Genomic DNA, 115,343 nt, shown 5'->3' with positions numbered 1-115,343 from the left:
CGATGGCTACGGCCAAGATGGTGCTTGGTGCCCTGCCAGGGGTCGATCGTCCAGCACTGGCGGCGGTATTCCCGACGTCGTCCGGGACTGCGTCGATCCTGCTCGACGTGGGCGCGAATGTGGACTGCAAGCCCCAAAACCTGCAGCAGTTCGCGATCATGGGCGAGGTCTACTTTCGAACGATCTTCCACGGAAAATTTCCTACCGCCGACCGTCCGAGGGTGGGGCTGTTGTCCATTGGAGAAGAAGAGAGCAAGGGCAACGAACTGACGCGCGAAACCTTCCAGTTGCTCAAGCGCATGCACCTGAATTTCATTGGCAACGTCGAGGGCCGGGATTTATACAACGGCACGGCGGATGTGATTGTGTGCGATGGGTTCGTCGGCAATGTTGCGCTGAAGATCAGCGAAGGGCTGGTCGGAACGGTGCGGGCGTTCCTGAAGGAATCGCTGCAGGCGACAATCACGCGGCAGGTGGGATACCTGCTGGCTCGGCGCGCGTTCGACGATTTCAAAAAGCGGCTGGATTATTCCGAGTACGGTGGCGCGCCACTGCTGGGAATCAAGGGCGTTGCGATCGTTGGGCACGGAAGTTCGAACGCGAACGCGATCAAGAACGCGATCCGCGTCGCAGCAGAGTTCGCGAATGCCGGATTGAACCAGAAGATCGAACGCGAGATCCAGGCGGCAAATGAAAGATTGAACGGCAACCCGAAGCCGCTAGACCCACCGGAACCAGGGTCAGATCCCGTCAGCGAGTTGCATCAGTAACACTGGTCGAGCGGCTTCCATATCCTGACGTTCGATTCCCGCAAGAGTAGAATCCATTCTTTGTGTCAGCACAAGGCTTGCATAAGCAGAAAGAATTTCATTCAGATTTATTCAGAGGACAAGATGAAACATCGGCTCCCCGCAGTGGCATTTCTGTTTCCCGGACAAGGTTCGCAGACGGTAGGAATGGGCAAGGAACTGGCGGCGATGTATCCGGTGGCGCGCGAGACGTTCGACGAGGCGGATGATGCGCTGAGTTACAAGCTGAGCGAATTGTGCTTCGAGGGTCCGGAAGACAAGCTGCGGCTGACGGAGATCACGCAGCCTGCTATTTTGACGGCGTCGGTGGCGGCATGGCGCGTGCTGGAGTCGATTGGACTGCAACCGAGTTACACGGCGGGGCACAGCCTGGGCGAATATTCGGCCCATGTTGCGGCGGGGACGCTGAGTTTCCAGGACGCAGTGCGAACCGTTCGCAATCGGGGCAAGTACATGCAGGAAGCGGTCCCGGTGGGGCAAGGCGCGATGGCGGCGATCCTCGCGCTGCCCCTGGACCAAATTCGTGCGGCGTGCGAGGAAGCGTCGCACGGCGAAGTGTGCACACCGGCGAACATCAATTCGCCGGACCAGGTCGTGATCTCCGGAGCAAAAGGAGCGGTGGAGCGCGCGGCGGAGCTTTGCAAGCAGAAGGGCGCGAAACGCGCGGTGATGCTTCCGGTCAGCGCACCCTTCCATTGCGCGCTGATGCAACCGGCACAGGACCGGCTTGCGGCCGATCTCAAAACGCTGGAGTTCAACGTCCCCGAGGTTCCGGTGATGTGCAATGTCGATGCGGCGCTTGTGAAGGATCCGGCGGCAAGCCGGGATGCGCTCATTCGGCAGGTGACTGGCGCGGTGCGATGGGAAGAGTCGATGCGAGCGCTGATCGCGCAAGGCGTCGAAGCATTCGTCGAGGTCGGCCCCGGCAAGGTTCTGTGCGGACTGGTGCGGCAGATCGACCGCTCGAAGACGTGCCTCAACGTCGAAGACGAAGCATCGCTGCAGAAGGTGAAGAATCACTTTTCGGATGGGAAGAGCAAGCCGGAGTAGATGTCACTCTAATCGCCTTCTTGCAGACTGCGGTCCCGCACTTTTTGCCGTTTTACTGTGCGTGTGTGGGGGTCGGGTGTGGGATTCCTGAGTTCTCTCCTGCAAGACATCCGAACTTCAATTGGGCGTCGCTGATATCGGTCTTCCAGCGTTGCCGGCGCTCCAATGCACAAACGCCCGGCGTTCGCCGGGCGTTGTCGCGTACGCAGATCGGTGAGAATCCCGGGGACAGGCTCTGCGCCAACCTGTCCCCGGGCAAGCGCTCAAGTTTTAGCGCTTAACTCGTCGAACCTAACCCATGGAACCGTGGGCTTTCGCGCGTTCCATCAGTTCACGAACGTGGTCCTTCTGCTCGTAGTTCGGATTCGTATCTAACAACTTCTGCCAGACGTCGATTGCGCCTTTGGGATCTTTCAAGCCCTGCCAGCGAACGATTCCCAGGTTGAACAGTGCGTTTGCGAAGTTGGGGCGGACTTTCAGGGCCTGCTGAAATCTCTGGACGGCCGTGTTCGAGTCGCCGTTATAGAAGTACGCTGTCCCGAGGTCGGTGAGGACGTTGGGGTTGTCGGGATTCAACTTCAGCGACGCCTCGTAGTACTTGATCGCCTGGTCGTAGACGTGGCTGTCGAAATAGAAGTCACCGACGCGGGCGGTCTTCTCGGCGTTGCTCGGGTCAGCGGCGAGCGCGTCGAGAAGGGGTTTGGCGGCGGCGGCGACCATTTCCGCCGACTGCGCCTGCGGGATTTCCTGTAACTGCCCCGGTGCCATCTGGCCGGAGGTCATGCCGGGGGGGACGGCGGCCTCCGCGGAGAGCTGGGAGTTTGCAGCGGTTGCGGGCGACTTGGAGCCGCCGATGAAATATCCCACGGCGATGCCGATGACAAGGCATATGGCGGCGAGCACATAAGCCTGCATCGGAGTCCAGTAATTGGTGCTGTTTCGGTTTTGCGCAGAGTTTGCCACTACTATTTACTCCTTGAATTCAGTTTCGCTGTGCCGTCGTCGTGTGGGTTACCGCCTCCAAGTGAAAGAGGCGCCGCACGGCGTCAGTGAGCTGTTCCTGGTCAGCCGGTTCCGGCAATTCCTTCAACTTGCGAGCCATGTTGCCGGCAATGCGCTGCGTGATGTGCGAGGCCAGCGAGTGCAGCGCGTGCTGCTGGTCCTCGGTAAATGGGCCGAACTGATCTTCGAGACTGCGGAGTTCCTGTCCGCAGATTTCCTCAAGCCTGCGTCGCAAGGCAACGATGGTAGGCAGGTCTTGTTCCGCGAGCAAATGATTGTAAAAGCCGTGTACCTCGGAGGTGAGAATTTTCTCCGCCTCGGATATGGCGGCGCGCAACTGCGTGCTCTTGTGCTGAAGTACGTGCTCCAGGTCGTCCAGGTCGTAGAGAGAGACGCCGCTCAGGCTGCGAATTTCGGGATCGACGTTTCGAGGTAGTCCGAGATCGATGAGTACCACAGGCCGGCCCTGGCGCGCTTTGACGGCCGGCGCGAAGTCGGCGTAATCGAGGACAAAGGCCGGAGAAGAAGTTGCGGAGATTACAAGATCGGCGGCTGCGATTTCCGAAGCCAGTTGAGACGAGGTTATGGTTCGGCCGCTGAATTGAGTTGCGAGGCGTTCCGAATCTGGAAGAACCTGGTCGAGGACCACGAACTTCCGTGCGCCAGCATTGTAGAGATGGCGAGCAGCGGACTCGGCCGCCTGGCCGGCTCCAATTAGAAGGACAGAGCGGTCCCGAAGTGTGCCGTATCTCTGGGTGCCGATCTCAGCACAGGCGGAGGGAATCGATACGGCGGAAACTCCCATCGAAGTTTCCGACGCTACGCGGGCCGCGAGATCGAGCGATTTCTGGATGGTGGTGTCGAGGAAACGTCCGGAGGTGTCGGCATGCTGCGCGATCTCCCAAGCATTCTTTACACGGGCGGCGATCTCAGGTTCTCCCATCGACATCGAGTCGAGTCCAGCGGTTAGGCGAAACAGGTGAAGCAGAGCGGTGTTATCGACGAGACGGTAGAAATTGGACCAGTCGGAGAGCTTGAGATCGAACTTGCGGGTGAGGAAACGGAGAACGGAATTGGCGCCTTCGGTGGCGTCGCTGGCCCAAAGAATGAATTCGGTTCGGGCGCACGAGGCGAGAACAATCACCTCTTCAATGCCTTCCGAGCGGATGAGCGCGTGAAGAGCATCGACCTGCTCGTGTGGAGGAATCCAGAACCGCTCCCGGACGGCCACGGGCGAGGTGTGGAAACTTACTCCGATAATGACAAGCGTAGCGTCCAAGCACTTCTCCTGCACGAATGCCTGACGTGAGTAAGGCACACTGGGGGCCAAAATCGGCACGGGGCGTCGAATCCAGCTAGAGCTTTGTTTTCAGTGATTTGGGATTCTATGTTGTGAGCTGGCTCCCGAAGTTCGCATGGCCGGATTGTGGAATATCACGCCAGAGTGGGGGTGAATTCGCACCGAGAAACAACAGAACGGGAGCCCAGGCGCGGAGTACTGCGAAGCAAAACGTAAGCCCCGAGTAACTGGCGCGTGTTGCGAGTGCAAGTGGCGAGTGGAAGTTCTCAAGGTTTATACTCGCGCGGACGAAGTTCGCTTCTTCTTTTTTGAACTGAGTGTTCGTGCCCCGGGCGCTCCCAGCCCGGAAACAGAGCCGCAGTCTCGGCGGCGAGGAGAATCTCAGGATGTCCGAAGAAGATCGGAAAGAACAAGACAACACGAACGGGGTTTCGCGACGCGACTTCATGAAGTTGTCGAGTCTCGCGATCGCGACGCCGATGGTGGTTGGTCCAACCGTGCTCGAGGTCGAGGGCCAGCAAGTGGCCGTGCATGGTCCCGGCAAGGTTCCCATCGCGCTGATGGTGAACGGAAAAAGGCTGACAGCCGAATTGGAGCCGCGCGTCACATTATTGGACGCGCTGCGCGATCAGTTCGACCTGACTGGGGCGAAGCGAGTGTGCGATCGCGGCACATGCGGCGCTTGCACGGTGCTGATGGATGGCAAGCCGGTGTACTCGTGCTCGGTACTTGCCATCGATGCTCAGGGGCACAAAATCACGACCATCGAGGGTCTGGACGAGGGGCGCCTCACGGCGGTGCAACAGTCGTTTGTCGATCACGATGCGCAGCAGTGCGGGTTCTGCACTCCTGGGTTCGTGGTGGCAACGACGGCGTTCCTGGAAAAAAACCCGAAGCCCACCGCCGACGAAGTTCGGCGCGGGTTGAGCGGCAACTTGTGCCGTTGCGGAACTTATCACGGCATTCAACAAGTCGTGGGGGCCTCTCCGGCCGGAAAGGAAGCGTGAACCGTGGCTGATTACAGTTGGCCAGATGCATCGCACAGAACTTTGCTCGGGACTCGGGTTTCGCGCGTGGACGGGCCGGTGAAGGTTCAGGGAAAGGCGAAATACACCTACGACTACAATCCGGCCGGTTTATTGCATGGAGCAATCGTGCGCTGTCCGTATGCGCACGCACGCGTGAAGAGCGTAGACACGAGTGCGGCGGAAAAGCTTCCCGGAGTGAAAGCCGTGGTGGTAGCCCAAGAGCCCGGGAAGGAGATTCACTGGGCGGGCGACGAGATCGTCGGAATCGCGGCGACGAGCGAAGTTGCGGCGCGGGACGCGGTGAAGTTGGTGAAGGTCGAGTATGAAGTGCTGCCGCACGTTGTGATCGATGAGACCGAGCCGCCGAAGGAAATTCCGGCCGATACAAGCCCACTCTCGCAGGATGACATCGAGGAGATGCTGAGCAACCAGGTTCCCGAAGGGCAGATGGTCGAGGCGATCAACTCGCGTGGGATAACGGAACGGCCGTCGGAAGAAACCTTCAAGGCACTGCCGGGTTATGGCGTGCCGGCGTCGGTTGTTAATGCTCTGCGCACGGCGCCCGTCAAGGAAGCCCCAACAGGACCGAAGTCTCCCTACAAGAGGACGGCGACGCAGACGAAGGGTGAGCCGGACCAGATTTTTTCGGATCCGAATAACGTCATAAACGAGGGGCTCTACGGTCTGCCGGTGATTACGCATTGCTGCCTGGAGACGCACGGTTCGGCTTCGGAATGGCCGGGTGCGAATCATTTGCTGGTCCACATGTCGACCCAGGGTGTGAGCGGCATTGCCGGGCAGTACGCGGAGCCGCTGAAGGTTCCAGCGAGCAATGTGCGGGTGCTGCAGCAATATATCGGCGGCGGATTCGGAAGCAAGTTCGCGGCGGACCGCTGGGGCATTATGGCGGCGCAGCTCTCGAAGAAAGCGGGCGGCAAGCCGGTGAAGATCATGCTGGAGCGTGACGAGGAGCAGGAGGTTGCGGGATCGAGGCCTTCGGCTTACGCGCGCGTGAAACTGGCGGCGACAAAAGACGGCAAACTGGTCGGTTGGGATTCCTCGAGTTGGGGTACAGGAGGACCGGGTGGTGGAGGCTCGCCGCCGATTCCGTACGTATTCAATGTTCCGAATCAGCGCAAGGTGCACACGGCGGTGTCGACGAACATTGGGCCGTCGCGGGCGTGGCGTGCGCCGAACCATCCGCAGGCGTGTGTGCTGACGCTGTGCGCGATGGAAGATATGGCGGCAAAGCTGAACATGGATCCAGTGGAGTTCCTGACGAAAAACCTGGACATCACCGGGCCGCGCGAGGCGCTGTATGCAGACGAGCTAAAGATCGCGGCGGAGCTGTTCGGATGGAAACAGCGGTGGCATCAGCGCGGAGATAAGACTGCGGGCAACATCAAGCGCGGCTGTGGAGTGTCGCTGCATACGTGGGGCGGCCGCGGTCATGCGAGCCAGTGCGATTTCACGATCCATCCGGACGGGTCGGTCGGCATCAAGATGGCGACGCAGGACCTTGGGACTGGCACACGCACAGTGATCATGATGGTTGCGGCGGAGACGCTGGGGGTTCCGCTGGAGCGGATCAATCTTCAGATTGGAGATACGTTGTATCCGCCTTCGGGCGGTTCGGGCGGATCGACGACGGTTGGAGGCGTGAGCTCGTCGACGCGACGTGCGGCGGTGGATGCACGCGACCAGTTGCTGGCGAAAGTCGCGCCGGCGCTAAAGGCGCAGCCAGCAGACCTGGAAATCGTGAAAGGCGTGGTGCGGTTGAAATCGGACCACGCGCGAGCGCTGGACTGGAAGCAGGCGTGCGCGAAGATCGGTGCTGTACCGATTACAGTTCACGGAGCGAACCCGGACCGGAGCCGTCCGCCGGACCTCACCAATAGCGGGGTCGGCGGCGTACAGATGGCGGAAGTCTCGGTCGATACGGAAACCGGCATCGTCAAAGTCGAGAAGATGACGGCTGTGCAGGACATGGGATACGTCATCAACCCCAAGACCGCCGAGAGCCAGATCCTCGGGGCGCTCATCATGGGGATCGGGTACTCGCTCTATGAAGAGAAGGTCATGGATCCAACGACCGGGCGCATGCTGAATCCGAACATGGAATTCTACCGACTGGCCGGGCTGAGTGACATTCGAGATCTGCAGGTGAAGATCTACACGAATCCGGCTATGGACAAGCGCGGAGTAATTGGATTGGGCGAGCCGCCGGTGGTTTCGCCGGGCGCGGTGATTTCAAATGCCGTTGCGAACGCTATCGGGGTGCGAGTGCCGTTCCTGCCGCTCACGCCCGACCGAGTGCTGGATGCGCTGGAGAAGGGAGGTGCCGCGTGAGACCGTTCGAATATACGAGCCCGAAGACAAAGCAACAGGCGGTGGCACTGCTGAACGCGGACGCGGCGGTGCTTGCCGGCGGTTCGGACCTGCTGGCGCTGATGAAGGACGAAGTCGTCACGCCGAAGCGTCTGGTCAACATCAAGGAAATTCCGGACCTCCACGCGGTCAAGAGCATCAAAGGCGAGACGGTAATCGGGTCGCTGAAGACGCTGGGCGATCTCGCCGAGATTCCGGGATGGGATAAGCACTTCCCGGCGCTTTATGATGCGCTGAACGAAGCCGCGAGTCCGCAGATTCGGAATGTCGCGACGCTCGGCGGCAATCTCTGCCAGCGTCCACGATGCTGGTACTTCCGAAACGGCATGGGACTGCTGCCGAAGGATGCTAAAGGTGAGTCGCTGGTACTGAAAGGCGACAACCGGTACCACGCAATTCTCGGCAATGATGGCCCAGCCTACTTCGTGAGCCCATCGACGATTGCACCGGCATTGATCGCTTACGGCGCGCGGGTGCGGTTGCTGGGTCCGAACGGCGCGCGAGAGGTCGAACTCGAGAAGTTCTACCGCATTCCCACATCCGAAGGCGCTCGTGAGCACGACCTGGAGCCGAACGAAGTCGTGACCGAGGTCGTGATTCCGTCAGTCGAAGGTATCAAGAGCGGCTACTACGAGGTGCGTCAGAAGGAAGCGTTCGACTGGCCACTGGCCGTGGCGGCGGTTGCGCTGACGATGAATGGTGACACGGTGAAATCGGCGCGGGTCGTGATGGGCCAGGTCGCTCCCATTCCGTGGGTCTCGAAAGAAGCAGCGGATGCGCTGGTTGGCAAACCACTCAACGAAGAGACGGCGATGGCCGCGGCCAATGCATCCGTCGCGCAGGCTAAGAGCCTGGGCAGGAACAAGTACAAGATCACGCTGGCAAAGGTCGCGGTGAAGCGCGCGCTGCTGAACGCGGCCAAGGGAGGTGCCTGATGATGCGGATGCCGGATGCAGAACGTTTCGACGTGAGCGCTGAGAACCTGTGCAGCTCGCTGCGATGGAAAGGGCAATTCATTTCGGCTGAGCCGGATCCCACGGTGCCTCCGTGCAATGACGGGCTGTTCTGGTGCATGCACACGCAGACGTGCATCGGGCCGGACGGGAAACTGGCGGAACCAAGCACGTGCACGAAAACAAAGAGAACGTGCCACTGCGGGAGTTAGGAAGAGTTAACGCAGAGAACGTGACGGCGCGAGGGCACTTACCTTCGCAAGCTTTGCTGTCTTTGCGTTTCTTTTAGGACCGGGCGCGGGCCAGTTCTACGATCTTGTCGATCATTTCGGTATACGAGTAGCCGGCCTTCTTTGCCGCCATTGAGAATTCGGCGGCGCTGGCGAGCCACGGGTTCGGGTTCGCCTCTATGACGTACACTTCACCTTTCTTGTTCAGGCGCATGTCGATGCGGCCGTAATCGCGCAACTTTAGTGCGCGATAAGCGGCGAGCGCGGTGTCCTGCAACTTTTTCGTGGTCTCCTCGTCCAGATCTTCTGCCGGCGCGGACTTCGTCACTTTGTACGCCTCGGTTTCGTGATCGAACTTCACATCCTGGCCGGCAATGCGTGGCGTTCCCTTGGGCAGCTTTGAGAGATCGAGTTCGATCAGTGGGAGCACCTCGGCATTGTCATTGCCAACAATTGCGGCGTATATCTCGCGGCCGTCGATGTACTCTTCGATCAGAGCTGGGCTGTCGAATTCCTCGTGAATGTAATGGATGCGCTCCATTAGTTCTTTCACGCTGTCGACGACGGAGCCGTTATCGATGCCGATCGAGCCATCTTCGGAAACAGGCTTCACGATTAACGGGAACTCGATGTCGTGGGAGTGCTCGGTCCTGCCTTTGTACGAGATTGCAAAATCCGGTGTCTTGATGTCATGAAAATCAAAGATCTTTTTCGCGAGCGATTTGTCCTGCGCGAGATAGAGAGCCTGCGGGCCGCCCCCGGTGTAGGGAAGATGCAGCAGTTCGAGGTAAGCGGCGAGGTTCTTGTCCATGGTGTCATCGCCGGCATAGGACTCGGTAAGATTGAAGACGAGGTCGGCGCCGCACTTCGCCAGCGCGAGCAAAGACTGGTTCTTGCCATCGAGCACGTGGTACGAGGGTTCGTGGCCGAGTTCCTTCAGGGCCTCGAAGATCTCCTCGCGGTCGTGCAGCGGATCTTTTTTCTTCTTGCGACGCTTGCCGTTTTTGCTGCGCGGTACTTTTACCGGCTCCGGCTCTGGTTCGGGCGGACCCTCTTCCCAGACGTCGTGCAATATCGTGATTTTCAGGTTTGCCATGATGCCTCGATGCTTCCTCAGTTCCACATCTCAGGCCCACATCTGCTGACTGCGGCAGACGTGGGGCACGGTCGGCAGTTCCTCAGGGTGAAATGAACTTGCCCCGAGTGATGTAGTTCATCGCCAGCGCGGTTGCGTACACGGTTACTTCCGTTAAATATTCTCTTTCACATTTTACGTCGGCACGCAGCCCGAGTTCAGCGACTTTCGCTTCGATGGTCTCGACCAGTTTCTTCACCAGCGGACGTTGCACACCGGTCCAGTAATTCACCTTATCGACGAGCACCTTGCGATTCTCGCGGAGAAGATCGGCGGCGGGACGCACATTCCTCATGCGGCGTTTTGACACGTTGAAGATGTCGCGCAAATCCGTGTCGAGAGGAAGCTCGCCCGGCGTGAGTTGCTGATCGAGCGCACGCTGATAGAACTCGCCGACCGTAACATCCATTTCGTCCACCGTGATATCCGTGTCACCATGCGCGACAGCTGGATCGACGTCGCGAAGCTTGCGGCCAATGCGATCCATGTACAGCAGTTTCTTCATCGCGCCCCAATCTTTGTAGCGCTTGCGCCAGTTGGAGCGAGGCGTCAGCCAGACCGCGAAAGTCTCAGCAAAATCTTCATCGGGATGCTTCTGCGCGTACCAGCCTTCCATGTGGCGGACAAACTGACGCGAGAACGGCACGGGCTTGTAATTGTCACGATAAGGACGCCGGAATGGGCCAAACAGGTGCCGCCATTCTTCCGTTTTGTATAAAGCGTAAGCGTAATTGAAGGCGTGCCCAGCCTCGTGACGCATATACATCATGATCTGGCGCGCATCTTCAATGTCGTTCATCTCCTGCTCGAGATGCTGCAGCTTGGGGTCGGCCAGATAGAACGGGATTCCGATGACGGGTTCCATGTTGGGGCAGCCCCATTCGTCAGTCAGGTAACACTTGGGCCGAAACTTCTTGAGGCCTTTCGCGTCGAGTTCCTTATAGAGTTGCTGGACGAAGCGCTCGAGCGGAGATCCTTCCAGTTTCAAGCCGAGTTGCTGGATGGGCTTGGAAAGGATCTCCTGGACCTCTGCCGGTGCTTTTTCAAAATTGGCCACAGATGGCCGAAGCGTAGCACAGGCAGGGCGAAGAACGGGTGAACGGTAGTCACCACTTGGGTAACAGGGGGATGATGAACGGAAGTACCGAAAAGCGGTTCTCAGCTCCCAGTTCTCGGTTCTCAGTTGTCGGTGGAACTCTGATCTCTTTGAGGGCCGACTGTAGGAACTGAGAGCTGCCTTTACATTCCGAATCCATGCCGCCCCGACCTCATCTAGAATAGGAACAAGTGGGTGAGGGGTGGCTGTATGCGTAGAACTCTGCTGCTGGCGCTTGCCGGCATTTCTCTCTTCTCAGTTTCTCTTTTCGCGCAACAGATTCAGGGTGAGTACATGGAGACCCGCAGCGCCGACGTCTACACCGGGCAGTGCTTCGCGAATGGCGAGGTGAACCTGGCTGGGCGCGAGGCCATCATGGCGTGGAAGGTCGATCGCGGCTCGTGGGATGGCGTGAAACTGGACGGTCTTGGTGTTGCCGCGGCGGTGCGCACGAACGGCACCTTGGGTGATCCATATGAGAACCCGTACCCGGCGAAGTCGGTGCTGATCGTGGACGATCATGCGAGCCCGCAGCAGAAGGACGCGCTGATCAGTCTGGCAAAGCACTATGCGGGAAGGCTGCTCGACAACGTGGTTGAGGTGAAGGACGAGCCAGTGATGATGGAACTGCCGCAGAACGAGCATCAGCATGGGCTCGCGCGCATGATGGCCGGCGACCTGGCGTCGATCCAGACGCGACCGCTCAACGACATGGATCACCTCTGCGGGAACGAGGTGACGTTCTACCCGCCACTGGTGAAATTAGTGCATGCGGTTCCGGCAGTGGCCGTCACCGATCGTTATGCTGGACCGGGACTGGGCGAGAACTGGACGATTCACGACAAACGAAGCGCTTTCCTGGGACGGTTTTCAGAAGGCATGGGGCAGGTTGCGGAGAACTTGAAATTGGGGAATGGCGGGCAGTAAGACGAAGTAATTAGTCATTTCCAACCCCGAAAAAAGAAGCCCTGAGAAATCTCAGGGCTTTTGCCATTGGCTAATCGCTAATTGCATTTTCAGTACGAATACCCATCCGGCTGGCTGACCGCACCGACGTGGACTTCGTTGTCGACGAAATTGCGTCCGGCGAGAAGGGCCTTGCGGTCGAGCTCAAGCAATTTTGGATTGCGCACCGTTTCTTCGATCACCTGCATGGCGGTTTCCGGCGTCAGGCACTCGGTCTCTTCCAGGATCGCGCCGAGCATGACGACATTGGCGACCTTCGCTGAACCGATCTGGTCAGCGATTTCAGACGCCGGCAGGCAGACGATGCGAGCGTGATCGATGCTGATGTCCTCGGGAACTCGATCCCGGTTGTAGAAGATGGTTCCGCCATGAGCCACGTGCGGGCCGAACTTGCGCAGCGAGATCTCGTTCATCGCAACCAGCACTTCTGGGTGCGAGATGAGTGGCGAGCCGATGCGCTCGTGCGAAAGCGTGACATGGCAATGCGCGGAACCGGAGCGCATTTCCGGACCATACGACGGAAGCCAGCTGACTTCCAGCTGTTCGCGCATGCCCATTTCGGCCATCAACTGGCCAAGCAGCAGGACTCCCTGGCCGCCGAAGCCGGCGATCTTGATGGTGAGGTCGCGGCCGTGGGAAGCCAGGTTCTCAGGAACACGTGAGGGCTTCTTGGAGATTCCAAGCACGTCTTCAATGTTGTGCTGTGGCGCGGGAACGAAAGGAATTTCGGCTTCCTTATCGCGGAAATTGCCAAGTGGGAAGTTCTTGGTCAGGGTTTCGTTTACCCACTTGCGCGCGACCACGGGGTCCATCTTCAGGATGGTTGGGCAGGGCGAGAGGATTTCGACGAAGGAGAAGCCCTTTCCGTTCTTCTGGTTCTCCAGGGCTTTGCGGACGGCCTTGCGGGCCTTGATGATGTTCTTGTTATCGCCGAGCGAGACGCGCTCGATGAACGCGGGTGCTTGCAACGTCGCAAGCATCTCGGCCATGTGGATAGGGAAGCCCTCGTTGTTCGGACGTCGTCCCCAGGGAGACGTTGTCGAGGTCTGGCCGACGAGGGTGGTCGGAGCCATCTGTCCGCCGGTCATGCCATAAATGGCGTTGTTGATAAAGAAGACGCAGATATTCTCGCCACGGTTGGCGGCGTGAATGATCTCGGCGGTGCCGATGGCGGCGAGATCGCCGTCGCCCTGGTAGCTCATGACGATGGCTTCAGGGTTCGAGCGCTTCAGGGCCGTCGCGACGGCGGGCGCTCGACCGTGTGCAGCCTGCACGTTGCCGGTATCGAAATAGTAGTACGCGAAGACGGAGCAGCCGACGGGGCTGACGAATACGGCGCGATCCTGGAGGCCCATGTCCTCCAGCGCTTCGCCAATGAGTTTGTGGGCCACGCCGTGACCGCAACCGGGACAGTAGTGCGTCTGGTGCTGCAGTTCGGACTTGCGGTCGTAGTTTTGGTAGAACGATTCGGACTTCTGATGAATAACCTGATACTCGCTCACTATATTCCTCCCTCCCGCTTACACCAGCGCCGCAACGCGGGAGAACAGCTCGGCATGGATCTCTTCGACCGACGGAACGTTACCGCCGACCCTGCTGTAGAACTCGATGGGCACCTTACCGTTCAGCGACAAGCGAACGTCCTCGAGCATCATTCCGGTGCTGAGTTCGACGACCATGACGCAGCGGCACTTCGACGCCGCTTTCGCCAGTGCTGCAGACGGGAACGGCCATAGCGTGATCGGACGGAACAAGCCAACCTTCATTCCTTGTTCGCGGGCATGATCAACGGCTGAGCGCAGAACGCGCGAGACGATTCCATACCCAACGAATAGCACTTCGGCATCTTCAGCGCGGTAGGTTTCGAAGCGAACTTCGTTGGCTTCGCATTCCTTGTACTTCGACTCGAGGTGACGAACGTGACGTTCGAGTTCGTCGGGCTCGAGTTGAATCGAGGTGACCAGGTTCTTACGCGTTTCCGCGGTGCCCTTCACGGCCCACGGCTTCTCGTACTCCTTCACCGGCTTCACTTCGATATCGAGCGGCTCCATCATCTGGCCGACGAACCCGTCCGTGAGGATGAAAGCCGGATTGCGGTACTTGTCGGCTAGTTCGAACGCGAGGACGGTGAGTTCGAACATCTCCTGCACCGAAGCCGGGCCGAGAACGATATTTCGGTAGCAGCCGTGGCCGCCGCCTTTCACCACCGCCATGTAGTCGCTTTGTTCGGGAGCGATATTGCCGAGGCCCGGACCTCCGCGAACTACATCGACGACAACGGCGGGGAGTTCGGCGCCAGCGATGTAGGAGAGGCCCTCCTGCATCAGGCTAACGCCAGGGCCCGAAGAAGCGGTCATCACGCGCTGCCCGGCCGATGCTGCGCCGTAAACCATGTTGATGGCCGAGACTTCGCTCTCCGCCTGCAGGAACGTGCCACCTACCTGCGGGATGAGTAGTGAAGCGTATTCGGCGATCTCGCTGGCGGGGGTTATGGGGTAACCATAGAATGAGCGACACCCGGCCACCACGGCACCTTTGACAATGGCGACGTTGCCCTTACACAGCTGCCGCATGAGGCACCTCCGGTTTTGCAGTTTTCTCGGCGACTACGCGATAGACGGTAATGGCGCCTGGCTCCGGGCAGCAGTAGAAGCAAATGCCGCAACCGGTGCAGGCGTCGCCTTTGTATTGGGCCGGATGAACGCCGTAAGCATTCAGATCGGACGCCAGTTCGAGGACCTTGGGTGGGCAGGACTCAACGCAGAGGCCGCAGCCTTTGCATTCGTCCTGGTTGATCTTTACATCTCCACGTGGCTGATTCGCCATTTATTACCTCTCTATAGCTGCAGCGACCGCACGCGGCTGCACCCAGTGCATGCGTTCGCAATAATCTCGAAGCTCATCGCGGAACTTGGGATGAGCAATGTTGATGAGCGCCTCTGCCCGCTGGCGGATGGTCTTGCCGTGCAGGTAGGCAACACCGAATTCGGTGACGACATAGTGGACGTCGGCGCGGGTGGTAACGACCCCGGCACCAGGCGTCAGCATGGGAACGATGCGCGAAATGGTGCCGTCCTTCGCTGTCGAAGGAATCGCTATGATCGGCTTTCCACCCTTGCTGCGGGCTGCGCCGCGAATGAAATCCACCTGTCCACCGAAGCCGCTGTAGAACCTCGGGCCGACGGAGTCGGAGCAGACCTGCCCGGTCATATCGACCTGCAACGCCGAGTTGATGGCGACCATGTTGTCGTTGCGGCTGATCAAGAAAGGGTCGTTGGTGTATGAGGTCGGGTGGAATTCGAAAATCGGGTTATCGTGCACGAAGTCGAACAATTTCCTGGTGCCGAGCAGGAACCCGAGAATTACCTTGCGCGGCTTGTAGTTCTTGGCTTCACCATTGATGATTCCGGAGTCGATCAGAGGTATGACATTGTCCGAAACCATCTCCGTATGAATGCCAAGGTCATGATGGTTTCCGAGGTTTGAGAGGACCGCGTCTGGAATGCCGCCGATTCCCATCTGCAGGCACGCGCCATCCGGGATGAGCGCTGCGACATGTTTGCCAATGGCTTCTTCGACCGGGCCGAACGGATGCTTCTTCAATTCGCAAAGTGGCTGTGAAGCCTCGACGATGCGATCGATCTGGCTGACGTGGATGAAACTGTCGCCGTAGGTGCGCGGCATTTGCGCGTTCACCTGGGCAATAACAATCTTCGCGACCTTGGTGGCGGTCAGAGTGATATCGACCCCGACGCCGAAGCTGCAGAAACCATGATCGTCGGGCGGCGAGACCTGGATCATCGAGACATCAATGGGCAGATCGCCGTGTTCGAAGAGACACTCGATCTCATGCAGAAAGACAGGCGTGAAGCAGGCGCGGCCTTCGTTCACGGCATCGCGAACGTTGCCGCCGATGAACATCGCATTATGCCGGAAGTGGCCTTCCATCTCCGGGGCAATGTAGTCGGCCCGGCCGAGTGTCAGGATATGGATGATTTCGACGTCGCGAACGTACGGGCCGCGTGCCATCAGCGCCTCGACGAGGGCTTCCGGTTCGGCGCAGCCGGGGTGGATGTGGACACGCATGCCGGACTGCACGCACTGCACGGCTTCGCGCGCCGTTGTCAACTTGCTTCGATAATCCTCTTGCCAGGGCATAAATTTCCCTCGAGCTACTACATTTAGGCCGGATGAAGGACACGGGCCTCTTCATAGCCGAGCGCCGCGTAATACTGCGCGCGATCGAAAAACTGTTCCAGCAGTTGCAGCATCTCCAGTTCGCCGAAAACTTCGGCGGGGCGCTCCATTACGTTCTCCTGCTTCAGGTACTCCCACAGGTTTTCCTTCACCAGGGAAATGACCCAAATCATCTGGCTAAGAGGGACGTTCTGTTGGGCGCGCCTGGCGCCGATGGCGCGGTAACGATGCTCGATGTCAGCTTCGGTCTTGCCAAGCAACCACTCGCCGAGGTTCCGGTACATTTCATAGACAACGGCTGTAAGTTCTTCTTCTGGAACGTTCTTGTAGGCCGGACAGCGGCGGCACGCTTCCATCTTCTTGCGAAGCGCCTTGGAGAGGCCCTCGGAATGAAGTTCAATCAATTTTACGAGTCGATAAGCGAGCATCATAAAAAGGCATCTCCCTTACAACGACATAAGCCGGGAGCTGGAGCCGGAGGTGTGGTTCGTTGGGGCATGCTTCGACGGACCCTTCCCTCATCCTTACCCAGTGTCAGACCCGGGCAAGCACACAGCCGTGATAGTTATCACCCAGACTTGTGACTCGAATCACCCGGAGGTCAAAAGCTGAAAATCGAAAGTCGACTATTACGAAAAAAGCCCCCGGGGCACTCCCGGGGGCAAGTGGCGATGACTAACTAAGCCAGGAAGAACTCGTGGGCGATTTCGGCGACCTTCTCGTCGGGCAGGGTCGCAGTCAGGTCGCTGGAGGCTATGCCGCCATCCTGCGCGAGAGCCAAGGCACCAATTGTCCCGGGGAGTCTTTTGGATAGCCGGAGCGCCGACTCTTCGGTCCACCAGCGGGCCAGCGCACCTCCCATCAGGTTGCGGAAGTTGGTCTTGGCGTCGGGCGACTGCACGGTCACCATCCAGCCCTCGCCATACGGGTCCTTATTAAATAGCGCCGGGTTGTTCGCGAGTTCGTCGTTCACATCAGCAACGCTGCCCTCAATTGGGGAAACCATGTCGATCTTTTTCCCGTTCCGCACCAAGGACCACACCTTCTGTCCCTGGCGTATCCACTGACCGCGCTGCGGCAGCAGTATGGATTCGATCCTGTTGCCAAGGATCTTCGAGGCGAAATCGTCGACGCCGATACGAACCAGGTTCGGGCTCTCGCTTAGTGCCCAAGTGTGACCGGGATGGAAGCGGAAGTTTTCCGGAACCTTGAACCCACCCACCAGGCTTGGCTGCAGCCTTGGAACGGCCGGTTCACGGCGCACGCTCTGCGCTGCAAAAACGGGAGCCTTGCCACGGTTCATGAAGTGATCAATCAGTAAGAATGCCACGAAAGTCGCTAGTACGAGAATGACGGTCATCGCCCACCTCCGATATGAATGTTTGTCCGGCGGGCTCTAACTTCTCGGGAACCCGTCCGCTATGACGCCCTACACAAAGGCATTTCCATTGCCGAACGAAGGTAGACCCTCCGCAGGCGCTGCAAGATGTTGGCGCGATGTGGTTTAGCGGTACATTCGTGGAAGTGCGCGCAATTAGACGATGCGATTCGCTACAGCGAGAACGTTGCAGATTGCAACGCTCGAAATGACGAGCGTGAACTCGACAGGCAATGTGGTTCTGTGGATTCAATCAGTTACGACCAAGAAAGAATGAGCGTTGCGAATCACAACGCTTGTTGTGTTTCGCAACGCATTGAACAGAAATCAACAGGGTAGCGGCGAAAGAAAACAAAAATTATTTTCGGACTAGGTTGCTTACTGCTGTTCGTCGGACGCTCCGCTCAAGGTCATACCGATGTTGACGGAACCGGTGTTGGTTTCAATTGGGAAGTAGGCGACGATGTGGCCCTGATCCTCGTTGACGTCGACCGGTTTTGCCGCTGGTGTCGCAAGGGCGAACGGAGCGGGATGCGAGGTCCCGGTCGCTTTTGCACTGAGGCGAACCATGGGGGTGTACTCCAGTTTGGCCGCCGGATCTGGATCGGAGTCGACCGGAATAAGGAGGAAGAAATCCGGATTCGGGGCTACACCGAGGTGATTGCCGTCATCAGGCAAGAGTTGATAGCGCATCGTGTACGTTCCAGCCGGAATCTTCTGGCCGCGGTAGTCGCCGCCACCGTTGGGGAAGGCTATGACTCCGTAGAATCCCCCGTTCACAAACTCCGGATAAACCGCGGCAGAATTATCGCTCTTCGCGGTCACAGCTGATTTTGCCGGCCAAATTTCGGCGAGCACCTTTCCATCATCTCCGGTGACCCGGTAACCCTTATCGGAAATGGCGGCCTTCACCGCATCGGTTGCGTTGCCCTGGAACTTGGCAATGGATTCGATCTTCGGCGCGGCAGCGAGGGCGAGGACGTTCAAACAAAGGAAGGTAAGAAGAAGAAGATATATCCGCTTCATCCTTTGAACATACGACCGAAAACCGGGATTCCGCAAGACAGGCGAACCCACCAATTTCGGCCCCAAGAAACCTTGATCGCGCTCGCCAGCTTTGTGACGTTACTCACACGTGTCAGTGCGGTCTGCTATCTGGCCGAGCGAAGAGGCCGGTTACAAAGAATGCATGGATGGCGCGAACGCGTCACGGAGGTCTTCGATGGATTTCGGCCCCGACCCGCAAGTTTGCCCTTTTTGCACGCACCTCTTCCCGAATGCAGAGGCGCTCTTTCTGCATTACGAGTATTTACACACCGAGTGGGTTAGGGATTTATTTGAGGCGAGACTGATGGGAGCGTCTTCGCAAGCGTTGCGAGAGCTTCGCGAATGTGACCGCGTGATGATGGAAGGAGTTGCGGTCTAGAGAGCTTTGGAAGCGCTGGTGGATGGATCCGGCCCGCTCGGGAGCAGGGGCGCTTCCGTTGCCGGGATTTCGTAGGTGCGTAATCCAGCGAACTGAGCCGCGACTGCGAGGAGAAATTTCGGGTTGTTAATCAGGTATCTCTTCCACAGCCGCCGAGGCTCCTGGTACAGACGATGGAGCCACTGCAGGCCGGCATGCTTGATCCAATCGTCACAATCGCGGATGCGTCCGGTATGAATATCGAATGCCGCGCCGACACCGATCATCAGCTTCGTGCGCAGGAGCGGCAAGTAATCCGCCATAAACTTTTCCTGCTTTGGCGTGCTCAGGCCAACCCAGATGATATCAGGCGCAGCATCTTCGACAGTTTCGATTAAGTGCTGACGTTCGTTCTCATTCAGCGGGCGGAAGGGCGGCGTGAAGGTACCGGCGATATTGATGCCGGGAAACCGTTCCCTGAGGTTAGAAGCGAGTTCCCCGGCGACTCCGGCCGCGCCCCCATACAAAAAATGGCGTGAGCCCCATTCGACAGAAGCCCGGCACAAATCGAGCATGAGGTCGGGGCCGAACACGCGGGCCATTTCTGCGTGACCTTGCATTCGGCCGACCCAGACTGTCGGCATTCCATCGGGCGTTACCAGGAATGCCGAATTCAGGATGGAGAGGAATCCGCGATTGTTCTGCGCTTCCATCACGCCGTGCACGCCCGTGACGCAGATGTAACCCTTGCGGTCGGATTGGAGAGCATCGCGAACGATGGCGACGGCGCGCTGCGGATTGATGGCGTGGATGCCGACTCCGAGCACGTTGGCCCGCGGGAGATCAGGCGGCACTGGTCGATTCAGCCTGGGTGCTGACATTGTTGATTTCGCTTTCGATCCAGCGATAGGTGATCGGGAGCCCCTCTTCAAGGCGGATCGACGGTTCCCAGCCGAGGACCTCTCTCAAGAGGCTGTTATCGCTGTTGCGTCCGCGCACGCCTTGCGGCTTCGTGAGGTCGTGTCGCTTGTGCACCTTCTTGCCGGCAATTTTGGAGATGATGTCGACAAGGCCGTTGATGGTGACCATTTCCTCGGTTCCGAGGTTCAGGGGCTTGCCGTAGTCGGAGGCCATCAGCCGGAGCAGGCCCTCGACGCAGTCGTCGATGTACATGAAGGAGCGAGTCTGTTCGCCGTCACCCCAGATTTCGATCGTGTCGCCGTCATTTGCAAGCGCGACTTTGCGGCTGATTGCGGCGGGGGATTTTTCCTTGCCTCCGTCGTAGGTGCCCAAGGGACCATAGACGTTATGAAAGCGCACGATGCGAGTCTCGAAGTTATAGTCGTGCGAGTAGTACTTGCAGAGCTCCTCGGTGAAGAGCTTTTCCCATCCGTAGCCGGGCTCTGGATCGGCGGGATAGGCGTCTTCTTCGCGCAAGGGAGTGACGTCGGCGTCCTTCTGCTTCGACTGCGCGTAAACGCAGGCCGACGAAGAGAAGAGGAATCGGCGGACGCCGTTCATGCGGCTGGCCTCGAGCATGTTCGCGTTAATCAAAATGTTGTTGCGCGCGATGTCAGCGAGGAATGCGGTGATGTAACCGATACCGCCCATGTCGGCCGCAAGGTTGTAAACCTGGTCAATGCCTCCGCGCGCGGCGACCAGGCAATCGTCCCAACGGCGCAGGTCGAGGCACTGAAACTCATCGGCAGCCGTGCGCTCATACTCGGGATACTTCAGATCGACGCCACGAACCCAATGGCCTTCGGCTTTGAGTCGTTTTACAAGATGATGGCCGATGAATCCACCGGCACCGGTAACAAGGATGCGGGTACGAGTTTTCATTTAGCGTCTTTCTCCGAATTGCATCTACCTCAGTTGAGAACTGCCTTGGGTTTGATCATGATTCCGAACTTTAGGGTTGGAATCGATGTGGGAACATTGTCGAAAGATTTGTTTTCTTCTTCGAAGACCGCTGCCAACGAAGGTTGAACCCGATGCTGCCAGTCGAGCCAGGCAGGGTGAGCTTCTATGTCATCGGAGATCAGCAGGCCGCCTCGACGAAGGTGCGGCCAAGCAGTCGCAAATTCGAAGGTTTCATTTCGATACGTGTGCAGGCTGTCGTGGATAAAGATGTCGAGTGGTTGTAACTGGCGCACGAGGCCAGGGAGAATGCGGTGGCTTTGCCCACGGCAAAGCGTCCAACGGGAACGCAACCTTTCCGGAACGGCTCTGCCGACGAACTCGCGGGCTTTCGGCACCAATGGGGGCAGATCGATACTCCAGAGATGACCGGTGCCATTGGTTTCCAAGGCTTTCAAGAGGAACGCAGTCGTGATGCCATGGGCGACGCCGGTTTCGAGCACACGATCGGGCCTCAAGGCACGGACAACCGCGTAGCACAACCGGGCGAGAGCAGGGTCGGCATTGTGCGCGGCACCAAAGCCTTTCGAATCAGAATGAGGAGCTAAGCGTTCGGCACTCTCCATTTCGATTTCAGTCAAGCCAGCTTCGTTAAGGAATTCGGCTAGATCGCACTTCAAGGCGCCGCTCAATAGTTCCACGTTGTCTGAAAAGGAGCGGACCTCGTAATGAGGAGCCGCGAAGCGACCAGCTTCTATCTTGCATTGGGCAAGGGTGGTGAGCCGATCAAGGCATTCTCCAGGACTGCTGACCAACAGCTTGGAGAAGAGCAGTAATTTTTCTGAACGAGAAACCGGCACGAGCTACTCCACTGTTCAATCAGCGTCAGCAGACAATGAACGACTTCGTTAACCCCAACATTCGTTCGCGATGAAGGTTGCGATTTGGAAACAATTCACGCATCTGGCCCTCATCGAGCAGGATTGTGGAATTCCAAACCTCCATCACGCTCTGGAACTCGTCGGAAAAGAATGAACGGGGGGTGAGGGGTATGAGGACACGTTGAACGGAGCGAGGCAGCCAATGAATGAAAGGTGCAAGCAAATGAGGCTCAATGGGAAACCTGCGATTGGGAGTTTGTATCCAGAGCCGCTTGCCAACCCGTGACATTTCTCGCGCACATTGTTGCTGATCTTCCCAGCCGCCCACATGCTCGATGAGTGAATTCGAAAAGACCACGTCAAAGCTGTTATCCGGAAATGGTATGTTGAGAGCATTTGCCTGGACGTACGGAAATATGGGTGACTGCTCGGGAAGGATATTCAACAGAGTTACCCTTGGACACCGTGCGCCGAGTGCTGTCCATGTAGCACTCGTTCCGCCGACATCCAGCACAGTAGTTTCGGGGGTGATCTGTAACGCACGCATAAACCACTCCATGCGTTCCCGCCGGAAGCGACGGCCAATGACTCTGTAGATCGTGTGAACGTTCATATGCAAACTAACCGGCAGCAGAACGCGGGCTCGCGGAGGGGGAAAACTCGGGGGCGACAAACAACAATTCTCCCTGCAGGCCACAGGTTGCAAGCTAACCCTGGAAGCAGCGTCTCAAGGGGCCGTGATGGCGGTAATTCGTTACAGGCGTGAACTCATGGACGGTTCGAAAGCCCGCCCCGCGCAGGACGCGAGATAGTGAATCCGGAGTGAAATAGAAAAGGTGTGTGGGGTTGACGCGCTCGCGCCAGGTCTCTCCCGAGAGTCGCGCCCGTAAAGAATTCGTATTCATGGTGGTGATTACCAATCGTCCGTGCGGGGCGAGTAATTGTCCGATCCGGGTGAGATCAAGCCAAGGGCGACGCAAATGCTCCACCACGTCGATCATAAAGATGAGATCGAATTGAGATTGAGGGTTTTCTTGGTGGAGGTCGTCCAAGGTGGTATACGCGGAAGCGAATCCTTCGCGGCGAATAGAATCACGAGCGGTCGCACTTTGTTCGATCCCAACTGCATGGCGCCTAAGTTCGTCAGAGCCCGAAGTAGCGAACCCTTGCCGCCTCCGTAGTCCAGAATCCTCTTCCCAGCCGGAGTGATTGACTTTCTTGAGAGCACTTTCAGCAAACTGCTCGATGGTGAACTCGGGTGGGGCTCCCACACCGGTTCCCGATTGCACACAAGTGGGTAATAAAGTTGATCGTATGCTTCGCTCAGAGCGCGTTCATCGGGTTGAGGGCTGGCGAACTGCAGTCCGCAGGTCCTCTTCTTGCACCGATAGACAGTGGTATGCGTGAGTTGAAAAAACCTTCGACTTGAAGATTGACAGTAAGGGCAGGCAGGAATCTTTGGGATCATGGTGGATTCGGCGGCTCTCTCCCTCGTTTTTGAGGCGATCCGGACAGAATGTTCAGACTTCATTACCACTACCTACGACGCGAGCACTGGTGAGGGTTGAATAGATCGACATGAGTAACTGGTAATTGCGTTCTTCGGTGAACTCGGCAAGGAATTTGTTTCTTGCATTGGTTCGAACCTGCGACGCAAATTGTGGGTCCTCGAGCACACGAAGAACAGACAGCGCCAGGGCCGCGGCATCGCCCGGCGGAAACAGGATTCCGCTATGCTCATGTTGCACCAGTTCCGCCATTCCGCCGAGATCAGATGCAATAACCGGAGTACCTCTGGAAAGGGCCTCGACAATCACTCGGGGAGCGCCTTCGTACCATTGCGAAGGCACCACGAGGGCGAGTGCATCGCCCATGAGTTGGAAGACTTGTTCAAATGGGCGTGAACCCAGGAATTCAACTCCTCGAAGAGTCGCGACCTTACTAGTGACAAAGGATTCCAATGGTCCGCTACCAACGATCTTCAGAGGTACTTTGGAGCCTAACTGCTCCCACGCTGCCAGTAGGGTGGTAATTCCTTTCTCCGGTTCAAGACGACCCACGAATAGAGCATATCCGCCATGCCCCTCACCTGCGCCGCGATCGGGGGCGAAATTCGGTTTCAGGAATATCTTTTCCGGCGGTAATCCAGCGGTGGCGAACTTTCTGCGCATGAACTCGCTTACGACCAGATACGCGTTCACCTTGTTGGTCCAAGTTCCTAGAAGCCGGTGGGTGGCAATCATGCCGGCTACTCCGGTTGTAGCAGCCCGGCTCTTTCGATAACACCCATGCAATATTCCGGGCCACGCCATGGTTTTCCCGAGGCAATCCTCGCATATTTTTCCATTCCGAAGAAAACGTGCTCCGGGACAGGCCAGGCGGTAATTGTGCAGCGTATGAACTACGGGAACATGTTCCTGCTGAGCCGCATAAAAAACCGAGGGAGAAATCAAGGGGAGGAAGTTGTGCACGTGGACTAGGTCAACTTTTTCCCTGCGGATCAACTGCCGCACGCCACCGTAGTCGTTGGAACTCCATAGCGTCCGAAAGGCGATCTTATGTGGCGCCTGCAGGTTAATTTCGTTGTTATCGCGGGTGTACTCGAATACCTCGTGGCCACGGGAGCGGAGCATAGCGCACTCCGCCTCCCTGCACTCGTCTTCTCCACCGCGCTGGGTGTACCGGTTATGGACACTGAGAATGCGCAGCATGAATTGGGGCGGTAACGATGGAGCTAAATCAGCCTGTTGTGGTTGCAGTTGCAACATTGGAAATTTGTACTTTGGCGCCCAGGAGGTGAAGAGACCTATAACCCGCGCCGACCAATATCCAGTAAGGAGCAGAATCAAAAGGACTCTCAAAGAGAAGAGTGAAGAGCCCCGAGGCAGATATAGCAAGAAGCGCCAGCGCAATCATGTACAGAAACACAGATCCCCGGGTTTCACGGCAACGACGTACGGTATTCAGCGATTTCAGAAAGAAGACAACGAGCACTGTTACGAGAACCAGAAATCCAACTAGGCCAGTCTTGTACAGGAATGTCAGGTACGTGTTGTGTGGGCGTGGGTCGGTATCGACGTCGCCGAAAGTGAAAGGAATTCCATAACCTTCCCCGAGGATGGGGTGCTGAACGAATCGATTGAATGCCTCAGCCCACGCGAGGAATCGGAACTCCGCCGTCGGATCTTCCGTGGGGTTCAGAACGCCGGAGAGGAATTGCGAGGCAGCCTTGTCGGCGAGTTTCGCGCCCGCCTTCGTCTGCATAAAGACGGCGATTAAGAGCACTGCGACGCACAGGACCTTCAGCAGTAGTTTTATTCGGCTGATCATCGTGCTGCGCTGAACTGATGGGCCAAGAAGAAACATCACGCCGCACGCGCCGATGACTGAGACGAATTCCGCGCGGGAGTTAGCGAGCAGGAGGCCGAAGCCGTTTACGGCGGTCAATATCCAGCCCAGTTTCCGGTCGAAGATCCTGTTCTGCGCTCCGGCAAATGAAGCCATGAATGCTCCGGAAAGCACAACCGGGTACATAACGTAGCGGCGCTCGCCGGGATTGCTGAGCCAGTATCCGAAGGCGAACAGGCTGACCATGGCGGAACCGATGCAGAAGATCAACAGAAGCCGCCGAATTGATTCCCAATTTCTGAAGACGAGGATCCCAAGCGGGAGGAAGAGGACATAGACGACCAGGCCGAAGTCCCTGAGGACAAAGAGAGGCGATTGGCCGCCGAGGAATCCGCGTATTGCGGCGACGGTGCCGACGCACAGCAGGGCCGCAGCGGACAACATCGGCCATGATCGGAGCGAATACCAGCGGAACTTCGGCCAAACAAAGTATCGGACGAGCAAGAAAGACAGCACGTAGTCGGTGATGTAGAGCGGGATGCCGGGGATCTTCAGGTACGCGAAGTCCTTCGTGTATGCGGTGACGCCGAGCACATACCAGAGGATGAGTGCTTCCGAACGGGATGCGTTTTGCTGACGGGCATACCGGAAGAGCAGCGGGAAAGTGATTGCAGCGAAGAGGATGGCGGCTGTTGCCGGTTTATAAGTAAGAGCTTCGGTCGCCTTGTATTCCCAGTCATCGTTGTACTTGGTCGACAGTCCGTCGATGAGCGTGATGGCGCAGCCGATGAATATAAGCAGGAGGAGGGTGGCCGGAAGCCACGCCTGTCGTGGCAGAGGCAGGGCCAGAGTTCCGGTCGGATTGTGCGCTGAACTGGCTGACATCGAGACAACCCACATCTGCCAGCTACGGCAGATGAGCACCACGTTGCGGTACTAGGAGGCTTCTTCCATAGAGACGGTGTACCGATCGACCGCGATGCTGCGTCGCGAGTCACGGCGAATTGCGACCAACAATGCCCAACTGCGAACCGTTCCCATGGCAATGAAGGCGATCACTGCTCCGGAAAGTCCCCAAATCGGGATGAGAATCAAAGCGCAAAGAACAACCGCGCTGCTCGCGAGCAACTGGCTTTTGGCAACGGCAGTGACGCGTTTTTTCCCGAGGAGATAACAGTAGAGGACATGGCTGAAATACAAACCGCAACCGCCGAGGACCATCACGCGTAACAGAACGTCATGCTCGGCATAACCGGAGAGCCGGCCATAAACAGTGCGCATGATCAGGTCCGGGGCAATCAGTATCGCGGCGAAAATCGGAGCGAGCAACGCTGTGCCTTCCAGCATGTACCGATAGGTCACGCGCCGGGCGCCCGCATCGCCCGCGGGTTTGAGCAGTTCGTGAGCGACCGCAGGGATGACAAGGTTACCCACACTAAACATGACAGGGTTGACGACCTGGACGATGTTCATCATGGCCTGGTAACCGGCCACTTCGGCCAAGCCCTTGAAGGCCAGCACCCATGGAACCAGCAGCAGAGTCCCCGCATAGCCGAGACTCGAAAGCATAGGGAAGCGGCCGAGGGCGAAATACTCCCGTGCGAGGCGAAGCGATTCGGCCAATCGTGGCCACCTGAGCCCGAGTCCCACGGCATGAATCATGGCGCCCACGAGTGACGCGACAAGGATGGCTTCGAATCCGGCCCTCGCGGTCACATGAGCGCTGGTGTGGACGATCCAATAGACGATGATGACCTCGCCAACGTACGTTACCGAGTCTCCGAGCAGTGCGCGGCGATGGCGCAGGTGCGACATCAGGGATCGTCGCAAGGTTTCCTGAAATTGCCAGCACAGCATTGCCGCGATTACGAAGAGCAGGAGGTCCGTACGACGGGTGATAATCCAGGCGGCGAGGATCAGCACGGCGGAAACGGGAACCCCCAGCAGCGATGTAATGATCAGCGAGTTGGAAGACAGCAAGCGCAGTTCTCGCGGGGTGCGATGCGCTCCGAGAACGGAGATGGGATACGTTACGAGTGCCGCGTGCAGAGAGTTGGCGGTCAGGAGCGCGCCGTAAAGAACGACGTAAGTTCCGTATTCGACCCTGGATAGCGAGCGCGCCAGAATTACGGTCAGCAGAAAGTTTCCCAGGCTGACAACAGCCTGATCGCTCATCGACCAAAATCCACCGCTTACGATCCATCGCCGGAGTTTTTGCACGTAAGCCCTGTTTATTGGCCATCCCCGCGAAGCACGGCGGCAAAGGTGTGAAGGATGATTTTGCAGTCGAGCAGCAGGCTCCATTGCTGGATGTACTGCATATCGAGTTCCATGTTGACGTCAAAAGATGGACTGCGCCGGGCCTCGACCTGCCAAAGGCAAGTGAGGCCGGGTTTCACAACGCAGCGCCGCATGTGTTCGGGTTGGTATCGGACGACATCATCGAAGGGGTGCGGGCGCGGCCCCACGATACTCATTTCACCGCGGATGATGTTCCAGAACTGCGGCAACTCATCGATGCTGTATCGCCGAATGAACGGGCCGAGCCGGGTCAATCTGGGATCATCGTGAATCTTGAATGTCGGTCCCTGCCGTTGATTTTGGCTCCGGAGATGTTCCTTCCAGTCGTCGGCATTAGCCACCATGGAGCGAAACTTGTAGCAGGTGAACCGACGTCCGCCCTTTCCGACCCGAATGGAACGATAGAGCGCAGGCCCGCGAGAATCGATTTTGACCATTACGGCAACGAGAATAAAGGCGGGAAGAAGCAGAATCGCGGCCGGGATTGCAATGAGCAGGTCCAGGCACCTTTTCACCCAAAGACCAAAAGGCGGAATGGGTTCGTAATGAAAACCGGAATAGACTTCATCGATGTCCCACGCTCGAACCGGCGCACTTGCGTTGGGAGCAGGTTTCGGTGCGGAGCCAAGATCTACTGTCGAGTCAGCCATCTTTCGTCCTGGGATCGTTGTGAATCGTCCTGTGGCTTATGCCGCGGCTGGTGGGTTCTGGATGTGATTGTTTCGTACCAGGGAGAGCAATTTGGAAGCGCGCACTTTGCCGGAACTTTGGGCGGGCAAAGCATCCCAGTCCTTCTTGAATTTGAACCAGGAGATCGCGCCTGCCAGGCAGAGCAGTGGTCCCAAGGTGATGATCCAAGGTCGGGGAGGCCAACTCTTCTTCTCGGGATAGTTGGCGGAGTCGATTACCTTGACGGTTGGTGTTTCCTTCGCTTCCTGTATCTTGGCGAGTTCGTATTGCTGGGTCAGCAGTTCGTAGACCGTTTCCTGGATCTTGGTGCGCCGGTAGAGGTCTGTCCACTGCACCCCCACAATGGGGAGTTGCCGGATCGGCGGGCTGAGATCGCCGGGAGCGAGCGGTGTATCCGACTGCCCCGTGGAACCGCTCGGGCCGCCAATTTTCGCCATCTCGCGCCGAAGGGCGGCGATGCGGGCTTTCACGGACCGTACTCGAATGTTGTCGTCGGTGTACGTCTGCTGCAAGCCTTCCAGTTCCGATTGCGCAGCGATGATTTGTCCTTCGAGTTGTGCTCCCGCGCCAACGACGGCTCTCGCCTGCTCTTTGAGGTCGAAGGTACTATTTTTGCTGGCGAACTGGCCGAACGCAACTTCGGCTGCTTCCAGATCACTCCGTGCTTTCGCCAGTCGCTGCTCGATGAAAACACGTTCACGGTGAGCTGCTGAAGTGCTGACACTCGCGAGAAGCTTGTCTAGATCTTCAACGTATCCGTTGGCGAGATCCCGTGCGCGCCCGCGATCGCTATCGGAAACGGCGATCGAAATGACACCGCTCTTTCGATCCTCGGAAATATCAGTGCGCGAAAGTAGTTTCTTCCGGGCGGAGACGCGGTACTTCTTTCCGTAGACCTTCATGAGGTCAAAGTGATCAACCTGATCGTCGAGAATGGTGCGGCTGCTCAGGAGGTTCATCCAAAGTGGGCCCGTGTTCTTGATGCCCATCATTCCGCCGGCGAGGTCCGCCAATCCCGCCGGGAGTTTCCCAGTCACCGCCGCTAACATCGCTGCCGGGTTGGGGCCTTCCGGCGGCATGATTCTTGTGGTCGATTCATAGCGTGGCGGAATCAGGAATGCCAAAGCTGTGCTGGCAATGACGGCCACCACGACGACCCTGATCAGCGCCCGCCGGTGTTGTGTCGCAATCTCAAGGACGGTGTCGATTACAGGAGGTTTGTTTTCGTCCTCGGAAGTTGGAGCGTTGTCCCCGTTTCGGGGCTCAACTTCTTCCAGGAAAATATCGCCATTATGAAGGCTCATATTGACTTACCTTCGCGTTCACCCCGCGCGTACCGCGCAAATGGGGAACAGTTCAGCCGATGCGTGTCCGACGGAAGGGAAAAGAAAGTTCCCGATTCGATTTATTCAGCGATGAAGGTGCCACTTCGGGGTGTAGGTGAGTTGAAAGCTGATAGCTGTATTCGAAACAGGAGTGGGGGCAAGTACCGGAAAATTCCAGCGCTCGTGTTGCACCCAGCCACTAGCCTGCACGGTGGGTGAGAGTTGCCAGTCTACGGTCGCTCGCAGATCCTGCTGTGTGCCTCGCCTGCCCGTGTCCGGGTTAACGGATAACTTGCGGTACGCGACTTCAACCTTATTCCTCGCCGTGAACCAGTAGGCTGACGAAAATTGGAGAGCTTTGCCTTGACGGCCCACCCAATCACCGATGATGTGGCCGTTGCTCGTGTAGCCACTGAGATAGCGGAGGTTCCAGTAGAAGTAATCCGTTATGAGAAGGCCCGGCAAGTCGGTATATGCGGCTTCCGCGCGCAGTTCCATGTGGCGCAGTTTCGGCAACTGGGGGATGAAGATTCCCGGGTTCATCGCGGAGCGCCGTGGATAGGCAATAGGGTTGATCTCGTCCTCGGCGAAAGAATCTGCGTAAAGGATGAGCCACTTCCGCAGACCCGGGATTCGATAATTGAAATCGAACGAAGTGCGGCGGTCGCCGGGATCGGTAGTAAGGCCGTTTGAGGTCGAAAACGAGAAGAAGACATTCTTCAGCCGTCGGGGTGTGACCGGAAATCCCGGACCGCCGAACAGACTCGTGCGTGAAACCCCGATCTCCAGGTTGGGCGTCGGCTTCAGGCTGATCTTCTGGCCGCTGATGTAGGGCTGATCGGACAGCGATTGCGTGTACGCCCCGACATTCGTGTACGGCGGAACGTGTATCCAGTTCTGCCCACTGAGGCGCCCGATGAAAAATTCTGTCCGAATTGGACCAAGCAGTTTGAAAATTCCGGGGAGCGTGAACGGTTTGGCACGGTTCAAGCGCGCCATCGTGATCGGGTCGACGTTGTTACTGATCAGCATGGGGCCCATGGCTCCGGGACCCCACCAAAGGGTCTGTTTGCCGAAACTCAATTCCCAATTCGCGAAGTTCCAGCCCACGTACGCGTCGAGCAGATGGACGCGATCCAGTTGCGCTGTCGGAATGTCGGGTGGAACCGGTATGGGATTCAGTGAGGCGATTCCGTTCTGGGTGGCTTCCTGAATTGCGAGGCGGGCAGCCAACGGCAACGGGGGAGCCTCGGGCGCGTGCTGATATTCGGCGCGTATGTAGAAAGCAAGCGGTCCGATTACCGCGTGGGCTGATCCGCCACTGATTGCGTTGAATCCTTCCTGGAAAGGGCGCCCATAGTCGTTGACCATGGTGCTGCCAAAATCGAGGTCGTTCGTGAGGGGCTTACCGGAAATACCGGTCGTTCTCACATACAGGGAATCCACTCCGGCATCAAGCCCCTGGAAATCCGGCGATTCACGTTCGGAAAATTCGGCACGCAATTCTGAAACAAGAGACTGAGCGACAGGGTTATTGATGTCGTCTGTAGGCGGAATTTCGTCGACGAGACGCTCGCATTCGTCGCGTGTCCACGGACGAAGTCCAAGAAAAGCGGACTTCACGTACCCCATCGCGACCAGGCGATCGAATACGGGATACACCCACGAGTCAATCGGCACGTAGACGGAGCCGCGGTTCGGTGTGCCGACCTCGTCATAATGGTCGTGGGGTGCTTTCTTGAATGTGCCAAACTGCCTTGCAATTTCCTGGTCTACGGTGTGGCTGCGATAAACATGGCGTCCGATGAGGTAGCCGAGAGTGCTGCCTACGATAACATCGCTGGGCGCGTGCTTATTCGCGAGGATACGGCTAAGGCTTATTGCGGTAGCTCCTCCGAAGAAGAGCATCTTGCTGCCCCATCCGGGATAGGCTTCGGTGAGCGCTCCGGCAGCGGACCAGGCAAGGATCGAGTGCCCGGAGGGAAACGAGTTGCCACCCTGGAAGAACTTGTTGCGGCCTGAGCCAGTTCCGGGGCGCTCCCGGCCGAAGGCGAACTTCAATGTCTCGCCTACCGCAAGACTATCGACCATTGCCTCGCCCGCCAGGAATCCGGCGCGGCTCTGATAATCGTCATGCCGAATGTGGCCGAGAATATACATTCCGCCGCCAGCCGCGACCATTCCCCCTACACCTAGCGTGGACAGCGTATCGAACCGGGAAGTCGTTTTGGGGCTGAGATTCAAAGTTCGAGGCACCCAGCGATCGCTGGCGATGCTGCCCCCGACGGCTATGCCGAGGGGAACCAGCCAGTTTGCGTCCTGAGGTTGCACGCGCCGGGGAGCCGACCAGATTGTCTCCTGGTCTTTCAGGAGGTTCCGGGGAAGGGTCCGGAACGATACGTCCGACGATTGTACGGATTTTTTTACTTTGATGGGTTTGCCGCTACTCGTGGCCTCCTGTGCAAAACTGCCGCTTGACAAGAGACCACAACCCGCCAGGAGAACGACGCCCACTTTTAGACTGAAACTCTGCATCAGAAATTCGACACTACGCCTGCTGTTATCGCTACCTGGGACATGACCTGCATGGTTTGCAACAGGCCACGCCATGCGGCGCTTCCGGTGACAATTTTTTCCGGAATAACGATGGTATCGCCCGGATACATTACCGTCGACATTACGTTTCCACGCCAAAAGCCCGAATTACTTCCTCTTCCCAAAACGGAACCGTCGGCGCGAATAATGAAAGCGTTTTTCATGCTGGCGGAAGCGGTGTGACCGCCGGCCCGCTTGAAATACCAATCCGCTCTCTTGCCCGGTATGTAAGTTATTGCAGACGGAGAGTTTACCTGTCCCTGCACGGCGACGAAGGTGGGATACTTTGGAACGATGATCTCGTCCCCCGGACGGAGTTCGATGTCATCCGGTGTATTTTTCCATTTGGATATGTCGGCCGAAATCCTGATTACCTGACGGCTGGACACGGGTGTAGCCTTCAGGCGCTTCACGATTTGTTCCGACTGCAATTGCGCCGAACTTACTACTCCGGCGGCCATGGTGGGATCCTTGATGTCCGGGATCATGGTCTGCACGCGGGTGATAAGGGTGTCGCGGGCCTGCTGGTTAATTTTGCGAACTTCGGTCCGGTCCAAGATCGCGCCACGCGGATAAGCATCCTCACGAAAACCGCCGGCTCGTTCGAGTACGCTGCTGAGTTTTTCGCCTTCGACAATTCCATATGTGCCCGGGTAGTTCACTTCGCCGGTAACGTTCACGACAGTTCCGACGGTGTTCCATCCGGCGAGTTGCCTGATCGTCAGCACGTCGCGCGGCTTGAGACGAACGTCTGTGTCTTCCACTCCGCGCAACGCTTTCCCGATTTCAACCATTCTGCTTTCCACCTCGACCTTTTTTTGCTGGTCGACGGTGTAGCTGGAGAGGTCCGCAGTGACTGTGTAGGCGCTGCGCTTCAAGCCGCCGGCCATACGCACCAGATCAACGGCTGTCATGCCACTGCTCATGGGATATTGGCCGGGCCGGACGACTTCTCCGTAAATGGCGACCATGGGCGGGTCGATGTCGTAGCGGCCGTATATGCGAATGGTGTCGAAAGGCTTAAGAATTACGGGATCTTCGCCGTCGAGCACTTCACGAAGATTGAAGTCGATGACCTCGGGCCGCATGTCGGGAGGCTGCAGGCGAACGATCTCAGCATGGTCCGACGGTTCCGGCATCAGGTCCCTGTAGGAGCGAATGAGTTCGGAGACGTCCATGCCATCGTGATAAGAGTACTTGCCGGGATGAATGACGTGGCCGTCGAGATAAACGGCCTGATTACTATAGGGTGCGATGGCGCCGATGATGATGCGATCACCATCCTGCGGACGGAAACTCGCCAGCGCTTTCTGAACCGCGGCCTTGTCTTTCAGGTCCGGCAACTTCAACGAGAGCATTTCTTTGTGCTGGTGGGCCTCGACGCGTTCGACGCGCACTTCGCGTAACGATCCGGTGGCGAGCACTCCGCCCGCCAGATCGAGCACCTGGGAGAGATCGGTTTCCCCCTTCAGTTCATAAATGGCAGGCCGCCGCACCATACCGCTGACGGCAACCTGCGGGCCAACAGGCGGAACGAGAATCGTGTCACCCGGGGCAAGCCCGGCGATAGCTCCGCGTACACCTTTCAGCAGCAGATCGTAGAGATCGACCTCGGCAATGAGATCGTTTCCGCGATAGTGTCGGATCCGGCGAAGTGAACCGCGTTCCGTTGGACCGCCGGCCGCAGCGATCGCATTCAGCACAGTGGAAAGTGCACTGATGTCGTAAGCACCAGGACGTGCGACATCGCCGACCACGTAAATGTGCACGGTTCGAATTCGTGCGAGCGACAGGTCGGAATGGATGTTCCGATACTGCGTTGCCAGAGCCTTCTGGACGATCTCGCGAGCGTCGCCGAGAGTTTTTCCAGAGAGAAGGATGGTTCCGATTTCAGGTAACGCGATACGTCCGTCGCGATCGACGTCGAGGCGCATCTCGCGCGAAATGCCGCCCCACAGCACCAGGACGAGTTCGTCGCCGGGGCCGAGAATGTAGTCCGGCCCGGCAGAAACATCTGGGGGCACATTGGCCGCGCTGTTCGAGCGCAGTACATCGATTCCAAAACGTTGCAGAGGAGTCTTTACATCGCGGACTTGAGAATAGAGATCCTTGAGAGAGGGAATGTTCTGATACCCAAGGGGCAGGCGTTGCTCGCGAACCGGGATCTGATCGAGTGATTGCCCCTGTTCCGCATTATTCGGCTGATTGTTGGTTTGCGTCATGCCGTTCTGCTGCTCTGGCCGCTGTTGTGGATAACCCGGAGGCGGATACTGGCCCATCTGCTGCTGATTCGGGCCCTGCTGATTGTTCGGATAGATTTTTTGCCCCGGGCCTGCATTCGCACCGTTTTGACCGGCTTGTGTTCCATTGGCATGCAGTCTCGGATCCTTCGGATCGACGACCCCCTGGTCGATCAGGTATTGCGTCACTTGTATTCGGAACTGCTCATCGGTCTGCAAACGCTGGATGAATTGTTCCTTCGTGCCGGTAATGCCGGACTGCTGGGCCTGCATTTTCATGCTGCTGACCAGGTCGGGATTCTGCTCCAGGATGTTTATGATGTCATCGGCCGACAATTCCGGCGGAGCAGCGTTCTGAGAGGACGCCGAATTATACGTGGAGTACTGCGCGTTGTTCGCAGGGTTGTTCGAATTGTCGGGGGGCTGATTCTGATCGGGAACCTGGGCGATCGCGACCGCAGAGACCAGCAGTACGAATATCAAACTTATCCAAAACCGAAATCGATGCAGACCAAACACGCTCTTCATCTCAATTACCTTCTGTGGCGGTGGTTATCCGACGGTAGCCTGGGTGGTATTGGTTCCTAATCCGCGCAGGCAGAGCTCAGCAAAGTCGCCAGCCATCTGCTTGACCGATTCCTGCCCGGGTTTCTCCATTCCCAGCAATTCCTGCAGGTTGTAAGGCGACCACAGCATCCCAGTGATGGCAAGGGCTGCGGAGTGCGGGTCGACGGCCCGAACCTCCCCGGCCTGTACCCAGGATTGGATCTGTGTCGTTAGCTCCGCTAGCAGCGGTTTCAAATGTCCCTCGTAGAGACGCTTTCGTTCTTCGGGAAGTTCGAGTACGGCAAAATAGATGAGCCGGCCAAGGCTGCGATCGGTCAGCAGAAGACCGAGCACACGTTCTCCCAACCGTTCGAGCATTTCTCGCGGACGGAGTGTCTCGCCCAGTCCCTCCACAAATAGCTGGTTGAGAGCGGACGAGCGCACCTTCCAGTCAATAGCAGCCCAATAGAGGTTCTGTTTTTTCGGGAAGTAACGATAGACGGTGACGTCGTTTACGTTCGCGGCGGCGGCGATCTGTTTCATGGTCGCGGCGCGGAATCCGTACGCGGCGAACTTGGTGGCAGCGGCTTCGAGGATTCGTATCCTGGTGTCCCGATTGGAATATTCACTCATATGCGGGGATTCGGAGAGGGCCTCAAGCAGAGGCTGGCGAGATGATGTTCAATGGATCAGGACTGGATCTGTTTTTGCGCCAACGGCTGAGTCCGAGAGTTTCGCTAAGCACAACGGAAATAGCTGGCAGGCAGGCGCTCAATTGCGCTCGTATCAATTTCCACCGAGATGGCCTGCATCAACAACTCGATGCAGATTACAACCCGCCAGCGGTTCTTATGCAGTACCAGGATCCCTTCCTGTCCAGCGAATGGTCCGGTCTTGACACGGACGGGATCGCCCTTTCGGAGGTAAGGATGAGGCTCAAGATTGAGTTGGGATACGCCGGCTTTAAGGGATTCGATTTCGCTATTTGGTAATGAAGCGGGTACGCCGGCGACCGTGACCAGGCTGGCGACGCTGGGCGTACGGAGAATTTTCAGGCTATCTGTAGCTTCAATATGAACGAAAACGTAGCTGGGGAAGAGAGGCCGCTCGATCAGCACGCGCAGGCCGTTCTTCCACAAACTGGCGTCCTTGTAGACAGGCAGAAAGGACTCGATGCCAGACCAGCAGAGATATTCCGCGACCTTTTTTTCATGCCTCGCATAAGTGTATGCTGCGAACCACTGCTGAGTGCCCATACCCTCCACTTTCCGGCCCGGCGCCTATCTTGAAACTCTCAGAAGAACCGCCACAGAGGAAGCACGTATGTAATTGCACGCTTGCCTGAACGGAGATAGCTTCGCCCCGTCACTTAGATCGGCTTCTTGTGACCTGACCGAGTCGAGGCTTCCAGTGTGCTTCGAAAAACCCTTTTGATCTGCCGCCAAATTAGCAAGGACTAATCAGCGAATGCACAGATCCCGCAGGGGTGAATGGGGAGCATCCCTGCTCTGCAACGAGACAAAAGATTACATCTGCACGCTGCAGGATGCCTCCGGTGCGGTAAATTCTTTAGGAAAATAAGGGAGTTCATTTCTGACGCAGATGGGGCAAAAATTTCACAGATCTGTGACATTCGGGTCTACAGTGATCGTCAATGCCAAAAACTCACGGTCGCCGCAGGATTGTATTGAACGGATCGAGTAGAAGTTTGCGGGTTCCAGCGGGAACCGTGAGGTGAAGCTTGCTAAGTTCCCCGTCGGCGAACACGCGACCTGCGAAAACCCGGCGGTTATTGCCGAGAACAGCGTAAATCGGAACTGATGTCACCAGATCATCCGGTGCATCCTGTTGCAGGATCGTAAACGCGGCAAATGACTTGCCATCGCGACGATTGATCTTAACGTCTTTCAGCGAGAGACTCGGTATGGCTGTACCATCCACCCAGCCATTGAAGAACCAGTCGAGTGAACGGCGACCATCGTAGCGCAGCGAGGCAGGCATGTAATCCTCAAAGACCTTTTCGAGGTCCCTGCTTGTCGTCTCCTTGAACGCATAACGTTCGCGGAACTGACGCAGCGCTTTCAGGAACAGATCTTCGTGCGGCTTCGCGATCGGGTCGTCAAACATGCTTCGCAGCATGTGGATCAACCATGTGCCGCGTCCGTAGCTGATAGCAACATAGCCGCCGGGGAATTCGGATGAAGAGAGCCGAACCCCAAGGTTTACCGGACCAGCTTCGAGATATTGGCGGCCGTTGGGTGCCCGGCTTAAAAGGTCGTCGCGATAGCGGTTCATGGCTATTTCGAAAGCGTCGGGATCGCGTTGCTCAATCATCATGAGCGCACTATAGTTCGCGAGTGCTTCGACGAGCCACTGATCGCGATAGCTTTTCCAAAAGACGACATCGCCCCACCACATGTGCGCGGTTTCGTGCCAGGGCATGAGATCGCCATAGACGATTCGCCCGAAGGTGTCGAGTTTGAGACGCGCTTGCTCTTCCGGGGTGAGCCATGCGGCGCTGGAGAGGAAGATAAGGCCGGGCCATCCTTGCGCCGACCGGGACGGAAACTGCGTCACCGCAAGGGTACTGTACGGGTATGGGCCAAACCACTGGGTATAGGCTTGAATCGCCTTTGCGCAACGCTCGGCCATCGATTCACTGCTCTGCGCAGGATCGATCGAAAGTGGCGGAGCGACGATGAGGGTTTCAGGAGATTCTGGGCCGAGCTTTGGCAGAGGCTTCACCACGGCTGTGCTGGCAGCCTGTTTCGTGAGGTCCGATTCGAGTGAACGCGAGGCATAAGCATCAACCTGGACATTGCCGACCCGGAATTCTTTGCGCGTGTACTGGCCCAAGTTGAATCCCGCCAGCGGCATTTCGACTTCCGACACCCACCGGCCCACCAGTTCGTTTCCCTGGGTTTCAAGCGAGACGCGTTTTCCGGTGGCTACCAGCGTCCACTCCGTCGGCCAGCGAAACTCAAGTTCAAACTTCGCCATCCCGATGCCGCGGCTGGGATACCAGGTGCCGCGTGCACCGACGTAGAGCAAGCCTTCCCCAGCCTGCTGCATGACTTCGCCGGCGTATACGAAATGGAGTTGGAACTGTTCGCCGTTCTTCAGAGCTTGCGGAAGGATAACGACTACAAGATCGTTGCCACGTTTGGCCAATTCAGTTCCGTCAACGCTCTCGTTCTGCAGAAAGTCGAGCGGCTTACCGGCGAGCGTCACGGTGTGCACTTTCAGATACCGCGACAACTCAAAAAACAACAAGCGCTGGCCGCCGTATTTTGCGCTGAGCGATAGCGTCGCATCGCTTTCAATGCGCTCCGGCGGAATGAGCTTGGCATTAATGTCGAAGTTCGTCACTCGCACCGATTGCGAAGAACGCCACGGGTCGACGATGCGCTCCGGAGGATCCGGGCCACGGGACGATCGTGCCGGGAACGACATCCACACGTCGTAGTAGTCAACGTTGTCCTTGGAAGTGAACTTTCCAATGCTGATCTGCTCTTCCGCCATCGAATCGTAAAAGGCGTCGAAATTGCCCAGCCGTGCGGCGAGCATTCTCACATGGAGATAGTGGTCCTGTGAATAATGGCTCGTGAAGCTGCTGAGCAACCGCAATCCATCCATTTGCGCCAGACGCGGCGCGATCGGCGCATTCGTCGTAAGGAACTCCTGCTTGGCTTCGGCATCGGTATCCCGTAGATGCGATTGCAACTGCAGAGCGGTGTCGTCGTTGAAGCGAAGGTAAGCGGCCTGGAAGTGCTCGTCGAGGTAGCCGAGACCGGTAAAGAGCCCCAGGGAGGCACGTTCGGAGATGTCGGGCGGTCGGGTAAGAATCTCTCCTTCGCCGGTGAAGTACGCCCCCGTGATGCGGCCATCAACGTCTTGCGTGAAACCGATCATGCCATCGTTGAGGTAAAGGTGAAGGTCCTCGCGGTCGATCGCTGCATCGCGAATCTTGAACACCGCGCTGAGGTTCAGGCCAACGCTCCGAAGTTGGTGGTAGAGTTCCTGGACGGTCTTTGGCGCGGGCAGAGCTTGAGGCGAAGGATTCTGAGGCGCAGGAGTAGCCTGAATCTGGCCGGGATTCTGGGCAGGCGCCAAGACGCCGAATCCGAGAACGAGGACGACTAGCACCAAGAGTGCTGGCCCACGCGTCACCTACAACCCCCTGTTGCGATGCTGTTAGAATGCGCTTCCGTGCGACTTCCTGTCATCTTAATCCTGCTCGTAGCTGCTCCGCTCGTACGCGGTGATGTCATCGTGTTGAAAAACGGGAAGCGCATTATTGTAGACACCGCCCGCGAGAAAAATGGTCGGGTGGAGTACGAAATAGGCGACGACAAGTACGCTATTTCTCAGAAATTGGTTGATCGAATCGAGACAGGAATTGGGGTTCCGCCAACCAGCCACCCCGAAACGCCCACCTTTACACCGAGTTCGAGCCTACCGGTTACCAATGATCTCACCCCCAAGTTGATCCACGACGGGAAGGTGGACCCCGAGGTTCTATACGCCATTGATCGTACTGCCGACCAGCAAACCGTGGCGGCGGCTTACTTCCAGGCGGCCCGCTTTGAGCAGGAACACGGAAATCCGGACCGTGCGGTACGCTATTACTCGATGGCGCTCGGGTATCTGCCGAAGAACCATACAATTCTGGATCACTATGCCGCCCTGTTGATTCAGGTCGGACGTGGCGAAGATGCGATCTCGATGGCGGAAAAATCAACGCGACTGGCGCCCAATTCCGCCGATGGCTGGACGGTACTCGGATACGCGTATTATTCCGCCGATCGCAATCGCGATGCGATTGAGTCCTGGAAGCGTTCCCTGGAGATTCGTCCTGACGCAACCGTGCAAAAGTATCTCGAGAAGGCGCAGCGCGACCAGCACGCAACCGCCGATTTCCAACAGCGCAATAGCGGTCACTTCACTCTTCGTTACCAGGGGCATTCCATTCCCGACTCCCTGCGCGATTCGGTGCTGCAGGTCCTGGATGTTAATTATGAGGACCTTTCCAGCCAATTCGGGACCAGTCCTCAGAACATAACTGTCATTCTCTATACCGAGCAGGCATTCCAGGATGTCACTGAGTCCCCGAGTTGGACGACCGCGATCAATGATGGAAAGATCCGGGTCCCTATTTCTGGCCTGACGACGGCGACGCCAGAGCTGGCGCGTATTCTCCGCCATGAACTGACACATACCTTCATCAACCAACTCAGTCGAGGGCGCTGTCCTCAGTGGCTCCATGAGGGGATTGCGCAACTGATGGAACCGCGGACTGCAGCCCCGTACGGAGCAACGCTCGCCCGCCTGTTTGCTCAGGATCACGAAGTCCCGTTGAACTTGCTTGAAGGATCCTTCATGAATCTCGATGGAAAAGAAGCTTCGGTTGCCTACATTCAGTCGCTGGCAGTGGCGGAATACCTTCGCGACACCTACGGGATGGACGGGATTCGGCAGATATTGAAAAGAATCGGAGAGGGGCAGAGCACCGAGTCTGCCCTGCAATCCACCGTGCACGCCGGCTATGCCAAGCTGCAGCAGGATGTCGGTGAGTACCTCAAAGACCGATACGGCACATAACCCCATTCCGCGATGCACCAGGAATTAAAGTTCACGCTGGGTTGTTGGCCACCCCGCCAAAACGTGCTATCGTCGCGGTTTGATGCTGAATTTTGCATTTTTCCGGAAGCCGCCCGAACCCGAGTTACTACGTCCGGTTCCGACCCAGTTTCCGACCCTTTCGTCGGCGCAAATCGCGGTTCGCTATCACGGAGCGCGCATCGGCGGCGACTTCTTCGACATCGTCTGCGTCCGTAACCGCATGATCTTTGTTGTGCTGGACATCGCGGGGAAGCGCGATTTCGCATTTCACGTGGCTGCCACGGTGCAAATCGTTTTTCGTCGAATGGCGGAGGAGCTATTCCAGTCCGAGCATGTCAATGAAGCCGATGCGCTGACTCAGTTGGTACTCGCCATTAATCGGGCGATCATGGAAATCACGGGCACGGCGCACATGTCCACCGGCTTTGCCGGCTCCTATCGCGAAGAACTGGGCACTTTGTGCTACGTAAACGCGGGATACACGCCGGCACTGGTGCGCGATTCGCACGGGATTAGCGAACTCTCGGCCAGCGGGTTGCCGCTGGGACTCTTCCTGCATGCGACACAGGACGCACTGATGACGGTTCTGGAGCCCGGCGCGGTCCTGCTTCTGTTCTCGCGTGGTTTGATGGAAGCTCGCAACCGGCGCTCAGAGTTCGGGATCGAACGGGTAAAAAAGATTCTCGCCAATGGCCACGCCCACGATGCCGAGGGCCTCTGCAATGAGGTTCTGAATTCCGTGCTGGCCCACATGCATGGAAGGCCAATCGATAACGATCTCACCACCCTGGCGCTGATGCGGTTCGCCGCTACCGCCGAAGCTCACGCCTGATTTCCAGCACCGCTCTCCGCAGTGGTAACATTTCCTGCCCATAGACACGAGCAACCTTTGCCGGGGGGATATCATGCGCAAAGTTTTCATAACCATCGGAGTCGTCGTAGTTCTTGTCATCATCGCGGCGGCGGTTATCCCCTTCTTTATCGATGCGAATCAATTCCGCCCCAAGGTGGAGGCCGAGGCCACCAAGGCCCTGGGCCGGCAGGTTACGGTCGGCAACCTGAGCCTCTCGATCTTCTCGGGCGGAGTCACTGCCGACAATTTTTCTGTCGCAGATGATCCGGCGTTCGGCAAGGAGCCCTTCCTCACCGCGAAATCAATGTCGATTGGAGTTGAAATGTGGCCGCTGATCGTGTCGCGGAAATTGAACATCGAGTCCTTCGCGATCAATCAGCCGACGGTGAACCTGATCCACGGGACCAATGGAAAGTGGAACGTCTCCACTCTGGGCGCAAATGCGCCTAAATCGCAGGGCGGACCAGCACCGGAGTTCAAGGTGGGCAAGTTCGCCATCAAGAACGGAACTATGACGGTGCAGTACCAGGGAACCCGCACCAAGCCGGCGGTTTACTCCAACGTGGATGTGACGGCCACGGACATTTCGCTGACCTCGGCATTTCCGTACCAGGTTTCCGCGACGCCGCCGGGCGGCGGCAGTTTGGATGTGAAAGGGAATTTCGGCCCGTTGTCGCAAAGCCAGGCAGCGCAGACGCCGCTCACCGCCGGGCTGAAAGTGCAGAACCTCGACCTCGCGGCGAGTGGTTTGGTTGATCCCGCCTCCGGCATGCGCGGAAAAGTGAACATCGACGCCAACCTGAACTCCGATGGCAGGACGGCGAAACTCGACGGACATGCGACGGGGACGGGTCTCTGCCTCGTGCAGGGATGCTCTCCGGCGAAAGAGCCTCTAAATATGGATTTCGCGACGAACTACAACCTTGCCCAGCAGACCGGAGCGCTGACCAAGGGCATTCTGAAACTGGGCAGCAGCGCGGCGAGTCTCGGCGGCACTTACAACATGAGCGGCGCCTCCACGCGACTGGATACGAAAGTCGATGCCACCAATATGGCGGTGAATGACATCGCGGGAATCTTACCGGCCATCGGAATCATTCTACCGTCGGGTGCCAGCCTGGAGGGCGGTACCGCCAATGCCCACGCAACCATCACTGGGCCCGTCGACGGCCTGGTGACCGCGGGATCTGTCGATATCAACAACACGAAACTGACAGGCTACGATCTTGGCTCGAAACTTGCCGCGCTTTCCAAACTCGCCGGCGTCCAGAGCGCGAAGGAGACAATCATCCAGTTGTTCTCGAGCAATGTGCGCATCTCACCACAAGGCACCCAGGTGAGCGATTTGAAACTGGTCCTTCCCGCAATTGGAAGTCTTGCAGGCGATGGTGTTATCAATCCTAATAACCAGATCAATTTCAAGATGACCGCTCAATTGCAGACGCAGGGGAATGCGCTGGGAGCACTGACGCAGGCGGTGGGTTACGGCGGGAAGAACGCCACCATTCCCTTCCACATCACCGGAACGACCTCGAGTCCGGTCTTTACGCCCGATGTGGCTGGCGCGGTTGGCGGATTTTTGTCGGGCGCACAGGGTCAGCAACAGCAGACCAAACCCGGCAACCTGTTGAACGACCTTGGCGGGCTGTTTGGCAAAAAGAAGAAACCGTAGTTCTCATACAAGGAAAATCATGGGACGAAAATCTCTGCTGTACGTGTGCTTCGCGATTGTCACCTTTGTTCCGTCTTTCTCCTTCGGCCAGAAGCCTGCGGTGCGCACGAAACCCAAACTGCGCTTTGAAATCAGCTTCCCTGCGACATTGGAAAATAAGCCGCTCGATGGCCACATCATGCTCGGCCTTTCGACCGAGTCTAAGCCGGAGCCGCGGTTTCAATTGCGCGAGGAGACAGCAGAGAGTGGCCAATTCTTCGGCATCGACGTGGACGGTCTCGCGCCCGGTGCTGTTGCAACAGTGGATTCGTCCACGCTCGGTTATCCAAGGCGCAGCGTCGATGAGATTCCACCCGGAGATTATTACGTACAGGCGGTGCTGAATATCTACGAGACGTTTCACCGTGCCGACGGGCATACGGTGAAGCTTCCGCCGGACATGGGTGAGGGCCAGCAGTGGTTTCGCAAGCCCGGCAACCTGATGAGCAAGCCGGTTCGGATGCATATCGATCCGGCAACCGGTGGAGTCGTTCGTATCTCGATGACGGAGAAGATCCCGCCCATCGAGCCGCCGAAGGACACGAAGTACGTCAAACACTTCCGCATACAGAGCAAACTGCTGAGCGACTTCTGGGGCCGCCCGATGTATCTCGGGGCGATCGTGGTGCTTCCTGCGGGTTTCGACGAGCACCCGGAAGCGCACTACCCGTTGCTGGTCGAACAGGGACATTTCCCATCTGATTTCCATTGGTTCCGTGAGCAGCCACCGACCCCGGATCTCAAGGGCCGGCAGTTGGAGATGGCGAAGATCCAGTACCAGAATTTCGAAGACTGGACGAACGGTCGCCTCCCGCACATGCTGCTTCTTCTGATCCAGCACGCAAATCCTTACTATGACGACTCCTACGCGGTGAACTCGGCGAACCTGGGGCCTTATGGCGATGCAATCACGAAAGAATTAATCCCCGAAGTCGAGAAGCGTTTTCGCGGAATTGGGCAAGGTTGGGCGCGCGTGCTCGAGGGTGGTTCAACCGGCGGATGGGAAGCGCTTGCGAGCCAGATTTTCTATCCCGATTTCTACAACGGCAGCTTTGGCTTCTGTCCCGATCCGATCGATTTTCACGCGTACCAGGCGGTTGACATCTACGACGATAAGAACGCCTACTGGGACGAAGGACCGTTTGGCAGGGTTCCGCGGCCGGATATGCGGACTCCAACCGGGAAGATACTGGCGGAGATGGAACCGGCATACCGTCGCGAGCGCGTGATGGGGACGCATGGTCGCTCTACCGAGCAGTTCGACATCTGGCAAGCCGTGTTTAGCCCCGTGGGCCCGGACGGTTACCCGAAGCCCATCTGGGACCCGGCGACCGGAAAGATCGACCCTGAAGTCGCGAAGTACTGGCAGGAGCACTACGACCTCGATCACATCCTGCGGACAAACATCGCAACGCTGGGCCCGAAACTTGTCGACAAACTGCACATCACCGTTGGCGATATGGACACCTGGTACCTGAACAACGCCGTTCACCTGACCCAGGACTTCCTCGACAGCTCGAAGAATCCCTATCGGATCGCGGATTTCGAGTACGGCTACATGCAACCGCACTGCTACGCAGGCGGGGGAAAGATCACGAACCGGCAGTCGTACCAGGCGATGATGCAGCGCGTGATGCCAATATTGGCGAAGCACATCGAAGAGACCGCGCCTAAGGGCGCCGACATGAGTTGGAAGTACTAGCGGGTGAATTTCCGGAGGGTGAGGATGGCAATAAAGAGAGTGGGGAGTGTTGTGCTCGTGGTCCTGGTAGGCGCAGTCGCTTCGTATGCAGGCTTTCAGGCGTCGGCGCAGAGTGCAACAACGCAGAAAACAGCGGCACAGCAATTCAAGAACATCCAGGTACTGAAGGGGATCCCGGCCGGTCAACTGATCCCGACCATGCAGTTCATCAGTGCGTCGCTCAATGTTGAGTGCACGTTCTGCCACGTCGAGCATGAGTTCCAGAAAGACGACAAGAAGCCCAAGCAAATTGCCCGCAAGATGATGCAGATGGAGATTGCTATCAATGCGAATAACTTCGAGGGGCATCAGGAAGTGACGTGCAACACCTGTCACCGCGGATCGACGCACCCAGACTCAGTTCCCGCCATTGCCGAGGCGAATGCGAAGCCACCGATGGGCGGTGGCGGCGAGGAGTCAAGCGCGAATCTTCCAACCGCGCAGGAAGTCGTCGATAAATACATCGCCGCGGTTGGTGGGAAGGGCGCGATCGGGAAACTGACGAGCCTCAGCGAGAAGGGCACGATGAGCGGCTTCGGCGGCCGAGAAATGACAATCGACATTTATACGAAGGCGCCGGATGAGCGTGCTTCGATCGCGCACATGCCGATGGGCGAGAGCGTCACGGCCGTCAACCAGCGGGGCGGATGGCTTGGGATGGGGAATAGGCCCCCGCGCGAGATGAGTGATGCCGATGCTAACGGTTACCGGCTGGAGGCGAAATTCGCGCTGGTGCCGAACCTCGATCAGGTCTTTGAAAAGCTGCGCGTCATCAAGCCGGAAAAGATTGGCGACCGGGACACCCTGCTCGTCGTGGGACTCCGACAGGGAGACCCGCCCGTGAGATTGAACTTTGACCAGCAGTCCGGACTGCTGGTGCGTTTGACTCGCTACACACAGACGGCGCTCGGTCGCAACCCGGTTCAGATCGATTTCGCGGATTACCGCGATCTCGATGGCGTGAAGATTCCTTATCGCTGGACTCTAGGTCGACCGCACGGCAGCTTTACCATCCAGGTGAATCAGGCACAAGCCAACGTGCCGATCGACGACGCGAAGTTCACGAAGCCAGAGGCGCCGGCAGGAAATTCGCAAGGCCCGGGTTCAGGGCACTGACATCGGCGGAGAAAGCCCCATCCCGGCAAAAGGCGCCGCGATGGGGCACCCTCTCTCAGTGCATTTACGCTCACGAGTACGCTCCGCGCAACCGAGCCGAGAGTTGCTTCTTCAAGTCGTCCGGGATGAACGCAGCCTCGACGGCGTTCAGGTTGCACTTGAGGAATTTCTCGTCCGTCCACCCGAACGCGCGTCGCATGTTCTCGTATTCCTGCTCGAGCGTGATGTCGGTAATCGTGCGCGCATCTGTGCTGATGCTGACGGAGAGTCCGGCGCAATAGAGAGCGTCGAGAGCGTGTTCTGCCATCTCGCGATAGACATTGGTCTGGAGATTGCTCGAAGGGCAGACTTCGAGATGAATCTGCTGCTCGCGCAGCGAACTGACTAGTGCCGCATCTTCGATGCTGCGTACACCGTGCCCAATACGGTTAGGGTTCAGGAGTCTCAGTGTATCCCAAACACTCTGTGCGCCCGCGGCTTCTCCGGCGTGTGCGGTGCGACAAAGATTGTTGGCTCGGGCGTATTCGTACGCGGGAACGTGCGATTCAATCGGGTAGCCCGCTTCATCGCCGGCGAGGTCAAGGGCTACAACATTCGTGCCCTTGAATTTCTTCACCAGTGCAGCGGTGATCAATCCCTGTTCGGTGCTGAAATGGCGGAGGGTGCAGAGAACCAGGCGGACCTCTGTTCCGGTCTCGCGCATGGCATCCGTCGTAGCTGCATCGACCGTTTCGACGACCGCTTCGGGTGTCAGCCCTTTTGCAAGGTGGAGCAGGGGCGCGAAACGCACCTCGCCGTAGATAACATTGTCTGCCCGTAACTGACGAATTACGTCGGACGTGACCGCACGGAGCTCCTCTTCCGTCTGCATCAACTCGAATCCCTTCGGCGCGTGCTTCAGGAAATCGGCAAGGTTCGTGCATCGGCGCGGAGCTACGAATTGTTCGCGGTAAGTCTCCTCGGAAATCTCAGGACGGAGCGCCCGCACGACTTCATAACTCAGGGAACAGTCGAGATGCAGATGAAGTTCTACTTTGGGAAGCACGTAGCCATATTCAAAGAAATTCGACAACCACGCAATAGTCCGCAAAAAGAGGACCGCCGTTGCCGACGGTCCGACATAATCTACGGAAAGGAAGGTTAGAACGTGAGCTTTACCGATAACTGGGTTTCTCTCGGATCGCCGACACCCAACCGCAGGAAGCCGTTGAAATCAAACAGCGGCGGAGCCGAGAGCGTATTAACGTTGTTCTTGCTGTTGAAGGTGTTGAACATCTCGACCTGCGGCGTGAGCTTTACGCGTTCTGACAGATGGAAGTCGCGCGAGAGTCGCCAATCCAGGGACGTATAAGCGTTGTCCTTGCGACCGAAGTTGCGTGGTGCAGTGTCCGTGCGCGGCTGCGCATTCGGCTGTGCCGAGTGCGCCTGGAAGCGAACGTTGCCATCGAATGCCCATGGCAACTTGCCGGTCAGGTACATGTTGAACTTGTGGCGTGCGTCACGATTGGATGGTGCCCAGTCGAGATAAGTCGGGAAGCAGGCATCAAGGTTATCGAGGCCGCAACCCGTCAACGGAGGACCGCTGAAGTCGTTGAATGGGTCACGTTCATTCGAGTCGGTATCGTAGTCGCGCGAGTAAACATAGTTCGCCTCCATTTGGAAGCGGTGGCTCATGCGCTTGCGAATGCCGAAGGTTCCGCCTTTGTAGTCGGAATGTGCGTTACTGCCGTGAACGAAGAGATCGCCAAGCGTTGGAGTGAACAGGTTCCGATCGGCACGATCCCAGTTGTAGAAAGTCGTAAGATATTCGCCCTTCGACCAGGTGAAATCCACATACACGGAAACGTCGCGCGCTACTTCCTGTTCGAATTGCGTGTTGTACGAGTAGATTCGCGGGTTTTTGTAATTGCGATCGAAGACGTGAACCCCGGGAGCGAGTCCTGGGCCGATGCCGCTGCTGATCACGTTCGGGTATGTGGGTGGCTGATAGCAGACTGGGCAGGCAAGAGCCCACGAACCGCTGGTTAGAGTTTGCTGCTGCACGCCATTGGTGGTGAGGGCGCTCGTTTGCGTGAGCATATTCTGACGACCGTTGTAGATCCCAGCGCTGGCGCGCCATACGGATTTTCCCTTGCCGCCTACATCCCAGGCCATACCTAAGCGGGGTTGGAATTCCTTCCACTGGCTCGGAAGTTTACCGTCGGATGGAAATGCCGGGTTGTTCAGGAACACACCATAGGGAGTTTGGGACGGTGGCGTAACTGGATCCGGGAATGTCTGTGCTTCCCAGCGCAGCCCATAGCTCAGGGTGAAGTTTCGCGTCACTTGCCACTTGTCCTGTGCAAACAGCGCCAGGTCTTCATTACTGAACGTTGAGGCACCAGTCGCGTCGGTGGCCGGGCCGTTGAGGGCTGCACCCTGCAAGTACAGCAAAAGCGGTCCATTGATTACACCGCCCGCGCAGGTCTGGCCCATGTTGTAAGTTGCCCAACTACCATCGCCACATTCGGCCGTGCTCGGTCCGAAGCCGTTGAGAGCTTCTGGCGAGGTGTAGCGCAGGAATCCCACAACCGAATCGAACAGGTACCGCCCTTGGAAGAAGCCGCGGAAAACCTGCGAATTCAAGCTGTGGATCCACTCGCCTCCGAACTTGATGTTGTGTCGGCCTTTAACAATGGAGAAGTTGTCTTTGGCCTGTGTGCGCCAGAATATCTCGTCAACGTTCGGCTGCAGGAAGAAGGGGTTTCCGAAGCGGAACGACGGACCAAAACCGATGCCGGTATCGGCGCCAAAGACGTCGTTCGCTTGCCGAGGACGGTTTTCTCGTCCGTAAGTAAAGTGCGCTTCGTTCAGTTTGTCCGCCGAGATGGTTGTAAAGAGATTGAGGTTGATGGCCTGGATCTTACTGGGACCTTCGGTTCCATTCGCAGAAAGTCCATAGGTTCCAACATCGAAAGTCTGGTTCTTGTTCTTGGAGTAGTCAAAGTTGTAGGACGCGCTGAGTTTGTTTGCAGTGTTGACTACCCAGTCCCACTTCGCAAGAGTCGCCGAATTGTTGATCGTGTGCGGAACGGGCTTGGATTCATCATCGTTCAATGCGGTTTTGTAGTAGCTCAACAATGCCAGCCGCTGGCAATCGACATTCGCCGCAAGCCCGCTATCGCCAATCAAATCCGGCGTTGTGCTCGGACATGCGGTGTCCCCGGCTTGCACGCTAAGGTTCGGCCGCTGGAGGTTCTCGAAGATCTGCTCGAAGGCGCCAAAGAAGAACATCTTGTCTTTCTTGATGGGCCCGCCAATGGTGCCGCCGAACTGCTCGCGGTGGAAGTCTTTCAGGGGTTTGCCATCCGAGGTGTTCGAACTGAGTCCCTCCGTGCGCCCGAACATGAACGCAGACCCGTGCATGTCGTTGGTTCCGGACTTGGTGACAACGTTGACCACACCTCCGGCAGTGCGTCCGAACTCGGCGCTTGCGCCACTGGCTACGACTTGGAACTCGCCGACGGCATCGAGCGTGATGTCAATGGCGGCGCGCTGTCCGCCCATTTGCTCGCCGAAGAATCCGTTGTTGTAGTCGCCGCCATCAAGGCTGATGTTGTTGAAGATGCCGCGCTGGCCGTTGAAATTGATCTCGTCCCCGTCCGGGCCCTGCGAAATACTCACGCCCGGTGTAAGGGTAAGGAAGTCTTCGAACTTGCGTCCAAGGGTTGGCGTGTCTTCGACCGCCTGCTGGTCCAGGGTCGAGCTGGACTCCGTTTTCACTGCATCAACCAGCGGCGTATCGGTGACCACAACTCTTTCCGAACCTTGCGAGACCTTCATGGCGAGATTCAGAGTGATAGCCTGGCCGACCGTAAGGTTCAGGTTTTCCTGAACAAGGGTTGCAAAACCTTGTTTTCCGCTGACTGTAACGGTGTAAGGACCGGGTTGAAGGGCAAGGAAGACAAACCGGCCACTGTCATCGGTTGTGGCTTGGCGCGTAAAGTTGGTTTCCGTGTTTCTGACCTCAACCGATGCGCCGGGTAGAATGGCGCCGGATGGATCAGAAACGTTCCCCTGGATGACGCCTGTCGTTGCTTGGGTTTGCGCGAAAAGCTGAAATGAGGCGAAAAGGCAGATAAACAGTAGGATCCCCGTAACACGGTATCTTTGCATCGTGTCCTCCGGTTGGTAACTGCTGTTGAGCCAATCCGTCGCCGGAATGGGGTGCGGCTTCGGGGTGGGTACTGGGCTGTCGGATTCGGGCGGATTATACAGGCACAAAAGTGTTTTCGTGAATGTGAAAAGCTGTGGAAATCGAGGTTAGAATTGGGCCCAGCGAGACTTGAGAGGAACAGCTTGGAACCGATCTACGTGGCCGACCTTTTCCCCGTCCTGGATACTAAGCTGATTGAACTGCTTCGGGTACTCACGCCCGAGCAGTGGAATCGCCGCGCCACCCCAAACTGGACCGTCCACCAGGTCGCGGCCCACCTGCTCGATGGGAACCTGCGTCGGCTATCGATGGCGCGCGACAAGTATTTCGGAGAGAGTTTCAGCGGCAGTTCAGAGCAGGATTTTGTTCGCTTTCTCCTTGGTCTCAATGCGGATTGGGTACGAGCCTTTCGCAGGATCAGCCCGCCCGTCTTGATTGAATTACTCGCAGCGGCGAATCGCGAAGTCGCCCAGTACTTCCAGTCGCTCGACCCGCACGGCCCGGCCGCGTTCCCGGTCAGTTGGGCGGGAGAAAGCCAGTCGGAGAACTGGTTCGACATCGCACGCGAGTACACCGAGAAATGGCATCACCAGCAGCAGATCCGTGAAGCCGCAGGTCAAGATGGGATTATGGCACGGGAGTTGTATCACCCAGTGCTGGACACGTTCATGCGGTCTCTACCCTATTGCTATCGCAATGTGGACGCCACCCCAGCGTCAACCTTGGCTGTACATGTCACCGGCGATGCCGGCGGCGATTGGTTCCTTTCCCGAGGTCCGGGCAACTGGCAGCTTTCCCGGCACAGCGTCGGAGAAATTCGTGCTGAGGTTACGATCCCGGGGGAAATTGCATGGAAGCTTTTCACTAAGGGCCTTTCGGAAGATGCTGCGGATGAATACCTGTCGCATTCAGGTGACTCCGTCCTATCCAGACCGATAACTCGCGTCCTTGCAATTGTGGGATGAAGCAACGATACGGTCGCGTCTGATCCCTGGCGCCAAAATCGCAATCCAATATTCAGGCTCCCCGGCTCGAGCGACCGGCAAGGTATACTTTTGTTCCTCTGGTCGCGGTGGGGTGCCATGACCAACAGATTCTGGGGGCTTTCTTAGCGTGTCTATCTCGGCGCCGTTGGCTACAAACCTCGAAGAGCAAGCTGACCTGATCAGTCGGACCGCCGGGCCCTGCGTCATGGTGATTTTCGGCGCTGCTGGCGATTTGACCAAGCGGAAGCTTGTACCCGCACTCTACCACCTCGCAAAGGCGAACCTCCTTTCGAGCGAGTTCGCGGTGATGGGGGTGTCCAAGGACGAGCTTACGCAGGAACAATGGTGCGAGCAGGTCACTGCATTCATCGAACCGTCGGAACGGTCTTCGGACGCATGGAAGTCGTTCAGCCAGCGGCTCTATTACGAGCAGGGCGAGTTCGAAGACCCGCCAAGCTTTTCCAAACTCGCGGGTCGACTGCAGGAGCTCGACAAGCAGCACGGAACCGGAGGCAATTATCTCTTCTACCTCGCGACCGCTCCCAAGTTTTTTGGAACCATCGTGCAGCAGTTGGGCACAGCGGGCCTGGCAACTCAGCAAAATGGCGTCTGGCGGCGAGTCATCATTGAGAAGCCGTTCGGGAACGATTTGGATTCTGCCAAGGCACTGAACCGGCAAATCCACGCGGTTTTGGAAGAGAACCAGATATACCGGATCGACCACTATCTCGGCAAAGACACGGTTCAGAACATTCTCGTCTTCCGCTTCGGCAACGGCATCTTCGAGCCAATCTGGAACCGCCGTTACGTCGACCACGTGCAGATTACGAACGCGGAAACGGTCGGCGTAGAGACACGCGGCGGATATTTCGACGCTGCCGGCACGCTGCGCGACATGGTTCCGAACCACATCATGCAACTGATCAGCCTGACCGCGATGGAGCCGCCAGTATCGTTTGAAGCCAATGCCGTGCACGACGAGCAGGCGAAGGTGCTCTCAGCCATCCAGCGCATGAGTTCCGAAGATGTGCTGCACAACAGTGTGCGCGGCCAGTACGGAGCGGGCATTGTCGAGGGTGAGCGTGTTTCCCCTTACCGCAGTGAAAGTGGTGTCAATCCAGACTCTCGCACCGAGACGTTCGTTGCACTCAAGCTGAACATCGACAACTGGCGCTGGGCTGGCGTGCCGTTTTATGTTCGTACCGGCAAGCGTCTGGCGGCGCGCCATACGGAAATTACAATTCAGTTCAAACGCGCCCCTTTTGTGCTCTTCCGGAAGACGCCTGTGCATACGTTGACCTCCAACCAACTGGTCATGCACATTCAACCGGAGGAAGGCATCTCACTTAGTTTCGGAGCAAAAATTCCGGGCCCGCTGCTGAAACTGGGCTCGGTTGAGATGAGCTTTGAGTACTCCAACTACTTCGGCGCCGTACCCTACAACGGATACGAGGTGCTGCTGTACGACTGCATGATCGGCGACGGCACGCTGTTCCAGCGGTCCGACATGGTGGAAGCCGGGTGGAGCATCGTCGATCCCGTGCTCGACGTCTGGACCGCGCTGCCCCCACGTAGCTTTCCCAACTACGCCGCGGGTAGTTGGGGGCCGAAGGATTCCGACGAACTCATGGCGCGCGACGGACGGCAGTGGAGGAAGATCGTCTAATGATTCTCGCAGGCGATATCGGAGGGACGCATATTCGCTTGGCTGCCTTCGAACTCGAGGGCAACAAGCTGCACTGTTGTGTAGAGAAGATCTACGAAGCCGCCGAACACAAGGGCCTGCAGGAGCCGCTGAAGAAATTCATTATGGGCGAGGGAATTCCCGTCGACCGCGCCTGCTTCGGGGTCGCCGGCCCGGTGCGTCATAACCGCGTCAAGGTTTCGAATCTCGACTGGACGATTGACGGCGGCGAAGTCGCTGAGCAGTTGCGGTTAAGAGCCGTCGGGCTGCTGAACGACCTGGAAGCTTATGCCTATGGCATTGGCGCCCTCGAATCGAAGGACTTCATCACCTTGCAGGAAGGTGCACCCGAGGCCGTCGGCAACACCGCCGTAATCTCGGCCGAAACCGGACTGGGTGAGGCGGGACTATTCTGGGATGGCTTCCGCATGCACCCATTTGCGTGTGAAGGCGGGCATGCCGATTTCGCCCCGCGCAGTGAACTCGAAATCGAACTTCTGAAGTACTTGCTGAAGCGCTACGGCCATGTCAGTTGGGAGCGGCTACTCTCTGGACCGGGTATTCGCAATATCTACGAGTTTCTCCGCGATTCTCAGCGAGCCGAGGAACCGAAGTGGCTGACGGAGGAAATCGAACACGCGCATGATGTTCCAGCGCTGATTTCGCAGCACGCTTTGGATCACAAAGCTGCGATCTGCGAACAAACCATGAGCCTGTTCGTAAGCCTCTACGGCGCCGAAGCCGGGAACTGCGCTTTGAAGTTCATGTCGCTCGGTGGGCTTTATATTGGCGGCAGCATCGCGCCCAAGATCCTGCCGCTGATGCAACAACCGGTGTTCCTCGAATCATTCTGCGCGAAGGGACGCATGCAGAAGCTGTTGGAGGACATGCCGGTCAAAATCGTGGTGAACGACGACGCCGGCATCATCGGTGCCGCGCGATACACCCTGGTACAGAAGGCCTTCGGACGAAAGCCCGCCGAGGACGGTGCCGCTCCCAGTCGGCATTGATGTCTTTACTCGATTTCCGAGAATTTCTGTTTAAGTCTGATGAATGTCTGTTCCAGGGCTTCGGGGAGGACCCTCGTTTCACCGACGACGGTCATAAAGTTCGCGTCCGCCACCCAGCGAGGCAGAACGTGCATGTGGATGTGTCCGGCGATTCCGGCGCCCGCTGCTTTGCCCATATTCATGCCGAGATTCACACCTTCCGGTTGGTAGAGCTCTCGCAGCACTGCTTCCGTTCTCTGGCAGAGCGACATCATTTCCTGTGCGGCGGCATCCGGGAGCTTCTGCAACTCATCGAGATGATGATACGGGACGACCATCACGTGCCCGCTGGTGTAGGGAAAGGCATTGAGAATGATGAAGCAGTGCTTGCCCCGGAATACGATGCCCGCCTGCTCGTCGGTGCGCTTTGAGGCCTCGCAGAAGACACAGCCCTCAATCTTGTCGGCGCCAGTGATATAGGCATAGCGCCAGGGTGTCCAAAGATAGTCCATCATCTGAAGAGTAAAGCTGCGCACGGTGAAACCGCAAAGAGAAAAACCGCAGGATAGTAGATGCACGTTTTTAGACGTCGCTTCATCGACAGTATCGAGCACAGCCATTACAATCAAAGATTGGTGCTTGACGCTGAGCGGTTCCTGAAGGCACAGCATTCCTGCCAGAGGCGCCGAAATCCTACCGCCCAAGACCACGCGATTCGTGAAGGCGCTTAAAATCTTTTTCACAAAATATCAGGCGTATATCCAGGGCCTGCTGCTGCCGCTGGGGCCCTTCGGGGTCTTCCTTATCGCGGCGATCGATGCCTCATTTTTCGGTGTCCCGATGGACCCCATCGTCGCCGTCTTCGTTCATGCAGATCCGCGGCGAGCGGTGATCTACGTTTTACTGGCGGCTGTAGGTTCGGCGGTCGGAAGCCTTGTTCCCTATGTGATTGGCTATAAAGGCGGCGAGGCCTTCGTCGTGAAGAAGGTTGGGCAGGAACGGTTCAATCGGGTGCACCGTCTCTCCGAGAAGTACGGAGAACTGGCGCTGATTATTCCGGCCATGATGCCCCCTGGATTTCCTTTCAAGCTCTTTGTCTTCTCCGCCGGGGTAGCGGAGATGAATTGGGCACACTTCATGCTGGCGGTTTTCACCGGCAGGCTGTTGCGCTTCGCCATTTTGGCTGTACTCGTCATCGAATTTGGGCCGCAGGTAATTCAACTCATGGAATCCTTGGTGGCGCGACACGGATCGCTGGTGCTGGGGACTTTCGTCGCGTTACTCGTGGCTGGAATTCTCTGGTACCTGCTGCGCAAGAAGAAATCCCATTCAGTGATTCCTACTGAGTAGAAGGTGCTTCGTAGGGGCGCACACCTGGGAGCCAGGCATACTTGCGAAACACAAGGCCGCCAAATTGGCGGCCTGATTTCAGTGAAAAACCAGTTGTCGTCTACGCCCGTTCGCGGGCGGCGTTGCGGTGCAGTAACTCGATCGCCACTGGCACGCTGAAGAACGCCAGCGCGAAAACCATGTCGGAAACCAGCGTGTTGCGGAAGAACGGCAGCGCCAGCGTATAGCACTCCACCAAGCCGGCCCAAGTCTTCGGGTACATGTTCCAGGCGAGGAACACGCCGAGGTTGCTGATCAGGAAGAACGAGATCGAGGCGATCAGCGACGCTCCGGCAACGCGCACCAGTTTGTCATTCTTGCGCAGCATCATCCCGAGGGCCAGTGCCGCGGCGTACCAGATCCAACTGACCGCCGTATCGGCTTTGAACGGATACTGGTAGACGAACTTCGTCAGAATGACATCGGAGGCGGCGAACAGAACCAGTGGAATCCAGAACTGCTTGCGCGGCATCTTGGCGCCGAAAAACAGCAGCGAGGCGGCCAACGGCACGAATTGGAATGGCAATCCGAGAATATGCATCGGAATGGCGAAGCGGATGACAATTGCAAGCAGGACGAATACGTAAGCTAACATGCTCACCTCACGAATCTATGATTGTGGCAAGCGGAAGCGGGAACGTCAAGACGCAACCGAAGAATCGAACATCGGGTAACCCGATAAATTCTATTATGGCTGCCGCTCATCCGGTTCGGGCGTTCGTTCTAAGCGATTCTTGATGAAATTCCGCGTGAAGAAACCCTCTTTCACCGGCCTTAACTCTGGATCGAGGAGCACGTAGCAACTGAGTGGGATGCCACGCCGCTCGGGATACGCGTAACGGACATCACTGAAGCTGACGATGTACCCTGCGGGATCGGTGCGCCTTTCGACCTCTATGACAGGGAATCGTGCCCAATCCATGAAGGCTCCGCCAAGATACGTCGCCTTCGCCGCCTCGATCACTTCAGTGTCCTGCGGTTTGTAGTAGGTTTCTTCTTTGTCGCCAACCTTAACTTCCGGTTCCAACGAATCGACGATGAAGGCTTGGTACGTTGCGGAGGTCTGTGCTACTCCGAGCCAGCGGAATGGGGTGCCTTCATAAGGGAACGCGCCGAGCCGAGTCGCAACCTGGCCCTTGTAGAGCACGGAATTCATCGCGGCCAGCGCCCGGCGATGCTCGTAGTCGCGCACCCCCCAAACCAGTGCGACGAGCACCAGGGCAGTGATGGCTCCCCCGCGTCCGCGTAATCCACGTTTCCGCGCACCTATCTCGGCGTTCACAAGCCCGAAGAGCGAGGGCAAGAGAAGTCCGCCGATCAGGAAGACGTACAACACCGGTTCGATGATGGAAACGATATCCCACGCGACCCAGTGATTCCAGAAGGGCCAGAACGGGCGCACACCGTAGCTGTTGGTGAAATCCAGCAGGATGTGGCTGTAACCTGCGATACACGCCAATCCGAACAGAATCCCCCACCGCGGAACCAGTCTCGGCGTAGCGAACTCCGGCAGCGGCTTAAGCGGACGCCACCGCCGGTAAACCGTGTGTACGACGTACACGAGCAGCACGACCGCGGCAGCGACGAAGGGAATCCCAAAGACAGTGTGCGTGAACCCGCGATGGTGTACAAAACCGGCGGCGCTGCTGCGGAAGTACCAGAGCATGTCAATGTCCGGCGCTTCGGCGGCAAGCACCATCGTTGCTGTCGCAAGAGCAGTCTTCCGGCGGAACCCAGCCCGGCTCAGGCATGCGCCATAAAGAAAGTGTGTGACCGGTTCCAAGAGTTTTCCGCGCCTCCGATGGTACGGTGCCAGGGACGCTTCGCTACGCCCCTGGGCGACGAATCAGTCTACGGAGCCGGCATGAGTAGCGCAAATGCGTCTGGAACGGTGCTGATTTCCGCCGGTAGCGTGCCTAGCGATTCGCCGTCTGCCTGCGAGTGAATCGCGGAAGTCACGCTCGTCGGAACCGGCCGGCACACGGCGCGTGTCGCCGGAACGATATCCACGCCGGAAATGACGGGACAGCCTCCTGCAATGCACCGCAGCGTCCCCATCAGCACGCGTGCGCGATTTGGGGTCTTCACAACCAGGATGCGCAGCACCGGGTCGGCCAGCGATGCCCCAGGACGCCATCGTTTGACGATTCCGGAAAACATCGCGACCTTGATCGCAAGAAGTTCATATGCGCCCATAGTGCGCTGTGTTCCATCCGACAACGTGAGATCGATTTCGAACGCAGTTCGCGGTTCGAGGAACATAAGCCGGAACCCGGACTTGTAATACGCCATCATGCCGCTGCGGCTCTTCAGCTTCGAATGCGCCTCGTAGATCATCTTCGCGTGCAGGCCGAGACCGGCCGCCGCGAGAAAATATCGTTTCACACTACTTCCGTTGGGAATATCCGTGGTGATCTGCCCGACCGCGATTCTGCGCGGCACAAACTTTAGTTGCATGGACGCCGCCTGCGAGGAAGCGTGCGGGAGTCCGAGATTGTTGGCGACGACATTACCCGTGCCGAGTGGAATGATTCCCATCGCCGTCAGAGCCTTGGTTGCGACTAGAGCCTGCAATATCTCGTGAACCGTCCCATCCCCGCCACAGGCGAACAGAACCTCACATCCGCGGTTCACGATTTCGCAAGTCTGCTCTGTCGCGGTACCAGGCCCCGCGATTGGGATCAGTTCGGTCTCCCAGCCTGCGTTTTTCCATATCTGCGCCGAGTGGCCAACGATTTCCTCCCGCGCAATGCGGCCATGACCGGAAGCTGGATTCAATAAGAAGACCGCTCGGCGGCTCATGTGGAGAGTCTAACCACGAACTGCACGAAGGTACACGAAGAATCCCTTGGTGCGCCTTAGTATCCTGAGTGGTTCGAGCTTATGCATCGAGAACGTTATCTTCCGATGCGTCGCGATTGGCCTCGTCGAAAAGGCGCAGGCCTTCCATCAGGAGACCTTGCGTGGAGCGGGTGATGGTTTGTTCAGAAGTCGATTCGGTGAAGTCGACGTCGAAATTGCCATCCTGCCAAGTGAGGACTCTGTAAACGGCCTCATCGCCGACGAGGGTGCCATATACTGCGTGGTTGATCTGGCCCTCGTTAAAGTAGATCTCGCAGCGATCGTCCGCGTTCGTCAGGGTAAGGCGGCACGTCTTGCGGCCCAGTTCGAGCGACTGCAGCAGATCAATGACGTTCATCTGCTGCAGAGTACCGCGCAGCGTATCACCGCCCGGCGCCTCGCGAGCCATCTTCTCCAGCGCGATCTTGTCGATGATGCGCTTGATGCGTGCCGTCGCTTCCTTCACGAAGAACGGCTTTTCCAAAAAGTCCTCGACCTTGTCTTCGACTATCTTGAGCTTTTCGTTCTGGTCGGCCTTCGTGGCCATCAGGATGATTGGCAGCTTTGCGGTTGCGGCACGATCCTTGATCTTTTCGACCAACTGGCGACCATCCATGCCCGGCATCTGGTAGTCGGTGATAAGCAGGTCGGGCGGTGATTCGACAACCTTGAGCAGTCCTTCGGCGGAGTCTGTGGTGGTCTCCAAAGTGGCGAACTTCGCCAGAGCCTGGCTCAACATGCCCAGGATCATCGGATTGTCGTCAATAAGGAGAACCCGCACACCCGGCATGGCCAGCTATTTCTTTCCTTTCTTGTTTAGCCGGGCAGCACCCGGTGTTAAGACCTTACGGCGATATTCGCCGCTCCTGCCCCCGGTCTTGCGCTCCAGCACGACCTCGTGAATCTCGATACCTTTGTCGAGCGCCTTGCACATGTCGTACACCGTCAGCGCAGCCACGCTGGCCGCCACCAGGGCTTCCATTTCCACTCCGGTAACGGCGGTTGTTGCGGCGGAGGAGCGAATCGCGACGCCATTCTCGCACACGCTCACCTGCACATCAACGTGACTCAGCGGCAGGGGGTGACACATCGGGATCAACTCGGACGTGCGTTTCGCCGCCTGGATACCGGCAATTCTCGCAACCTCGAGCGGGTCGCCCTTTGGATTTTCGGGCAGCGCGCGAACGAGTTTTTGCGACATCTTCACGAAGGCGGAAGCCTCCGCGGTACGCTTCGTAGTCGCCTTCGCACTGACGTCGACCATTCTGGCGCGTCCTTGTTTGTCGTAATGCGACAGTTTGCGCGGCATCAGAGTCCAACTCCGGGAATGAGAACATTAACCATCTGCCCAGCCGGAAAGTCCTCCCGATCGGGTGGCACCACGATGTAGCAGTTCGAAGCCGCGGTGGACACCACATCTCCAGACCCATGCCACTTCGCGAATTCAACCTCCGTCGCGAATCCTTCACCTAAAAGTCGTCCCGGCAGAAATCGAGTGAGTCCCGTCTTGCTGCGAACCGCAGTCTTAAGGCGGGCCTGCAGAAATCGTGGAGCGCGTGGTTTCATCCCCGACAAAGCATCGATGACCGGCCGGACGAATAACTCGAACGTAACCATGGTAGATACAGGATTTCCCGGAAGTCCGAAGAAGGGAACTCTGCGCCCTTTTGCCTGGGCATCGCCGAAGACGAGCGGCTTGCCCGGTTGAATCGCCACTCCCGTGAAGTAGAACTGGGCCTTGTACTCGGCGAGAATTTCCTCGACATAGTCGTACTTGCCCACGGAGACGCCGCCCGTCAGCAACAGCAAATCACCCTGCAGTCCCTCGCCAATCAACTCGCGCAAACGAGCCTTGTCATCTGGCGCAACCGGAAGAAGCATCGGCTCGCCGCCTGCCTCTGCAATTTGTGAGGCAAGTGAATAGCTGTTCGAGTTCCGAATCTGGTGATGACCTGGAGCAGCAGCGATCTCCACCAGTTCATCGCCCGTAGGCAGAATGACCACCGTCGGTCGCCGATACACATCGTGCGAAGCCCACCCCACCGAGGCCGATACGGCGATTCCGGCGGGATTAAGCCGTGTGCCCTGTGAAAGAACCTCCTGCCCAGCGTGGGCTTCGGCACCCGAGGGCACGATGTTTTCTCCCTTCTCAAGTGTGCGATCCGCAACGATGATATTTCCTTCGCGCCGCGTATGCTCGTACATCAAGACAGCGTCCGTGCCCTTCGGGACCGACGCTCCCGTCATGATCTCGACACATTCCCCGACCGCGACATTCTTAGGCGCTGAGTCAAGCGGAGCTCCGGCACGGATTTCGCCGATGACCTTCAGCTTCGCGCCCGGCGCACAATCGGCGGCGCGAACTGCAAATCCGTCACGCGTGGAGCGCGGAAAGGGCGGCAGGTCTCGGTCCGCGCGTACCGCGGTCGCCACCACGCGACCGCTGGCCTCAAGCAGAGGGACGCGTTCACTCCCGGCGGGACGGTAGTTCGCGGCCTGCTGCAGTACAACCTCAACCGCATTTTCGTATGTCAGCGGAGCAGTAGCGGTGGCTTGCATGGGCGGCCTCTTCCGGATTGTAACGCGGCAGAGAAGCCATTCACCACACGCCCGAAAAGCAAAAGCCCCACCCTGGACGCGTCAGGATGGGGCGTGATTAAAATGGGATCGGCCTACTTTTTCGTCTTCTTCGGCTTACCAAAGCTGGTTTCCACCTTGGCTCCGATGCTTGCGAGCAGGTCTTTCGCACCCTGCGCGTACGGACCGTCGGGTTTCAGTTCGAGATATTTGTTCAGCGCCTCGGATGTTCCCTCGGGGGCAATCATCTTTCCCTCTTTGTCCAGGGTCGCCTTTGCCACCATGTTCACGCCCTTCCAGTAATAGGCGTCCGCTTTGTTAGGATCGGCAGCAATGCTCTTGTCGAATGCGGCGTTCGCCTCATCGGGTTTGTTCTTGTTGGTCAGAACCGCGCCCAGGTTGAAGTAGTAAGTCGCAGCATTGGTCGGGTCAACTTCGGCGGCCTTCGTGTACTCGGCAATCGCCTTATCAACCTCGTTGTTCTTCAGATATGCCTGGCCGAGATTATTGTGATACTCGCCGCGGGTGGGTTCCAGCGCGACGGCCTTTTCGTATGCCTGCACCGCCTCGGGGTACTTCTTGTCCCCCGTCAGGGCATCGCCCAGGGTGGCATATAAGATGCCCTTGGACTGATCCATCGCCACGGCTTCCTGCATGATCTGCACTGCCTGGTCCCAATTGTTTGCCTGTTCGGCAGCGCGTGCGGCAGCCAGCTTATCGTTCAGCCCTTTAATCTTCTGGTTCTCCTTGGCGACGGCTTCCTGCTGCTTCCGCTGCTCTTCCGTCATTCCGGTGGCTCTCTCCTGCGCAGCGCGCTCCTTCGCCATGTCGAGGTTGATGTTGTTCTCACCCGACAACGTGATCCTGTAATTGTTCCAGTTGTAGAAAGTCTGGCCGTCCTTCTGGAACAGGATGTTGTAGGTGCCCGGCTGAATTCCCAACGAGAAGAACTCGCCATGCTTGTCGGTCTTCAGCGTGTACTTGCGACCGCTGTCCGTGCTCTGCAGCACCACCTGGATGCCGACGTAGGGCTTGCCTGTTTCATCCTTGGCGGAGCCCTTGATTTGGGTTGTCATTTGCGCGGCAGCGCTTACCGCCAGTCCAGTGACCAGCAGCATACAGACAGTGATTAGTACGATTTGCTTCTTCATTCCCGCCTCCAGCGCGAGTTTCAGATGAACGCCGCCACAGCTTTCGTGCTCGTGTTCCTTATTTCCGCGCGGCTTGCGGTAAATAGGAAATCGGATCGACGGCCCCGGCGCCTTCAAAGGCACGCAAGCGAAGCACGCAGCTCTCACAAACGCCACAGGCGCTGTCTTCCCGGCTATAACACGACCACGTTAAATCGAACGGTGCGGCCAATTCAAGGCCGAGTTGCACGATTTCCGCTTTTCGCAATTCGATTAGCGGAGTCAAAATCTCAATTTTTCCGTCCTTCGTCCCGGTGCGAATCACGTCATTGAAGGCCCGATAATACTCCGGACGGCAGTCCGGATACCCGGAACTGTCCTGCGCCACTGCGCCAATATAGATCTTCTCCGCCCCCAGGACCTCGGCCCAACTGACCGCCACCGACAGGAAATGCGCGTTCCGAAAAGGAACATAGGTAATGGGGACCTCTTGGCCGATTTCCGGCCCGGCTTCGGGAACGTCCAGCCGGTCATCCGTAAGCGCCGAGCCGCCGATCTGGCTGAGTGCCTGGTTCCGAACGACGAGCCGGCGCGTGATTCCCAACCGCTCGCAAATTCTCTCAAACGCCTCTCGTTCGCGCCCCTCCGTACGCTGCCCATAATCGACGTGCAGCGCGGCCACCGCCTCGGCGCCGTGCTCGCGAACCGCGAGGGCCGCGCAGACGGTAGAGTCCATCCCGCCGCTGAGCACAACGACGGCCTGGATCGCCCGGAACTGATTCTGGGATTTTGGCATATCTACTTCGTTCGATGGCGGCGGCCAGCAGAATAGCTGCCCAGCAGGGTTGTCGCCAACCCCCTATTTCAGCACGGAAACGGGCTTTTGGCGCGGAAAAACGGTCGCTAGTTGCTGGTTTCCCGCGGCCGGGGAAAAAAGGTGACTGGTTGCTCGTGACTTTGGCAGGTGTCGAGGGCATCGGGAATCGCCTGATCATTGGCCCGATGGCACGACCTCGTTCCACCAGCCACCAACAAGCAGCCATCCAGCCACGGTTTTAGACGCCCTTAACCTGCGGCTGCCAGATGAACTTGTGGATTTGGAATCCGAGCCGCACGTTAAGCCCATCAGCGAGGATCCATTCAGCAAGCTGTTGCGGATCCAGCAGGCAGTGTTCGGCGGTTCGCTCGCCGACGGCGTCTTTTCGGAATGCCGGTGAGAAAATGATCCCGGCGACTTTGCAACCAATTAGGTGCTCGCGAACGAAATTGCGGGCGAACTCATAGTCGTTGCGGTCCGCCAGAACGAACTTAACTTCATCGCCACGCGTCAGCGTTTCCAGATTCTCCATTCGGAACGAACCGCCCTCGCCAGAAGCCGGACACTTCACATCGACAATCTTATGCACCTGCGCCGGAACATCCTTCAGCGGCCGCTCCCCGCTCGTCTCGATCAACACCGTGTAATTGTCCCCCAGCAGCTTCTCCATGAGCGGAACCACTTCACGCTCCTGCAACATCGGCTCGCCGCCGGTGATCTCGATCAAGCCGCCATCCGGCGACAGTCGACGCACCTCGGCTTCTACCTCTTCCACCGTCATCGGCCGTCCGCCTTTGAACGTATACTCACTGTCGCACCAGTTGCATCGCAAATTGCAGATCGCCGTCCTCACGAAGACGCACGGAAGCCCCGCAAACGACGATTCCCCCTGGAGCGATTTGTAGATTTCGATGATCTGCATGGAAGGTACTAGCTGCGAGATGCGAGGCGCGAGGAAAAACGGTTTTCGCTCCTACCGCACCTAGCCTCTATTCGTAATACGTCGCAATCGAAGTATCGGTCTCGAAGATCGTCACGGCCTTCACCGACACGCGCCCGTTGGTCACGTCGCGCAGCCGCGCATTGGTCTCGTCATAGAAGTACTTGGCCAGGTTTTCCGCCGAGGGATTCAGTTCCGTGAACGGGGTCAGGTCATTGATCATCTGGTGATCGAGATAGTCGATCATGTGCTTCATCACCAACTTCAGGTCTTTGAAATCGAGCAGCAGCCCGGCATGATCGAGCTGGCGCCCGGCCAGGGTTACCCGAACCTTGTAGTTGTGCCCGTGCGGATTTTCGCATTTGCCCTTGTAATTTCGCAGGTAATGCCCCGCCGCAAAACCGTCTTCTACCGTGACTTCGTACATTACGCCTCTGTAGCTATTGTATCGAAAACCGGCTCACCACAGAGACACTGAGGCATAGAGAAAACTGGGCGAACAGCAAATCTTGGTGAGCGGGAATGTGCCCGACAGCCTGCCATCTTGGGTTTCCAGCCAAGAATCCTCGGTGCCTCCGTGGTGAATCGGTTCTTTCGGCTTACTCGCAGCCGAAGAATTCTGCGACCTTTGACAGTTCCAGAGTCCTTTTGTAGTTCGGCAGGCTTTGCAGGAAAACCCGCCCGTACTGCTTCTTGAGGATACGGTTGTCGAGCAGCGCCAGGAGCCCGCGATCATGCAGCGACCGGATCAGCCGCCCGAAGCCCTGTTTCAAGGTAATGACTGCCGAAGGCACCTGGTACTCGAAGAATGCGTTCCCGCCGCTCTCGTCGATGGCATGAATCCTCGCTGCGACGACGGGGTCATTTGGTACCGCGAAAGGTAGCCGGTCAATAATGACGGCGCTCAGTTGATCTCCCTGTACGTCCACGCCTTGCCAGAACGAAGACGTCGCGAACAGCACCGAGTTCGGCGTCGTCCGGAACTCCTCCAGCAGCGCGTTCTTTGGCGCGTCGCCCTGCAATAGCATCGGGTACTCAAGTTCCCCCAGGAGCAGGTCATAAACCTGGTGCATCTGCGCATAACTCGTAAAGAGACAAAACGCCCGCCCTCGCGTGATTTCCAGTAGCTGGCGAATACGCCGGGCTGCGCAGGACGAGAACGTGCTCTCGCGCGGATCAGGCAAATCGGGTGGTACGTAAAAGATCGCTTGCGACTCGTAATCGAAATGCGACGGCACGATCTGTTCGCGCGCTGTATCGAGCCCCAGCCGCTGCTGGATGTAGCTGAAGCCCCCGCCGACCGCGAGCGTCGCCGACGTTAGTACAGTCGTCTCCATCTGGTCGAACAGGGTTTCGCGCAGAATCTGCGAGACATCGATTGGGGTCGCCTGCAGAAAAACGTTCGGCTGTCCGCGCCGTCCGAACTCGCCCCGCCGCTCGATCCAGAAGACCGTATTTTTGTCGTGCGACTCCAGGACGAAGCTGATCTGCGTCCGGATCTCCTCGCACCGGCGAACCAGGTTGAAAACCTCGTCCGGTTTGTTCGGGATCTGCGACAGTGCGGATGCCAATCCCGTAATCGCGTTCTGAATGGCCAAATACTCGTCGCCATTCTCTTCGAGGAACTCCTGCCGATTCTCAAACGCAAACCGCCCCTCGCCCGGCGGCAGCAGCGAAAAGAAGAACTGCGAGCGCTCGCGTAGTCGCACACACGCCTGTGCCACATCCACAGCCGCAATCGCCTTCTCGCGCATCGTGATCTCGGTATCGCGAATCAGGTCGTCAACCCGCAGATTGCTGACGGATATCCCGAAATAGCTGCTGGCTACGTCCTCGAGTTCGTGCGCCTCGTCGAAGATCACCGCGCCGAATTCCGGCAGTACTCCTGCATCGGGCACCTCGGCCGCCCGCTTCACCGCAAGATCGGCAAAGAACAGATGGTGATTGACAATGATGATGTCGCTTTCGAGCGCCTTCCGCCGCATTTCAGTCACAAAGCAGCGTTCAAACTCCTTGCATTTCTGCCAGATGCACCGCTCCACTCGAGCGTCGAGCTTGGGCCAAAGCTGGCTCGCCTCGGGAATCGACGCCAGTTCGGCGCGATCGCCGGTCTTCGTGACCTTCTCCCACTCGGCAATTGTTCGGTACTGGTCGATCTCTTCCAGCCCTGTGAGAATCGGCCGGTCCGTCAGCTCGTACAGCTTCGCCCGGCAAAGATAGTTGTTCCGCCCCTTCATGTAGCAAACGCGCAGCCGTGGCGCACCATCGGCGGATGGTCCGAAGAGCGCCTCTTCCAAGAAGGGAACGTCTTTGTAGAAGAGTTGCTCCTGGAGCGTCTTCGTCCCAGTAGAGATAACAACCCGCTTGCCCGACCGGATCACCGGCAGCAGGTACGCCAAGGTCTTCCCCGTACCGGTTCCCGCCTCGACCACGAGGTGCCGTTTCTCGTTCAGCGCCTGCTCGACAGCCTGCGCCATAGCCAACTGCCCGCGCCGAAACTCGTACGCCGGATGCGTGCGTGAAAGCAATCCACCGGGTCCGAAGAACTGGTGCAGCGAGAGCCGGGAGACATCGACGGGTGCGGATTGGGAGGAAGAGGACACCGAGTCTCTATAATACTTTGGATAGGCTGCGAAAATGCCAGAGTGTCCATTCAAAATTGGCGACCGTGTACGTTTCGCGCCCGATTCCCACGCATTAGGCTGGAGCGGGGCATCCTTGGACAGACTGCGGATTCATCCCGGAGATGTTGGGACCGTAACCGAGATCACGGACGGGCGGTATCTCAGGCTCGATGATCATCGCGGCGGTTTCCATTGGGAGTGTTTTCGACCAGCATGAGCTTCGTGCGAAAGCCGAGATATGACACATAAAAAAACGACGCATGATTCCGAGGGCCTCCTCGCCATTGTCGGCCGCCCCAACGTGGGCAAATCCACGCTCTTCAACCGCATCGTCGGCCGGCGGCGCGCCATTGTCGGGGACGAACCCGGGATCACCCGCGATCGGCTCTATGGCGAGGCGTATTGGCGTGGCCGTAAGTTTCGCGTCGTCGACACCGGCGGCATCATTCCAGACGACGCCGAACTGATCCCCTCGGAAATATTTCGCCAGGCGCGGGTCGCGTTCGACGAAGCCGCCGCGATCGTGATGGTCGTCGATGGCCGCACCGAACTCGCCGCGCCCGATCTGGAACTCGCACGCCTGCTGCTGCGTACCGGCAAGCCTCTGTATCTCGCGGTCAATAAAATCGATACCCCGAAGCTCGAGGCCCACGCGCAAAACTTCCGCCGCCTCGGCATCAAGAACCTCTACCCGGTCTCAGCCGAGCACGGAGACGGCGTCGCCGAACTGCTCGAAGCCGTGATGGAAGTCGTGCCCACGGTTCCGGAAGAAGATGAAGACAGAAGGAAGTCGCGCCCAAGCCGCTTTGAGGTTCCGGAAGACGACACTCTGGATGACATCCTCGCGACCGTAGAACCGGTCACTGACGAAAAGCCCGGGCCGTCCGAGATCCGCATTGCCATCATTGGCAAGCCCAATGTAGGGAAATCGACTCTCCTGAATGCGCTCACGAAATCCGAACGCGCCATCGTCTCGCCCATTCCCGGCACAACGCGCGATGCCGTCGACGAACTGGTCGAGCGCGAAGGCCAGAAGTACCGCTTCGTCGACACCGCCGGTATCCGCCGCAAGGGTAAGACGAAACTGATGGCCGAAAAGCTCTCGGTCGTGATGGCCCGCCGCCACCTGGAAGAATCCGACGTCGCCCTCATGGTCATCGACGCCAAGGAAGGTGTCACCGCCCTCGACGCCAACATAGCCGGCTACGCCCACGAGAGCGGACGCTCCGTCATCATCGTCATCAACAAATGGGACCTCGTCACCACGGCGCGCACCGATGGCAAGCCGCCCGCCGACAGCCGCCTCTACGAGCAGCAGGTGCGCGACGCCCTCAAATTCCTCGACTACGCTCCCGTGCTCTTCGTTTCCGCCATGAATGGCAAGAACATCGAGCGCGTCTTCGAGACCGTGGAACTCGTGGCGCGCGAGCGCCGCAAGCGCATCTCCACCGGCGAAATGAACCGCTTTCTCAAAACCGTTGATTTTGAGCGCGCCTCGGTCCCGGCCCGGAACCGCGTCCGCATCTTCTACATGACGCAGGCCGCTGTCGCCCCACCCACCTTCATAATCTTCACCGACAAGGACGTGAAACTCCACTTCTCCTACGAGCGCTTCCTGCAAAACCAGATCCGCAACGCGTTCAAATTCGTCGGCTCACCGATATGGATTAAGAATCGGCCACGGCAGAGAAGAGATTTTGTCCCTGGGCCGAAAAGATAGAAAACGCGCCTCACCACAGAGACACTGAGGCCATAGAGTGTTTTTGAATTCCTGTCCTCTGTCCTCTGTGTCTCTGTGGTGAATCGGTTTTTGACTATTCGTATCTCAGCGCTTCCACCGGATCCAGCCTCGCCGCTTTCATCGCCGGCATCAATCCGCTGAGCACGCCAACGACCAGCAGGACGAAACTCGACAGCAGAACCGTTCCCAGGGAGATATGCAGATGGATGTCTGCCTTCCCCGATTCGTCTTTGAATAGTGGGCCGAGCAGTGGCAAGGTGCCGACCGCGGCCGCGAGTACATACGAGAGCAGAATTCCCAGCACGCCGCCGATCATCATGAGTACCAGCGTTTCGGCGAGCATCTGCAGCCGCACGTGAATTTTCCTTGCCCCCAGCGCGCGACGCAGCCCGAATTCCCGGATTCGCTCGTCCACCGATACGAGCATGATGTTCATCACGCCCACGCCGCCGATCCCGAGTGTCAGCGCTCCGATGAACATCAGCAGAACTTGGAGGCCGATTGTCAGCCCGTCGATTACCGGCCGGAACTGTTCGCGCCCGAACATCTGGATGGCTTTCTTGTCGGTTGGCGAAAAGCCCTGACGCTCCGCAACCGCTGCGAGCAACTGCGCCTCGGCCTCTTTTTCGAATCGTGGCGCCACCGGAGCCATCACCAGCGTGGCCGCGTAGCGCGTATTCCACATGTCGCCGGCAGTGGAGTAGGGAATCCACGCCGAGCGGTCGTCGGGCATGAAGTAATTGCTCAACTGGATCTTTTTCTCCATCGTGCCAACGACCGTGAAGCGCACGCCGCCTACCTGCACGGTCTCGCCCACCGCCGGACGACCGCTGAACAATTGCTCCCGTACGCGATTTCCCAGGAAGATCACGCGACGACGTTCGAGTTCATCCGACGCCGAGAGCCAGCGCCCCTCGCTCGGAACTTCATTGCGCAACTGTCCGTACTCCGGGCAGACACCGCGCACGGCCGTGTTTACCAGGCGATCGCCATATGCCACGGGCAACGTGCGCACTGTTTCCATGCACACGGTCTTCACCATCGGCGAGGTCTCACGGATGAATTCGACGTCTGCTTTTTCGAAGTGAACCTGCTTTCCCGCACGCTGTCCGCCGGGTTGCTCGCTGGTCTGTTGCGGCCAGCAGACGACGGCACTTTTGCCGAACGCCTCGAAAGCCGTAACCAGCACACTGCGGAACCCGTCGCCATAGGCGATCAGCAGCGTGACCGAGACAATTCCCCAGACCACGCCAAGCATGGTGAGGGAACTGCGCGTGCGGTTACGGCGCAACGCGAAGAACGCTTCGGCGAAGATCTCTTTCAGCATTCCCCACATCGCGTTACCCTCCTGCCTCGTAACGCAGTGCCTCAATCGGATCGATGCACGCTGCGCGGCGTGCCGGGTACATAGCCGCGAACATGGCCACGCTTCCCAAAAGGAAAATAGCGAGCGCGCCCGACTGCCACGTCGGCAGCAGTCCGGCAAAGAACTCCGGCATCGGCAACAGATTAACTAGCGAACAAATTCCGTATGCAATCGCAAGCCCCACGCCGCCGCTGAGGAAGACGATAATCACCGTCTCGGCGAAGAACTGGTGGAGGATGCTTGTCGCCGGAGCGCCCACGGCTTTGCGCACCCCGATCTCCCGCGTCCGCTCGCGCACAGCAACCAGCATCACGTTCATCACACCGATGCCGCCGAGGAACAGCGTCGTAATGCCGACCGCACCCAGGAAATACTTCATTCCATCCGTCATCTTCGTGAACGCCTCGGCTTCCTCGAGCGTGTCCCATATCCCGGCCGCTTCTTTATCCGTTGGATCGAAATTATGCAGGCGCCCCAAAGACGCTCGAATCTCGCCCTTGCAGGCCTCGTGGTCCTGCACCGAGCGCGGCTGCACCAGGAGGCGGTCAACACTCAGCGGCGTAGCCGGAGGCTTATTGGGGAAATACTGCTGCATCACCGTGAACGGAACGAATATTTTGTTGACGTCCCATCCGTCGTACGACGAGTCCTGGTCCTTGTTCTTCATCACGCCGATCACGGTGAACGGCTGGTCGTTGATCGAGATGGTTTCGCCCAGCGGGTTCCGCGAACCGAATAACTGCTTCTTGATATCGCTGCCGAGAATGGCGACTGCGCGCTTCTGGCGCACGTCGTCCCAGTTGTAAAACCGGCCCTGCTCGATGCCGATGCTGCGCACTTCGGCAAACTCTGGATAAGAACCAGTCACGATGGGCATTCCGGAGTTGTAGCTGCTATGAACCTTGAGGTCGCTCTGCCCGAGTTCGGGCATGATGTAGCGGCACGACGGAGAGTCCGCCTGGAGAATCGGAATATCGCTCGTTTCGAAGATGATGCGCCGCCCCGCGCGCGTTCCGCCTGCTTGCAGGCTCGTCCGCCCCGCAAAGACGATCATCAAGTCTCGCGCAAAGCTCTGAGCCACTTTCTGCTGGCCCACGCGCAGCCCCTCACCAGCCGCCACCATCAGCACGATAGAGACCACGCCCCAGGCAATGCCAAACATTGTCAGAAACGTCCGGCGCTTCTGCGACCAAAGCGTAGCGATGACATCACGAAATAGGTCTCGGAAGATCATGGAGAGCAATCGGCAACTGTTCCCGCACTGCATCAGACGTGCGGCTGCCCACATCGTTAGGTACGAAAATCAGGAGCGAGTAGTTCCGATAATCGGAGAGGAAATATCAACCTGCTGAATCCACTGGTCCAGAGCTATGAGGGCCCGCTGGCAAACGAGCGCATGCCTCGCCTTTTTGTCGCGGATGCGACGGCGGGTGGTCTCATCGAGGTGTTCGAGTAAATCGAACGTAATGTTGGCCGGTTGGAAGTTTTTCGCCTCGGCATGGCAGATGTAATTAAGCAGCGACCCGAATGCCGTTGCATGTGGTGCTGGAATCGGCTCTTGACCTTGCGCTATCGCCGCCGCATAGATCCCTGCAAGCTGCCCGGTTGCGATGGACTCGACGTAGCCTTCGACCCCGGAGATTTGTCCGGCGAATAGCACCTTCGGGTGCTGCTTCATCTGCAACGACTCGCGCAGCAGCGTAGGAGCGTTGATGTACGTGTTGCGGTGAATCTGCCCGTAGCGCAGGAATTTCGCATTCTCCAGGCCGGGAATCATGCGAAAGATCCGCGCCTGTTCACCGAACTTCAAGTGATTCTGGAACCCGACAATGTTGTAGCTGTCTGCGCGCAGGTTTTCCTGGCGCAACTGCACCACCGCGAACGGCCACTTCCCCGTCCGAGGGTCGCGCAACCCCACCGGCTTCATCGGCCCAAACCGCAAAGTGTCGCGTCCGCGCCGCGCAATCTCCTCGATAGGGAGGCAGCCCTCAAAATAATTCAGCTTCTCCCAATCGTGCCCCGCAACCGACTCCGCCGAAGTCAGCGCATCGACGAACGCGTAGTACTCGGCCTCACTCATTGGGCAGTTGATGTAGTCCGCCGTGCCCTTGTCGTATCTTGCGGCGAGATAGACCTTCTCCTGATCAATGGAATCGGCGTCAACAATCGGAGAGATCGAGTCGTAAAAGTACAGCCGCGCAGTTTTATCCGCCGAGGCAGACAGCCGCTCGATTTCGCGGGCCAGCGAATCTGAAGTCAACGGACCGGTCGCGACGATCGTGATCTCATTCTCTTCATCAATCCTTGTGACTTCCTCGCGGACGACTCGGATGCGTGGTTCACCCTCGATTGCCTCTGTTACTCGACGTGCGAATATCTCACGGTCGACAGCAAGCGCATGTCCCGCCGGCACGGCGACCGCGCGTGCAATCTCGATCAGCAGCGATCCCGCGCGCCGCATCTCTTCCTTCAGTAGCCAGGGCGCGGTATTCTCGCTATCGCTCTTCAGCGAATTCGAGCAGACCAGTTCGGCAAAGTTCGAGGTCTGGTGTGCGGGCGTCGAACGCGTCGGGCGCATTTCATACAACTCGACCTCGAGCCCGCGCCGCGCAACTTGCCACGCCGCTTCAGGACCGGCCAGCCCGCCGCCAAGAACCTTGATCTTCTTCATAGAGCCAAGCGTAAGAGGAGACACTCAAAACAATTAGGTGGAGAATCCGCGTTCATCTGCGAAAATCCGCGGTTCATTCTTTCTGCGCCATGTCTGCCATCTTCTTCAACTTCTCCCCCTCCACCCGCATCGTCAGCCACTCGCTCATCATCTCCACGCCGAGCGACTTGTAAAAATCAATTGCAGGCGTATTCCAGTCGAGCACCTGCCACTGAAAGCGCCCGCAATTCTCGGCGACGGCCAGTTTTGCGAGATACAACAATAGGGCTTTGCCGATCCCTTTTCCCCGAAACGCCGGCTTGACGAACAAATCTTCGAGGTACAGCCCCGGTTTCCCCTGCCACGTCGAGTAGTTGTAGAAGAAGAAGGCGAAGCCCGCCGGAGCGCCGTTCCACTCGGCGATGAGGCAACGATACTTCGGCTCTGGACCAAAGCCATCGCGCATCAGGTCCTCCTGCGTCGTCACCGCCGACTCCGGCGAGCGCTCGTATTCGGCCAGGTCACGAATGAACTGCTGGATGAGCGGAACATCGGCTGCAGTGGCAGGGCGGATGCGGAGCATAAAGTAATTATATCGACGCAGAATCGAGTTTCCCGACTCTCAGAATAACGAATGTCGGAATAATGAATGGAAACCAGCACACTCCACAAACCTGCCTGTCATTCGTGATTCCGGAACTCGTCAATCGTCATTCACAGTATCTGCCTCGCATCCCCAATTCTTCGTGTCACGCGTTCGCGGTCAAGATATTCCAGCAGCGGAATAGCGTATTTGCGACTGACTCCAGTCGCATCTTTGAATCGCGAGATGTCGATTTGGGGCGTCTGCGACCGCATCCCCCGAACCTTCTGCTTGAGTTGATCGAGCGCATCGCGATGAAAGACAAGGTCGTCGCTCAACTTCACGAGCACGCGGTCGCGCAACAGCAAGGTGACAATCTTCTGAGCGCGCTCGCGGTCAATCTTCAGCCCGGCCATTACATCTTTCAGGGCCGGAACCTTCAATCCTGCCGACGAGAACGCCTGTTCGATAACCTGCTTCGCCTCGGTTTCCTCGTCCTTCATCTGCACGCCGCGCCCGGCGAGCCTCACAATTTCATCATGGACCTCTGCCTTGCCGGAACCAGTCAGTAGCTTCAGGACTAGTTCGAACGATACCGCTGATAATGCACTCTTCTCGCGCAACTCCTCGCGGCTGATCCCTGGCGCCAGCGGATTCTGATTATGAAACCGTTCCAGCACAAATCGCACATCCTCAGTCGCCTGCTCGATATCCGCACGCGAAACCAGCAACGATCCAGTACGCAGGACCTTGCCCTCCTGCGCCAGTCGTTGCGCAACTTCATTTACACGCTGTTCCGTCCATCCGGTCTCGGCGATGGCTTCCGACAGCAACAGCCCATCTTCGGCCCGCCTGGCGATGCGCGCCATCAATCCGCCCAAGGCATCGCCCGACCGAATCGTTTCCAGAAACTCCAGGTGCCGGTCCGTCTCGCGACGACGCCAGCGCGGGGAGTTGTCGAGTACCACTCCCCCGCCAATCGTCACCAGCGGCGAGAACTGCCGGATGATGAAGCGATCTCCCGCCACCAGCGCCATCGGGTTCGCGAGATGAAGGCAAGCATATCCGCTCGCGCCCGGTGCCATCAGATCGTCACCGATCAAGCCAACCTGCGCGACCGTTTCCGCTGTGAAGGCGTGCACATGGACCGGCGCGCGCTGCTTCAGCGGTTTCGTCTCCGGCAGCATTGTTAGCCACACATCGACAGTCACGGACGCGCGAAGCGTGTCCGGCGCGACCAGCATTTGCCCGCGCCAGAGTTCCTCGGTCGCTACTCCCGCCAGATTCAGCGCCGTCCGCTGTCCAGCGAAGGCCCTCTCCTCCGCGACCCCGTGTGTCTGAATCCCTCGAATCCTCGCACGCCGACGATCGGGTAGTATCTCGACATCTTCTTCTCGGAAAACTGAACCGCTGATCAGCGTCCCCGTGACTACCGTTCCGAAGCCCTTCATCGTGAACACGCGATCGATCGGCAGCCGAAACGGCATGGTCGTGCTCTTCGCCGGGACCTCGGCCGCAATTCTCGCCAGTTCCTTCGTCAACTGTTCGAGTCCGATGCCGGCAAGCGCACTGACGGGAATGATCGGCGCATTCTCCAGGAACGACTCGCGCAGGAACTCCGCGACTTCCATCCGGACAACATCGAGAGTCTCGGCATCGACGAGGTCCGATTTCGTGATGACCGTTATTCCGCGTGGGATCGATAGCAACCGGCAGATATCGAAGTGCTCGCGTGTCTGCGGCTTAATCCCCTCGTCCGCCGAAACGATCAGCAGAACGATATCCATACCGCCGACGCCTGCGAGCATGTTGCGCACAAAGCGCTCATGCCCGGGCACATCGACGAAGCCAATGCGGATCGGTTCGCCGCCCGGGGAATGAAGGTCCAGGCTGGCGAACCCGAGATCGATCGTGATCCCCCGTCGCTTCTCCTCTTCCCAGCGATCGGGATCGGTACCCGTCAGCGCCTTCACCAGTGCGCTCTTCCCGTGGTCGATATGCCCGGCAGTGCCGACGATGACGGATTTCATCCCGAACAGTGTAACGGATACAGCACTCGACACGCCTGGGGCGATATCGGTACCGTACAGAAAGGAAAAAACGAGCGACTGAACTTTTTCGCGAGATCCCTCCCGCAGCCGCTCCGGCCTGCATCTCAAGTCAGAAGCTATCATTCCATGGGCCGAGGTTTGTCGATGCGCCGAATTGCTGGCGTACTACTCTCATTCGTTTTCGCGGCCTCCTTGGCTGCGCAAACCAATTCTGAACTGGCAGAGTTCCGCGCCGCCGCCGCTAAGCCCGATGCCGCCCAGCGAGTCTCCGCCCTGGCACAGTTTCTCGCCGGTCACCCTCAGACTTCCTTGAACCTTGACGCCCTCGAGCTTCTGGTTTGGAACAGTCGCACTGGTGCTTCTCTCGCTGACCTCGAACACTGGACATCCCAACTGCTCAGTGCCTCGCCGCAGAACCCACTCGCCGCCGCGGTCATCCTCGGCGACTCTCTTCCCATCGCAAAGCCCGAAGCCCCTGCCGGCCGCGCGAAGGGGGCCATCACCGCCCTCGATCACTTTGATCGTCCCGAAGGTATGTCGCACGACGATTTCGCCGCCATGAAGAACTACGTCGTTGCCACCCTCAATGGCGTCGTCGGTTACAGCTACTTTGAGCAGAAAGATTTCTCGGCGGCCCTCCCGTATCTTCGGAAGTCGGTGACGTTATTCCCTGATAACGCCCAACTCGTTTACACCCTCGCTCTCTCCGATCTGCAGGGAAGCAGGGAGTACCAGGCCGAAGGCTTTCGCTACCTTGCCCGCTCGGTGAATCTCACTCGGGGAACTCCCGCCGGCGAAACTCTCGCGACCTTTGCACAACAGAAATACGTCGACGCTGGCGGTACGACTGCCGACTGGAATAAGTATTTGGCTGCTGAACCGGTACCTCCGAGGGTCACAACTTCGGAACCGGTCGAAACCGCCCGTGCAGGCACCGCGCACCCGGCGAATGCGGCTATCTCTCCTGCCAGATCGTCTGCAGCCCCATCTTCCACAATGACTGGCAGCAATCCCCAGCCTCGAACTGGCGCCGTCGGCAGTTCCGCTGCGCCTGCGAGGGCGGACACCGCCAATCCCGCTTCAACTCGGTCGAATGCAGCCGCGATAACTCCATCTGCAACATCGACCGCCACTGGCCCGCAGCCCAGATCATCAGCGCCGGCAAACTCTACTCCTGTCGCAACCGCCGCGAATCATCCAGCAACATCGGCTCCCTCAGCTACCTTGCCTCCCTCCAAGGTCGCGGCCGCGCGCGCAAATGCCACAACGGAAGTCGCAATGGCCACCCCACCACCTCCTCCGCCGCCGAGCAAGCCGGCTTACCCAATCGTGCCGCCTCGTCACATCCCGGCATTGGTTAAAGGAGCACCGATGTCGATTGGGCTGTTGATACAGTCGGCATTGGCCCAGAAGGGAACTCGCCAACCGCTCGTCTCCGACCTCACCGATATGGTTCGCCGCCTTCACCCGTACGACGAAGCCTTCGTCATGTCGTTCAGCAAGGGCATGGTCTTTCAGGAAGACCTGACCTCCGACGACAAGGCGCTGGAGAGCGCCATGGATTCCATCGCCCCCGAGCAGGGTTCAGCCATCTATGACGCGGTTACTTTCGCGGCCGGGCACCTCAACCGCATTGCTCGCAACCCGAACCGGGTTCTGATTGTTTTCGCGACCCAGGGCGACCGAAGCAGCGAAGTCTCGCCCCTCGAACTTTCCAGCGAATTGAACGTCAGCGGAGTGCGCATCTACTGCATCGGCCTCGACGTCGCATCGCCATCCGACCAAGCACGCCTGCAGCAACTCGCGGCTTATACCGGCGGCCGCGCCTATTTCGTCAACGGCACCGCAGCGATCCGTTCAGCCATCAGATCCATCTCTGGAGATTTGGGCATTCTCTATCCAAACTGAGAGCTACCGCGAAGGCCGAAGTCATGAAGAATTGTGATTTCAAAACTCCGGGTCTTCGTGCCTTCGTGGTTTACCTAAACCGGTTGCACCGTGCCCCTCACCCGCATAGAATCTAAGCTCTGCCCGCAATTTGCAGTGTGTGTTCCAGGGCAACCTTCGCTGGTGCTCATTGAAGCGAGTTATAGCCATTTATCCGGGGACTTTTGATCCGCTCACAAACGGACACCTCGACCTGATTCATCGAGGCGCGAAGATATTCGACGAACTGATTGTCGCCATTCTTCAGAACCCGGAGAAAACGCCGCTGTTCTCGCTCGACGAACGCCTTGAGATGCTCCGCGAATGCGTGAAGGGCCAGCCAAACGTGAAGGTTGATACCTTCAGGGGCTTGCTGGTGGATTACGCGGCGCGCAAGAAGGCCAAGGCGGTGCTGCGAGGCATTCGCGCGGTGAGCGACTACGAGTACGAATTGCAGATGGCGCTGATGAATCGCAAGCTCGATCCGCGCCTGGAGACGATTTTCATGATGCCCGCCGAAGCCTATTCCTACCTGAGCTCCCGCCTGGTGCGCGAGATTGGGATGCTCGGCGGATCGGTTTCGTGCCTGGTGCCGCCTAACGTGGATCGGCGCTTGCGCGAAAAATTGCACGTCAAACCCGCGGTTCGAACCGCAAAGAAGAGGTGAGCCTGATGTCGACGACCACCCCCGCCAAGCCCGCGTTCACAGCGCGCATTAACCGCATCGAAATTTCCGCGACCCTTGCTGTCGTCAACGAAGCCGACAAGCTTCGCATGGAAGGCCACGACCTGGTCGACCTCGGCGCCGGCGAGCCGCACTTCCAGGTGCCGCAGCACATCAAGAACGCCGCCATCGCCGCCATCAACGGCAATTTCAGCAAGTACACCGCCGTAGGTGGAACCGCCGATCTTCGCGACTCCATCGCCGCCCGCCACACCGCCGACTTCGGTACCGGCTACAAGCGCGAGGAGGTCATTGCCTCTACCGGCGGCAAGAATGCGTTGTTTAACGCCTTTCAAGTGCTGGTCGATCATGGCGATGAGGTCATCGTCCCGGCGCCCTACTGGGTTTCGTTCAAGGACATCGTGAATTACGGCGGCGGCAAGTGCGTCTTTGTCGAAACCGACGAGCGCAAAGGCTTCGCCCTGACCCCCGAAATGGTCGAGCGCGCCATCACGCCGCGCACCAAGGTTATTCTGCTCAACTCCCCGAACAACCCAACCGGCGCGGTTCTGACTCCCGAGCAGATCACGGCCATCGTGCACATGGCCGCCGAGCGCGGTATCTACGTCCTGAGCGACGAGTGTTACGTTTACCTGAACTATACCGGGCGTCTCTTCTCCGCCGCCTCGGTCAAGGATGCGCGCGACTACGTCGTAATACTCGGTTCGCTCTCCAAAACCTACGCCATGACCGGCTGGCGCCTCGGTTTTGCCCTCGGTCCCGCTGCAATCATCAAGCAGATGCAGAAGTTGCAGAGCCAATCGACCTCGAACCCCACCTCGATCATCCAGAAGGCGGCTGTGGCGGCTTTGCGTGACTCCCAGGCGTGCGTCGCCGAGATGCGCGAAGACTACGTCCGCCTGCGCGAAAGAATTGTCAGCGGTCTGCGCGCGATCCCCGGGATCGAGTGCCATCATCCCGACGGTGCATTTTACGTCTTCCCGAATATCAGTAAGTTCTTCGGCCGTGGCGGGATGAATTCGGCCGCCGATGTTGCGGGGAAGTTGCTACGCGAAGCCCACGTGGTCACCGTACCTGGAGAAGCCTTCGGCAGCCCGAACAACATCCGCCTGTCCTACGCCACTTCGGCGAAGGAGATCGATCGCGGTCTCGATCGCATGCGCACTTTCTTCGCAAGGCTGTAGAGGTTTCGATATGCCCCACCCTTCTCGCCAAGCGAGAGGGTGGGGGAGTTTACTTCGCAAGAGGATACAGGTGCTCCCCGGCAACATCTCTGCTGTCCTCATGTTCTAATATTCCTTTGTCACAGATGAAACCGATGTCCCAACTCTATCCCTTGTTGCTGATGCCGGAATTCCACGAGCGTGTTTGGGGAACACGCGACCTGGCACCCATCTACTCGCGCATCGTCGGGAAAGAGCCTATCGGCGAGGCTTGGCTCACCGGTGAGCAATGCAAAGTAGCGAACGGACCGTTTTCAGGAACAACACTGGCCGAATTGTGCCAGCGCTTCGGGCGCGAGCTAGTCGGCGCAACCTCTCCCGAGGCCAATCGCTTTCCCTTGCTCATCAAATTCCTTTTTCCAAAGCAAAAGCTCTCAGTCCAGGTGCATCCCGATGACGATGGCGCCCGCGCCCTGGGCTTGCCAAACGGCAAGACCGAATGCTGGTACGTTGCTCGCTCCGTCGCCGGCGCCCAGGTCGGTCTCGGGCTGAAGCAGGGTACGACCCGCGAACAGTTCGCCCGCGCCATCGAGGAAAAGCATGCCGAAGACCTAATGAACTGGATCGACGTGAAGACCGGCGACATGATTTACGTCGACGCCGGAACCGTCCACGCCATCGCTCCAGGATCAATCCTCGTCGAGGCCCAGCAGAACTCCGATACAACATTTCGCCTTTACGATTATGGCCGACCCCGCGAGTTGCACGTCGAGCAGGGAATGCGCGCTGTTCGCGAGAAAACTGCTGCTGGCAAAGTTATTCGCGAAAACCAAAACGGGCATGATGTCCTCGTCGCTTCGCCTTACTTCGTGGTGGAGAGATACAACGTCGCAGAACCGAAGTCGTTCACCGAGAAAGAAGGAATCTCTGCACAGATTCTTGTAGCGGTCGACGGTGCCGGCGCGGTCGAATCTCCGGGAGCGCAGCCGGTTGCCTTCAATCGCGGCGAGGCAGTTATCATTCCAGCAAGCGTGCCGGAGTTCACTGTCCGCCCGCAGTGGACGCTCGAGATGCTGCGCATGAGCGTGCCGGCAGAAAAACTGCCGCCGCCGAAAACTACATTGCCGTAGAAAGGTTCGCCTGTGGCAAAAACTTCGACGCCGAAGTTTTATCCGGTTATCCTCGCGGGAGGCCGCGGAACACGTTTCTGGCCTCTCAGCCGCAAAAAGTTGGCAAAGCAACTTCTCCCGCTCAATAGCGAAAGCAAGACCATGATCCAGGAGACCGTCGAGCGCCTGCTTCCCGTCGCGCCCGCCGATCAATGCTGGATCATCACTAACTCCGATCTGCGCGAAAACATCCTTCGCCAGGTCAGGAAAATTCCGAAGAAGCAGGTCATCGCCGAACCCATTGGCCGCAACACAGCGCCCGCCATCGGGCTCGCCGCCTTCATCCTTCTTCATCGCGATCCCGACGCTATCCTCGGCCTCTTTCCTTCTGACCAGGCCATCACCGGCGAAAAGCAATTCCGTCGCGATCTCGAAACCGCCGTGAAGGTCGCCGCCGCCGGAGAAAACATCGTCGTCATGGGCATTAAGCCAACGCGCCCCGAAACCGGCTACGGTTACATCGAAACCGGCATGACTTCCAAAGACAAGGTCGTGCGCGTCCGCCGCTTTACGGAAAAGCCGCAACTGGAGATGGCAAAGCAATTCATTGAAACCGGGCGCTACTATTGGAACAGCGGCATGTTCGTCTGGGCCGCAAGCACGCTGGCAGCCGCGTTGTGCGAATACCTCCCGAACACTGCCAAGAACCTCGAAGAAATTGCCGCCACTTACGGCACCTCGAAATTCGAGAGCACTTTCAAGCGTCTATATCCCAAGTGCGACAACATCAGCGTGGACTACGGCATCATGGAACCTCGCTCCGCCCGTGGCGAGATGAACGCGAACATTTACTGCGTTCCCGCCGAATTCGCATGGAACGATCTCGGCAGTTGGGCCGCGCTCTTCGAGCACCACACGCGTGATCACTCGAAGAACGTCATGCGCGTTGACAACGATTTCCACCTCGACACCGAAGGGAACTACATTCACGCCCCAGGCAAATTCGTCGCTGCGGTCGGCGTCAAGAACCTCGTGGTTGTTGACACCGGTGACGCGCTGCTCATCACCACCCGCGAGCGCGCCCAGGATGTCGGTAAGATTGTGAAGTACCTTGATGAAAAAAAGTTAACCAAGCTCGTGTGAGCGCAGAACGGACTAATTCAATCAATGAGTGACGTAACCAGGATCAAATTCGGAACCGACGGTTGGCGTGGAGTCATCGCCGACGATTACACCTTTGAAAACGTGCGCGCCGTGGGCCGCGCCATCGCCTCTTACGTGCTGAAGAACGAGGACTGGAAAAAGGGACTCGTCGTCGGCTATGACACCCGCTTCGGCTCCAAACGTTTCGCTGAAGCCATCTCCGAGGAACTCGCCGCCGCGGGGCTGTGGATTCGCCTCGCCAACGACTACACCCCAACCCCCGCTATCTCCTACGCCGTCAAGAATCTCTCGGCCGCCGGCGGCGTCATGATCACCAGCAGTCACAACCCGTGGTCGTGGAACGGCGTGAAGTACAAGGGCTACTTCGGCGGTTCCGGCACCCCCGCGCAGATCAAGCAGATCGAGCAGGAACTCTATGCTGGCGCTGCGCCCAAGAATAGCGGCGGCAAAATCGAGACCATCGACTTCAAGGAAGCCTACGTTGCCGCCATCACAAAATTCGCCGACCTCAAATCCATCGCCAACGCGAACTTCTATTTCGCGCTTGATTGCATGTACGGCGCCGGACGCAACGTTCTTTCCGGAATTTTTGAGCCGCGTGGAATCCGCCATCTGCAAATCCGCGCCGAAGTAAACCCCCTCTTTCCCGGAATCAACCCTGAACCGATCGAACCTCACGTTCGCATGTTGCAGGACACCGTTGTCGCCGAGAAATGCGATGCCGGACTCGTCGTCGACGGCGACGCCGACCGCATTGGCGCCGTAGCCGGCGACGGCAGCTTCGTCGACGCCCACAAATGCTACGCGATCCTGCTCAAGTGGTTACTCGACAAGAAGGGTTGGCCCGGCGCCGTAACGCGCGCCTACAACACCACGCGCATGCTCGACCGCATCGCCAGGAAATACAACCGCGAGTTCATCGAGCACGGCATCGGTTTCAAGTACGTCACCGACGTCGTCATGAGCGGAAAAGAAGTTCTGATCGGCGGCGAAGAATCCGGCGGTATTGGCATACCACGCCATCTCCCTGAGCGCGACGGCATCCTCAACTCGCTGCTCATCGCCAATGCCATGGCCGACTACGGCAAGACTCTCAAGCAACTCGTCGACGACCTGCAGTCCGAGTTCGGTTCGCACTATTACGGTCGCCGCGACCTGCACATACCGGAAGAACTGAAGCAAGCCGCTCTCCGTCGTGCTGCCTCCGGCCCGAAGCAGATCGGGCAGTTCAAAGTCCTGAGTTCCGGAAATCTCGACGGCATCAAGTTTTTCCTCGACGCCCCAACGAACGGCAACGGCGCCGAAGCCTGGGTGCTTCTGCGCGCCTCCGGCACCGAACCCCTCATGCGCGTCTACAGCGAAGCGGCCTCGCCGGAACTTGTGCGGGCCATCTTGAAGGACGCGGAGGCGTTCGTCTTCGAAGGGGCGAAGCAGACAGCCCAGCATTAGTTCATCGGTACCCCACATCTGCCTCAGTCAGCAGATGTGGGTCCCTCCCGTTCTGCCCCCTGCCTTTCCCCGGGTCAAGGTGACGAACGTCCCCGTCCCATTCCGGCTTTGGCCTCACCGCCCCGATTCCGTAGAATGGAGTTGTATGTATTCCGCCGTCCCCATGGGCGACACCCCGGAGGCTCGACGCTACAACCGCATTACCCGCTTCCTCACCGTCGCGGACGCGGTTCTCGGCCTCGAGTTGATGCTCGTCCTATGGCTCTCTTCCGCCAGCAACACTCTGCGTGACCTTTCCTATACGCTGGGTTTCCAGAACTACACCTTCGCCCTCTTCGTCTACGTCCTCCTGCTTTCCCTACTCGGAAAGGTCCTCAGCCTGACTTTCGACTACTACTTATTCCGGCTCGATCGCGAATACCACCTGTCGACTCAGAGCCTGCGCGCATGGACATGGGATCAGGTCAAAGGATTTTTTGTCAGCTTTTTGATTTCGGCTCTTCTCGCTGAACTGCTCTATTTCTTTATTCGTGAATGGCCGCAGGCCTGGTGGCTCGTCTGTTGGGCAGTCTTCCTCGTGCTCTTCGTCGTCTTCGCCCAGATTGCCCCCATCGTACTTTTCCCGATCTTCTATCATTTCAAGCCTTTGGAGAACGAGGGTCTCCGCGAGCGCCTGACTCAACTCAGCAATCGAGCTGGGACCAAGGTGCGTGGTGTCTACGAATGGATGCTTTCGGAGAAGTCGAAGAAGGCCAACGCCGCGCTCACCGGACTCGGCAACACGCGGCGCATTATTATCGCGGACACCCTGCTCTCAAACTACAGCGATGACGAGATCGAAGCCGTCCTCGCCCACGAACTCGGCCATCACGTCCACAAGCACATTTTCAAGAGCATCGTCATGCAGGCCGCAGTCTCGTTCCTCGGCTTCTGGCTGTTGAAACTTGTCGTCCGCTACTCGTACCAGTCTGCCGACTGGTTTACGTCGCAGTATGACTTCGCGAACCTGCCGCTGATCGTCTTGGTGACAAGCGGACTCTCGCTGATATTGCTGCCCGCGCTCAACGCCTATTCCCGCTTCAACGAACGTCAGGCCGACCGCTACGCCTGGCGCAGCATCGCCTCCATCGAACCGTTCGTCACCGCCATGAATAAGCTCGCCGAACAGAATTTAGCCGAGCGCAACCCGCCACGCTGGGTAGAAATTCTCTTCAACTCGCATCCGCCAATAGGAAAAAGAGTCGCCGCCGCCGAAGCCTGGGCCGCCAAGAATTAGTAACCAGATTGAACCTGGGTGCCCCATCCTGGGCCTGCAGTTGGCTAGGGTGGGGTGGTTAGGTTGAAATGGCACACGCGTGAGCTTATCTACCCTGCTGCCTCAAAACTTCTTCCACCCTCTTCAAATCCTCTTCGGTATCCACGCCCACCGTATCGAACGGCGTCTCCGCCGCATGAATCGAAATTCCGTTTTCCAAAAATCTCAACTGCTCCAATCGTTCCGCCTCTTCCAGCCCCGAATGCGGCAAGTTAGGAAAGGCTTCGAGGGCGTCCTTGCGATATGCATAGAATCCAAGGTGCTTAAAGTATCGGATCACGCGGCCCCCATCGCGGTCATACGGAATCGTGGCTCGCGAGAAGTAGAGAGCCTTTCCACTGCGATCCACGACCACTTTCACCGCATTCGGATTGTTAACGTCGTGCTCAGGGCAAAGCGTCATCAACGTGCCTACCTGAACCTCTTCCCGCCTCATCAACTCAACCAAAGCCGTGATGTGCTCCGGTCTCGCAAGCGGCTCGTCACCCTGAACGTTGATGTAAACATCCGCAGCAATCTTCTGCGCGATCTCGCGAACCCGATCCGTTCCACTTTTGCACTCCGCCGAAGTCATCTCGACCTGCATCCCGAGCCGCTTTCCCAAACCCGCAATGTCCTCGGAATCGGTCGCGACCAGCACATCGGCGAGGCCGCTCGCGCGGGTGGCTTCGTAAACGCGCTGCACCATGGGTTTGCCCAGAATTTCACGGAGTGCTTTTCGCGGTAAGCGCGTGGAAGCGATGCGAGCGGGAATCACAGCCAGAATCTTCATAGTATGGTTTGGTGCTCCACATCTGCCGCAAGTCAGCAAATGTGGGAGTTAGCAGATGTGGGTTCAGCTCTAGAACAGCACGTTCTGTTTCCGCGGCGGAATCATGCCGAAATGCTCATACGCCAGCTGCGTCGCAACTCGCCCGCGCTGTGTCCGGTCCAGGAACCCGATCTGGATCAGGAACGGCTCATAGATTTCCTCGATCGCGTCCGCCTCTTCCGCCAGCGCCGCCGCCAGCGTGTTCAGCCCTACCGGGCCGCCCTGATATTTCTCGATGATCGTCAGCAGTAACCGCCGGTCGATTTCATCGAATCCATGCTTATCGACCTCGAGCATCTCTAGCGCTGCCTGCGCTGTGGCTTTGTCAATGTGTCCCGCTCCGCGCACCTGCGCATAATCCCGCACGCGCCGCAGCAACCGATTCGCAATGCGCGGTGTTCCGCGGCAGCGTGTAGCAATCTCCATCGCGCCCTCGTCGTCGATGGCGACGTTCAGAATCTCCGCCGAGCGCTTGATGATGAACGCCAGTTCTTCGGTCTTGTAGAACTCCAGCCGCAGCACGATCCCGAACCGCGATCGCAGCGGAGCCGACAACAGTCCCGCTCGCGTCGTCGCTCCGACAAACGTAAACGGCCTCACGTCTATCGTGTGGGTCCGCGCCGCCGGTCCCTGCCCAATGATGATGTCCAGCTTGTAATCTTCGAGCGCCGAATACAGCAACTCTTCCAGCGCCGGCTGCAACCGGTGCACTTCGTCGATGAACAGCACCTGCTTGTCGCGAACGTTGGTGAGGATCGCCGTCAGGTCGCCTTTGATCTGCAGTGTCGGCCCCGAGGTCTGCTGAAAGGCCGCGTTCATCTCGTTGGCAATGATGTTCGCCAGCGTCGTCTTGCCTAATCCCGGCGGGCCATAAAGCAGTACGTGGTCCAGCGGTTCATTGCGCGAACGCGCCGCTTCCAACGCAATCGACAGGTTGTCCTTGACCTTCTGCTGCCCGATGAACTCGCGCAGCATTCTTGGCCGCAGCTTCAGTTCAAAAGAAGCATCATCCTCGACGACAGCCGAGGACACAATCCGCTCGCGATCCGGGTTTTCCTTGGGCGATGCCACGCTTTTGGAATCGTAACGGGAATCCGGCGCGCTGACAATCTGTGGAATGCGAACCGCGGATTTTCGCGGAGTTACACGGATAATGAATCTTTAGGCAACAACGTCCGGAAGAGAGAGCCTGGTTCGTTGAAAAGAGGCATGAAAGACGCGGTGTTAATCCGCGTGCATCCTCGCTAATCCGTGGTTTGCGTCAGGCGATGCCGCGGGTCGAACCGAGATCCAGCAGGATTTCCTCGGATACTTTCTTGCCGTATTCGTATGTGGCCCTCACCACGCGAACATTCGAGGCACGATTACGAGCCACCTCGGTCGCAAGCTCTAACTCATGGAACGCCGCTACTAACTCCCATTTCTCGTCATGGAGTTGCAGGACTTCGAATTGCTCGAGGTGGGCCATTCAGTAGAGTGTATAGGCTGGTGTGCCGAACGGACGAGTTACTTCAGTTTTTCAACGACTCCACCAGCAACCTCCACCTGGGTTCCGCTGGGCGCATTCTCGAATGGGATGGAGCGAAATGAAATAGCGAAAGGACGCAAAGCTCGCGACAGTCCCAAGGACCTTCGCGCCCTCTGCGTCCTCTGCGTCCTCTGCGTTTATCTCTTGGGTTCTTACTCTTCTTCCTCTTCTGCGACCTCGCCCTTCGCGGCCTTCGCAGCTGTGATGATCTTTTCCGCCGCCTGCGCCGGAACGAAGTCGTAGTGATCCATTTCCATGTTGAAGCTGCCCCGGCCCTGCGTCATCGAAGTCAACTCCGTGCCGTAGCTCAACATCTCCGCCATCGGAACCTGGGCCTTTACGATTGTGTTGCCGCCCTTGTTCTCCATGCCCTGGATGCGTCCCCGCCGAGAGTTCAGGTCGCCCATGATTGCACCTGCAAACTCGTCGGGAATCGTGATCTCGACGTTCATGATCGGCTCCAGCAGCGCTGGTTTCGCCGCTTCCATGGCTTTCTTGAAGGCGATGCGCCCGGCCGTCTTGAACGAGAGCTCGTTGGAATCCACGTCGTGATAGCTTCCGTCGTAGAGCGTGACTTTGAAATCGACGACGGGATAGCCCGCGAGATACCCGCGTGCCGCCGCCTCGAGGATTCCTTTCTCGACCGCCGGAATGAAGTTCTTCGGGATCGCGCCACCAAAGATGTCGTTAATGAACTCGAACTGCGCGCCACGCGGCAACGGATCCATCTTGATCTTGCAATCGCCGAACTGCCCGTGACCGCCCGACTGCTTCTTGTGGCGTCCCTGCACATCCGCGTGCCCGCGAATCGTCTCGCGATAAGGCACCTTTGGAGCCTTTAGATTGACCTCGGTGCGGTACCGGTTCTTCAGCTTGCTGACAACGACTTCAATATGCTGCTGCCCGGTGCCCGCAATGAGGAATTCCTTCGTCTGTGGGTCGCGGAAGAAGCGCAGCATAGCATCTTCTTCCATCAGCTTTGCGATTCCTACGCCGAGTTTGTCTTCGTCGTTGCGGCTCTTCGGTTCGATCGCGAACGTAATCGCCGGTTCGGGGAAGGTCGCGGCAGGGAACTCAATCGGCGCACCCTTGTCCCCTAGCGTATCGCCCGTCAGCGTGTCCTTCAGCTTCGCAATGGCACCGATATCGCCGGCATGGAGTTCCGGAACCGGGATGGGCGCTTTGCCTTGCATGGTCGAGAGGTGAGCAAACTTTTCCGACGTCTGCCGCGTGAAGTTCTGCACCGTTGCCTCGTTCTTCAGCACTCCGCTGTACACCTTGAAGAACGAGATTCGTCCAGCGAACGGATCGCTGACCGTTTTAAAGACGTACAGAGATAGCGGTTCCGTGTCGTTCGTATGCCGCTCCGGCGGGCCGCCGTTTCCGCCGCTCGCCTTTCCATGAACCGTCTGGTGCTCGGTCGCATATGGCATGTACTCGACAACGAAGTCGAGCACCTCATCCGTGCCCATATTGCCCAGGCCCGACGCAAACAGCACCGGAAAGATCTTGTCTTCACGAATCGCGTTGTGAATCCCGCTGACGATGTGCTCTTCGCCGATCGTGCCCGTATTGAAGAACTCTTCCATCAGGGCATCGTCGCCTTCGGCAATCAGTTCCACCAGGCGCTCGTGCGCGGCTTTGGCTTCCTCAGCCATGTTGGCCGGAATGTCGCCGACCTTCGCCTTGCCGTTGCCGCCCATTTCGTAGGTGTAGGCCTTCATCTTCACCAGGTCGATCACCCCGGTGAAATTCTTCTCGCTGCCGATCGGCAACTGCACCGGAACGACGGTGCGCCCGAAAGTATTCGTTAGCGATTCCATCGCCCGGGCGAAGTCGGCGCGCTCGCGATCCATGCGGGTGCAAACGATCACCCGGGGCATCTCCAGCTTCGCCGCGTAGTTCCAGATGCGCTCGGTCACGACCTGCACGCCGCTGACGGCATCCACGACGACCAGGCAGGCCTCGACCGCCGGCATAACCTGCTCAGCCTCGTGGATGAACATGTTGAAGCCGGGAGTGTCCAGAATGTTGATCTTGGATTTACCCCACTCGGCCACCGCAAGCGTGGACGAGATCGTCATCTTGCGATTGATCTCTTCCTCGTCGTAGTCGGTTACGGTATTCCCCTCGTCCACGCGCCCAAGTCGCTGGGTGCCGCCGGCGGTGTAGAGCATGGCGGATACGAGGGAGGTTTTACCGGAGTGGGAGTGGCCTACCACAGCCACGTTGCGGATGTTTGCGCCTTCGTAAACCTTCACAGGAAGACTCCTCTATTGGCGCCATTCCGCTGCTCGCGCGCTTCGGCGCGGGCATTCATACGCAGAACGCAGTTGCGCGATCTGGCTCGTACAGACTGCCAAACCCATCTCGCGCTTGCGGCGCGTGCTGGGAACCCCGGCCGGGTGTGTTGGCCTACTCGCCAACGGAAAACCGGGGGCGGAAGGGCAGGTCGCCCGGCGCACTCGGTGCCTGCCGGACGGTGAGCTATGAAACAACCAAAAATGCTAACACAGAAGCACTCAGCAATCAGCAATCAGCGTTCAGTAGCCCCAGTCCCTGTGCAGTCCGACGGTTCTCTGTTTCGCACCACTGATCCTGACACCCTACCCTCCCCCCTCATACCCTGCACCTCTTTTGTGGCATACCCATGTAACCGAATGCTGAGTGCCGACTGCTGATCACTAAGCTCCCAATGCTAAGATATCGGGAGAGGAAATCTGTTAATGAACCGTACCCGCTGGATCGTCATCTCACTGCTCCTTGTGTTCGCGGCTGTTTGGATCGGCTGCCGCAACTCGGAGCCCAGCAATGCCTCTGCGGCGAGTTCTTCATCCGCGGCATCGGCGCCCGCCACCTCCGCCGCCACCCAGCCGGCTTCGCAACCAGCCTCGCAGCCCGCCGCCGATACCCAGGCCCCGAGCGCGGACGCGAGCTTTACTCCCCCTGTGGCAGGCCAGGGCAGCGATGCTTTGCCGCTCCGTCCGCCCAAGGGCTACAAGGTCGCGATCGTCGTCTTCGAAGACATGCAATGCCCCATGTGCGGCCACGATGAGCCTCTGTTGAAGGACGCCGAGAAGACCTACAAAATCCCGCTCATCCGCCACGACTTCCCGCTGCCCATGCACAACTGGTCCTTCCAGGCGCACATCCTTGCCCGCTACTTCGACACGAAGTCGAAGGACCTCGGCGAAGAATTCCGCCACTTCATCTTCACCAATCAGGCCAACATCACCCCGTTCAACCTGCGCAACGTTGCCGACCATTTTGCCGCCGACCACGGTACCAGCATCCCGTTTGCCGTGGATCCGACGGGGAAACTGAAGTCCGAAGTTCTCGCCGACTTCGCGCTCGGACAACGCGTCGGAGTTCAGCACACGCCGACCGTCTACATCGTGAGTGATACCCCGCAGGGCCCCTCGCGCCTCGAGGTCACCGATATGTCGCAGCTCTTCCAGCAAATCGACTCGACCATCAAACAGGCCGGCGGCACCACCGAAACCGCCGAAGCCACCGGCATCAAGCGTCCCACCCGCCGCCCGCCAACCAATAAGAACGCGCAATAATCGGAGCGCCGGCGCCTCGCCGGCCACCGTGAATCTAAACCCCACAGATTGTGGGGTTTTTTGTTGCGCGAAAACTTCTGAACCTACTTCTTCGGATACCCCACCGTCTGTGCCAGGATGATCTTCTGCTCTGGACGAAGCTTCATCACCTTAGCAAGAGCCGCCCGATCCACCGAACCCCGAACCACGCTCGCGAGTTTCTCCGACGCGCAGAACAGGTACACGTTCTGCGCAATAAATCCAGCATCTGACGCCGTGTACATCTCTCGGTCGGATCCCGAACCCACCCTGGACATATCCGACACGTAGATCAGGTTCACCGGCGCCTCCGCAACAAACGGCTGCGTCCCCGTCGCTCTTCGAACATCCTGTGCCAGCACGGGATCGAGCCGATTGGCTTTCGCGTCGTAGATGTACAATCCATCGCTCATCGCGACGTAAATTTCGATCTCCTGCCAATTCATTGCCGACGGCGCCGTCCGATGTCCATCCGGCCGATTCACCCCAAACGCCGCCCAGAGCAAATTGGAAAGCACTTGGGGTGACAGCTTATCTGGCGCGAAGTCCCGCGATGTTTTTCTCTCCTTGAGAACCTGCATCAAGGGGCGTCCGCCATCCATCTGTGGCGACGGCAAGATAATCGGTTTTAAGTCTTGGGCAAACAGCGCAACAGAGGTGAACAGCAGAACAAGGACGAATAACTTCCGCATGAATACCTCCCGGATAGGAGTTGAGAATGCAAAAACATTATCGGCCTCACCCTCATGTACAGCCACAAATAGATAAGGCAGAGGTTCTTCGCCCCCTGCCTGTTTGATTCTGTGTCTCTGTGGTGAGCAGGTTCTAGAGTTTCCTCAGAACCTCGAACGCTTCCTCGTTCTCCGGTTGCTCCCCAAGCTCATACAGCTTCGAAAAAACTATTTTGCCCTGCTTGTCGATAATGAAGATCGTCCGATCGTTGATTCCGGGGATTGGCGGCCCCTCGCGCAACGCGCCAAACTTTTTTGCCACTGCTCCGTGCGGATAAAAATCACTGCACAGTGGGAAATTCACCTTCCCAATCGACTTCTCCTGCCACGCTATATGACTGAAAATTGAGTCAACGCTTACGCCCACGACCTGGGCGTTGAAACCGGCGAATTTGTCCGCATCCGCGTCATACGCCGGCATCTGCGCGCTTCAAGTGGGTGTCCAGTCTGCAGGATAGAACGCCAGTAGAACGTTCTTCTTCCCTCGGTAATCGCTCAACTTAACCGTAACTTTTTCCGAACCTTTCACCGCTGGGAGTTCGAAGTCCGGCGCCATCTCACCAACTTTCAGTGGTGCCATCAATCCCCCTATCACATTGAATGAATGACTCTCGATTCTATTCGTGCGGTCTCATCCCGGGCAAGCAGCCCGGCTCGAACCGCAGGCGACGTCGTTATCTCGTACCTATTACCTCGAACCTCGTACCTGTTTTCAGGCAAACGCATCCCAGTTCCTCGCATCCCACCCCAACGGCTGATTGCAATCGTTTTGGCCTCAATCTCATCCCGGAGGCGCCCATGTTCGGCAGATCTCGATACAACTACGACGAATTCAAGAAGACGACCCTCACCAAGGAACTGGCGCGCCAATTCGGCGATGCCCCCGATCCCGGCGAACGCGCGCCCGACTTTGAACTCCGCACCGTCGACGGCGACAAAATCCGCCTCAGTGACTTCCGTGAGGAGAAGAATGTCGTCCTGACCTTCGGTTCCGCCACCTGTCCTCTCACCGCCGCCAGCATCAGCGGCCTGCGCGATCTATACGACGACTTCTCCGACGACGATGTCGAGTTCCTCTTCGTCTACGTGCGCGAGGCGCACCCCGGCGAGGAACTTCCGCCGCACCGCAAGATGAGCGACAAAGTCCGGGCTGGCGAACTACTGCGCGACGACGAAGATCTCGAAATGCCCATCCTCGTCGATGACCTGGGTGGCAAAGTTCATCGCAAGTACAGCGGACAGCCAAATCCGTCATTCCTGATCGACAAGAGCGGACGTGTCGCCTACCGACAACTTGCGACCGATCCCGCTGATCTCCGCGATGCTATCGAAGAACTCCTCGAACGACAGCGCGAACGCGGCGTCGATCACGCCATCGTTCACGGCGGCCAGGACGCTAGTATGCCCGCCATCCGCCCCATGGTTTACGCCCATCGCGCTCTTGAGCGTGGTGGCGAGCGCTCCATTCGCAACTTCCGCAACGAATTCGGAATCCCTGGCCGCATGGTCGTAGCCGGCGGACGCGTCGCCCGCCCCGTCGCCGACCACCCGGCAATAACCATTGCCAGCGTAGCCGCCGTCGCAGGTGTGCTTGGACTAGGTCTTTGGATCGGCAGCGAACTCCGCCAGCGCCGCTTTGCCCGCCGCCCCTACGAGTTTCCCCGGTACCGCCGCGGCAATCTCAACGATTATGAGGCCGTGGGAATTTAAAAAACCGACCCACCACAGAGGCACAGAGCCACAGAGATTTCGAATCAAAACTGGTCAGAAGAAAAGAGGGTGCGGATTCTCTCCGCACCCTCTTAGTTTTTGCAGTTATGCCTAGGTTCCTCTGTGTGCTCTGTGGTGAATCGATTCTAAAGGAGCTGCCGGACTACATACGTCAGAATTCCATCATTCTGGTAATACTGCGCTTCCTGGGGTGTGTCGATCCGTACGATAGCTTCGAACTCCTTCGCGCCGCCCTTTCCGGTCGCCCGCACTTTTACCTTCTTCCCCGGCGCGTAGTTCGCCAGCACATCACGCAGGCCGACAATGTCGTATACCTCTTCGCCGGTCAGCCCAAGTGTTTCGACGCTTTCGCCCGGCAGGAACTGCAGAGGTGCGATTCCCATGCCCACCAGGTTCGACCGGTGAATACGCTCAAAGCTCTCCGCGATCACCGCCCGGACGCCCTGCAGCTTCGGACCTTTCGCCGCCCAGTCGCGCGACGACCCCGAGCCATATTCCTTCCCGGCCAGGATGATCAGTGGCACGCCTTCCTGTTTGTAGCGCATCGCCGTATCGTAAATCGACATCTGCTCGTTCGACGGCAGGTGCCGCGTAAATCCACCTTCGACTTCCACCAACTTATTCCGCAACCGCACATTCGCAAACGTTCCGCGCATCATGACTTCATGGTTGCCGCGTCGCGATCCGTACGAGTTGAAGTCCCTCGGCTCGACTCCGTGCTCAATCAGGTATTTGCCCGCCGGACTGTTCGGCTTGATCGATCCCGCCGGAGAAATGTGATCGGTCGTAATGCTGTGCCCAAACACGCCCAGCACCCGCGCACCCTTGATCTCCGCGACCGTACCCGGCGTCTTTGCCATTCCCTCGAAGTACGGCGGGTTCTGTACGTACGTCGAATTCGCGTCCCACGTATAGGTATCGCCCTTAGGTACCGGCAGGCCCTGCCAGTTGGCGTCGCCCTTGAAGACATCGCCATAGCTCGAGTGGAACATCTCCGCCGTCACGCACGACTGAACCGCCGCATCCACTTCCGCCTGTGTCGGCCAAATGTCCTTCAGGTAAACCGCCTGCCCGTTCGAACCCTTCGCCAGCGGCTCGTTGTAGATGTCGAGATCTATCCGCCCCGCGATCGCGTACGCCACTACCAGCGGCGGAGACATCAGGTAATTCGCGCGCACCTCCGAGTTGATTCGTCCCTCGAAGTTGCGATTCCCGCTGAGCACCGACGCCACCACCAGGTCTTTCTCGCTCACCGCATCCGAAACTTCCTGCGGCAGCGGTCCCGAGTTGCCGATGCACGTCGTACACCCGTAACCCACCAGGTTGAACTTCAGCTTGTCGAGATACGTCTGCAGGCCCGCCTTCGCCAGGTATTCGGAAACAACTTTGGATCCGGGCGCCAGCGACGGCTTCACCCATGCCGGAACCGTCACGCCTTTCTCTACCGCCTTCTTCGCCAGCAGTCCTGCCGCCATCATCACCGAGGGATTCGATGTATTCGTGCAGCTCGTGATTGCCGCGATCACCACGCTGCCGTGCTTCAGGTTCTTCTTGATCTCGCTTCCGTTCGTCGAAGCCGCAGCCTGCTTCGCACCCGCCTTGATCAGCGAAGGTAGCGCTGCTTCAAACGACTTCTTCGCATCGCCTAGGAACACGCGATCCTGCGGACGCTTCGGCCCCGCAATCGAAGGCTGGACGGTGCCCATATCCAGAGAAAGCACATCCGTGTACTCCGCTTCGGGTGTGTTCTCCGTGTGGAACAGCCCCTGCTCCTTGCAGTACGCCTCAACCAGTTTGACCAGGTCTTCGCTTCGACCGCTGAGCCGCAGGTATCGCAGTGTCTCCGCATCGACGGGGAAGATGCCGCAAGTCGCACCATACTCGGGCGACATATTCGCAATCGTCGCACGATCCGCCAGCGGCAGGTCCTTCAACCCCGGTCCAAAGTACTCGACGAACTTTCCGACTACGCCGCGCTTGCGCAACATCTCCGTGATCGTGAGCACTAGGTCGGTTGCCGTAGCGCCCTCTTTCAGCTTGCCCGTCAGTCGCACGCCGATGACTTCCGGAATCAGCATCGAGATCGCCTGGCCCAGCATGGCCGCTTCGGCCTCGATCCCGCCGACGCCCCATCCCAGTACACCCAATCCGTTGATCATCGTCGTATGCGAATCCGTTCCCACCAGCGTGTCCGGATACGCCTGGTTGCCGGAGACGAACACAACACGCGCCAGGTATTCGAGGTTCACCTGGTGCACGATCCCCGTATCCGGCGGCACGATCGCGAAATTCTTGAATGCACCCTGCCCCCACCTTAGGAACGCATACCGTTCGCGATTGCGCTGGAACTCCAGTTCTGCATTGAGCTGAAATGCCTTCGGGCTGCCAAATTCATCCACCTGCACCGAGTGGTCGATCACCAACTCAGCCGGAACCAGCGGATTGATCTTCACCGCGTCTCCACCCAGCTTCTTAATCGCATCGCGCATTGCCGCCAGGTCCACCACCGCCGGTACGCCCGTGAAATCCTGCATCAGAACACGAGCAGGCATAAAGGCGATCTCGTTGTCGTAGGTCTTTTTGCCGCTCCACGTAGCCAGCGTCTTAATGGTTGCAGCCGTGACGTTCTTGCCGTCCTCGCGCCGCAAAAGGTTTTCCACCAGGATTCGTATCGAGTACGGCAACTTCGCCGTGCCGATGCCCTGCTTATCAAGCGCGTCAATGCGATAGATTTCGTATTCTTTATTGCCAACACGAAGAGTAGAGCGACTTCCAAAGGTATTCATGACAAAGCCTTCCATGAGTAGATGATTACGCCGTGGCCTACGAACTGGAGCGCCGGCGTCTAACCGGTCACGATACTGCGGAGAGCAAAGAACTAGTTTAGAACTTCAGTAGGGAAGAGGGCAAAATTTGGGAGCAACTCACTTGGCAGCAATGCACCTGAGGCATCGGGCTCTGCATTAATCAGTACCCCATCACCGTCTGCACCAGCAACCAAGCATTCAGCACTGCAATCAACACCGCCGCCGTCCACGCCAGGCTCTTCACAAACCACGAATTTACGAACTCGCCCATCTTCAGCTTTGAACTCGTGAACATCACCAGCGGGAACACCGCAAAGCTCAACTGGAAACTCAGAATCACCTGGCTGAAGATGATCAGTCGCGCCGTGCCGCTCTCGCCCCAATAGGCCGTCACGATCACCGTCGGAATAATCGCGATCAGCCGTGTAATCAACCGCCGCAGCCACGGCTTCACGCGAATGTTGATGAAGCCTTCCATCACGATCTGCCCGGCCAGTGTTCCCGTCAGCGTCGAATTCTGTCCCGAAGCCAGCAGCGCAATCGCAAAGATCCCGCTCGCCGCACCCACTCCAAGCAGCGGCGACAGCAGTTTGTAGGCATCCTGGATTTCCGCCACCTGGGTGTTGCCCGTGCGATAGAAAACCGACGCTGAGACGATCAATATCGCGGCATTGATAAAAAGCGCAAATGTCAGTGCCACCGCCGAGTCGATATTGCAGTACTTGATCGCCTCGCGCTTACCCGCCGGAGTCCGATCGAAGTCCCGCGTCTGCACAACCGCCGAGTGCAGGTAGAGATTGTGCGGCATCACCGTTGCCCCCAGGATGCCGATGCCGATGTACAGCATCTCCCGGTTGCGCACCAGGTCGATCGACGGAATCAGCAGGTTTCCCAAAATGCCCGCAAATTCCGGTCGCGAAAAGAAAATCTCCAGTCCAAAGCAGATGCCGATCGTTGCCACCAGCGTGACCACGATCGCCTCGATATAGCGAAATCCCTTGTTCTCGAGGAAGAGAATCAGCAGCACATCTGCGGCGGTAATGCACACGCCCCACAGCAGTGGAATATGAAACAGCAGTTGCAGCGCAATTGCCGACCCGATCACCTCGGCCAGGTCGCAAGCCGCAATCCCAATCTCCGCCAGTACCCACAGGAAAATCGACACCGGCCGGCTGAAGTGGTCGCGACACGCCTGCGCCAGGTCACGCCCTGTCACCACCCCCAACTTGATACACAGGCTCTGCAGCAAAATCGCCATCAGGTTCGACAGCATGATGACGAACAGCAGCGTGTAGTTGTAGCGTGATCCCGCCGCCAGGTCCGTCGCCCAGTTCCCCGGATCCATGTATCCCACGGCAACCAGGAACCCCGGCCCGGCAAACGCCACCAGCTTTCGCAGAAAACTCGGTGACCGTGGTATGGGAAGGCTCGAGTGAATCTCAGGGAGCGAGGGCGTCCGCGACTCCAATCGCCATGCACGCTCTTTGCTATCCATCGACGCTCCCGAAGGGTGTAATCACAAAGTGTAGCGCAACAATTCAAGCCCTGTGCGAATCGTGAATGGTGGATTGTGGATCGTGAACCCAAATCGTACCGCCCCACAATCCACCATCCACTGTTTTCCCCGTTTGACACTTCTCCCTACAATCCATACCCTTCCCTTGATGCTCCTCTCCGGGGAGCCCTCGACCATGAAAGTTCTCCTACTCGGCAGTGGCGGACGCGAACACGCGCTGGCTTGGAAACTCAAGCAGTCTCCGCGCGTCACCGAATTCTATTGCGCGCCCGGCAATGGCGGCATCTGCACCGACGCCCAATGCGTTTCCCTCGACCTCAAGTCCATCGACGCCATTCTCGAAGTCGCCAACCGCATTCGTCCCGATCTCACCGTCGTCGGCCCCGAATTGCCACTTACCCTCGGCGTTGTCGACGAGTTCCAGAAGCGCGAATGGCCCATCTTCGGCCCGACTGCCAAGGCCGCGCGCCTCGAATCGAGCAAATCCTTCGCCAAGGAATTCATGCAGCGCCATCACATTCCCACGGCGCACTATACCGTCTGCACCAGCGCTGCCGAAATCAAGAACGCCCTGAACCTCTTCAGCGCGCCAGTAGTCGTCAAGGCCGACGGCCTCGCCGCAGGGAAAGGCGTGGTCGTAGCGAAGAACAAGGACGAGGCGGCCCAGGTTGCCACCGAGATGCTCAGCGGCACCATGCTTGGCGAAGCCGGCCGCCGCATCATCTTCGAAGAGTGCCTGCAAGGCGAAGAACTCTCGTTTCTCGTGATGAGCGACGGAGAACGTGTCGTGCCGCTCGTCGCCGCCCAGGATCACAAGCGCGTCGGCGACGGCGACACTGGTCCGAACACGGGCGGCATGGGCGCCTACTCCACCCCGAACATCGTCGACGAAAAAATGAGCGAGTGGCTCATCTCGCACGTCGCCAAGCCGGTCGTCGCCGGAATGGCCGCCGAAGGCACACCCTACAAAGGCATCCTCTATTGTGGTCTGATGATGACAGCTCGAGGGCCCCAGGTACTCGAATTCAACTGTCGCTTCGGCGACCCCGAGACCCAGCCCATCCTCATGCGCCTCGAGAGTGATCTCGTCGACGCCATGGAAGCCAGCATCCAGGGCCGCGCCAGCGACGGCGACTTTCGCTGGAGCAATGATTCCACCGTCTGCGTCGTCTTAGCCTCCGGCGGTTACCCCGGCGCCTATGAAGCCGGAAAGAAGATCGAGGGCATTCGCGCCGCCGACGAAATGCCCGGCGTCAAGGTTTTCCACGCCGGAACAAGCGCTCGTGATGGCGGTTATTACACCGCCGGCGGCCGCGTGCTCGGCGTCACCGCCCGCGCTGCTGACCTGCGTGCCGCCGTTGATTTAGCATATAAGGCTGTGGGGCAAATCCGTTTCGAAGGCATGCATTACCGCCGCGACATAGCGGGACGGGGATTAAAAAAATAACAATCAGCCATCAGCACTCGGCATTCAGTCGGTGCGAGGTGCAGTAAACCGACATCGGGCGAAGGCACTCGTTAATGCGTTCCGCTTTGCTCCGGCATCTCGTATCCCGGTACGCGGTATCCGGTACCCCACTCCACTGAATGCTGATTGCTGGCAACTTTCAAGGAGTCCTAATGAACCCTCTCGTTTCCATCGTCATGGGCAGTGATAGCGATCTTGAAATCATGAACGAAGCCGCCAAGCCGCTCGAAGAGTTCGGCATCCCCTACGAGATCGATATCTCCTCCGCCCATCGCTCTCCAGCGCGCACCAGCGAATACTCCCGTAATGCCGAAAAGCGTGGCCTCAAGGTCATCATCGCCGGTGCTGGCGGAGCAGCTCATCTCGCCGGAGTAATCGCCGCCGAAACCACGCTTCCCGTCATCGCCGTCCCTATTGCCTCTACGCCGCTCAACGGACTCGACTCTCTGCTCGCCATGGTGCAGATGCCAGCCGGTATTCCTGTTGCCACGGTCGCCATTGGCAAGGCCGGAGCCACCAACGCCGGCATCCTCGCCGCGCAGATGATCGCCCTCAGCGATGCCGACGTTGCCAAAAAACTCCACGCTCACAAGGAAAAACTCGCGAAAGGTGTCGAAGCCAAATCGCAGAAGTTGAAAGAATCGAGAAAGAAATGAGCGCCGCAAGCATCGACTTCCAGACTCTGCTCGCCTACAATCATGCCGACGCGGAGCGCTGGCACGCTTTCTTCGTCCAACATCCGGATGCTCTGGAGATCGAGGTGGGTGGGAAGATGCCGAGAGTCCGCAACCTCATCGCCCATATCTGCGAGGTGGAAGCCTTCTTCGCTTCTGAACTGAATGCACCCGGTGCAGCCAGTTACGTTCAACTCAACCCCGACTCGCTTGACGAAATGTTTGCCAAGCACGAGGAAGCTCACGGCCTTGCAACCCGTTTCGTCGAGTCCGCAACCGAGGATGACATGCAGAAGATGCACAGTTTTCCGCGCCGCCCGGAGTACAAGTTTTCATCGCGGAAGCTGCTCGCCCAATTCATCTGGCACGGCATCAACCATTGGGGCCAGATCGCAATGCTCGTCCGCCGCGCCGGCCTCGAAACCGGCCCCCCTCACGACATCATCATCAGCACCGTCCTGCAATAAGACCGATTCACCACAGAGACGTAGAGGCACAGAGTTTTTGATTCATAACTGCAAAAGAAATCGGGTGCGGAACTCTGTCTCCGCACCCTGAAGTTATTGGCTTTTATGATTCGGATCCTCTGTGCCTCTGTGTCTCTGTGGTGAATCAAAGCTTTAAGGTTTTCAGATACTCTCTCATCGCCCCACCCAGGTCCGGCCTTTTCAGCGCGAATTCCACCGTCGCCTTCAGGAATCCCAGTTTGTCCCCGGTATCATGCCGCTTTCCCTCAAAGGTGAAGCCATAAATCTTTTCCGACTTCAGCAGTTCCCTCATGCCATCCGTCAGTTGCAACTCGCCGCCTTTGCCCGCCGGAGTCCGCTCCAGGCATTCGAAGATCCGCGGCGTCAGAATGTAACGCCCGATGATCGCCAGGTTTGACGGCGCATCTTCCTGCTTCGGCTTCTCGACCATCCCCTTTATCTCGAACAGCCGTCCCTGCCACTTGCCGGCCACCGGCTTCGCATCGATAACGCCATACGCCGAGATATTCGGCCCTTCGACCACCTGCGTCGCAATCACCGACGCCCCCGTTTCTTCATGCACTCGTCGCATCTGTTCCAGGCACGGAACCTCGGCATCGATTACGTCGTCTGCCAGCAGCACTCCGAAGGGCTCGTTGCCGACCATGTCCTTCGCCATCAGCACCGCGTGTCCCAGTCCGAGCGCCTCCTTCTGCCGCACATAGCAGACGCGCACCATGTCGCTGATCTGTTTCACGATCGTCAACAGGTCATTCTTGCCGCGCTCCTCCAGCATCTTCTCGAGTTCGTAGCTGACGTCGAAATGGTCTTCGATCGCATTCTTGCCGCGCCCGGTCACGATGATGATCTGGTCGCAGCCCGAGGCCATCGCTTCCTCAACCCCATACTGAATGATCGGTTTGTCCACCAGCGGCAGCATCTCTTTCGGCTGCGCCTTGGTAGCGGGAAGAAATCGCGTACCTAATCCTGCCGCGGGAAAAACAGCCTTGCGAAGTTTTGTCATGAGCTCTCTTGAAACGTATCAGTGTAGTCTTTCCGCCAGCCGCCAGCCACGGCTTTACTGCACTGCAATTTCCGCCTGAGCTAATTGTGCCAGCAATTCTCGCAGCCCGCGCAGAATCGCCTCGGGACTCGCGGCCTTCAGCGTGAATTTCAAAATGCCCTGTGGCGTAAACTGCGCCCCTTTGTTGCGCGAAACAAACTGCGCGAGCTTTCCCGGATCGATCTCCGCCTTCTCTCCGAAGCGAATATTTACGAGGTCCCGCTTCCTCTCGATCCCGACCACTCCCAGCCGTTGGCAAATCAACTTCAGCGAAGCATAATCCAGCAGCGTTCGCACCGGCGCCGGAGGCTCGCCATACCGGTCGCTCAACTCGCCGCTCACGTCCGCGAGTTGCGCTTCGCTTTCCACGCCTGCTATGCGCTTATACATCCGCAACCGTTGGTTCTCTTCCGTGATGTAATCCGCAGGAATGCGAATGTTGAGTCCGAGGTTGAGTTGCGTCTCAGCCTCTTCCGGTGCCACCTCGCCCTTAATCTCGCGAACCGTGCGCTCCAGCATCTGCGTATACAGCTCAAACCCGATCGCTTCAATGTGCCCACTCTGCTCGCCACCAAGCAAATTGCCAGCCCCGCGTAATTCCAAATCCAGTGCCGCGATCTTAAACCCCGCACCAAGGTCGCTGAATTCTTTCAGCGCCGCAAGTCTCCGCCGTGCCAGGTCCGTTAAATCGCGATCGTGCGGAATCAGCAGGTAGGCATATGCGCGCCGGTTCGAGCGTCCCACGCGCCCGCGCAACTGGTAAAGCTCGCTCAATCCGTGCCGGTCGGCCCGGTTAATAATGATCGTATTGCAGAGCGGGATGTCCAGCCCGTTCTCGATGATCGTCGTCGCCACCAGTATGTCGGCTTCATGCCGCATGAACGCCAGCATGATCTTCTCAAGGTCGCCTTCGCTCATCTGCCCGTGGCCAACAAGAATTCTCGCGCGCGGTACCAGCTCACGAATCTTCGCCGAAATGTCGTAGATCGAGTCCACGCGGTTGTGCACGAAGTACACTTGCCCGCCGCGTTCCAGTTCCTGCTCAATCGACGCGCGAATCAGCTTCTCATCCCACGCCGCCACCACCGTCTGGATCGCCATGCGATCCTTCGGCGGCGTCTCGATAACGCTCATGTCGCGCAATCCAACCAGCGACATGTGCAGCGTCCGCGGAATCGGCGTCGCCGACATCGTCAGTACATCCACTTCGCGCTTCAGTTGCTTCAGCCGCTCCTTGTGCCGAACTCCAAACCGCTGCTCCTCATCGACGACCACCAGCCCGAGGTCAGGAAACTTAATGTCCTTCGAGAGCACTCGGTGCGTTCCGATCAAAATGTCGACCTTCCCGGTCTCAACCCTCTCGACGATTTCCCTCTGCTGCTTCGCCGTCCGGAAGCGGCTGATCATCTCGATCTTTACCGGGAACGCCGCGAATCGCCCCTTGAAGGTTTCAAAGTGCTGGAACGCCAGAACCGTCGTGGGTGCCAGCACCGCAACCTGCTTGTTGTCGCTGACGGCCTTGAACGCCGCCCGCATCGCGACTTCGGTCTTGCCGTATCCCACGTCGCCGCATAGCAGCCGATCCATCGGCTGCGTCGATTCCATGTCACGCTTCACGTCCCCAATTGCGTAAAGCTGATCATCCGTCTCGCTGTACTCGAACCCATCTTCAAATTCCCGTTGCCATTCCGTATCCGCCGAATACGAGAATCCCTGCGCCATCTTTCTCTGCGCATAAAGCTTCAACAACTCGTCGGCCATGTCCTGCATGGCCTTCTTGACACGCGCCTTGGTCTTCGCCCACTGCTGAGTACCCAGTCGCGAGAGCGCCGGCCTTACACCTTCCTGCGAGCGATACTTCTGCACGAGATCCAACCGCGTCAGCGGTACATACAGCCGCGCACTCTCGGCGTACTCCAGTTGCATCAACTCAGCCGTCGAGCCATCCGGCTGCGCGATCTCTTTCAGCCCGCGATACTGTCCGATTCCATGCTCGATATGTACCACGTAATCCCCAACCGCGAGGTCCCGGAAGTCCGAGAGAAACGCCGCCGTCTTCGACTTCTGCTTCGCCGGCCGCGAGACCATTGCATCCGATTCGTCGAACAGATCTCCCGAGCCGAACAGGACGAAATTGCTCTCCGGCAGTGCTACCCCCGCCGGCACAAACGCCCGCACCAGTGTTGTCGCCGTCAGGTCCTCGGCGAAATACCCGGCCTCATCCGCATATGTTCCCGCCGCCGCACGCGACGTTCGGCTGCCCAGCCGGAACGGCACGTTGTACTCATTGAAGATGTCAGCCATGCGCTCGAGTTCGCCCGTGCTCCCCGCCGCTACCAGCACGCGCTTGTTCTCCGCCGCCAGCTTCTGAATCTCCTCGAGCATTGCCGGAACTGTCCCATGGAACCGCGTCGTCGTCTGAGTCGTGAACGCGAATTCCTCGCGCTCCTCGCCTCTCGCAATCCCCAACTGCTCGATATCCGCTCCCGGAATTGCTTCGACCCGCCGCTTCCAATCCTCTGGCGGCATGTACAACTCTTCCGGTCGAACCAGGTTCCCGACGCCGCTCGTCTCGTGCGCATCGGTCAGCCTCTCCCACCATCCATCGAAGTCGCGCTCAATCCGCTCCGGTTCATCGACGAACACCCGCGCCCTCGGCATCAGGTCGAAGATCGTTTGCTCCGCACCCGCAACCGGCGCATAGAACTCCCATCCCGGAAACACGGTCGCCCCGCCGCTCTTTACCGCCTCGGCAATGACCTCTTCTGAACCCTCAATTCGCTGTCCCGAAAGCCGCGCATGAATCGCACCCAGGATCTCTTCCGTAACCGGAGTCTCCGTCAGCGGCAACAAGACGATTTCATCGCGATCCGAAGCCGCAATCGACCTTTGCGTCTCGGGGTCGAATTTCCGGATCGATTCAACCTCGTCGCCGAAAAACTCCACACGCAGCGGCCGATCCGCCTCCGGCGGATACACATCGAAGATCCCACCGCGCAGCGCGTAATCTCCCGGCATTTCGACGACATCGACGGAGTTGTACCCAACCACATTCAGGTGCTGAACGAGGGCCTCGAGGTCGACCGACTCCGTCCGCCTTAACGTTCGCGCCAGGTTCGCATAGAACTCGTTATCCCGCAGCCGCGTGCTGCTCGACGCAAACGGCACCACCACAATCGACACCGCACCGGTCGCGACCCGCCACAGCGTTCGCGCCCGCGCTTCCTGGATTTCCGGGTGAGGGGAAAGGTTCTCGAACGGAAGTACATCGCGTGCGGGTAGATACGCCACCGCGTCCGGATCGCACGCTCCCGTCAATTCGCAAAAGCTCTGCAGAACCGGCATTAACTCCTCCGCCACGCGGTTGTCGGCGACAACAAGAATGGTGGGATGTCCAGAAGCCCGGGTCAGCAGTGGATACAGCAGCGCCTTCGCCGTAGGTGTCAGTCCGGACACACGTATACGCCCCGTGCCGCCTTTCAGGAGGCTAGCTGCACGCGTAAAGGTCCCAGACTTCTCTACCTCCGCGAACAGGTCGCGGACGAAGGGCAAAACCATCATTTCGATTCTAGCAAGTTAGCTGGCGGGACGGACTTCAAACCGGACTTCCTCGTCCGTACCGATCGGGGCTGACGAAATCCATTTGCGCCCCGCGCGATAGAGGAAGAACAGGGCAATACCCTGGACTAGGTGATAGACCGCATTATGGTTGAAATACACCGGGTGGATTCCGATATGCAGGTATTGCAGCACCCCGGCCACCAGTGTCAGAACCATCGCGATCGCACCATCTACCGCAAACGACTCTCCCTGGCGCCAGCGCACCACGAACCCGGTAAGCAAAAGCAGGGTAGCGGGAAGATATAGCAACAGCGCAATCACGAATTGGTGAAATTCGAACAGCACCAGCCCGACGTAAATCGCCAGCGCGACCAACGCCAGCGCCCGCGCACGCTCCACCGTCCCCGGCCGGAAAAGCAGCAGGCAGGCCAGCATGCAAAGTCCCACCGCCGCCGGCCCAATCAGCATCAGTGTGCTGCGCCAGATTAGCGCCCCCAGGCTGCCGTGTTCTTCCGGTATAAACCCGTGCGAGATCGCTCCCAGGAAGCTGCTTACCGCAATCGCTCCCAGAACAATTGCGAACCAACGGCGCGTGCGGGGCATCTCGGTTGGACGCGAATGCAGTCGCCAGGCCAGGATTCCCGAAAACCCGGCCAGCAGAAAGTCCGATATCGACACTGCCACTTCTGGCGACATTCAATCAATCTTTTCATTGGAACCGCCCTCCAACAATGGCCCCAACGTGTCAACCCGCGCTGGGCAGGTAGTGCCGACGAAGCCACCGACTCAACCCATCCAGTCCGGGAAACATCACTCTCTCGGTGATATTCGCCTGGTCGAGTTTGTCCCGAATCTCCCATTTCAGGGAGGCCGGTATCAAGATTCTTTGCGCCAGCCCCGGCGCGGTCTTCTCCAGCCATTCATCGAACTGCATCTCCGCATTTGACATGAAGGAAAACAGCGCAAACTGATTCACAATCCGCTGGTCCAGCGACGGCGGCTCCAGGAACACCGGAAACGGCCGCCTCGCAAGTTTTTGCAACCCTGGCAGGCTCTCCGTTGCCTGCTCCAACATCTCCGCCGTGAAAGCATTAGAGCGCTCGCGCTGCAGCACTCGCTTCAATTTCGCCGGCAGATGCTCGTGCACTTTTACGTAGTTCACCGTAATCAGCAGGCCATCACGGCTGTAGTTGGCCACGTTCGCCGTCGCAAAGTGCAGCGCGACATAGGGAGAGTACGTCCAGTCCAGCAGTCGCGTCGGCAGTCCATGGTGCTGGGCCAATGCCAGCCAGGTCCATTCGGACGACCTCGGCGGAAGGCTCTCCAGCGCGTACTTTTTGAAATTGCGCAGCAGGTGCGCTTCCAGTTCGCGCGAGTTCCCGCCAAGCTTCGCCAGCGATGTCACCAGCGCCCGGCCATCAAGCCCCAGCCCACGATACGCGTAGTCCGACCGGAACCGCCGTATGCTCTCGTTCCACGTATTCGCAAACAGCAATTCCTGCAGATGCAGCCACGACTTAGGCCTCACCGTACGCACGCAATCTAAGATGCTTGCGATCAGCCCTGTATTATCGGATTCTAAAAATACCTTCCCCTGTGCGCTCCGTGTCTCTGTGGTGAATCAAGCCGTTTGTGACCGCACTCACAAGCTCACTTTCAAGCCGCTGATAAACTAGGTAGTTCTTCCCGAGGCAATTCATGTCCCGCAAACTCGACCGTTCCCGCGAACTTCAGCATCGAGCCGAAGCCCTCATTCCCGGCGGCGTCAACTCTCCCGTCCGCGCCTTCCGTTCCGTCGGTGGAGAGCCGCCTTTCCTGGTTCGCGGCGAGGGCTCCCGCGTCTTCGATGCCGACGGCAACAGTTACATCGATTACGTAGGCTCCTGGGGCCCCATGATCCTCGGCCACGCCGTCCCGCAGGTCACTGAAGCCGTCGTCGCCTCCGCTCGCAACAGCACCAGCTTCGGCGCATCCACCCCAACCGAAACCGATCTCGCTGAAGCCGTCATCGGTGCTTTCCCTTCGATGGAAAAGGTCCGTTTCGTCAGTTCCGGTACCGAGGCGACCATGTCCGCCATCCGCCTCGCCCGCGCCTTCACCGAGCGCAAGTTCATCATCAAGTTTGAAGGCTGCTATCACGGACACTCCGACGCCCTGCTCGTCAAAGCCGGTTCCGGCGTTGCCACGCTCGGCATCCCCGGTTCCGCCGGTGTCCCCGAAGACTTCGTCCGCTACACCCTGGCGCTCCCCTATAACGACACCGAAGCCCTGGAGCAAGCCTTCACCCGCTACACCGGCAAGATCGCCTGCGTCATCGTCGAACCCGTCGTCGGCAATATGGGCTGCGTACCGCCCAACCCCGGCTACCTGCAATTTCTCCGCGAAATCACGCAGCGCGAAGGCACCGTCTTCATCCTCGACGAAGTCATGACCGGCTTCCGCGTCAGCTACGGCGGCGCGCAGGAACTCTACAAGATCAAGCCCGACCTCACCACGCTGGGCAAAATTATTGGCGGCGGTCTGCCCGTCGGTGCTTATGGAGGCGCCAACGAAATCATGAGCCTCGTCGCGCCTGTCGGCCCTATGTACCAGGCCGGAACCCTCAGTGGCAACCCGCTCGCCATGGCCGCCGGACTCGCCATGCTCCGCACCCTCTGCGATGGCCGCCACGAAATCTATCCGCGCCTCGACCGCCTGAGCGGCCAACTCTGCGACGCCATCCTCGCGGCCGCACGCGAAGCCGGAGTTCCCATGACCGTCAACCGCGTCGGCTCCATGTTCACCTTCTTCTTCACCGATAAGCGAGTCACTAACTGGGACACCGCCGCCACCTGCGACACGAAAAAGTTCGGCAACTTCTTCCGCGCCATGCTCGACGCCGGCATCTGGCTTCCACCCTCGCAGTTCGAAGCCGCCTTCCTGTCCGCCGCCCACACCGAGCAGGACATCACCGACACCATCACCGCTGCGCGAGAGTCGCTGCAACAGGTATAAGGTATAAGAATTCATTGCACATACTCGGGTAGGTGCGTTAAGTTCCAGTGAAGGGGCAGAGCACCAGTCCGTCTTGTGCCAGGGGGCACGAATGCACATCACGACTAAGGACATCGTCATAGTTGTCGTTCAGGCAGTTTTTACGGTTGTCGTGTTCGGAAACATTTTTTCCAAGGCTGGATTTTCGCGGTGGTTCTCGGTGTTACTAGCCGTTCCGATTGTGAACATCATCACCATCCTGTGGTTTTCTTTCACGGAGTGGCCGATTGAGCAGGAACTCGTGAAAGCGCAGTTTGAGGCCTCAAGACTCAGTGCTGGTCATCCCTGACTTGATGGAACGATTAGAGATTTGGCTAAATCCTCTTTAGCGCCCGCGCCTCGCCCGCCACGATGCCCTTCTTACATGTAGCCCAGACGCATAGAAGCGCAGTCCTCCCTCGCCTAATCGTTCTCGAAACTTCGTCCGTAGATGCAAGACCTACCCGAATCCCAGATGAGCATCAGCCTCAGCAACGAATGGGGCATAATATTCCTGTACACATCCCCGGAGATCAATATGGATACTCGTCCGCCCACAGAATCTGAGAAGTCGAGGCAGGAAGCCGCGCAACAAGTCGCCCAGGCTCACAGTCTTCTCCAGGAACTCCGCGAGGAACTCGATCGCCATCCAGGGCTCGAAGAGGCCATCTCTCGCCTCGAAGCCGCCCTGAACATCTTGTCGGCGAAATCCAGCGGCCTCCTCTGAGTACCTGATCGGCTAACTGTCAGAGCGCCCCTGAATCGTTACACTTCTGCCTGTCATCCAGTTGCATAGTGAACGTTTCGTGATGCCGCGCACAAAGGGAGAACCCATGGCAGCCTGCAAACACGTTTCTGAAATCCGCGATGTCAACCCGTCTTCTTACGGATGTGAAGAGTGCCTGAAGATCGGTGCCCAGTGGGTCCACCTGCGCATGTGTCTTACCTGCGGCCACGTCGGATGCTGCGACAGTTCTCCCAATAAACATGCCACCAAGCACTTCCATGCCACCAAGCACCCCATCATGCAATCCTTCGAACCCGGCGAAACCTGGCGCTGGTGCTACGTCGATCAGAAAGAAGTTTAGGGAAATCAAAGGGAAGAGGACAAAAGCCAAAACGAAAACCTGTCCCGTTCTGCCCTTTTTCCTCTGCCTTTTGACTTACTTCGCGAAGTGTTTCAGCAGGTCCGCTATCTCTTCCAGCTGCAGATCCGGCGCGCTCTCACCGAGCCGCCTCGAGGTTGGGAATCCGCTCTTCACCCCGATCGTATGCATTCCCGCGTTCTTGCCCGCCAGGATATCCTCGGGAACGTCGCCAATGTAAGAACAGCAGTTCGGCTCGCACTTCATGTGCGCCGCTGCTTTGAAGAGCCCTTCCGGATGCGGTTTACGCTTCGTCACATCGTCGCTGCAGATCACGACATCGAAAACGCCGTCCAGCCCAAAGTCCCGAATCTCGTTTGCCAGGCGCCAGCGGTTCCCGCTGGTAACAACTCCCACGTGATACCCGCGATCCCGCAGCGCCAGCAACGTATCTTTCGCGCCCTGCACAAGCGAATATTGTACGCACGGATAGTTGTCGCGCCACGCCTGGTCGGCGACCAGCCACCGCTCCTGCTCTAACCCCACCGCTTCGTATATCCGGTGCCAGTCCGGCGTGAAATACGCTTCGAACTGCTCCCATGAGAACGGAATCCCGCAGTGCTCCAGAGCTTTCTGGAAAGTGAGATACGACGACATCGCCGAATCCACCAGCGTCCCGTCCCAGTCGAAAAATAATGTACTGATCTCCGCCGGTGCCATCGTCTCCTGTTTTGAAGGGACACGGCCTTAGCCGTGCCGATAAACTCGCGCACACTCTGGGGCTTTAGCCTCTGAGGTCATCCCCTGGCCAGAGCCCCACCTCTAGTTAATATCGCCCGACTTCGCTCGCGCGATCCTGTCATCAATCGGTTTCCGTCCAGCAAATCCTTCTTCTGTTCCGTGCCAGTGTGTTATCGCAGCCTCGCCCAACTTCCAGCACAGCAGCACGATTTCGTCGCCCACCTTGCACGGAAAGTCCAGCAAGCCGATATCGAGGTCCTTCACCTGCACCCCTATCGCGTTTATTTCAGCGATAGCGTCCTTCACTTTCTGGATGGCCTTGTCGCGCTCCGCCCGCCGCAGCGCCACCTTTTTCACTTCAATGAAGGCGCCGCCGGTCAGGAAAATCCGTTCGCTCAGCGACGAGAGTTCCTTGTCCACCTCTTCGATGACCTTCTTCCCTTCGATCGATGATCGCAGCAGGCTCTCCAGTATCGGCAACAACGACTGCGCTTCTTGCAGGCTGAATGTCTTCATTTCGCTATCCGATTCTACTACCGGCGCAACGGCTCACTTGGCCTCTGCCGCATTCTTTCCCGGCTCGTAAGTCGGCCGCGCGGGGCTGTTCGCAAGCCACGTCAGCCCCGGCAAAACTGCTTGCAACGAATTCGCCAGGAACTCGTAGTTCAGTTTTTGTGCTTCATCTCCGGGTTGGTGGTAGTCAGGAAATTCCGCCGCCCCGCTCATGGTGTGCGCAACCACTCCCTTCGTGGCAAAACTGTAATTGTCGGAAGCGCGGAAAAATGGATTGTCTGGAAAGGGATCATCCGCCAACTGGCTACCGTGCTGCACCAGCAAACTCCGCAAATCTGATAGCTGCGATCCCGTCATCCAGAATTCCTTGCCGCCTACCTTCGATTCCGGCAGAGCCGTCTGTTCGAATTCGATGTCGGCCACAACGTCACCTAAAGGGAACGGCGGCTTCGCAGCCATTCCGCGCGAACCCAGCAGTCCGAGTTCTTCGCTGCCGAATGTCGCAAATACGACGCTGCGTTTCGGACGAGGTCCTCTGGTAAAAATTCGTGCCAGTTCCAGCACCGTGGCCGTTCCCGAGGCATCGTCATCGGCGCCATTGCAGATCGTGTCGCCCGTCTTCGCGCAAACTCCTAAATGGTCCATGTGAGCGGAGAACATCACATACTGCGCCTTCAGCGCCGGGTCGCTTCCGCGCAGCACGCCAACCACGTTTCGCGTCTGCTGATCGTCTTCCGCCGTCGTGCCCGATATTGTGACTTCGGTTCCCGCGGGGACCTGCGCGAGCGTTCGCATTTCCTCACTTTTTACAACCACCAGCGCCGCACGCCTCCGTGCACTCTCCTCCCCCTCGACCGTGGTGGGAAGCATCGCAGGCTGGTTCGCATATCGATCCCAGTTGTGCTCGAAGGGTCCCGAAGCCTGAATGATCACCAGTGATGCGTCACTGGAGAGCAGCGAGCCGAGTACTTGCCTCCTCTCCTCGTCCGGAATCGGCTCGGTCACGACAACGATGCTTCCCAACGGGGCCTTCGACGCCTGCGCCGGATCCGGGTTGATGTGCACGATCTTTCCCTGTATCTCCGCCGCCGTCAGGCGCAGTGCAATCATCTCCCTTCCGTGCGTCCAGACCATCTCTTTGCCATTGACGGTGAATTTAAGGTGCGGAGGACTGACAAACTTCTTCCGCGTGAGCTTAACCGGGATGATGTAGTCTTCACCCATCGCGGGCTCCAGCCCTAGTTTCTGGAATACTGCCGCAATATACTTCGCTGCTGTCAACTCATCCTCGGTAGCGCTTCCGCGCCCCCGCAGTTCGTCGCTGGCAAGATACCGGATATCCTTTTCCATGCACGACTTGCAGACGGTTTCCTTGGCCGGCGCTGCCTGTGCAGCTCCGCTCAATACGCCGGCCGCAGCCAGTAACACGATACCGAGGGATTTGCTCGCGAAGGACAGAGAGGCTGTCAAGGAGTCTCCTCAAAATATACGAAAGTTGAGTTTTCTTACCTTCCACCGATCTTCATAGTAGCCCGTTTTGGTAGAATTCGCGCATGATGCGGACTATTAAAGCCGTCGCAAACATCCGGAGTTCCGCAGTCCTTCTCCTTCTCCTGCTCGCATTCTTCTCCAGCGGATGCGGCGACTTCTTTGTCTCCGGCAGTGCTCTGAATAGCATCAGCGTCACTCCGGCTTCCATCTTCCTTACCGTCGGTGAGACCAAGCAGTTCACCGCCAACGGTACTACCGTGAACGGCGATAGCAAGGACGTCACCAGCACCGCAAAATGGAGCAGTTCCTCGGCCGGTGTTGCCACCGTCAGCGCCGGTCTCGTGACGGCCGTTGCATCAGGCAACACCACTGTTACCGCATCGCAGGACGGTGTGTCGTCATCCGCCGGGGTCATCGTCAACACCTCGGCGCTGAATACAATAAACATCACCTCCACGACCACTATCGTCACCAGTGGCTCAACCCTGCCGCTTACGGCCACAGGAACGTTCGCTGATGGCAGCACGCAGACCCTTACGAATCAGGTCGCATGGAGTTCCGATACCACCAGCGTTGCTACTGTGAGCAGTTCGGGCGTGGTGACCGGAGTCTCGACCGGAACTGCCAAGATCACTGCTTCCGTCACAACCACTACCGGCACGGTTTCGAACAACATCACCATCACCGTGCAGTAACTTCGCGAACACCGTTCCCGAAAGTGCCGATGTCTTCGTGTGCTCACATTGCGGTATAGTTTTATAGAGCCGTGAATCTCTGGAAATTCTTTCGTTCGCACATCTCTCGACGCACGCCGGGTCCCGTTCTCTTCGCTGCCTTGTTCGTTGTACTTGCGACGGTCGCCTGTAACCGGGGTTCCGGCGGGTCCCGCGAATACGTCTACGTCTCGGTGCCCCAGGCATTTCTTCGCGATCGCATTGCCGCCGTTTACAACAAGGTCGGGATGGTCAAGAGCGGTGAGCGCGTCCAGGTCCTCGAGCACCAGCGGCGCTTCCTGCGCGTCCGAACCGCTCGCAAGGAAGAGGGCTGGCTCGAAGAGCGCTTCACCATCACCGAAGCCGTCTACAAGCAATTCCAGAAACTCGATGAAGACAGCAAAGGGCTTCCCACCCAGGGCCGCGCCGTCACTCGCGCGAAACTGAACATGCACATCGAGCCTTCGCGCAACGCCGATACCCTGTATCAGCTCACCGACGGCGAGAAGGTCGACATCTTCAAACGTGCCACCACCGTGCGTCCCGAAAAGCAGGCGCTCGCCGTCGTTAAGCCCAGCAAGAACGGAGAACCGCAGGAGCCACCGAAGATCTACGACGACTGGTGGCTCGTAAGAAGCCAGGAAGGGCATTACGGCTGGGTACTCGCGCGCATGATCGATCTCGACATTCCTCTCGACATCGCGCAGTACGCCGAAGGGCAGCGCATCCAGGCCGCCTTCGTCCTCGACCAGGTCGACGAAGACGGTCAGAAGTTCCCGCAATACCTCGTCCTGCTGAGCACTCCAAAGGACGGTCTCCCTTACGACTTCGACCAGTTCCGCGTCTTCACCCGCAACACCCGCAAGCACCGCTACGAAACCGCTTACCGCGAGCGCAATGTCGTCGGCTTCTTCCCCGTGAAGGTCGCCACCGAAAACTTCGACAAAGAAGGCGTGCTTCCCACCTTCACTCTCCGCCTGCAGGCCCAAAACGGACAGATCGTCGATCGCAAATACAAGCTCAACACGCCCATCGTCCGCCGCGTATCCGCTCCCGGCGACGACATCAAACTCGCGTCATCCAGGAAAGAACCAGAATCTCGCGAACCAAGGTCCAGAAAACGCCGCAAGTAGAGCGTTTTGCTTCGTGCCCCACATCTGCCGCAGTTGGCAGATGTGTGTTGGCAGATATCGTTCAGCGGGAACCCGAGTCATGAGACCTGCACCTCGCCGGCACGGTCTCTCTTTTCGCTCTGTACCCACCCCAATCCGCTGCGGCTCCCTTCGGCTTCTCCGGATCACCCATTAGAAACAATCACTTATCGCCCCACTGTACCGTCGGCCAACGGCCATTTCCCAAGCCGAATCCAATCTCGGCGAGGGAACAGAAATGGCCGAGAAGGTGAAGAAGCTCAACCTGAAGCGCGATTACAAGACCTACCTTTACTTCATCGATGGCAACGGCAATGTCTGCCAGAAGCCTAAAAGCGGTGCGGGTGAATCCAAGGTTCTCGTCGAGAATGCCGTAAACCGCGATAACCAGTTCCTTTATTTCATCGACAAAGACGGCGATGTCGCTCGTTCTCCGCGCGGCGGAAAACGCAAAGCCGCCTAGCCACATCCCAAGTAGAAGCTCCCGTCCGGTTCGAATTCTTCGAACGCTTCGGAGTCGAATTCTTGTGTTGAGCGGAGAAGATGGATAACTCCGGGTGGAATATGTATGTCTTTCGCGCAGGCCGAAAGACCATCTCCGGCAACACTCTGCGCAATCGCCTCGTCCACTCCCTTCACCTTTATTTCGAAAATCCGGCAGAAGACACTTGCATCGCCGCCCTCATCGCCGCCGGTGAACTCGAATGCGCCTTTGCCGACGTCATCTCCGACAGCGCTGATTCCGAATCCGTCGGTGCCGTGAACATCACGGATCGTATCGCCGAGTCCCTCGTAACCGCCTCCTTCTTCGACGCGAACGATCTGCTCGCCGCCGCGACTTCGCTTCAACTTCCGGACGCCCTTCAACTCTCCGTCGCCGAGGGCTTCGCCTACTACGCCCTGCATCCCCAGAAATTTATCGATCTCGCGCGCACCCTCAGTCCGCTACAATCCGCCCGTGTCATCGGCCTCCGCAGCATTGGCACAACCCTCAGTGCCGTCTTCTGCGCCGCTCTCCGCGCGCGCGGAGTCGCCGCCGAGCGCATCACCGTTCGTCCTCACGGGCACCCTTACGAGCGCCAGTTTTCGTTCAACGAACGCGAAGTGTGCTGGCTCCGTTCCTCCGCATCTGAACCCCACGTCTTCGTCGTCGACGAAGGTCCCGGCATCAGTGGTTCGTCATTCCTCTCCGTCGCAGAAGCCGCCGAGCACGCCGGCGTCTCGCGCGACCGCATCTGGATGCTGGGCAGCCGCTGGCCCGACCCCGCTCTCCTCCGCGCCCCGAATGCCGCCGACCGCTGGTCTCGATATCATTTCCGCGCCGTCGATCCCGCACCTGTTCTCCCCTCGGCAGCCGCTATCGATCTCGGTGGTGGCTCCTGGCGATCCGCTTTTCCCCCCGACTGCCGGCCCGCCATCTGGTCACAACTCGAATCCGCCAAGTACATGAGCGTCGACGGTCGTCGCCGCTTCAAGTTCCACGGCTACGGACATTACGGTGAAACCATCGCCGCTCGCGCCGCCAATCTCGCCGCTTCCGGTTTTGCCCCACCACTGCTCGCCCTCGAAAAAGGTTTTGGCGTCTATGACTTCATTCCCGGCCGCAGCCTCACCCCATCCGATATCTCTCCCGAACTCCTCCACCGCCTCGCCGAATACTGTGCCTTCCGCGCCCGCGAATTTCGCTCCGACGAAATTTCGCCCGAACTCTCCACCATGGCCGCGTGGAACTGGCAGTGCGAATTCGGTGCAGCACTCGCCCCGCCGCTCACTCTCGACGTTCAGACCTGCGTCGTCACCGATTCCCGCATGTTGCCCCACGAGTGGCTCCGCGCCGATGACGGTCGCATCCTCAAATTCGACGCTGTCAGCCACGGCGACGACCATTTCTTCCCCGGCCCCTGCGACATCGCCTGGGACCTCGCCGGCGCAGTCATCGAGTTCCGCATGGACACCGCCCCCACCGTCGCCTTCCTCGCCCACTACCAGCACCTCTCCGGCAACGATCCCCGCGACCGTCTCCCCGATTACCTGCTCGCCTATTCCGTCTTCCGCATGGCATGGTCTAAGATGGCCTCCCAATCCTGCGCCGGAACTCCCGACGAAATCCTCCTCCGCCGCGACTACCTCCATTACCGCTCGACGGCCCAGCAACTCGCCGAATCAAGAACTGCTCACCGGCAAATCGCCCACTCCGCCGATTGAGTGACCCTTCGCGTCCTCCGCCCGGCGCCCCACATGTGCCGCCTTTAGCAGATGTGGGTGCGCGATCGCCCTTTCCCAACACATCCCCCTGTGACAACCATTACAGCCTCTCACTCCCCCTCTGTGGTCTCGTTCTCCTGAACCAATTTTCGGCCTCGTTTAGACCGAATCGTGAACTCATAACCGACTCCCTGGAGGAGCGAAGTATGGCATCTACGACTTTGGACAAACGAGCGGATCTCGCCGGTCCCGGCATTGGCAACTACGAGGACCTCGAGCGAATTCTGCCCACCGACTACCACTCCTTACTGGACCGCAAGCAGACGCAGAAAGCCATCTACGCGGTCAAACAGTACATTGAAGAGAATCTTTGCCGTGAACTGAACCTGATGATGGTCCAGGTACCGCTCATCGTCGACGTCGAGAGCGGTGTCAACGACATGCTCGACCGCGACGGTTCGCGCACGCCCATCCAGTTCCACATCAACAACGACTACAACAAGCATCCCATTGACGCCCAGGTCGTACAGGACGCAACCAAGTGGAAACGCGTCGCCCTCCAGCAGTTCGGCATGAAGCCCGGCGAAGGCCTCTGCACCGACATGCGCGCCGTCCGCAAGGACTACTTCCTCGATCACGACCACAGTTGCTACGTCGACCAGTGGGATTGGGAGCGCGCCATCACCGCCGCCGATCGCAACGTCGCGTTCCTCAAAGACGTGGTGCGCAAGATATGGAAGGTGCTTTGGGGCGCCGAGCGTTTCGCGCAGGACATGTTCCCGCAGCTCAAGGACCCGCGCTATCCCAACATGCCCGAGGAACTCACCTTCCTGCACGCCGAAGAAATTCTCGACATGTATCCTGACCTGCCGCGCAAGCAGCGCGAGACGGCCATCCTGCAGAAGTACCCGGCCGTCTTCATCATCGGCATCGGCTGGCCGCTCAAAGACGGCTATCCGCACGAGAACCGCGCCGCCGACTACGACGACTGGGTCACCGACACCAGCAAGGAAACCGGCAAGCCCACGCACGGCATCAACGGCGACATCCTGGTCTGGAACCACGTGACCAAGCGCCGCCACGAACTGTCATCCATGGGCATCCGCGTCAACGCCGAGACCTTGAAGGTGCAGCTCGGCATGGCCAGCCAGCTCGACAACCTCAAGCTGCCCTATCACCAGGCCATCCTGAACAACCAGGTGCCGCTCTCGGTCGGCGGAGGCATCGGCCAGTCGCGTACCCAAATGTGGATCCTCCGCAAAGCCCACCTCGGCGAAGTCAGCGTAACCGTGTGGCCGAAGATCCTCAAAGACATCTGCGCGAAGAAACAAATCTTCGTGCTCGAATAACC

Annotated in this window: 96 protein-coding genes (1 of these 96 running past the window's edge); 37 read left to right on the top strand and 59 right to left on the bottom strand. The window is 58.2% G+C overall.

The window, feature by feature from the left end:
* Positions 1-770: the 3' portion of a phosphate acyltransferase PlsX gene (plsX, locus tag ROO76_17615; GenBank protein MDT8069985.1), read on the top strand. Its footprint begins 331 nt before the window's first position; the window shows 770 of its 1,101 coding nt (coding positions 332-1,101); the start codon falls outside the window, past its left edge; the stop codon is at positions 768-770.
* 123 nt (positions 771-893) lie between these two features.
* Positions 894-1,859 (top strand): ACP S-malonyltransferase, encoded by a 966-nt coding sequence (gene fabD / locus ROO76_17610; protein MDT8069984.1) that lies wholly within the window; start codon positions 894-896, stop codon positions 1,857-1,859.
* A 291-nt stretch (positions 1,860-2,150) separates the two neighbouring features.
* Here fabD and ROO76_17605 read toward each other — a convergent pair whose 3' ends face one another.
* Both ROO76_17605 and hemA read right to left on the bottom strand, forming a co-directional pair.
* Positions 2,151-2,822: a tetratricopeptide repeat protein gene (locus ROO76_17605; protein ID MDT8069983.1), complete on the bottom strand. Its 672-nt coding sequence runs from the start codon at positions 2,820-2,822 to the stop codon at positions 2,151-2,153.
* 19 nt (positions 2,823-2,841) lie between these two features.
* Positions 2,842-4,140 carry a glutamyl-tRNA reductase gene (gene hemA / locus ROO76_17600; protein ID MDT8069982.1) on the bottom strand — a complete coding sequence of 433 codons (1,299 nt, stop codon included), beginning with the start codon at positions 4,138-4,140 and terminating at the stop codon, positions 2,842-2,844.
* A 407-nt stretch (positions 4,141-4,547) separates the two neighbouring features.
* On the opposite strand from hemA, the gene ROO76_17595 reads away from it, so the two are divergent.
* Genes ROO76_17595 through ROO76_17585 form a run of 3 tightly spaced genes read left to right on the top strand, consistent with a single transcriptional unit; the run spans position 4,548 to position 8,512 of the window.
* Positions 4,548-5,168: a (2Fe-2S)-binding protein gene (locus tag ROO76_17595; protein ID MDT8069981.1), complete on the top strand. Its 621-nt coding sequence runs from the start codon at positions 4,548-4,550 to the stop codon at positions 5,166-5,168.
* A 3-nt stretch (positions 5,169-5,171) separates the two neighbouring features.
* Positions 5,172-7,538 carry a xanthine dehydrogenase family protein molybdopterin-binding subunit gene (locus ROO76_17590; protein MDT8069980.1) on the top strand — a complete coding sequence of 789 codons (2,367 nt, stop codon included), beginning with the start codon at positions 5,172-5,174 and terminating at the stop codon, positions 7,536-7,538.
* Positions 7,535-8,512, top strand: a complete 978-nt coding sequence (locus tag ROO76_17585) for an FAD binding domain-containing protein (GenBank protein MDT8069979.1) — start codon at positions 7,535-7,537, stop codon at positions 8,510-8,512. The genes ROO76_17590 and ROO76_17585 overlap by 4 nt, the downstream gene beginning before the upstream one ends.
* A gap of 303 nt (positions 8,513-8,815) precedes the next feature.
* Here the strand turns inward: ROO76_17585 and ROO76_17580 are convergent, their stop codons facing one another.
* The gene (locus ROO76_17580) at positions 8,816-9,856 is read right to left on the bottom strand and encodes an ATP-grasp domain-containing protein (GenBank protein ID MDT8069978.1); all 1,041 of its coding nucleotides are present in this window, start codon (positions 9,854-9,856) and stop codon (positions 8,816-8,818) included.
* Positions 9,857-9,938: 82 nt separating this feature from the next.
* Complete coding sequence (locus tag ROO76_17575) at positions 9,939-10,952, bottom strand: putative zinc-binding metallopeptidase (protein MDT8069977.1); 1,014 nt, start codon at positions 10,950-10,952, stop codon at positions 9,939-9,941.
* Positions 10,953-11,201: 249 nt separating this feature from the next.
* On the opposite strand from ROO76_17575, the gene ROO76_17570 reads away from it, so the two are divergent.
* Positions 11,202-11,918 (top strand): DUF1326 domain-containing protein, encoded by a 717-nt coding sequence (locus tag ROO76_17570; protein MDT8069976.1) that lies wholly within the window; start codon positions 11,202-11,204, stop codon positions 11,916-11,918.
* An 89-nt stretch (positions 11,919-12,007) separates the two neighbouring features.
* Here ROO76_17570 and ROO76_17565 read toward each other — a convergent pair whose 3' ends face one another.
* The 21 genes from ROO76_17565 to ROO76_17465 all read right to left on the bottom strand — a co-directional run bounded on the left by ROO76_17565 (position 12,008) and on the right by ROO76_17465 (position 38,893).
* Entirely contained in the window at positions 12,008-13,459 is a 1,452-nt protein-coding gene (locus tag ROO76_17565) for a 2-oxoacid:acceptor oxidoreductase family protein (protein MDT8069975.1), read from the bottom strand.
* An 18-nt stretch (positions 13,460-13,477) separates the two neighbouring features.
* On the bottom strand, positions 13,478-14,530 hold the full coding sequence (gene vorB / locus ROO76_17560; protein ID MDT8069974.1) for a 3-methyl-2-oxobutanoate dehydrogenase subunit VorB: 1,053 nt from the start codon (positions 14,528-14,530) through the stop codon (positions 13,478-13,480).
* Positions 14,514-14,783 (bottom strand): 4Fe-4S dicluster domain-containing protein, encoded by a 270-nt coding sequence (locus ROO76_17555; protein MDT8069973.1) that lies wholly within the window; start codon positions 14,781-14,783, stop codon positions 14,514-14,516. The genes vorB and ROO76_17555 overlap by 17 nt, the downstream gene beginning before the upstream one ends.
* 3 nt (positions 14,784-14,786) lie before the next feature.
* A complete protein-coding gene (locus ROO76_17550; GenBank protein ID MDT8069972.1) occupies positions 14,787-16,115 on the bottom strand; it encodes an acetyl-CoA hydrolase/transferase C-terminal domain-containing protein in 1,329 nt (442 codons plus the stop codon).
* Positions 16,116-16,138: 23 nt separating this feature from the next.
* Entirely contained in the window at positions 16,139-16,585 is a 447-nt protein-coding gene (locus tag ROO76_17545; GenBank protein MDT8069971.1) for a hypothetical protein, read from the bottom strand.
* A 248-nt stretch (positions 16,586-16,833) separates the two neighbouring features.
* Complete coding sequence (locus ROO76_17540) at positions 16,834-17,514, bottom strand: glycine cleavage system protein H (GenBank protein ID MDT8069970.1); 681 nt, start codon at positions 17,512-17,514, stop codon at positions 16,834-16,836.
* Positions 17,515-17,910: 396 nt separating this feature from the next.
* On the bottom strand, positions 17,911-18,558 hold the full coding sequence (locus tag ROO76_17535; protein MDT8069969.1) for a hypothetical protein: 648 nt from the start codon (positions 18,556-18,558) through the stop codon (positions 17,911-17,913).
* Positions 18,559-18,954: 396 nt separating this feature from the next.
* Positions 18,955-19,791, bottom strand: coding sequence for a WecB/TagA/CpsF family glycosyltransferase (locus ROO76_17530; GenBank protein ID MDT8069968.1), 837 nt, complete (start codon positions 19,789-19,791; stop codon positions 18,955-18,957).
* Positions 19,781-20,779 (bottom strand): NAD-dependent epimerase/dehydratase family protein, encoded by a 999-nt coding sequence (locus ROO76_17525; protein MDT8069967.1) that lies wholly within the window; start codon positions 20,777-20,779, stop codon positions 19,781-19,783. Before ROO76_17525 ends, ROO76_17530 begins: the two co-directional genes overlap by 11 nt.
* Before the next feature lie 29 nt (positions 20,780-20,808).
* Positions 20,809-21,657, bottom strand: coding sequence for a class I SAM-dependent methyltransferase (locus ROO76_17520; protein MDT8069966.1), 849 nt, complete (start codon positions 21,655-21,657; stop codon positions 20,809-20,811).
* A gap of 25 nt (positions 21,658-21,682) precedes the next feature.
* Positions 21,683-22,225, bottom strand: coding sequence for a class I SAM-dependent methyltransferase (locus ROO76_17515; GenBank protein ID MDT8069965.1), 543 nt, complete (start codon positions 22,223-22,225; stop codon positions 21,683-21,685).
* Positions 22,226-23,198: 973 nt separating this feature from the next.
* Positions 23,199-24,311 (bottom strand): glycosyltransferase, encoded by a 1,113-nt coding sequence (locus ROO76_17510; protein MDT8069964.1) that lies wholly within the window; start codon positions 24,309-24,311, stop codon positions 23,199-23,201.
* Between the two features lie 106 nt (positions 24,312-24,417).
* On the bottom strand, positions 24,418-25,911 hold the full coding sequence (locus tag ROO76_17505; GenBank protein ID MDT8069963.1) for an O-antigen ligase family protein: 1,494 nt from the start codon (positions 25,909-25,911) through the stop codon (positions 24,418-24,420).
* Positions 25,912-25,962: 51 nt separating this feature from the next.
* Entirely contained in the window at positions 25,963-27,201 is a 1,239-nt protein-coding gene (locus ROO76_17500; GenBank protein MDT8069962.1) for a hypothetical protein, read from the bottom strand.
* Between the two features lie 56 nt (positions 27,202-27,257).
* Positions 27,258-27,977, bottom strand: coding sequence for a sugar transferase (locus tag ROO76_17495; protein MDT8069961.1), 720 nt, complete (start codon positions 27,975-27,977; stop codon positions 27,258-27,260).
* Between the two features lie 36 nt (positions 27,978-28,013).
* Entirely contained in the window at positions 28,014-29,321 is a 1,308-nt protein-coding gene (locus ROO76_17490; protein MDT8069960.1) for a lipopolysaccharide biosynthesis protein, read from the bottom strand.
* A 105-nt stretch (positions 29,322-29,426) separates the two neighbouring features.
* Positions 29,427-31,673, bottom strand: a complete 2,247-nt coding sequence (locus tag ROO76_17485) for a capsule assembly Wzi family protein (protein MDT8069959.1) — start codon at positions 31,671-31,673, stop codon at positions 29,427-29,429.
* A gap of 203 nt (positions 31,674-31,876) precedes the next feature.
* Positions 31,877-34,705: an SLBB domain-containing protein gene (locus ROO76_17480; GenBank protein MDT8069958.1), complete on the bottom strand. Its 2,829-nt coding sequence runs from the start codon at positions 34,703-34,705 to the stop codon at positions 31,877-31,879.
* Positions 34,706-34,729: 24 nt separating this feature from the next.
* The gene (locus tag ROO76_17475) at positions 34,730-35,356 is read right to left on the bottom strand and encodes a TetR/AcrR family transcriptional regulator (protein ID MDT8069957.1); all 627 of its coding nucleotides are present in this window, start codon (positions 35,354-35,356) and stop codon (positions 34,730-34,732) included.
* A gap of 104 nt (positions 35,357-35,460) precedes the next feature.
* The gene (locus ROO76_17470) at positions 35,461-35,979 is read right to left on the bottom strand and encodes a UpxY family transcription antiterminator (protein ID MDT8069956.1); all 519 of its coding nucleotides are present in this window, start codon (positions 35,977-35,979) and stop codon (positions 35,461-35,463) included.
* A 409-nt stretch (positions 35,980-36,388) separates the two neighbouring features.
* Positions 36,389-38,893 (bottom strand): M1 family aminopeptidase, encoded by a 2,505-nt coding sequence (locus ROO76_17465; protein ID MDT8069955.1) that lies wholly within the window; start codon positions 38,891-38,893, stop codon positions 36,389-36,391.
* A 39-nt stretch (positions 38,894-38,932) separates the two neighbouring features.
* Here ROO76_17465 and ROO76_17460 point away from each other — a divergent pair, with 39 nt between their 5' ends.
* From ROO76_17460 to ROO76_17440, 5 genes are all read left to right on the top strand, one after another.
* On the top strand, positions 38,933-40,324 hold the full coding sequence (locus tag ROO76_17460) for a peptidase MA family metallohydrolase (GenBank protein ID MDT8069954.1): 1,392 nt from the start codon (positions 38,933-38,935) through the stop codon (positions 40,322-40,324).
* 82 nt (positions 40,325-40,406) lie between these two features.
* Positions 40,407-41,177 carry a PP2C family protein-serine/threonine phosphatase gene (locus ROO76_17455; GenBank protein MDT8069953.1) on the top strand — a complete coding sequence of 257 codons (771 nt, stop codon included), beginning with the start codon at positions 40,407-40,409 and terminating at the stop codon, positions 41,175-41,177.
* A gap of 73 nt (positions 41,178-41,250) precedes the next feature.
* Positions 41,251-42,870 (top strand): AsmA family protein, encoded by a 1,620-nt coding sequence (locus tag ROO76_17450; protein ID MDT8069952.1) that lies wholly within the window; start codon positions 41,251-41,253, stop codon positions 42,868-42,870.
* Between the two features lie 19 nt (positions 42,871-42,889).
* On the top strand, positions 42,890-44,611 hold the full coding sequence (locus tag ROO76_17445; GenBank protein MDT8069951.1) for a hypothetical protein: 1,722 nt from the start codon (positions 42,890-42,892) through the stop codon (positions 44,609-44,611).
* A 24-nt stretch (positions 44,612-44,635) separates the two neighbouring features.
* The gene (locus ROO76_17440) at positions 44,636-45,766 is read left to right on the top strand and encodes a c-type cytochrome (GenBank protein MDT8069950.1); all 1,131 of its coding nucleotides are present in this window, start codon (positions 44,636-44,638) and stop codon (positions 45,764-45,766) included.
* 70 nt (positions 45,767-45,836) lie between these two features.
* Here the strand turns inward: ROO76_17440 and add are convergent, their stop codons facing one another.
* Both add and ROO76_17430 read right to left on the bottom strand, forming a co-directional pair.
* Entirely contained in the window at positions 45,837-46,838 is a 1,002-nt protein-coding gene (gene add / locus ROO76_17435; GenBank protein MDT8069949.1) for an adenosine deaminase, read from the bottom strand.
* 68 nt (positions 46,839-46,906) lie between these two features.
* On the bottom strand, positions 46,907-49,921 hold the full coding sequence (locus tag ROO76_17430; protein MDT8069948.1) for a carboxypeptidase regulatory-like domain-containing protein: 3,015 nt from the start codon (positions 49,919-49,921) through the stop codon (positions 46,907-46,909).
* Positions 49,922-50,104: 183 nt separating this feature from the next.
* On the opposite strand from ROO76_17430, the gene ROO76_17425 reads away from it, so the two are divergent.
* The 3 genes from ROO76_17425 to glk all read left to right on the top strand — a co-directional run bounded on the left by ROO76_17425 (position 50,105) and on the right by glk (position 53,641).
* The gene (locus tag ROO76_17425; protein ID MDT8069947.1) at positions 50,105-50,926 is read left to right on the top strand and encodes a maleylpyruvate isomerase family mycothiol-dependent enzyme; all 822 of its coding nucleotides are present in this window, start codon (positions 50,105-50,107) and stop codon (positions 50,924-50,926) included.
* A 226-nt stretch (positions 50,927-51,152) separates the two neighbouring features.
* Positions 51,153-52,613, top strand: a complete 1,461-nt coding sequence (zwf, locus tag ROO76_17420; GenBank protein ID MDT8069946.1) for a glucose-6-phosphate dehydrogenase — start codon at positions 51,153-51,155, stop codon at positions 52,611-52,613.
* Positions 52,613-53,641, top strand: coding sequence for a glucokinase (glk, locus tag ROO76_17415; GenBank protein ID MDT8069945.1), 1,029 nt, complete (start codon positions 52,613-52,615; stop codon positions 53,639-53,641). The genes zwf and glk overlap by 1 nt, the downstream gene beginning before the upstream one ends.
* Positions 53,642-53,646: 5 nt before the next feature.
* On the opposite strand, the gene ROO76_17410 is transcribed toward glk, so the two are convergent.
* The gene (locus ROO76_17410; GenBank protein ID MDT8069944.1) at positions 53,647-54,135 is read right to left on the bottom strand and encodes an HIT domain-containing protein; all 489 of its coding nucleotides are present in this window, start codon (positions 54,133-54,135) and stop codon (positions 53,647-53,649) included.
* Between the two features lie 202 nt (positions 54,136-54,337).
* Here ROO76_17410 and ROO76_17405 point away from each other — a divergent pair, with 202 nt between their 5' ends.
* The gene (locus tag ROO76_17405) at positions 54,338-54,970 is read left to right on the top strand and encodes a VTT domain-containing protein (GenBank protein MDT8069943.1); all 633 of its coding nucleotides are present in this window, start codon (positions 54,338-54,340) and stop codon (positions 54,968-54,970) included.
* A gap of 100 nt (positions 54,971-55,070) precedes the next feature.
* Here ROO76_17405 and ROO76_17400 read toward each other — a convergent pair whose 3' ends face one another.
* The 11 genes from ROO76_17400 to ROO76_17350 all read right to left on the bottom strand — a co-directional run bounded on the left by ROO76_17400 (position 55,071) and on the right by ROO76_17350 (position 65,917).
* Positions 55,071-55,604: a DUF6580 family putative transport protein gene (locus ROO76_17400; GenBank protein ID MDT8069942.1), complete on the bottom strand. Its 534-nt coding sequence runs from the start codon at positions 55,602-55,604 to the stop codon at positions 55,071-55,073.
* Positions 55,605-55,697: 93 nt separating this feature from the next.
* A complete protein-coding gene (locus tag ROO76_17395) occupies positions 55,698-56,792 on the bottom strand; it encodes a metal-dependent hydrolase (protein MDT8069941.1) in 1,095 nt (364 codons plus the stop codon).
* Positions 56,793-56,860: 68 nt separating this feature from the next.
* A complete protein-coding gene (locus ROO76_17390; GenBank protein MDT8069940.1) occupies positions 56,861-57,811 on the bottom strand; it encodes a diacylglycerol kinase family protein in 951 nt (316 codons plus the stop codon).
* Positions 57,812-57,890: 79 nt separating this feature from the next.
* Positions 57,891-58,640, bottom strand: coding sequence for a DUF4388 domain-containing protein (locus tag ROO76_17385; GenBank protein ID MDT8069939.1), 750 nt, complete (start codon positions 58,638-58,640; stop codon positions 57,891-57,893).
* 6 nt (positions 58,641-58,646) lie between these two features.
* Positions 58,647-59,159 (bottom strand): cyclic pyranopterin monophosphate synthase MoaC, encoded by a 513-nt coding sequence (gene moaC / locus ROO76_17380; protein ID MDT8069938.1) that lies wholly within the window; start codon positions 59,157-59,159, stop codon positions 58,647-58,649.
* A complete protein-coding gene (locus ROO76_17375) occupies positions 59,159-60,409 on the bottom strand; it encodes a molybdopterin molybdotransferase MoeA (protein ID MDT8069937.1) in 1,251 nt (416 codons plus the stop codon). The genes moaC and ROO76_17375 overlap by 1 nt, the downstream gene beginning before the upstream one ends.
* Before the next feature lie 113 nt (positions 60,410-60,522).
* Positions 60,523-61,578: a tetratricopeptide repeat protein gene (locus ROO76_17370; protein MDT8069936.1), complete on the bottom strand. Its 1,056-nt coding sequence runs from the start codon at positions 61,576-61,578 to the stop codon at positions 60,523-60,525.
* A 58-nt stretch (positions 61,579-61,636) separates the two neighbouring features.
* Complete coding sequence (gene queC, locus ROO76_17365; GenBank protein ID MDT8069935.1) at positions 61,637-62,353, bottom strand: 7-cyano-7-deazaguanine synthase QueC; 717 nt, start codon at positions 62,351-62,353, stop codon at positions 61,637-61,639.
* Between the two features lie 259 nt (positions 62,354-62,612).
* The gene (locus ROO76_17360) at positions 62,613-63,296 is read right to left on the bottom strand and encodes a radical SAM protein (GenBank protein MDT8069934.1); all 684 of its coding nucleotides are present in this window, start codon (positions 63,294-63,296) and stop codon (positions 62,613-62,615) included.
* A gap of 67 nt (positions 63,297-63,363) precedes the next feature.
* Complete coding sequence (queD, locus tag ROO76_17355) at positions 63,364-63,741, bottom strand: 6-carboxytetrahydropterin synthase QueD (protein ID MDT8069933.1); 378 nt, start codon at positions 63,739-63,741, stop codon at positions 63,364-63,366.
* A gap of 172 nt (positions 63,742-63,913) precedes the next feature.
* Positions 63,914-65,917 carry a helicase C-terminal domain-containing protein gene (locus tag ROO76_17350; GenBank protein ID MDT8069932.1) on the bottom strand — a complete coding sequence of 668 codons (2,004 nt, stop codon included), beginning with the start codon at positions 65,915-65,917 and terminating at the stop codon, positions 63,914-63,916.
* 259 nt (positions 65,918-66,176) lie between these two features.
* Here ROO76_17350 and der point away from each other — a divergent pair, with 259 nt between their 5' ends.
* Entirely contained in the window at positions 66,177-67,658 is a 1,482-nt protein-coding gene (gene der / locus ROO76_17345; GenBank protein MDT8069931.1) for a ribosome biogenesis GTPase Der, read from the top strand.
* Between the two features lie 94 nt (positions 67,659-67,752).
* Here der and ROO76_17340 read toward each other — a convergent pair whose 3' ends face one another.
* The 5 genes from ROO76_17340 to selB all read right to left on the bottom strand — a co-directional run bounded on the left by ROO76_17340 (position 67,753) and on the right by selB (position 74,341).
* On the bottom strand, positions 67,753-69,006 hold the full coding sequence (locus ROO76_17340; protein MDT8069930.1) for an ABC transporter permease: 1,254 nt from the start codon (positions 69,004-69,006) through the stop codon (positions 67,753-67,755).
* A 13-nt stretch (positions 69,007-69,019) separates the two neighbouring features.
* Positions 69,020-70,279, bottom strand: a complete 1,260-nt coding sequence (locus ROO76_17335) for an ABC transporter permease (GenBank protein ID MDT8069929.1) — start codon at positions 70,277-70,279, stop codon at positions 69,020-69,022.
* 69 nt (positions 70,280-70,348) lie between these two features.
* Positions 70,349-71,716 (bottom strand): methylenetetrahydrofolate--tRNA-(uracil(54)-C(5))-methyltransferase (FADH(2)-oxidizing) TrmFO, encoded by a 1,368-nt coding sequence (gene trmFO / locus ROO76_17330; protein MDT8069928.1) that lies wholly within the window; start codon positions 71,714-71,716, stop codon positions 70,349-70,351.
* A gap of 73 nt (positions 71,717-71,789) precedes the next feature.
* Positions 71,790-72,278 carry a GNAT family N-acetyltransferase gene (locus ROO76_17325; protein MDT8069927.1) on the bottom strand — a complete coding sequence of 163 codons (489 nt, stop codon included), beginning with the start codon at positions 72,276-72,278 and terminating at the stop codon, positions 71,790-71,792.
* 131 nt (positions 72,279-72,409) lie between these two features.
* Positions 72,410-74,341 (bottom strand): selenocysteine-specific translation elongation factor, encoded by a 1,932-nt coding sequence (gene selB, locus ROO76_17320; protein ID MDT8069926.1) that lies wholly within the window; start codon positions 74,339-74,341, stop codon positions 72,410-72,412.
* A 132-nt stretch (positions 74,342-74,473) separates the two neighbouring features.
* Here selB and ROO76_17315 point away from each other — a divergent pair, with 132 nt between their 5' ends.
* The 7 genes from ROO76_17315 to ROO76_17285 all read left to right on the top strand — a co-directional run bounded on the left by ROO76_17315 (position 74,474) and on the right by ROO76_17285 (position 83,101).
* Positions 74,474-76,237 (top strand): VWA domain-containing protein, encoded by a 1,764-nt coding sequence (locus ROO76_17315; GenBank protein MDT8069925.1) that lies wholly within the window; start codon positions 74,474-74,476, stop codon positions 76,235-76,237.
* 169 nt (positions 76,238-76,406) lie between these two features.
* Positions 76,407-76,922 (top strand): pantetheine-phosphate adenylyltransferase, encoded by a 516-nt coding sequence (gene coaD / locus ROO76_17310; protein ID MDT8069924.1) that lies wholly within the window; start codon positions 76,407-76,409, stop codon positions 76,920-76,922.
* A 5-nt stretch (positions 76,923-76,927) separates the two neighbouring features.
* The gene (locus ROO76_17305) at positions 76,928-78,124 is read left to right on the top strand and encodes a pyridoxal phosphate-dependent aminotransferase (protein ID MDT8069923.1); all 1,197 of its coding nucleotides are present in this window, start codon (positions 76,928-76,930) and stop codon (positions 78,122-78,124) included.
* A gap of 134 nt (positions 78,125-78,258) precedes the next feature.
* The gene (locus tag ROO76_17300) at positions 78,259-79,233 is read left to right on the top strand and encodes a type I phosphomannose isomerase catalytic subunit (protein ID MDT8069922.1); all 975 of its coding nucleotides are present in this window, start codon (positions 78,259-78,261) and stop codon (positions 79,231-79,233) included.
* A 12-nt stretch (positions 79,234-79,245) separates the two neighbouring features.
* Positions 79,246-80,355 (top strand): mannose-1-phosphate guanylyltransferase, encoded by a 1,110-nt coding sequence (locus tag ROO76_17295; protein ID MDT8069921.1) that lies wholly within the window; start codon positions 79,246-79,248, stop codon positions 80,353-80,355.
* A gap of 24 nt (positions 80,356-80,379) precedes the next feature.
* A complete protein-coding gene (locus ROO76_17290) occupies positions 80,380-81,825 on the top strand; it encodes a phosphoglucomutase/phosphomannomutase family protein (protein MDT8069920.1) in 1,446 nt (481 codons plus the stop codon).
* A 145-nt stretch (positions 81,826-81,970) separates the two neighbouring features.
* Positions 81,971-83,101, top strand: coding sequence for a M48 family metallopeptidase (locus ROO76_17285; GenBank protein ID MDT8069919.1), 1,131 nt, complete (start codon positions 81,971-81,973; stop codon positions 83,099-83,101).
* A gap of 85 nt (positions 83,102-83,186) precedes the next feature.
* Here ROO76_17285 and kdsB read toward each other — a convergent pair whose 3' ends face one another.
* The 4 genes from kdsB to fusA form a co-directional block, all read right to left on the bottom strand.
* Positions 83,187-83,912, bottom strand: coding sequence for a 3-deoxy-manno-octulosonate cytidylyltransferase (gene kdsB / locus ROO76_17280; protein ID MDT8069918.1), 726 nt, complete (start codon positions 83,910-83,912; stop codon positions 83,187-83,189).
* Between the two features lie 69 nt (positions 83,913-83,981).
* Positions 83,982-85,022 carry a Holliday junction branch migration DNA helicase RuvB gene (gene ruvB, locus ROO76_17275; protein ID MDT8069917.1) on the bottom strand — a complete coding sequence of 347 codons (1,041 nt, stop codon included), beginning with the start codon at positions 85,020-85,022 and terminating at the stop codon, positions 83,982-83,984.
* 190 nt (positions 85,023-85,212) lie between these two features.
* Positions 85,213-85,419 (bottom strand): hypothetical protein, encoded by a 207-nt coding sequence (locus tag ROO76_17270; GenBank protein MDT8069916.1) that lies wholly within the window; start codon positions 85,417-85,419, stop codon positions 85,213-85,215.
* 212 nt (positions 85,420-85,631) lie between these two features.
* Positions 85,632-87,740, bottom strand: coding sequence for an elongation factor G (gene fusA, locus ROO76_17265; GenBank protein MDT8069915.1), 2,109 nt, complete (start codon positions 87,738-87,740; stop codon positions 85,632-85,634).
* Positions 87,741-88,205: 465 nt separating this feature from the next.
* Here fusA and ROO76_17260 point away from each other — a divergent pair, with 465 nt between their 5' ends.
* Complete coding sequence (locus tag ROO76_17260) at positions 88,206-89,045, top strand: thioredoxin domain-containing protein (protein ID MDT8069914.1); 840 nt, start codon at positions 88,206-88,208, stop codon at positions 89,043-89,045.
* Between the two features lie 83 nt (positions 89,046-89,128).
* On the opposite strand, the gene ROO76_17255 is transcribed toward ROO76_17260, so the two are convergent.
* Together ROO76_17255 and ROO76_17250 are read right to left on the bottom strand one after the other, a co-directional pair.
* Positions 89,129-89,755: a SagB/ThcOx family dehydrogenase gene (locus ROO76_17255; GenBank protein ID MDT8069913.1), complete on the bottom strand. Its 627-nt coding sequence runs from the start codon at positions 89,753-89,755 to the stop codon at positions 89,129-89,131.
* Positions 89,756-89,888: 133 nt separating this feature from the next.
* Positions 89,889-90,350 (bottom strand): redoxin domain-containing protein, encoded by a 462-nt coding sequence (locus ROO76_17250; GenBank protein MDT8069912.1) that lies wholly within the window; start codon positions 90,348-90,350, stop codon positions 89,889-89,891.
* A 242-nt stretch (positions 90,351-90,592) separates the two neighbouring features.
* On the opposite strand from ROO76_17250, the gene ROO76_17245 reads away from it, so the two are divergent.
* A complete protein-coding gene (locus ROO76_17245) occupies positions 90,593-91,504 on the top strand; it encodes a redoxin domain-containing protein (protein MDT8069911.1) in 912 nt (303 codons plus the stop codon).
* Between the two features lie 146 nt (positions 91,505-91,650).
* Here the strand turns inward: ROO76_17245 and acnA are convergent, their stop codons facing one another.
* On the bottom strand, positions 91,651-94,311 hold the full coding sequence (gene acnA, locus ROO76_17240; GenBank protein MDT8069910.1) for an aconitate hydratase AcnA: 2,661 nt from the start codon (positions 94,309-94,311) through the stop codon (positions 91,651-91,653).
* A gap of 181 nt (positions 94,312-94,492) precedes the next feature.
* Positions 94,493-95,827 carry an Nramp family divalent metal transporter gene (locus ROO76_17235; protein ID MDT8069909.1) on the bottom strand — a complete coding sequence of 445 codons (1,335 nt, stop codon included), beginning with the start codon at positions 95,825-95,827 and terminating at the stop codon, positions 94,493-94,495.
* Positions 95,828-96,023: 196 nt separating this feature from the next.
* Here ROO76_17235 and purD point away from each other — a divergent pair, with 196 nt between their 5' ends.
* The 3 genes from purD (at position 96,024) to ROO76_17220 (ending at position 98,457) form a co-directional block, all read left to right on the top strand.
* Positions 96,024-97,295, top strand: coding sequence for a phosphoribosylamine--glycine ligase (gene purD / locus ROO76_17230; protein MDT8069908.1), 1,272 nt, complete (start codon positions 96,024-96,026; stop codon positions 97,293-97,295).
* Between the two features lie 173 nt (positions 97,296-97,468).
* Positions 97,469-97,972 carry a 5-(carboxyamino)imidazole ribonucleotide mutase gene (gene purE / locus ROO76_17225; GenBank protein ID MDT8069907.1) on the top strand — a complete coding sequence of 168 codons (504 nt, stop codon included), beginning with the start codon at positions 97,469-97,471 and terminating at the stop codon, positions 97,970-97,972.
* A complete protein-coding gene (locus ROO76_17220) occupies positions 97,969-98,457 on the top strand; it encodes a DinB family protein (GenBank protein ID MDT8069906.1) in 489 nt (162 codons plus the stop codon). Before purE ends, ROO76_17220 begins: the two co-directional genes overlap by 4 nt.
* A 145-nt stretch (positions 98,458-98,602) precedes the next feature.
* Here ROO76_17220 and galU read toward each other — a convergent pair whose 3' ends face one another.
* The 4 genes from galU to ROO76_17200 form a co-directional block, all read right to left on the bottom strand.
* Complete coding sequence (gene galU, locus ROO76_17215; GenBank protein MDT8069905.1) at positions 98,603-99,481, bottom strand: UTP--glucose-1-phosphate uridylyltransferase GalU; 879 nt, start codon at positions 99,479-99,481, stop codon at positions 98,603-98,605.
* A 54-nt stretch (positions 99,482-99,535) separates the two neighbouring features.
* Complete coding sequence (mfd, locus tag ROO76_17210; GenBank protein MDT8069904.1) at positions 99,536-103,078, bottom strand: transcription-repair coupling factor; 3,543 nt, start codon at positions 103,076-103,078, stop codon at positions 99,536-99,538.
* Positions 103,079-103,096: 18 nt separating this feature from the next.
* A complete protein-coding gene (locus tag ROO76_17205; protein MDT8069903.1) occupies positions 103,097-103,759 on the bottom strand; it encodes a hypothetical protein in 663 nt (220 codons plus the stop codon).
* A gap of 67 nt (positions 103,760-103,826) precedes the next feature.
* Complete coding sequence (locus ROO76_17200; GenBank protein MDT8069902.1) at positions 103,827-104,609, bottom strand: FRG domain-containing protein; 783 nt, start codon at positions 104,607-104,609, stop codon at positions 103,827-103,829.
* Positions 104,610-104,779: 170 nt separating this feature from the next.
* Between ROO76_17200 and hemL the strand changes: the two genes are divergently transcribed.
* The 4 genes from hemL (at position 104,780) to ROO76_17180 (ending at position 107,181) form a co-directional block, all read left to right on the top strand.
* A complete protein-coding gene (hemL, locus tag ROO76_17195) occupies positions 104,780-106,075 on the top strand; it encodes a glutamate-1-semialdehyde 2,1-aminomutase (GenBank protein MDT8069901.1) in 1,296 nt (431 codons plus the stop codon).
* Between the two features lie 91 nt (positions 106,076-106,166).
* Entirely contained in the window at positions 106,167-106,403 is a 237-nt protein-coding gene (locus tag ROO76_17190; protein MDT8069900.1) for a hypothetical protein, read from the top strand.
* Positions 106,404-106,631: 228 nt separating this feature from the next.
* Complete coding sequence (locus ROO76_17185; GenBank protein MDT8069899.1) at positions 106,632-106,820, top strand: hypothetical protein; 189 nt, start codon at positions 106,632-106,634, stop codon at positions 106,818-106,820.
* A 106-nt stretch (positions 106,821-106,926) separates the two neighbouring features.
* Entirely contained in the window at positions 106,927-107,181 is a 255-nt protein-coding gene (locus tag ROO76_17180) for a UBP-type zinc finger domain-containing protein (GenBank protein ID MDT8069898.1), read from the top strand.
* Positions 107,182-107,256: 75 nt separating this feature from the next.
* Here ROO76_17180 and ROO76_17175 read toward each other — a convergent pair whose 3' ends face one another.
* The 3 genes from ROO76_17175 to ROO76_17165 all read right to left on the bottom strand — a co-directional run bounded on the left by ROO76_17175 (position 107,257) and on the right by ROO76_17165 (position 109,902).
* Positions 107,257-107,898, bottom strand: a complete 642-nt coding sequence (locus ROO76_17175) for an HAD family hydrolase (GenBank protein MDT8069897.1) — start codon at positions 107,896-107,898, stop codon at positions 107,257-107,259.
* Between the two features lie 102 nt (positions 107,899-108,000).
* On the bottom strand, positions 108,001-108,435 hold the full coding sequence (locus ROO76_17170; protein MDT8069896.1) for a DUF2203 domain-containing protein: 435 nt from the start codon (positions 108,433-108,435) through the stop codon (positions 108,001-108,003).
* 33 nt (positions 108,436-108,468) lie between these two features.
* Positions 108,469-109,902, bottom strand: a complete 1,434-nt coding sequence (locus ROO76_17165) for a M28 family peptidase (protein MDT8069895.1) — start codon at positions 109,900-109,902, stop codon at positions 108,469-108,471.
* Positions 109,903-109,985: 83 nt separating this feature from the next.
* Here ROO76_17165 and ROO76_17160 point away from each other — a divergent pair, with 83 nt between their 5' ends.
* From ROO76_17160 to asnA, 5 genes are all read left to right on the top strand, one after another.
* Positions 109,986-110,618 (top strand): Ig-like domain-containing protein, encoded by a 633-nt coding sequence (locus ROO76_17160; protein MDT8069894.1) that lies wholly within the window; start codon positions 109,986-109,988, stop codon positions 110,616-110,618.
* A 71-nt stretch (positions 110,619-110,689) separates the two neighbouring features.
* Positions 110,690-111,769 (top strand): SH3 domain-containing protein, encoded by a 1,080-nt coding sequence (locus tag ROO76_17155; protein MDT8069893.1) that lies wholly within the window; start codon positions 110,690-110,692, stop codon positions 111,767-111,769.
* Positions 111,770-112,025: 256 nt separating this feature from the next.
* Positions 112,026-112,250 carry a hypothetical protein gene (locus tag ROO76_17150; GenBank protein MDT8069892.1) on the top strand — a complete coding sequence of 75 codons (225 nt, stop codon included), beginning with the start codon at positions 112,026-112,028 and terminating at the stop codon, positions 112,248-112,250.
* A gap of 80 nt (positions 112,251-112,330) precedes the next feature.
* A complete protein-coding gene (locus ROO76_17145) occupies positions 112,331-113,992 on the top strand; it encodes a hypothetical protein (protein ID MDT8069891.1) in 1,662 nt (553 codons plus the stop codon).
* A 206-nt stretch (positions 113,993-114,198) separates the two neighbouring features.
* Positions 114,199-115,341 (top strand): aspartate--ammonia ligase, encoded by a 1,143-nt coding sequence (asnA, locus tag ROO76_17140; protein MDT8069890.1) that lies wholly within the window; start codon positions 114,199-114,201, stop codon positions 115,339-115,341.
* Positions 115,342-115,343 lie beyond the last annotated feature (2 nt).

Source organism: Terriglobia bacterium, assembly GCA_032252755.1.
Taxonomy (GTDB): Bacteria; Acidobacteriota; Terriglobia; order Terriglobales; family Acidobacteriaceae; genus JAVUPY01.
Note: the sequence above shows the minus strand (reverse complement) of the source record. Positions and strands in the feature narration are given on the sequence as shown.

Coding starts and splice junctions, on each gene's coding strand:
- fabD (MDT8069984.1), top strand. CDS start 894: ATGAAACATCGGCTCCCCGCAGTGGCATTTCTGTTTCCCGGACAAGGT.
- ROO76_17595 (MDT8069981.1), top strand. CDS start 4,548: ATGTCCGAAGAAGATCGGAAAGAACAAGACAACACGAACGGGGTTTCG.
- ROO76_17580 (MDT8069978.1), bottom strand. CDS start 9,856: ATGGCAAACCTGAAAATCACGATATTGCACGACGTCTGGGAAGAGGGT.
- ROO76_17570 (MDT8069976.1), top strand. CDS start 11,202: ATGCGTAGAACTCTGCTGCTGGCGCTTGCCGGCATTTCTCTCTTCTCA.
- vorB (MDT8069974.1), bottom strand. CDS start 14,530: ATGCGGCAGCTGTGTAAGGGCAACGTCGCCATTGTCAAAGGTGCCGTG.
- ROO76_17555 (MDT8069973.1), bottom strand. CDS start 14,783: ATGGCGAATCAGCCACGTGGAGATGTAAAGATCAACCAGGACGAATGC.
- ROO76_17550 (MDT8069972.1), bottom strand. CDS start 16,115: ATGCCCTGGCAAGAGGATTATCGAAGCAAGTTGACAACGGCGCGCGAA.
- ROO76_17545 (MDT8069971.1), bottom strand. CDS start 16,585: ATGATGCTCGCTTATCGACTCGTAAAATTGATTGAACTTCATTCCGAG.
- ROO76_17540 (MDT8069970.1), bottom strand. CDS start 17,514: ATGACCGTCATTCTCGTACTAGCGACTTTCGTGGCATTCTTACTGATT.
- ROO76_17535 (MDT8069969.1), bottom strand. CDS start 18,558: ATGAAGCGGATATATCTTCTTCTTCTTACCTTCCTTTGTTTGAACGTC.
- ROO76_17525 (MDT8069967.1), bottom strand. CDS start 20,779: ATGAAAACTCGTACCCGCATCCTTGTTACCGGTGCCGGTGGATTCATC.
- ROO76_17515 (MDT8069965.1), bottom strand. CDS start 22,225: ATGCGTGCGTTACAGATCACCCCCGAAACTACTGTGCTGGATGTCGGC.
- ROO76_17510 (MDT8069964.1), bottom strand. CDS start 24,311: ATGCTCCGCTCCCGTGGCCACGAGGTATTCGAGTACACCCGCGATAAC.
- ROO76_17505 (MDT8069963.1), bottom strand. CDS start 25,911: ATGTCAGCCAGTTCAGCGCACAATCCGACCGGAACTCTGGCCCTGCCT.
- ROO76_17500 (MDT8069962.1), bottom strand. CDS start 27,201: ATGAGCGATCAGGCTGTTGTCAGCCTGGGAAACTTTCTGCTGACCGTA.
- ROO76_17495 (MDT8069961.1), bottom strand. CDS start 27,977: ATGGCTGACTCGACAGTAGATCTTGGCTCCGCACCGAAACCTGCTCCC.
- ROO76_17490 (MDT8069960.1), bottom strand. CDS start 29,321: ATGAGCCTTCATAATGGCGATATTTTCCTGGAAGAAGTTGAGCCCCGA.
- ROO76_17480 (MDT8069958.1), bottom strand. CDS start 34,705: ATGAAGAGCGTGTTTGGTCTGCATCGATTTCGGTTTTGGATAAGTTTG.
- ROO76_17475 (MDT8069957.1), bottom strand. CDS start 35,356: ATGAGTGAATATTCCAATCGGGACACCAGGATACGAATCCTCGAAGCC.
- ROO76_17470 (MDT8069956.1), bottom strand. CDS start 35,979: ATGGGCACTCAGCAGTGGTTCGCAGCATACACTTATGCGAGGCATGAA.
- ROO76_17455 (MDT8069953.1), top strand. CDS start 40,407: ATGCTGAATTTTGCATTTTTCCGGAAGCCGCCCGAACCCGAGTTACTA.
- ROO76_17450 (MDT8069952.1), top strand. CDS start 41,251: ATGCGCAAAGTTTTCATAACCATCGGAGTCGTCGTAGTTCTTGTCATC.
- ROO76_17445 (MDT8069951.1), top strand. CDS start 42,890: ATGGGACGAAAATCTCTGCTGTACGTGTGCTTCGCGATTGTCACCTTT.
- ROO76_17440 (MDT8069950.1), top strand. CDS start 44,636: ATGGCAATAAAGAGAGTGGGGAGTGTTGTGCTCGTGGTCCTGGTAGGC.
- ROO76_17430 (MDT8069948.1), bottom strand. CDS start 49,921: ATGCAAAGATACCGTGTTACGGGGATCCTACTGTTTATCTGCCTTTTC.
- zwf (MDT8069946.1), top strand. CDS start 51,153: ATGGTGATTTTCGGCGCTGCTGGCGATTTGACCAAGCGGAAGCTTGTA.
- glk (MDT8069945.1), top strand. CDS start 52,613: ATGATTCTCGCAGGCGATATCGGAGGGACGCATATTCGCTTGGCTGCC.
- ROO76_17410 (MDT8069944.1), bottom strand. CDS start 54,135: ATGATGGACTATCTTTGGACACCCTGGCGCTATGCCTATATCACTGGC.
- ROO76_17400 (MDT8069942.1), bottom strand. CDS start 55,604: ATGTTAGCTTACGTATTCGTCCTGCTTGCAATTGTCATCCGCTTCGCC.
- ROO76_17390 (MDT8069940.1), bottom strand. CDS start 57,811: ATGAGCCGCCGAGCGGTCTTCTTATTGAATCCAGCTTCCGGTCATGGC.
- ROO76_17385 (MDT8069939.1), bottom strand. CDS start 58,640: ATGCCGGGTGTGCGGGTTCTCCTTATTGACGACAATCCGATGATCCTG.
- moaC (MDT8069938.1), bottom strand. CDS start 59,159: ATGCCGCGCAAACTGTCGCATTACGACAAACAAGGACGCGCCAGAATG.
- ROO76_17375 (MDT8069937.1), bottom strand. CDS start 60,409: ATGCAAGCCACCGCTACTGCTCCGCTGACATACGAAAATGCGGTTGAG.
- ROO76_17370 (MDT8069936.1), bottom strand. CDS start 61,578: ATGAAGAAGCAAATCGTACTAATCACTGTCTGTATGCTGCTGGTCACT.
- queC (MDT8069935.1), bottom strand. CDS start 62,353: ATGCCAAAATCCCAGAATCAGTTCCGGGCGATCCAGGCCGTCGTTGTG.
- ROO76_17360 (MDT8069934.1), bottom strand. CDS start 63,296: ATGCAGATCATCGAAATCTACAAATCGCTCCAGGGGGAATCGTCGTTT.
- queD (MDT8069933.1), bottom strand. CDS start 63,741: ATGTACGAAGTCACGGTAGAAGACGGTTTTGCGGCGGGGCATTACCTG.
- der (MDT8069931.1), top strand. CDS start 66,177: ATGACACATAAAAAAACGACGCATGATTCCGAGGGCCTCCTCGCCATT.
- ROO76_17340 (MDT8069930.1), bottom strand. CDS start 69,006: ATGCTGAAAGAGATCTTCGCCGAAGCGTTCTTCGCGTTGCGCCGTAAC.
- ROO76_17335 (MDT8069929.1), bottom strand. CDS start 70,279: ATGATCTTCCGAGACCTATTTCGTGATGTCATCGCTACGCTTTGGTCG.
- trmFO (MDT8069928.1), bottom strand. CDS start 71,716: ATGAAGAAGATCAAGGTTCTTGGCGGCGGGCTGGCCGGTCCTGAAGCG.
- ROO76_17325 (MDT8069927.1), bottom strand. CDS start 72,278: ATGCTCCGCATCCGCCCTGCCACTGCAGCCGATGTTCCGCTCATCCAG.
- ROO76_17315 (MDT8069925.1), top strand. CDS start 74,474: ATGCGCCGAATTGCTGGCGTACTACTCTCATTCGTTTTCGCGGCCTCC.
- ROO76_17305 (MDT8069923.1), top strand. CDS start 76,928: ATGTCGACGACCACCCCCGCCAAGCCCGCGTTCACAGCGCGCATTAAC.
- ROO76_17300 (MDT8069922.1), top strand. CDS start 78,259: ATGTCCCAACTCTATCCCTTGTTGCTGATGCCGGAATTCCACGAGCGT.
- ROO76_17290 (MDT8069920.1), top strand. CDS start 80,380: ATGAGTGACGTAACCAGGATCAAATTCGGAACCGACGGTTGGCGTGGA.
- ROO76_17285 (MDT8069919.1), top strand. CDS start 81,971: ATGTATTCCGCCGTCCCCATGGGCGACACCCCGGAGGCTCGACGCTAC.
- kdsB (MDT8069918.1), bottom strand. CDS start 83,912: ATGAAGATTCTGGCTGTGATTCCCGCTCGCATCGCTTCCACGCGCTTA.
- ROO76_17270 (MDT8069916.1), bottom strand. CDS start 85,419: ATGGCCCACCTCGAGCAATTCGAAGTCCTGCAACTCCATGACGAGAAA.
- ROO76_17260 (MDT8069914.1), top strand. CDS start 88,206: ATGAACCGTACCCGCTGGATCGTCATCTCACTGCTCCTTGTGTTCGCG.
- ROO76_17255 (MDT8069913.1), bottom strand. CDS start 89,755: ATGCGGAAGTTATTCGTCCTTGTTCTGCTGTTCACCTCTGTTGCGCTG.
- ROO76_17245 (MDT8069911.1), top strand. CDS start 90,593: ATGTTCGGCAGATCTCGATACAACTACGACGAATTCAAGAAGACGACC.
- acnA (MDT8069910.1), bottom strand. CDS start 94,311: ATGAATACCTTTGGAAGTCGCTCTACTCTTCGTGTTGGCAATAAAGAA.
- ROO76_17235 (MDT8069909.1), bottom strand. CDS start 95,827: ATGGATAGCAAAGAGCGTGCATGGCGATTGGAGTCGCGGACGCCCTCG.
- purD (MDT8069908.1), top strand. CDS start 96,024: ATGAAAGTTCTCCTACTCGGCAGTGGCGGACGCGAACACGCGCTGGCT.
- purE (MDT8069907.1), top strand. CDS start 97,469: ATGAACCCTCTCGTTTCCATCGTCATGGGCAGTGATAGCGATCTTGAA.
- ROO76_17220 (MDT8069906.1), top strand. CDS start 97,969: ATGAGCGCCGCAAGCATCGACTTCCAGACTCTGCTCGCCTACAATCAT.
- galU (MDT8069905.1), bottom strand. CDS start 99,481: ATGACAAAACTTCGCAAGGCTGTTTTTCCCGCGGCAGGATTAGGTACG.
- mfd (MDT8069904.1), bottom strand. CDS start 103,078: ATGGTTTTGCCCTTCGTCCGCGACCTGTTCGCGGAGGTAGAGAAGTCT.
- hemL (MDT8069901.1), top strand. CDS start 104,780: ATGTCCCGCAAACTCGACCGTTCCCGCGAACTTCAGCATCGAGCCGAA.
- ROO76_17190 (MDT8069900.1), top strand. CDS start 106,167: ATGCACATCACGACTAAGGACATCGTCATAGTTGTCGTTCAGGCAGTT.
- ROO76_17185 (MDT8069899.1), top strand. CDS start 106,632: ATGGATACTCGTCCGCCCACAGAATCTGAGAAGTCGAGGCAGGAAGCC.
- ROO76_17180 (MDT8069898.1), top strand. CDS start 106,927: ATGGCAGCCTGCAAACACGTTTCTGAAATCCGCGATGTCAACCCGTCT.
- ROO76_17175 (MDT8069897.1), bottom strand. CDS start 107,898: ATGGCACCGGCGGAGATCAGTACATTATTTTTCGACTGGGACGGGACG.
- ROO76_17170 (MDT8069896.1), bottom strand. CDS start 108,435: ATGAAGACATTCAGCCTGCAAGAAGCGCAGTCGTTGTTGCCGATACTG.
- ROO76_17160 (MDT8069894.1), top strand. CDS start 109,986: ATGATGCGGACTATTAAAGCCGTCGCAAACATCCGGAGTTCCGCAGTC.
- ROO76_17150 (MDT8069892.1), top strand. CDS start 112,026: ATGGCCGAGAAGGTGAAGAAGCTCAACCTGAAGCGCGATTACAAGACC.
- ROO76_17145 (MDT8069891.1), top strand. CDS start 112,331: ATGGATAACTCCGGGTGGAATATGTATGTCTTTCGCGCAGGCCGAAAG.
- asnA (MDT8069890.1), top strand. CDS start 114,199: ATGGCATCTACGACTTTGGACAAACGAGCGGATCTCGCCGGTCCCGGC.